Source organism: Stenotrophomonas sp. YJH_SMC_8, from assembly GCF_059371315.1.
Genome location: NZ_JCAFUL010000006.1, coordinates 115,344 through 228,769 on the forward strand (window position 1 = coordinate 115,344; position 113,426 = coordinate 228,769).

Genomic DNA, 113,426 nt, shown 5'->3' on the forward strand with positions numbered 1-113,426 from the left:
GCGCGCAGACCGGGAGCGCGCCTATCTGGCCGCGCTGGCCGCACAGCCGGAGCCGGTGCATCCCTCGGCCGAGGAGCGCACGCAGGCATTGCAGCTGCTGCACGCCGTCGCCGACATGCTGGCCGGGCTGGCCGAGCGACCGCGACGTGCCTTCCTGCTGGCGCGACTGTCCGGCCTCGGCTATGCGGAGATCGGCCAGCAGTTGGGCGTGTCCGAGCGAATGGTCAAGAAGTACATGGCGCAGGCGATGCTGCATTGCCTGCGCCTGTCCGGCGACACCACAGCGTGAGCGCTGCATTGACCAGCCCGGCGCTGGAGCAGGCCGCCGAATGGTTCGCGTTGCGCCAGCAGGGCTGGAGTGACGACGAGCAGCAACACTGGCACGCCTGGCTGCAAGCCGATGCCCGCCACGCCGATGCGTGGCAGCGGGTCGAATCGGTCTGGCAATCGTTCGCACCGCTATCGGCCCCTGCGGCCGCGAGCGCGTTGGGCGCCGCAGGCCGCCGCCGCCGGCAGGTGCTGCGCGGCCTGGGCGGCGCCCTCGCCATCGGTGGCGTCTCGCTGCCGGGCCTGCGCGGGCTGCAGCTCCAGCGAGGGCTGCAGATCCAGCGTACCGCCGGCGACCACACCGGGCACTGGACGATGGCTGATGGCAGCCAGCTCTGGCTCAACGCCGACAGCGAAGCAGCCATCGACATCGGCGGAGACCGGCGCGCCATACACCTGCTGCGCGGCGAACTGCTGCTGCACACCGGCCACCACCCCGCCTACGCAGGCCTGCCCTTGACCGTGCACGTGCCGGGCGCCCGCCTGCAGCCGATCGGTACCCGCTTCGCGGTAGGCCGCGAGGGACAGGAAAGCCGCCTGGATGTGTTTGAAGGTGTGGTGCGCTGCCTGCCGCAGTTCGGCACGGCACGGGATGTACCCGCCGGCAGTGCGGTGCGGATCGGCCCGATGGGCGGGCTCGTTCCGCTTGAAGCGGATCCGCTGCGCGGGGATTGGCAGGACGGACGGCTGCAGGTGCAGGACATGCCGTTGATCCGGGTGATCAACGAGCTGGCCCGCCATCACCACGGCTATCTCGGCTGTGATCCTCGCCTGGCCGCACTGAACGTCACCGCTGTCCTGCCGCGGCTGGACAGCGCTCAGTCCCTGCAGTTGCTGGCACGCGCCCTGCCGATCCGCGTCGAACAGCGCTGGCCGTGGTGGACCGTCGTGCGTCCGCTCTGAAAACGCGGTTCCCCTTTTTCGCGCTCACCGGGCAGTACAGGGGAACCCATTGCGGATGTTGCCGCCTCCATGAAAGTGCCTTGCCCCTCCCCCCGCCCTCTGGCCATTGCCCTGTGCCTGGCCCTGGCCACGCCCGCCCTGCTGCCGGCCGCTGCCCATGCACAGGCATCCACCGCTACGGTCCGCTGGCAGATCGCCGCCGGCCCGCTCGACCAGGCCCTGACCGCGTTCGGCCAGCAATCGGGGCTGTCCATCGCCGCCGATGCACGCCTGACCCGTAGCCGCCACAGCAATGGCGTGCAGGCCACACTCGATACCGATGCGGCATTGGCGCAGCTGCTGGCTGGTACCGGCCTGGCCTTCCAGCGCGATGACAGCGGCGTGGTGCTGCAACCCGCGCCAGCGGCTGAAGCCGGCGTGCGCCAGATCGGTACGCTGCGGGTCGCCGGCCAGGCCAGCGAAGGCGCATCGCCGTGGGGCCTAGCCGATGCCGATGCGGTTTACCGCGACAGCGGCTCGCGCGTGCACCTGGACCGCCAGCAGCTGGAGCGGTTCCGCGGCCAGTCGATCGGTGATGTGCTGGCCGGTGCGGTCGGCGTGCACACCGCCGACGTGCGCAATGGCGGTGCGCTGGACGTGAACATTCGTGGCCTTCAGGGCCAGAACCGGGTGCCGGTGATCATCGACGGCGGCCAGCAGGCCATCGACGTATACCGCGGCTATGCCGGCGTGCAGCAGCGCAGCTACCTCGACCCGGACCTGATCAGTTCGGTCAGCATCGAGAAGGGGCCGAGCCTGGCCGCCAACGCCGCCAGCGCGATCGGTGGTGTGGTCTACATGGAAACGCTGAACGTCGATGACATCCTCGACGACGGCCAGGCCTGGGGCCTGCGTGTGCGTGGTGGCGTGGCCGACAACAGCATCGACCGCACCCGCACGTTCAAGCAGATCGCGCGCGGCAGCGACAACCGCAACAGCCTGCGTGATCCGCGCGACTGGAACGGCAGCGTGGCCTTCGCCCAGCGTGGCGAGGATTGGCAGCTGGTGGCGGCCTATGCGCGGCGCCGCCAGGGCAACTACTTCGCTGGCAGCAACGGCGCCCACCGGTACGACAACCAGCACCTGTCCAGCGGCGGTACCGGCATGTCCAGCCAGGCGGTCTCGGACATGTACCACCCCGGCGATGAGGTGCTGAACACGCATACCGACAACGAATCGGCGCTGCTGAAATTCACCTGGACGCCCAACCCCGACCAGCGCCTGGAGCTGAGCCACCGCTACTTCAACTCCAGCTTCGGCGAGATCATGCCCTCGGCGATCGGCCGCGTGGGCGAGTCCAACGAATGGGTGACCTACGTGGACAAGGCCAACACCATGTTCCAGTTCGAGCCCGGGAAAATGCGGCTCAACGCCACCTCGCTGCGCCACCGCTACCGGCCCGAGGCACACCCGTGGCTGGACCTGAGCAGCACGCTGTGGTTCACCACCGCCACCAGCCGCATGTTCAACAGCAACATCGCCAACACGCCGCTGTTCAAGGACGTGCCCAACGACCAGATGCCGGACACGCTGGGGGAAACCTATGGCCCGGGCCTGCAGTCGGACGTGAAAACCCGGCGCTGGGGCGTGGACAGCAGCAACACCACCCGCTTCAACAACAGCCTGGGCGACTGGACGCTGCGCTATGGTGCTGCGTTCCAGCACGAGGACACCGCACCGAATTCACCGGTGCTGCCGGTGGACTACAACAACAACCGCTACCTGCGCTCCGGCACGCGCCGCGAAGCCAGCGTTGTCGCCTCGCTGCAGTGGCAACCGTGGGACTGGCTGTCGCTGACCGCTGGTGGCCGCTTCATCGACTACCGCACCCGCGACCGCAATCGGGTCGCCTTCGTCAGTGAATCGCGCGACCTGCGCTACACCTTCGCGCGCCTGAGCAAGGGCGGGCAGCTGCTGCCGGGCTGGTACAAGGAGTGGTACCCGGATGCGCAGGGCAACTACACCTACGACTCGCTGCGGGCCACGCCCTATGGCGACAGCACGCTGGGCCAGAGCTACGACTTTGATGGCTTCATTCCCGACCCGCGCGGCGCCAACGGTTTCTACACCAAGCAGATTCCCACCGCGTGGGGCTACAAGCCAGCGATCCGCCGTTCCGGCCACGGCTTCGCACCGTATGCCGAGGCCCGCTTCAACCTCGACGAGGACATGTTCTTCTACGTGAAGTATGCGCAGGGCTGGAAGATGCCCAGTCTGTTCGAATCGACGCTGGGAAACAGCACCTCGGCACCCGTGGCCGACCTGAAGCCGGAAAAGAACCGCTCCTGGGACATCGGCTTCAGCCTGCTCAAGCAGGACCTCTGGCGCGATGGCGACCGCCTGGCGTTCAAGGTGGCGTGGTTCAAGAACGATATCGACAACGCGATCACCCGCCGCTTCGACTCCAGCAACTGGGCGTTCTACGTCGACAACGTGGACAACTACACGGTGTCGGGCTACGAGCTGCAGTCCGGCTATGACGCCGGCATCGCCTACCTGGATCTGTCGGCCAGCTACTACCAGCGTGCGCGCACCTGCGATTCGGCCACTGCCAAGCGCCTGCGCGAAGACCCCTATGCGAAGTGGAGCAAGCTGGACACCACCCCTGACTGCGTAGATGGCGGCTTCGGCACCTCGTTCGTCAACGCGCAGAATCCGCCGAAGTACTCGATCCACAGCACGCTGGGCTTCCGCCTGTTCGACAAGCGGCTCGATACCGGCATCCGTCGCACCTACAACAGCGGCCCCACCCACGAACTGGACAAGCCCTGGAATACCACCGGCTCGACCGGGTTGCAGAACATCTACCTGCCCACCGCGATCTACGACTTCTATGCGCGGTGGCAGTTCACCCCAAAGGCCGAAGTGGAACTGGTGGTCAGCAACCTGCGCAATACCTACTACATGGACACGCTGGCGATGAGCCTGATGCCCGGCCCGGGCCGTACCACGCGATTGAACTTCACCGCACGCTTCTGACCGCTGCAGAAACAGCAACGCCCCGGGGAGATCGTCCCCGGGGCGTCTGCTTGCGGCGGCTCACGCTCCGGCAGGCACCTACCAGCGACTCAGCACTGGTAGGTGCCAACCTTGGTTGGCACAGCAACGCGTTACTTCGCGGTACTCAGCAGCAGCACCGCCACGGTGACCAGACCGATACCGACCCAACCGATCGGGCGCAGGCGGTTGCCAAACAGCAGGCGGCCGCAGGTGGCAGTACCGATCACGCCGATCGCACCCCACATCGCATACGCAGTGGCCAGGTCCATGTAGCGCACTGCCTGGCCCAGCAGGGCGAAGGCGATCCAGACCATGACGATCGCGCCGACACCCCAGCGCCAGCGGCGGAAGCCTTCCGACTTGGCCACCATCATGTTGGCGGCGACGTCGATCAAGGCCGAACAGATCACGAAAAACAGGGCGAGGGTATTCATCAGTGCGCCTCCCCGAGGGTGACACAGACGATGCCGACCACCGCCAGCACGAGGCCGGCCAGCTGCTGCAGCGACAGGCTCTCGCCAAACACGGTGAGGCCGACCACGGTCAGCAGGGTCAGGCCCAGGCCTTCCCACACCGCGTAGGCGACACCGACCGCGATGCGGCGCACCGACAGGGCCAGGAAGTAATAGGACAGCGCCAGCGCGCCGGCCATGATCAGGTAGCCGGTCCAGCCGCCGTCGCGGGCGGCATGGGCCATGAACGAGGTCCCGACCACTTCGGCGACGATCGCCACGGTCAGGCAGGCCCAGGCGACCAGCGCGCCACGGGCAGGAACAGTACGGGACATGTGAAACTCCTTGCGGGACGGGGGTCGTGCCCCGCCATCAGTAGATCCACGCCATGCGTGGATGATCCGTAACGCCCCCACTGACAGGGGCGACGGCGGCCAGTATCATCGCCTTTTACGGTCGATTCAAAATGGATTCCATCGACAGGAGCGATGGATCAATGCCCTATTCCCCTGAGTCCCTGCAGGCCTTCGTCGAAGCGGCCGCGCTCGGCTCGTTCTCGGCAGCCGCACGCCGGTTGCGCAAGACCCAATCGACGGTCAGCACCGCCATCGCCCATCTGGAGGCGGACCTGGGCGTCAGCCTGTTCGACCGCAGCGGACGCTACCCGCAGCTGACCGAGGCCGGGCGCCAGGTGCTTGGCCACGCGCAGGAAATCCTCGCCGCCGATGCACGGCTGCAGCAGTTGAGCGTGCGCCTGGCGGCGCCGGTCGAGGCGCGGCTGACGGTGGTGTTTTCCGATGTGTACCAGCTCGATCCGGCGCAGCGTGTGTTGCAACGCTTTGCCGAAGCATTCCCGGAGATCGAACTGGAATGGCTGGATGCCGAAGGCGACGACGTGCTGGAACTGGTCGGCAGTGGTCGCGCCGCGCTGGGCCTGCTGCCACGCCAGGAAAGCTATCCGGACGGCCTGGTGGCACGACCGTTGGCGCACCACAGCGAACTGTCAGTGTATGTGGCGCGCGGCCATCCGCTGGCCGACGCCGGCCGGCGCGCGGCTGCCCAGCTGGCACGGCACCGGCAGGTGCGGTTGAGCGCGGAGGTCGACCACACCCGCGCGGCCACGGGCCTGGCATGGACCGCCACCGACTACCTGATGGTGATGGAGATGGCCGAGGACGGCATCGGCTGGGCCGAGCTGCCACGCGCGCTGGTACGGCGCTACGACCGCGGGCAGCTGGTGGAACTGACCCTGCCCGGCTGGCCACGACGCATCCACAGCGACCTGCTGTGGCGCCGCGATACGCCGCCGGGGCCGGCCGCCCTCTGGTGGGCCGACGCGCTGGGGTGACACACCCACCACCGCGCCATCCACGCATGGCGTGGATGGAATGAGAGCCCGGTAGATCCACGCCACGCGTGGATGGGATGCCGGTTATCCGATCAACGATGCGCCAACGCGTAATCCAGCGCCGAACACACCGCGGCCACCTGCGCGTCATTGCACTGCTGCAGGGTGGCGCGCGGGCTGTCCGGGTAGACCTCGGTGGTGGTGGTGTAGGTCGCACCGGTGATGCCGGCACACAGGCCCAGCTTCACCAGCGGGTACTCGATCACGCCATGGGCGACCACCGGCGAACCGATGATCTCGCCCGTGTCGTCGGCCGGGGCGATGTGGGTGACCTTCTCCACCTCGGCAATCACCGCCTGCTGGAAGGCCGGTTGCGGGTTCTCGCTGTCGTCCACCAGATAGAAGCCATCCGGAATCAGGCCCGGCTCGAACGGCTTGCCGTCACGTGCGGCCAGCGCCGGGCGGAACTCGCTCTCGTCGCTGTCGGTGGTTTCGTGCAGGTCGATATGCAGCACGAACTGTCCCTTGTACGGCGCGATCAGCTCGATGACAGCGGTCGATTCGCGTGCCGGACCATCGGCGCGGAAATTGCGGTTCGGATCGATCGCATCGAAGTTCCAGCGGTTGATGCGCTCGAAACCCCACGGGTTCACGCACGGCGCCACCAGCAGGTTGGCTTTGCCGGCATAGTCGTCGGCGTGCTTCTCAAGGAACTCCAGCGCGCCCATCACGCCGCTGGTTTCATACCCATGCACGCCACCTGTGACCAGCGCGGCCGGCAACTCCGGGTTCCAGTCGCGGCTGCGCAGGGCGAACAGGGTGTAGGTCTCGCCAGCGTAATCGAGCTGCCCGTAGGCCACCTTGTCGAAGCGCGAGGCCAGCGCCTCGATGCGCGGCAGCACCTCATCGTCGTAGCGACGCAGGCGCTGCTGGCGACCGCGCCACGCCTCCCGTTCCGCCGCTCCCCACGGCTGGCCAGGGGTTCCGACGGGGTAGAAGGCGGCTTGGGACATGGCGGATCTCAGCGAGTCAGGAAGCAATCGCCCACTCTACCACCGGGGCATCAGCGTGAACCGGCGGCGCATTCCATTGGCGAATGGAATCAGCAATAATTCTCATTTACCACCTTCCACAGCCCGCACCGATGCCCATCCCTGCCCTGCAACCGGCCCGCCTGCCGCTGGCCGCCGCCCTTGCCCTGTGCCTGCTCCCGGCCGCTACCGCCTTCGCCCAGGACGGCGCCACCACGATGGACAGCATCCAGGTTTCCGGCAGCTGGCTGGGCACCGGCCTGCATGACAGCGTGAAGAGCTTCGCCGGCGCACGTACCGTGGTCGACCGCCAGCGCATCGAGGCCAGCGGCGCGGCCAGCATCGGCGATGCCATGCGCCGCATCCCCGGCGTGCAGGTCACAGACAACTCCGGCACCGCCGGCAGTTCGGTGTCGCTGAACATCGGTGTGCGTGGCCTCACCGGCCGCTACTCGCCGCGCTCGACCGTGCTGCTCGATGGCGTGCCACTGGCAGTGGCGCCGTACGGCCAGCCGCAGCTGTCGTTCGCGCCGACCAGCCTGTCCAACATCGAGTCGATCGACGTGGTGCGCGGCGGCGGCGCGGTGCGCTACGGGCCGCAGAACGTGGGCGGCATCATCAACTTCAGCACCCGCGCCATTCCCACCGAGGCCGGCCTGCACGGCGAAGCGGGCGTGCGCTACACCGCCTACGACCATGGCGGCGGTGACAGCACCCAGTACAACGCCTTCCTCGGCGGCACCGGCGACAACGGTCTGGGCGCCGCCCTGCTCTACTCCGGCCAGGATGGCCGCGGCTGGCGCCAGGGCAGCGATGACCGCTTCAACGATCTCGCGCTGAAGTTCGCCTACGCCATCGACGAACAGCAGGAGCTGCGCGCCAAGCTGTCGTACTACGACGTGCGCTCGCTGACGCCGGGCGGCCTGACCCGCGCGCAGTACGAGGCCGATCCGTTCCAGAACACCCGGCCGACCGATTTCTGGAAGGGCCATCGCACCGGCATCGACCTGGGCTACACCAACACGCTGTCGGCCAACAGCGAGTTCGAGGTGCTGGCCTATTACAACGAGAGCACCCGTGCCAGCTCGCTGATCAACGCCGCCAATACCCAGTGGACCGTGCAGCCGCGCGACTACCGCGTGCTTGGCATCGAGCCGCGCTATACCCAGCGCCTGCACTGGGGCAGCACGGTGCATGACATCACCGCCGGCTACCGCTTCCTGCGCGAGCGCGGCAACGACCGCAGCTACACCGTCACCCGCCGTACCGGCGCGGCCAGTGCCACCACCCGCTTCGACAACGCGACCGATGCGCACGCCTTCTACATCGACGACCGCATCGCCATCGGCCAGTGGCGGATCACCCCCGGCGTGCGCATGGAGTGGATCGACATGGACCGCCGCCAGGCCGGCGGTACGGCCACCTTCAGCAGCCGCAACGACAAAGCCCTGCCCTCGCTCAACGTCGCCTACCTGCTGACCCCGCAGCTGACCGTGTTCGGCAACTACACCACCTCGTTCGGACCGGTGCAGAACATCCAGCTCAATTCGCAGACCGCCAGCAACCCGCTGAACCCGGAAGTGGCCAAGACCACCGAGCTGGGCGCGCGCTGGCAGGACGGTGCACTGCGCGCGGAAGTGACCGTGTTCAAGATGCGCTTCGACAACCAGATCCTGCAGGTGCCGGGCATCACCCCGCCGACCTTCCAGAACATCGGCGCCACCGACCACAAGGGCGTGGAAAGCGCACTGGAGTACCACTTCGCCGAAGACAGCGCGCTGGCCGGGCTTGAGCTGTACGCCAACTACACCTGGACCAAGGCGATCCAGCAGTCCGGCGACAACCGCGGCCTGGACGTGCCGTTCTACTCGCGCGACACCGACAGCATCGGCGCCCGCTACGCGCTGGCTGGCTGGACCTTCAACCTCTCCAGCACCCACCAGAGCGGCCAGTTCTCCGACGCCGCCAATACCTGGGCCGAGAGCGCCGACGCGCGCGTGGGCCGCGTGCCGGGCGTGCGCCTGTGGAATGCCCAGGTGGCCTGGCAGGTGCCGGGGCTGGGTGACAGCGAGATCGCGCTGGGCGTGAACAACCTGGCCGACAAGCGCTGGTACACCCGCAACGTCGATGGCAACGCCGGCCGCATGGTGGCGGCGCCACGCACCTTCTACGTGCAGGGCCGCTACCGCTTCTGAGCCGGTAGCCGCCCGATGCGGTGACGGTGGCGCTCACGGTGGCGGCGTATCATGCCGCCACCATGTCTTCGCCCGTTTCGCCATCGCGCCTGCATCTGGCCTTCCAGGGCCTGCGCCTGCGCCTGCGCGGCAGCGATCTGTGGTTCATCGCACTGGCGCTGCTGGTCGGCCTGATCGCCGGCTACCTGACCCTGCTGCAGTCGGGCATCGCACGTTGGTTGCAGGGCACGCTGTATGGGCTGGACGAAGGCATGCGCCTGAGCTCCCTGCCCTCGCTGACCTGGACCGCGCTGCTGGTGCTGCCACTGGGCGGGCTGCTGGTCGGCCTGGTCAGCCTTGCGGCGACGCGGCTGAAACGGCCACTGCTCGATGCGGTCGAAGCCAATGCCCTGCACGGCGGCCGCATGTCGATGCGCGACAACCTGATCGTGCTGACCCAGACCCTGCTGTCCAACGGCTGCGGCGCGTCGGTCGGCCTGGAGGCTTCGTATACGCAGATGGGCGCGGGCAGCGGCTCGCAGCTGGGCCGGGTGATGCGACTGCGTCGCAACGACGTGCGCATCCTGGTCGGTGCCGGTGCCGCCGGCGCCATCGCCGCTGCGTTTGGTGCGCCGCTGGCCGGTGCGTTCTACGCCTTCGAGATCGTCATCGGCGCCTACACCCCGGCCGCACTGGCACCGGTGGCCGTCGCCGCGCTGGCTGGCGCCTTCGTGGCCGACCAGGCCGGCATCGAGGCCTATCTGCTGCCAGCGGCCTCCACCATCGACGTGCGCGCCGCCGACTACGCGATCTACGGCCTGCTCGGCTGCTGCTGCGCGATGGTCGGCATCGCCATCATGCGGCTGATCGCATCGATCGAAGGCACGGTCAAGCGCAGCCCGCTGCCGGCCTGGGGACGGCCGGTGGTCGGCGGCCTGCTGCTGATTCCGTTGGCGCTGGCCAGCCCGCAGGTGCTTTCGTCCGGACACGGCGCACTGCACCTGGACCTGACCACACACCTGCCACTGATCTGGATCGGCGGCCTGCTGACCCTGAAGTGCCTGGCCTCGGGCATCTCGCTGGGTTTCGGCTTCCGTGGCGGCCTGTTCTTCGCTTCGCTGTTCATGGGCACCCTGGTCGGCGCGCTGTTCGCCGGGCTGCTGGGCATGGCCACCGGCGTTCCGGTGGTCGACGCCACCTCGGCCGCCCTGGCCGGCATGGCCGCGCTGGCCGCCGCCGTGGTCGGCGCACCGATGACGATGGCCATGCTGGTGCTGGAAGGCACCCACGACTTCCTGCTGACCAGCGTGGTGATGAGCGCGGTGCTGGTGTCCAGCACGCTGGTAAGGCAGTGGTTCGGCTACTCGTTCTCAACCTGGCGCATGCACCTGCGCGGAGAAACCATCAAGAGCGCCCGCGACGTCGGCTGGGTGCAGAACCTCAATGCCGGGCGCCTGATGCGCAAGGGCGTGGCCACCGCCCCGGCCGATCTCGATGTGGCCTCCTTCCGCCAACGCTTTCCGCTGGGCTCGGGCACCCGGGTGATCCTGATCGACAGTGAGGGCCACTATGCCGGCATCGTGCAGATTCCACGGGTCTACGGCGATGGCGTGAAGCCGGAAGCCCTGATCGGCGAACTGGCCGAGAACCGTGACGTTTCGCTGGCACCATCGTCCGACGTGGTCAGCGTGATGCAGCGCTTCGACCAGACCCAGGCCGACGAGCTGGCCGTGGTGGCTGCCGACGGCCAGGTATTGGGCGTGGTCTCCGAGGCCTTCGTGCGCAAGCGCTACGCCGAAGAACTGGACAAGCGCCAGCGCGAACTGATGGGCGAGCGGGTCGAGGACACCGACTGATCCCGAAAAAGGGGACGGAGGGGATCAAGTCGTTTGTGGCCCATCCGGGTATCCACGCATGGCATGGTTCCACCGTCACATGACCGGGGTAGACTCCGGCCATGCGCTTCATCGAAACCTTCCAGGCAGGCCCCTTCGCCGACACCGTGGTCAGCCTGCTGGCCGCTTTCGTACTGGGCACGCTGATCGGCGCCGAGCGCCAGTACCGGCAGCGCACCGCCGGCCTGCGCACCAACGTACTGGTGGCCGTGGGCGCGGCCGCCTTCGTCGACCTGGGCATGCGCATCGCCGGCAGCGCCGAAGCCGTGCGGGTGATCTCCTACGTGGTCTCCGGCGTCGGCTTCCTCGGCGCCGGCGTGATCATGAAGGAAGGCATGAACGTACGCGGCCTGAACACCGCCGCCACCCTGTGGTGCTCGGCGGCGGTGGGCAGCTGCACCGGCGCGGACATGCTGGCCGAAGGCGTGCTGTTGACCGTACTGATCATCGCCGGCAATACCCTGCTGCGGCCGCTGGTGAACGCGATCAACCGCATTCCGATCAACGAGGCCGCCACCGAAGCCACCTATGAAGTGCGACTGAGCGTGGATGCCGAAGCCGTGCCGCGGGTGCGCGAACGGCTGGTCGACGCGCTGGAAGCGGCACAGTACCCGGTAGGCGATGTGCAGGTGGTCGAGCATGCCGACGCGCCCTCCGATGTGATCGCCGTGCTGGTCAGTACCGCTGTGAGTGCCGACGAGCTGGATGTGGTGCTGGCGCGGATGGAGCACGTACCGGGCGTGCTGCATGCCACGTGGGAAGTCAGCACCCGCGACTGATTCATCCGCGCATGGCGTGGATCTGCCGAAGTCGTGGTGCAGTAGATCCACGCCATGCGTGGATGCCCTCCTCTCACCCACCCATTCGCTGCTGCGCGCGCAACAGTTTCCGGAACGAACCGCACTTCCGGGCATCCTCTGCCTGCGGGCATGCCGCGGCCCGCTGCAGATGCCGCCGCACCCGCTGCAGCTGGGTGATCTGCCGCTGCAGCACCTCGGCCTGCGCCAGCAACGCCTCGCGATCCAGGGTGATACAGCCCTGCCGTGGCAATGACAGCCCGATCTGCTGCAACGACAGCCCAGCGGCCTGGCCCAGCCCTATCAGTGCCAGCCGTTCCAGCACCTGCTCGTCATACTGCCGTCGCAGGCCACGGCGCCCCAGCGCCTGCAGCAGCCCCAGCTGCTCGTAGTAGCGCAGGGTCGAGGCCGGCACCCCGCTGCGCTTCACCACCTCGCCGATATCCAGTTCACGCATGGGCTTGACCTCAAGTCGTCTTCAAGCAGCAACCTATGGGCCACTTCCGGACAAGGCAAGGCCATGGCCAGCACATCCCCCGTTGATCAGAACACCCTCTGGAATGGCCCCGGCGGCCAGATCTGGGTCGCCCAGCAGGCCATCCTCGATGGCCTGTTCCAGCCGATGGCCGACCTGCTGGTCGCCGAGTTGCCGGACAGCGTGACGCAGCTGCTCGACATTGGATGCGGCACGGGCGCGAGCCTGCTTGCCGCCGGCGCGGCACACCCGGCCGCCCACTGCACCGGCCTGGACATCTCCGCACCGATGCTGGCAATGGCGCGCAAGCGCGCAGAAGCGGCGGGGCTGGACGCTGACTTCATCGTCGCAGACGCGCAACAGCACCCTCTGCCCTCCGCGCACTTCGACTGGATCCAGTCGCGAGTGGGGGTGATGTTCTTCGAGAATACCGGGGCCGCGTTCGCCAACCTGCATCGTGCAGCTAGGCCAGATTCGGGCCTGCGCTTCATTGCCTGGCGCAGCGCAGAGGAAAACCCGTTCATGACGACCGCCGAACGGGCCATCGGTGATGAGCTGGTTCTGCCGCCGCGGAGACCTGGCGCACCCGGGCAGTTCGCCTTCGCCGACGGTGAACGCATCCACCACCTGCTGCAGGCCGCCGGCTGGAAGGACGTCGAAGTGACTGCGGTGGACCTGTCCTGCTCGCTCGCCCGCAATGAACTTCCGACCTATGTGGGGCAGCTCGGTGCGCTGGGTCTTGCCCTGCGAGACCTGCCCGGAGAACGCGCCGCCGCACTCCGCGACAAGGCGCTGGCAGGATTCACGCCATTCATCGAGGGCGATCGGGTCCGCGTGGATGCTGCCTGCTGGTTGATCCGCGCACGCGCATGAGCAGAGCCATCCACGCATGGCGTGGATCTACCGCCATCGCCACGATGTATCCATCCTGCACACGATCCCGGTAGATCCACGCCATGCGTGGATGAGGGTACGTGGGGCGCTACAACGCCTCGCCGGCGTCGGCCAGGCGCGATTCGATCAGCGCATACCACTGCTGCAACACGTCGATGAGCATGTCCAGCTCGGCGTCGGTGCGCTGTGCGCGGCCGCTGCGCAGGCAGGCCTGGGCTTCCTGCAGCTGCGCCAGGAACCCGGCCACGGTATCGGCCTGCAGGATCAACCCTGGCAGGCGCCGCCCGGGAATGCGCACCACGGCATGGTTGCCGAGCTGGCCATACACACTCAGTGTGGCTTCCGTCTTCATGGAAAGAGGCAGGAATTGGGCATTCATCGCGTGCACCATGGAGAAAACCTGAGCCGCCGGCAGTCGTGGTCGACGGGGGAGACGTAACCACGTCCTGCCGGCGGTCAGGGGGGACTCGGTATACCGGGACACTTCCCCGGCGTGGAACTGTCAGCGCGGCTGGGCCATCCCGGCGATCTGAACGCGCCGGTTCGGTGCCAGGCACGCGATCAGCTCGCGACGGTTGCGCTGCTCGCACTGCACGATCGGCTCGGCCGCACCCCGCCCTTCGGCACTGATGGCCGTGGCGGGCACCCCGCCCTGCACCAGGGCATTTCGCACGGCCTCGGCGCGGCGCTGCGACAACGTCTGGTTGTAACTGGCACTGCCAATGCGATCAGTGAATCCGGTCACCCGGATCGACTGCACCTGCGCGGCCTCGCGCACCTGCGCCAACACCCCCTGTACCGCACGCTGGCCTTCTGCGCTGAGCACGGCACTGTCAAACCCGAACAGTGCATCAGCAGACAGTCGCAGCGGCTGTTCCGGTAGCGGTGCCGGCGGCGGCGGGGGTGCGGGTGGCCGTGGTGGCTCGAGCACGGCCGCGCACGATTCCGGCTTCCAGTAGCCGCCCTGGGCGATGCCCTTGCTGTCGAATCGCACCTGGAACTGGCAGGTGAAGTATTCGGCACCCTGCGCCGTCCGGAAGTTGAACAGGTAGTTCCACTCGCGCACGCCCCACATGCCTTCGTTGAAATGCGGCGTGCCCAACAAAGTGTAGAGCTGGCGCTTGCTCATGCCCGGCGCGAAGCGGCGCAGGTCGGCGACATCGGGATAGATGCCCTCCTTCAGCGAGGCCTTCGAGGCGTCCGGGAAGTGGACGGCGGTGGCTTCGGCCGGACCGTCGGCGGCCGGCGCATGGCTGCGGCACGCGGCCAGCAGCCCCATCCCCAGGATCAGGCCCAGCGTAGCGGCCAGCTGGCCGGTGCGGGCGATGCGATGCTGTTTCATGTCGTTCCCCCTGTAGACGTTTCCGCGATGCCGGGCCGCACCTGCGACCCGGCGGCGGGGATCACCACTGGATGCCGGCACCGACGGCCACGCCGGCCTCGCCACGGCTGTTGGTGGAGCCGCTGAACTTGTAGATCCAGCGACCACCTTCGGAGACACCGGAGATACCGATCGCCACGCCCGACTCACCGTTGTAGCTGCCGGCTGCGACCGAGGCCATGCTGCGGCCCGCTTCGCTGGGCTGCGGCAGGGCAGCGGTGGCCATCGCCGAAGCGATACCGGCCGAAGCGCGGTTGTCGGTCTTGCGCAGGTCGCGCTCGAAGCCGCCCATGCGCTCGTCGGTGTAGGCCTTGGACCAGTCCAGGGTCTGTGCCATGCCCGACTTCAGCTGGTCCACGTTGACCGCATCGGTTCCGGCGGTGCCCGCGGCGACATTGCGCACCGTGGTCGGGCCGCTGGTGGTGCTGCCCAGGGTGACGCTGTTGTAGTTGGTCGCGCCGTTCACCGTGGTGTCGTAGCGGATCGTGCCCTGCTGCGAGGCCTGCAGCTGGCGCACGTTGACCGCATCGGTGGCCTGCGAACCATCGGCCACATTGACTACCTGGCGTTCGGCACCGCTGGCACCGACCGACACCGTATTGGCCCGGTTCGCAACCGAACCCGCACCCAGGGCCACCGAATTGTCGGCCTGTGCCTGCGACCCATTGCCCAGCGCGGTCGAATTGGCACCGGCAGCGGTGGAGCCTGCACCACCGGCGGCCGAATTGGCACCGCTGGCGGACGGGTCGGCCAGGTTGTTGGTGTTGTTGGCTCGGAAGCTGCCGGCCACATTGGTGATGTTCTTGATCTTCTGGTCGGTGTAGGACTTGGACTGGTCGATGGCGTAGTTCACGCCATTCTTCAGCTGGCCGACATTGGTCGCGTCATGGTCGTCGGAGCCATCGGCAACATGGGTGATCTTGCGCTCGCTGCCGCTGCTGCCGACCGACACTTCACCGGCCGAGTTGCTGGCACCGGTCTGGCCGTAGGCGCCGGTGTAGCCGCTCTGCGCACCGACGCTGGCCACCGAACCGGCACCCAGCGCCACGCTGTTGCCCGCGCTGGCACTGGCGCCATTGCCGACCGCCACGCTGCTGGCACCTGCAGCACTGGCCTGCGGGCCGACCGCCACCGCCTCCGCGCCGGCCGCCGTTGCAGCCGCTGCCGTCGAGTTCACCGCCAGGTAGGCACTGCCACCGCCACCATTGGTGATGCGCTGGTTGAGGACCTTCAGCGAGCCATCCACAGCGGTGAATGCGGCGGTGACGTTGTTGTAGTCACCGCTGGTGAAGGTGCCATCGGTAGCGATGCTGGAGATGCTGAACTTCGGTGCGGTCCACACGTTGGTGGTGCCGTTGTAGGCGGTGGTGCCACCGAAGTAGTTGGCGATGGTGCTGTTCGTGCTGAACAGCTGGTCGCCGGTGATGGCATCACTGCTGCCGGCCAGGATGCTGCCGGCGGCGACGTTGGTGATCTTCACCGCACCGGTGCCGGTACCCTTCAGCGAGACACTGTTGACCACGTTGCCACTGCCATCGACGTCGTACTTCACGGCCAGCTTGTCGATCTCGCCGGTCTGGTCGGCCACATTGGCCAGCGAGTTGCTGACCGCGTCGAAGGCCGTACCGACGTCGTTGTAGTTGCCCTTGGTGATCGTGCCGTTGGCGGCGACGTTGTTGATCGAGTAGGTCGGTGCGGTCAGCACGCCGCTGGCGTTGACCGCTGCACCACCACCGAGGTGGGTGGCCACGGCCTGGTTGGCGGCGAACAGCTGGGCACCGTTGATGGCTTCACTGCTGGTGGCACTGACCTGGCCCGGGCCGAGGTTGCGCAGCGTGGTGGCGGTGCCGGTCTGGCCCAGCGTGGCGCTGGCGTAGTTGACGCTGCCGTCGCCGTTGAGGTCGTAGCGCAGGGCGCCCTGCTCGGATGCCTGCAGCTGGCCCACGTTCACCGCATCGGTCGCCACCGTACCGGCGGCCAGGTTGGTGACCTGGCGCTCGGCACCGGCCGCGCCGATGGAGACACTGTTGGCACGGTCGGCCAGGCTGCCGGCGCCCACCGCGATGCTGTTGGCGGCGGTGGCGCGGGCGTTGGTACCGACCGCGATTGAATCGGTGCCGCTGGCCACGGCCTCGGTGCCGGTGGAGTTCACCCGCAGGTACTTGGTTCCGCCATTGCGGATGTCGGTGATCTGCGTGTTGAGGTTGACCAGCGAGCCATCGACGGCCGCGAACGCGTCGGTGGCGTTCTCATACAGGCCCTTGGCGATGGCGCCCCCGGTGGAGATGCTGCTGATCTCGAACAGCGGTGCGGTGAAGACACCACTGGCCGGATCGAACGCCGCGCGGCCACCGAAGAAGCTGGCGATGGCTGCATTGGTACCAGCCAGCTGGCCACCGTTGACCGCCTCCAGGCTGCCTGCGGTGATCGCGCCGCCGGCCAGGTTGCCGATGGTGGTGGTGCCGGTACCGGCGCCGAGGGTGACGCGGCGATAGTTCGGATTGCCGCCCGCATCCAGGTCGTAGGTCACCGCGGCATCGGCCACGCCGTTGATCAGGCTGATCGCACCCTTCAACTGGGCCACGTTGACCGCATCGGTGTTGACGCTGCCGGCAGCCACGTTGGTGATCTGGCGCTCGCCACCACCGGCGGTGCCCACCGAAACTTCACCGGCCGAGACCTGCGGCGCAGTGAGGCCATACGCGGTGTAGCTGGCCTGCGCACCGCGCAGTGCGGCCGAACGGTAGCCCAGGGCCACCGAGTTGGCCTGGTTGGAGGTGGCTTCAGCACCCAGCAGGGTCTGGCCGTTGGCGGTACCCACGGCACTGTCACCGACGATCACCGAATGGCCCATGCGCGCAGCGTAGTCGGCGGTCGGCACACCGGTCGGGTTGCTCGGGTCGTTGACCCCATCACCCGGGAATGCCACGTTGGCATCAACCTTCGGCAGCTCGTGGCGTGCGTTGGCACCGATCACCACTTCCTTCGAACCGTTGGCGAACGCACCGTCGCCCATCAGCACCTGGTAGTCCTGCGCGGCGTTGACCGCCCAGCACGAGATGTCAGCCAGGGCGATGTCCAGGCACTTGGCTGCCCAGGCAGGCGAATCCTTCGGCAACAGCAGGCCCAGCAGACCGCCCGGATTGCCATTGTTGATGTTGTAGATGTAGCTGTCGGAGGTGACACCACCGATCAGGGTCAGGTGCGAGCTGCCACCGGTAACGGCACCGCCCAGCCCGTTGAGGGTGCTGCCGACCGGCGACAGGTTCACCACCGGCAGGCCCAGCACGTTGACCGTCGAATAGGTCTGCATCACGTTGGCGTTGCTGAGCTTGAGGTTGCCGTTGCTCAGGTAGCCATTGCCACCGAACAGGCTGGTGGTGGTCGGGCCGATCAGCTGGCCGACATTGCCGACCAGGCCGCCGGTGCCGATGACCAGGCCCGCATTCGGATCCGCCGCGGCAGGTGCCTTCGGGCTGGTGGGTGGAATCGCGGAGGGCTTGGTCAGGCCCAGGCCGCTCAGCGTGCCACCGACCAGGCCGCCGACCGCGCTGCCCAGATTGCCAAGGGTGCCATTGAGGTTGCCGTTGAGCAGGTTGCCCACGGCGCTGCCGACGTTGCCGAGCGTGTTGCCCAGCAGTCCACCCAGGCCAGTGCCGGAGCCAGTGGCGCCATTAAGCAGGCCGCCGACGGAACCGACCGTGTTGTTGAGCGTGCCGCCGACCGCAGTGCCGACACTGCCAACCGTGCCACCGACGGCGCCAACGGTGTTGTTGAGCGTGCCGCCTACGCTGCCGACGGTGCCGTTGAGGGCTCCGCCCACCGCGCTACCGACCGTGCCCACAGTGCCATTCAGTGCGCCACCCACGGCGCCCACAGTGTTATTGAGCGTGCCGCCTACGGCACCGCCCACACTGCCGACGGTCCCGTTGAGGGCTCCCCCCACCGCGCTACCGACCGTGCCCACAGTGCCATTCAGTGCGCCACCCACGGCGCCCACAGTGTTGTTGAGCGTGCCGCCTACGGCACCGCCCACGCTGCCGACGGTGCCGTTGAGGGCTCCACCCACCGCGCCGCCGACCGTGCCCACAGTACCATTCAATGCGCCACCCACGGCGCCCACAGTGTTGTTGAGCGTGCCGCCTACGGCACCACCCACACTGCCGACGGTCCCGTTGAGGGCTCCCCCCACCGCGCTACCGACCGTGCCCACAGTGCCATTCAATGCGCCACCTACGGCGCCAACGGTGTTGTTGAGCGTGCCGCCTACGCTGCCGACGGTGCCGTTGAGGGCTCCGCCCACCGCGCTACCGACCGTGCCCACAGTGCCATTCAGTGCGCCACCCACGGCGCCCACAGTGTTGTTGAGCGTGCCGCCTACGGCACCGCCCACACTGCCGACGGTCCCGTTGAGGGCTCCCCCCACCGCGCTACCGACCGTGCCCACAGTGCCATTCAGTGCGCCACCCACGGCCCCCACAGTGTTGTTGAGCGTGCCGCCAACGGCGCTGCCCACACTGCCGACAGTGCCGTTGAGGGCTCCACCCACCGCACCACCGACGGTGCCTACGGCGCCGTTCAGTGCGCCGCCAACAGCGCCTACCGTGTTGTTGAGCGTGCCGCCCACGGCGCCGCCCACACTGCCGACGGTGCCGTTGAGGGCTCCGCCGACCGCGCCACCGACCGTGCCGACCGTGCCGTTGAGCGCGCCACCGACGGCGTTGCCCGCGGCGCCGACCACGCCGCCCACCAGCCCCCCAACACCCAATGCGCTGTTCTGCGCCGCAACCGTTGCCTGGCCCGCCAGCTTCAGATTGCGATCGGCAACCACTTCCTGGCCATCCGGCGCCTGCACGCGCACTTTGCCGGCTGCACCGGCATCGAATGCGGCAGTGATCGCCCGATCGTGGGTTTCTCCCGGCAGTTCCTCCTTGGCGGGCAGCGTGATCGCCGCCGTCGCCTTCGCCTGGCCCTGGGCGTCGATCTGATGGCCTGCCACCTTCAGCTTCGAATCCAGCGCGCCATCTACAGAAGCCTTCAGGCCCCGCAGTGCACCAGCCGGCGCGCCGCTGATGCCGCCGGCCGCTTTTGCACCGGTATCGATGGATGCCACCTGCGCACCGCCGAGGCCGATGTTGGCTTTCGCGCGGACATCCGCAGCAAGCCCCGGGACGGCGACCTGCTTCGGCGCCGTGTTCGCGGCCAGCTTCACCTGCACAGTGGCCGGCAGCACGTCACGCACCACCGGCAGCGCCGCGGTGCTCAACTGCAGGCCGACGCGCGCATCCGCGCTGATTGCCGGGCTGCTCTGGGCCTGGCTTGCGGCAGCCGCAAGGGCCACCTCGGCATCGACCTTGACCGGCATGGGCTGGGTGTACTTGGCTGCAAGTGCCTGCAGATCACGCAGCGACTGATTGGATTCGGAGGCCCCTGCGTGGCCACTGGCCAGCGCACACAGCAGGGCCAGGGCGAGCGTGGTGGGCATCAGCAGGAAGGCGCGCGGATCCCGCGCGGCACTGCCACCGCTGTCGCCGGTGGCCAGTTCGGAGGCCACGACCAGAGCATTGAGCTGGCGGTTCCATACACGCCGGTAGATGCGATTCATGAGCACTTCCCCCGTAGGCGAACAACTGGAATGTCAGTGGACTTGCCGTTTGGCAGGTGATTGACATTTCAGCGCTCGCGGCGGCGGCTGCGCACTTCATTCCGGCACGGCAATCGCGCATTCCGGCAAATCCACGGCCGGAATCGGCAGCGGGTTATGCAGAAGCGGCAACGATATCGGCAAGCGCATGGGCAATTCCGGCAGAAACCACCCCGAAACCCTTGCTGCGCTTGATTCAGGCCGGCTGGCCGATCTGCGCGGGAGCGCGCATCAGCGTATCGCGCGGCAGTTCGCCGAAGACCTTGCGGTAATTGTCGGCAAAACGAGAGAGGTCCCAGAGGCCGCAGCTGAGGGCGATCGCCTTCACCGAACGGCGGCTGGAATCGGCCATCGACAGGCTGCGGCAGGCAGCGCACAGCCGCAGCATGGACAGATAGCGGTTGGGCGAGGTTCCGAACAGATCCTCGAAGGCATAGCGCAGGCCGCGTTCGCTGACACCCGCCGCGTCGCATATCTCGTTCATGTAGATATTGCGGCGCAGGTTGAGCCGCATGAAGTTCTCCGCCCGCTGCGCGATCAGATAATGCGTGCGCCGCGCGCGGCTGCAACCAGGGCGATCGGCGGCGCCTGCACCGAGCAGGGCCTGCACGTGCTCGTGCAGCAATCGTTCGGTTTCTTCCGGCTGCAGGCCAGCACCCTGGCCGAGCTGAAGATGCAGCTGCTGATAATGATGGGCAAGTGGTGCAGAATCGTTCGCCAGATTGAACAGTGAAAGCGCCTGGCCCGCGGGCGGCGTGCTGCGCAGGCTCAGCTCGGTCAACTTGCGTTGCACCCGCGCGACCGGCACCAGCATCAGGGTCATGTGCGTACCTGGGCTCAGCGTGAACTCGCTGATGCCTTCGGGCATCACCGTCAGCGCCATCCCCGGCGTAAGCGGCACCCCGTGGCACCAGCTCAGCGTTTCATCGGTCGCGTGCAGATACCCCAGCATCGCCCAGTCGGGTGGCAGCATGAAGCGGCCACGGCAATGGAAGCCGCAGCTGATGCTGCAGAACAGGGCTTCCTCATGCACGCGCGAAGCGAAGGCCGCCCGCGGCCCGTTGCCATCGAGCAGCAGCAGTTCGACATCGCATACACGAAGCACGCCGCTCAGCGTCGCCAGATCAATCGATCGCAGGCCGCTGTCGTCGCTGTCTTCTACCCCACCATCGACCATGACAGTGTCGTCCCCCCGTTGATCCGCAACACGCTGCGGCCCCCCTGCCTGACAGGGCCACACCATTCCTCCAGGAACCTTCGCCATTGCCGGGATCGCTGTGGCTGGTGCCGCGCGACCAACCCGGTTGAAAGCAGCAACCTGAAACCGAGTATGCCCGATAATCATCAAAGGTAAACCCGAACCCTGCACTGAAGAAAATAGATACACAGATGAAGAAAATGTGGTCGACGGTGGCACGATTTTCGCATGCGCCATTTGCGACATCACATTATCTGCACGTCGATGAATCGTTTTGCCGGCGAACGGATATACGTCACAGAAACAGCCTGAAAGTTTAAGGGTCGGCGCGTTTCTGCCGAATTTGCATATAGGTTCCGGTTGCAGCCAACCGCCATTCAGGCAAAGTCGATAACACGGTGATCCGGTCGCTTCAATACGACCACACCTGGGGGAGCGCATGACCACGACCGTATCGCAGAACAGTTCGGCCACCGGCGCAGCGCCGCGTGGTTGCGACGTTGCGGCCGGCATTTCCCCCGGGGCCGATTACCCAGAATGAGCACGGCGGGTCATTCCCGTCATGCCACCCCGCCAGGACGTGCGGGGCCCACGGACGATCCCGGCGGAGCCGGGCCACCGCCCAACAGGTGTCCTGCATCTGCAGACAACAAGTAGAGGGAGACAAGGCCATGAACGCATCGATCCGCAAGTTCCTGAAGGAAGAAGATGGCGTCACCGCGCTCGAGTACGGGCTGCTGGCCGCCGTCATCGCCGGCATCCTGATCGCGGTCGGCAACAAGGAGATCAAGGGGTTCTTCGAGACGCTGTTCAAGAACCTCTCCGACCTTGCCACCAAGGCCTCCGGGTCGACACCTGCGACCGGCGGCGGCTGAGCCTGCGTGCATCGCGCATCCCTGCAGCGGTGCTGGGATGTGCCCGGAGGCAACTGCAGACTGTCCAATGACGGACGATGGAGTGTGCGATGACGTTGCTGGGACTATTGGCCATCGGCGTGTGCCTGCGGATCGCGATCAGCGATCTGTATGCCCGCCGGGTGCCCAATGCCTGGCTGCTGTCTGCATCCGTCATTGCCATCGCATTGATCATCGCGGGGCAGTTCAGCGCGCCGCGCCAGCCGTGGCTTGCCCACGCAGCGGGCGCGGCGCTCGGCCTGGTGGCCCTGCTGCCGTTCTATGCCATCCGCTGGATGGGCGCCGGCGACGTCAAGTTCTTCGCGGTACTGGGCTTGATCCTGGGCTGGAAAGCCCTGTTGCCGATCTGGGTGGTGGCCAGTCTCGCGGCCGGCCTGCACGCGGCAGTGATCATTGTTGGCCGCCGTCTGGGCGTGATGCTGCCCACGGGCCTCCAGATGCAGGTCAACCGCGCCAGCAGCCAATGGCAATCGCACCCCGCCCTGCGCGACATGCAGGCCGCCCGCCAGGGACGACACGGCATTCCCTATGCAGCCTACCTGGCCATCGCCGGCATCGGCTGGGTTCTGGCAAGCGTCTATGGAGGTGTGGCATGAACATCCGCAATCCGCGGCGTCAACGCGGCGTGGCCAGCATCGAATTTGCCCTGATGCTGATGCTGGGCCTGCTGCCATTGCTGCTGTTCACGTTCTCCGGCGTGATGATCATGGCCGCGCAACAGACATTGGCGACGGCCTCGGCCGAGGGCGCTCGCGCTTCATTGCGCTATGGCAGCGCCAATGAACGGCGTACCGCAGCCTGCGTCGCAGCCCGCAGTTCGATGCAGTGGCTGTTGAAATTCTCTGGACAGGGTGTCGACTGCAGCAATGGCGGCAGCAACGCCATCGTGGTCTCCGCGCAGGCACCCTGCGCCGGCCTCGCCACTGCCCAGTGCATGACGGTGACGGTCAGCTATGACTACGCCAGCCATCCCTTTTTGCCGGGCACCGCCACGCTTTACAAGTGGGTGATGCAGGCTCCCATCCGTAGTGTCGCGGTCGCCCAGCTCGACCTCGGCAGCGGCAACTGACGATCGGTACAGGAGACGGTTCCATGCTCAAGTTGACCCGCATCGCTGCCGTCGCCCTGATCGGGCTGGCCGTGCTGCTGGCAGTGATCGCCCTGATGATCGGGCGCAAACCGGCCGCGCCAGCGACGGCCGCCCCCGTCGCGCACAGCGAAGCCCAGGCGATCACCGTGGTCGAAGCCGTGGCCCGGCTGCCTGCCGGTGAACCGATCACCGCCAACAGCCTGCGCCTGGCGCAGCGGGCCACGGCGGTAGCCGGTGCCGCCACCAGCATCCCGGCCGTGGTCGGCAAGGTACCGGTGCAGGACATCGCCGAGGGCACCGCCATCAGCAGCAGCGCCCTGGCACAGGGATTCTCGCTGCAGCTGCGTCCGGGCGAACGCGCACTGGCCGTTCCGGTGGACGAACTGGTCGGCGCCGGAAACCGCATCCTGCCGGGTGATTTCGTCGATGTCTTCCTCAACCTGCGCAATGCCCAGCCCAACGCCAGCGGCCCGGCAGAGGCCGCGCAGACCCGCCTGCTGCTGTCACGGCTGCGCGTGCTCAGCTACGGCCAGCAGGACATCGCTCCGGTCACCGGCGATGCCGTCGCCGGCAACGAAGGCGATACCCGCAACGACCCCCGCGCCGCGGACATCACAGGCAATGGCAGCAGCCATGGTTCCGGCAGCGAGCCCACCCAGCCGGCACGCAGCGCGGTGCTGGCAGTGCCGGTGGCCGATGCCAACCGGCTGCTGCTGGGGGCGCAGCAGGGAAAGCTGTTCCTGGCCCTGCGCAACCCGGCTGATACGGGGCAACCTGACCTTGCACTGTTTCCACAGGCGCGTGGCGTGATCGATCCTTTGCGTGGCCTCGATGCCGAACAGCAGCTCGCACTGCAGCGGCCGGAGAACCACGCCTTCGCCGGCATCGATGGTGATGCCCTCGCCGGCCGCGGCAACACCGCGGCCCGAAGCAACCCGGAGGCCCCGGCGCGTGCGCCGGCGGCCCGGCGCAGCGCACCGCGTGCGTCGGGCATCGAGATCATCCGTGGCGACAGCTCCGCCCCCCGTGGTTCCCTTTGACCTGCATCGAGCGCATCCATGACCGAACGCCGCCGCCCACGCCCCTCTCCCCGCCAGCGCTGGCTGGCCCTGCTGCTGGTGCTGCTGGCTCCGGCGACAAGCGTGGCCGCCGACGATCTCGTACTGCAGGCGCGTGAGCAGCGCCCATGGACCCTCCCGGCCGATCTGGAACGGGTCGCCATCGCCGACCCGGGCGTCGCCGACATCGTGATGCTGCGTGGGCAGCGCCAGGCGCTGCTGGTCGGAAAGGCGCCGGGTACAACGACGCTCCTGCTGTGGCACCGCAAGCAGGCCGAGCCGCAACGCCTGCAGGTGCGCGTACAGAGTGCCGTGCAGGGCGCTGCAGACGCAGGCTCGAATGGGCTGGTGTTCACCCAGCAGGACAACCAGGGCCTGCTGCAGGGAAGCACCGACAGCGTCCTCTCGCACATGCAGGAACAGAAGACCGCCGCCATGGCGCTGGGGAAGGATGGGCTGCTTGCCGATGCGTCGACGGTCAGCAGCGGCGGCGTGGTCCAGGTCGAGGTCAAGGTGGTCGAATTCAACAAGACCGCGTTGAAGCAGATCGGCATCAGCTTCCAGAACCGCAATGGCAACTTCGCCTACGGCTTCGCCCGCCCGGGCGGCCAGCTGCCGGGCAATACCGGCATCCTGCCGGGCATGAAGGAAGGCAACTCCGGCAATGAGGCCGAGTCGCCCATTTCTTCGGCCTTCCGCCTGGTGTTCGGCTCGACCAAGGGCCTGTGGAACGCCGATGTCGACCTGCTGCAGAGCAACGGCATGGCACGCGTGCTGGCCGAACCTACCCTGGTCGCATTGTCCGGCCAGAGCGCCAGCTTCCTGGCCGGCGGCGAACTGCCGATCCTGGAGCCGCAGGGACTGGGTACCACCACCATCACCTACAAGCCGTTCGGCATCGGCCTGACCGTGACCCCGACGGTGCTGGCCCCCAACCGCATCGCGCTGAAGGTCGCACCCGAAGCCAGTGATCTGGACTACAGCAACGCCATTGCCCTCAATGGCGTGCAGATCCCATCGATCACCACGCGTCGTGCCGACACCACGGTCGAACTGGGCGACGGCGAGAGCTTCGTGATCGGTGGCCTGGTCAGCTCCAATGTCGTCTCCAACGTCGGCAAGATCCCCCTGCTTGGCGACCTGCCGATCATCGGTTCGTTCTTCCGCAACTTCGACTACAAGCGACAGGACAAGGAGCTGGTGATCATCGTCACGCCGCGGCTGGTGCAACCGCTGGCGCGCAATACCCAGCTGCCGTTGCCTGGCGAACGCGAAGCCAAGCCGAATCTTCCCGAGTGGGGGTCCTGGCTGCTTGGCCCGATCAGTCAGGATCCGGTACCTGGCTTCTCACGCTGATTCTCATGATGCCTGCGATATCACGCCCATGCCCTACGCCACCGCCCAGCCGCTGCATCCGCAAGGACCACCGATGAATCTGGTCCTGTACGGAATGGATCGCGAACTGCTGCCCCGGCTGGCGGCGAAACTGCCGCCGACCACCACCCTGCACTGGCAGGACAGCAGCATGCCGACCTCCGCACAGGACCTGCAGCGCGGGCCACAGAGCCTGGTGCTGCTCGACTTCCGCCCGGAACACGCCGCGGCCTCCAGCCTGCTGGCGCAGCAGCTGCAGCAGACCCAGCCCGACCTGCCCCTGGTCGCGGTCGGCGCCACCAGCGCCGCCCAGGTCGAAGGCGTGGTGATCGCGCTGCGTGCCGGCCTGCGCGATGTACTGGACCTGGACAGCGACAACATCGGCATCGAGGCGGCATTGCGCCGCGCCCTGTCGCCGCGTCCAGCCGCTACCGCCCAGCATGCACACAAGGCGCGCCTGATCGTCCTGCTCGGCGTGCGTGCCGGGGTCGGCACCAGCACCCTTGCCGCGCATCTTTCGGTACTGGCCCAGCAGACCCGCGCACTGGCCCAGGGCGAGGCCCTGCAACAGGACGGCCTGTTGATGGAACTGGCGCAGCCGTCCGGCGACCTGGCGCTGTACCTCAACCTGGACAGCCGCTTCCACTACGAAGATGCGCTGCGCAACGCCAGCCGCATCGACGCCACCCTCGCACGCACCGCGATGGCTCGGCACGACACCGGCCTGGTGCTGCTCGACCGTGCCAGCGGCAATGATGCCGTGCCGCCGTCGGACCCGGGCGCACTGCTGCAGCGCCTGCGCAGCGTGTTCGCCAGCGTGCTGTGCGATGCCGGTGGCTGTCCGCTGCGGCAGCTGCCGCCCCTGCTGCTGGACCAGGCCGACGAGATCTGGCTGGTCACGGACGCTTCGATCGCCACGCTGGTTTCGCTCGACCAGGCCTTGAAGCACCTGGCCGGCCAGCGTGAACGCGAGAAGCGCCTGCAGCTGGTGATCAACCGCCACGACGACAGCAGCGGCATGAGCCCCGACCAGATCGCGCGCCGCTTCGAAGTGCCACTGCTGGCCACGCTGCCCGAACGCCCGCGCGTGCGCCTGGCCGCCAGCCAGGGGCATCTGCTGCTGCAGGACGCACCGCGCGACCCCTACCTGCGTGCCCTCGCCCCGCTCGTGCCGCGCCTGGATCCGGCTGCCTGCCCGGTCCAGGCCCATGGCCTGCGGGAAAGACTCTCCCTTGCCCTGGGTGGATCGCAATGGAAGACAAGGTAACCCCATTCCCGCATGCCGCCACCCGCCCGGTGCTGCCCGACAGCGCCCCGGGCCACCTGCCGTTCGCGCAGACCGAGCAGTACCAGAAGGTGCTGTCGGCCGCCCACGAACACCTGCTCAACAGCATCGAGGACGAGCGCATCGACATCGATTCCTGGGCGCCTGACACCATCGCCCGCTGGGTGCAGGTGCAGACGGTCGGCTTCATCCAGGAATGGCGCATCCCGATCAACGAGGAGGAGATGCAGGTGGTCGCCGAAGGCCTGGTCAAGGAGCTGACCGGCTTCGGCCCGCTCGACGACCTGCTGCACGACCCGACGATCGAAGACATCCTGATCAACGGATTCAAGGATGTGCACGTCTCGCAGGGAGGGCAGCTCAAGCGCGCCACCCAGCGATTCACCGACGACACCCACCTGCTGCGCATCCTGCGCCGCATCCTCGCGCCGCTGGGCCGCCGCCTGGACGACTCCAACCCGATGGTCGATGCGCGCCTGCCCAACGGCGGCCGCCTCAACGCGATCATATCGCCGCTGGCGGTGGATGGGCCGATGGTCTCCATCCGCAAGTTCCGCAAGGACCCGTTCACCCCCGACGAGCTGCTGGCCAAGGGCACCTTCGATGCGCCGATGCAGGCGCTGCTGAAGGCGATGGTGCTGGGCCGCTGCAACATCCTGGTGTCCGGCGGCACCAGTTCCGGCAAGACCTCGCTGCTGAACGCACTGGCCAGCTACGTGCCGCCGAACGAACGCGTGATCACCGTTGAGGACACCGCCGAGCTGTCACTCAACCATCCGCACGTTGTCCGCCTGGAAAGCCGCATCGGCGGCGCTGAAGGCCATGGTGCGGTGAGCATCCGCGACCTGGTCCGCAACAGCCTGCGCATGCGCCCCGACCGCATCGTGGTCGGCGAGGTGCGTGGCGCCGAAGTACTGGAGATGCTGCAGGCCATGAACACCGGCCATGACGGATCGATGGCGACCATCCACGCCAACTCGCCCCGTGACTGCCTGTACCGCATCGAGATGCTGGCCGGTTTCGCCGGGTTCCAGGGCAGCGAAGACAGCCTGCGCCGGCAGATCGCCAGCGCCATCGACTTCATCGTGCAGATCTCGCGGCTGGGCAGCGGCCGGCGCGTGCTGGTCTCGATCACGGAAATCACCGGTGTCAGCGACAACCTGATCACGACCCAGGAAATGTTCCGTCACGAACTGCAGATCGACGGAAACGGCAAGGAAACCGATCGCTGGATCGGACTGGGCTTCCATCCGCATTCGCACAAGCTGGAACCGTTCCGCCAGCAGTTGCGCGAATCGTTGTACGGAGACTTCTGAACATGGGCACGGGCCTGCTGCTGGGTGTACTGAGCATCATCTCGGTGCTGCTGGCGCTTGCGGTGTGGCTGTGGGGCACCGCCAGCAGCCGCGAACAGCGCCAGGCCTCGCTGCAGCACGCAGAGCAGCAGCTGGCTCGCGGAGGTGCCAGCGGCGGCGCCCCGGCCGGGGCATCCGTGGCCGCCGCCAACGATCCGGCGCGTCCGGCAAGTGCCGGGCGCCGGGTGCTGCCGCTGGACGGCCTGCTGCAACGTGCCGGCCTGCAGACGGGCTGGAAGCTGCCCATCATGATGCTGGTGCCGGGACTGGTGCTTTCGGTCGTGGCCATGCTCAGGCTCGGCACGGCGTGGATGTTCCCCCTGACCCTGCTGCTGTACCTGCTGGCCTGCTGGCTGTGGGTCATGCGCCGCACCACGAAACTGCGTGCACAGCTGCTGCACCAGCTGCCCGACTTCCTCGACAACCTGGTGCGGCTGACCGCGCTGGGCAACAGCCTGCAGGCAGCCTTCCAGGTGGCGTCGATGCAGACCAGCGCGCCGCTGCGCGGACTGCTGGACACCACCGTGCGCTACGCACGCAGCGGCATGGACCTGGACCGTGCCCTGAGCCTGGCGGCACAACCCTACCGGATGGACGTGCTCAAGGTGCTGTCCGTGGTGATCGGTGTCAGCGTCCGCATCGGCGGACGCTCCGATCAGATCCTGCAGCGCATGGGCGATTTCATGCGCGACCTGGAGCAGGCCCAGCAGGAGCTGGCCGCGACCACGTCGGAAACGCGCATGTCGGCCTGGGTGCTGGGCCTGCTGCCACCGGCCAGCGCGGTGTTGATGGCCATATCGAGCCCTGAATTCTTCCAGCCGGTGCTGCACGATCCGCTGGGCCACAAGATCCTGTTGATCGCGCTGGGGCTGGAGCTGTTTGGCGCTTTCCTGCTCTACCGCCTGGCCAAGTCGCTATGACCCCCCGGATCCGCCATGGAGGTGCCCGATGAGTGCCAGCACCTGGTTTGCGCTGTCCCTGCTGGTGCTGGCCGCCGGTGTTGCCCTGCTGGGCATTGCCGGGTGGGTACGCAGCCATCGCGAACAGCGCACCTCGGCCACCTTGAAAACCGCACTGCAACCCCGGGACGAGGCACGCGACACGGAGGCCGCGCGCCGTGATTCGCTGGGTTGGCTGGAACGCTTCGGGCGCGCGCTCAGCGGCGGCCGCCTGGAATCTGCATTGCTGGCCAATGAAGACCGGCTGCTGCTGGACCTGGCGGGCTGGAACACACGCCGTGGCACCGCCATCTATCTTGGCCTGCGCCTGCTTCTGGGTGTGCTGGTGCTGGCGCTGGCCCTGGCGTTCAGCAGCGCCCAGGGGCTGGCCAGGATGATGGTCGTGATCGGTGCGCTCGCAGCTGGCCTGCTGCTGCCGAAGTTCATCCTCTCTTCGTGGGTGAAGCGGCGCCGGCGCGCAGTCGACAACGAGCTGCCCCTGCTGATCGACCTGCTGCGCCTGCTGCAGGGCGTGGGGTTCAGCATGGACCAGAGCCTGCAGACGCTGGGCGACAAGCTGCGCGACGCGTTGCCGGTGCTCGGCGGCGAACTGCAGGAGGCCAACGTCGCGTACACCCATGGTCGTACCCGCGCGCAGTCCCTGCGCCGCCTGAGCGAGGTCTACGCCGATGATGACCTGACCAGCCTGATGCAGTTGATCCTGCAGGTGCACGCACATGGCGGCGCGGTGCAGGAACCGCTGCGGCAGTTCAGCATCCGGTTGCGGGAACAGCGCCGCAACACCCTGAAGGAAAAGGTCGGCAAGCTCTCGGTGAAGATGACCGTGGTGATGATGCTGACCCTGCTGCCAGCGCTGATGCTGGTACTTGCCGGACCGGCGCTGGTCGCGCTGGCCACCACCATGTCAAAGATGGGATCGCCCTGATGCCTGCCCTGCGCACCTCCTGCCTGTTGCTTGCCCTCGCCGCCGTCGCCAGTGGTTGTGCGTCGACCACGCCGAAGTACCTGCGCGCCCCCAGCCTGGCCGCGCCCGAACCGGCACCGCAGGACAGCCGCAATGCCTACCTGGAATTGATCGGGCGCATGCAGCAGCAGGGTGCCTGGTATGCCTCGCTGGCCCACGTCGATGCCTTCCGCCAGCGCTATGGCGATCCGCCAGCGCTGCGCCTGCTGCAGGCCGACGCCCTGCGCGAGACCGGCCAGGCCGACGCGGCCATCACCCTGTACCGCGAGCTCTCCAATGGCCCGCAGGCCGCTGCAGCCGCGCACGGCCTGGGCCTGATCGCTGCGCGCCGTGACGACGATGGCGGCAGCGAGGAGGCACTGGCCCGGGCCACGCAGCTGCAGCCCCTGAACACCGACTACCTGGGCGATCTTGGCTATGCACGTCTGCGTGCAGGCCAGTTCGAACAGGCGCGTGAACCGTTGGCCAAGGCGCTGGAGCTCTCTCCAGGCAACCCAAAGGCCACTGCCAACCTTGCCCTGTGGGCCGTGCTGCGCGGCGACGCCGCCACCGCAGAGCGCCTCGCCGAGCAGGCCAACCTCAACGAGGACACCCGCCGCAGCATCCAGCAGCAGGCCGCGCAGATCCGTGCTCGCCTGCAGCAGCGCCAGGCCGCCGCGGCGCAGGTTGCCCCTGCGTCCCCGTCCGCCCGCGCCAACCCCGGTGCCACCACCCGCGTGCAGCAAAGCACCACGCGCCTGGCCGCCGAACCACGTCGCGACATCCGTGATGCACGCGACCCACAGCGCCTGCCGCCCTCGATGCTGGAACGTTTCAGCACCTCCGATCAGCCGAACGGGAACACTCCATGAGCGCGATGCCCCTGACCCGACGCCTGTTGCCTGCACTGGCCTGCCTGCTGATGGCCGGCGGCGCGCAGGCGCAGCAGCAACCCCTGACCGGGCAGATGCTCGGCGGCAGCGCACCGGTCGCAGCGGCCCCGCAGCCGCTGCAGTCCGAGGCATTGGCCACGGTGGACCTTGCAGCCCCTGCCCCGTCGGCATCACCGGCCACCGCCCCGGCGATCAATGCCACCGACCACGTCGCACCCGCGCCCCGCCCTGCACGCACGCAGATCGGCGATACCGCGCGCGACCTGTTCCGCCTGCAGGCATCGGGACAGCAGGCAGGGCAACGCCTGCCGATCCTCGGCGACCAGGCCACGTTGAGCTACGCCCGCTACTTGAAGAGCTTCGAACACGAGATCCCGAACTTCTTCGAAACCGATGTCGCCAAGTCCAAGGGAACATCCTCATCCGGACGCTGAGGTAGGCCATGAAACGCCCACGCCAGTTCAGTTTCAGCCGCCCACGGGGCGGAATGTCGGTCACCATGATGCTGGTCATGCTGGCGCTGCTGGCCATGCTGGGCCTGATCGAGATCGGCTACCTGTTCTGGGCCAAGCGTGACGCACAGAAAGTCGCAGACCTCGCTGCACTGGCCGGTGCACAACGGCTGGAGCTGTGCACGTCTGACAACAGCGACAACAGTGCAGCACGGCAGAGCGCGGTCACCCAGAACAAGTTCGCAGGCACCCTGCAGATCCGCTGCGGCAACTGGAGCGCCGCACGCAGCACGTCGAACCGCTTCGTCACCACCGTCGATGCCAGCAACCCACGCAATGCCGTGCAGGTGGTCGCGCAGCGCAGCGTGCTGCCGTTCTTCGGCCAGAACACCCGCCTGCCCACCGTCAGCGTGGAGGCGGTGGCCCGACGTTCCGAACCGACCGCGGTGTTCGCGGTCGGTTCGCAGCTGCTGCGCACCAATGGCGACTCGGTACTGCTGTCGACCCTGCGCCTGGTCGGCCTGGATGTCACCAATGCCACCGTGCTTTCCTATGACGGCCTGGCCCAGGCCAATATCACCCCGTCGGGCCTGCTGAAGGCGTTGAACATCCCGGTCAGCGCCAACCTCAGCGTGGCCGACTTCAACCGGCTGCTGTCGGTCAACAAGATCTCGCTGGCACAGCTGGTCGATGCCACCGCCACCGTGGTCGGCCGCGATACCACCGTGGGCGTACAGCTGCGCGCGCTGTCCGACCTGGTCGCCACCCAGCTGGACATCAACAAGCTCAACATCGTGCTGGGCAGCCAGTCCGGCGGCGGTGGCCTGTTCGCCGAAGTCGTCTCGCCGGATGGCACCGTCGGCAGCGCGCTGGAAACGAAGGTCAACGTACTCAACCTGATCAGCACCGCCATCTCCATCGCCAATGACGGCAACGGCGTGGCGGTCAAGGGATTGGACCTGCTGGGCATCAACATCCAGGCCGGCGTGGTCGAGCCGCCCTCGATCGCCATCGGTGGTGTTGGTACCCGCGCGTACAACGCGCAGGTGCGGCTGATGGTGGACGTGGACAGCAACAACCTGTTCGCGGTGGGCCCGCTGCTGAACCTGCTCGGCACGCGACTGCACCTGCCACTGCATGTCGATGTCGCCAATGCGATGGGCACGCTGACCGGCATCCAATGCGGCGCCAGCCCACAGAAGGCCACCATCCAGGTCGATTCGTCGGTGCTGCGCGCCTGTGTCGGCAATGTCGACCCGGCGCAGCGCTTCTCCAAGAGCAATGTCTGCGACGCCACCCTGAAGAACGAGCAGCTGCTGAAACTGCTGGGGCAACCCTTGATCAATGACAAGATCACCCTGCCCGCCCTGACCAGCTCGCAGAGCCTGACCCTGGCTGCGGGCGAAACCGCCTCGACCCGGATCAATCCACTGGCGGTGGGCAACGCAGTATCGGACCTGGTCAATGAACTGCTGCGCGTGCTGTCGGGCATGCTCAGCTCACCCAAGCAGGGCATGAGCGCCAACGACACCGCCAAGGCACTGGCCGACCGCTACCTGCAGGCCACCTTCCCGCCGAACACCCGCTATGAGGTGGACAAGTTGATTCCACTGCTGCGCGATGGCGACGCGAGCCGGCAACTGGCCCCGCTCAACAGCTGGACCGTACCCGGAGGCCTGCCCTACGCCTGCGGCCTGCTGAACCTGGCCACCTGCCACAAGGACGGTCCGGTCTGGGATGCGTTCAAGGTGACCGTCACCGGCCAGGGACTGGGCGTGCTCGATGGGCTGCTCGGATCGCTGGTCGGCGGCCTGCTGATCAACCGCTGCGACAGCCTGCTCGGCAACCTGATCGACTACAACGGCTGCGTACGCAACAACCTCGCCTCGTACATCCAGACCGCACCGGCCGGCTTCCTCGATGGTACCGGTGGAACCGGCGTCAGCAATCCGGATGGCAGCGTGAGCTGCAGCGGCCTGCTGTGCACGCTGCTCAAGCCGATCCTGGCCGCCCTGCGGCCGGTGCTCAACAGCGTCGGCACCCTGCTGACCAACCTGCTGGCCAGCGTGCTGGGCCTGGAACTCGGCCGCACCGACGTCAACGTGCAGTCGATCCAGTGCAGCGCGGCGCAGCTGGTCTACTGACCCGTGACGGGCGCCCTTGGCGGCGCCCGCGCCCATGCTAGACTCCCGGCGGGGAACCACCTTCATCTCAACCCACACTCATCCGTGGATGGTCTAGACATGCGAGAAACTTCAGGGGGCGCGGTCTTCGCCCGGCACGCGCGCGGCGCGGCACTGCTGGCCGTAGCCATGATGCTGGTGGCACCGGCGGCGATGGCTGCCCGTGGCGACCGTGAGGCAGCCGCAGAGCCGGCCGCACGCAGCGCGCCGGTGGTGCGCAACACCGTTGACGAACTCAAGCAGCTGATGGATTCGCGGCAGCTGACCGAGCTGCGCACGACCTACAACGGCAACTACGGCGCCAGCCTGCTGTTCAACGCCAACACCCTGACCTACTACGTCGCCCTGTTCCAGGAGAAGAATTTCTGGCGGGTGATCAAGACCGATGCCGTCGACAACGCCGAGCGGGTCTACCGTACCTTTGCCCAGCAGTCCGAACAGCTGGCCCAGGTCTACATCGATACCACCCGCCTGGAAGCCGGCAAGCGCTACACCGAGCGCCTGGTGGCGTACAACGAGGAACGCCTGCGCACCCTGCAGCAGGAAATGGAACAGCAGCAGGCGCAGTCGGCCCAGGTCAGCGCCGCCCTGCAGCAGGCGCAGCAGCAGGCGGTCAGCCTCAGCACCGACGTGCAGAGCACCAACAGCCAGCTGGACGCCCTGCAGCGCCGCATCCAGATCCTGCAGGCCGAACAGGGCAACCCGGAACTGAGCCTGCCCAAGCCGGACAGCGTGCCTTCGCCGGCACCGGCTCCCGCCAGCGACGGTCGCTGAGGCCCGGCCATCTGCATCCACGCACAACGGCGCCACAGGGCGCCGTTGTCGCTTTCGGCCTTTCGTGAGCCACGCTCAGCGGCAGGCGTCGTACACCGCGTCGTCCAGCTGACGGCGTTGCACGAAGTCCAGGCGCTTGCTCCTGGCCAGCACCTCCCCGCGGTGCTGTCGTGCGCGCTCACAGGCCCTGGGGTCCGTACTGATGGGTATCAGCGCGGCCTGCGCCCGCCGCGAGCGCACGATGCGCGGTGGCGCCAGCACCGCGCTGCCCGCCCTGGCCGGGCTTGGCGCTGGTCCGCGCGACAGCGATTGCTCCTCCGGCACCTCCCAGCGCCATTCCGCATGTCCTTGGCAGGGTGTCTGCTGATAGACCGGATGCGGACCGTCCACGCATTTGTAGACGTTGGTCTGCGCGTGAACCGCTGCGGCGAGCAGCAGGCACAACAGTGGGCTGCATCGCACTCTCGACATCGCATGCTCCTGGACAGGACGGCCATCATCGTCAGCGCCGAAGCCGCCGGCTTCCAGAGCGATACGCGTCACACCCCGGTCAATCCAGCACAGCCGTGCAAGCCACCCACCGGGCCACGCGCTGTACTGCTGGCGGTTCCGGCATATCCGCCGGCGCCGTCCCTCCCTTCCGCCAAGGAAACCGCAATGAGCAACTTCGTCACCGTCGCCGACGGCGCGCGCATCTTCTACAAGGACTGGGGCACCGGCCAGCCGATCGTGTTCGCCCACGGCTGGCCGCTGTCCTCCGATGCCTGGGACCCGCAGATGCTGTTCATGGGCCAGAACGGCTACCGCGTGATCGCCCACGATCGCCGCAGCCACGGCCGTTCCAGCCAGACCTGGGACGGCAACAACATGGACACCTACGCCGACGATCTGGCGGCGGTGATCGAGGCGCTGGACCTGAAGCACGCGATCCTGGTCGGCCACTCCACCGGTGGTGGCGAAGTGGCGCACTACATCGGCCGCCATGGCAGCAAGCGCGTGGCCAAGGTGGTACTGGTCGGCGCCGTGCCGCCGTTGATGCTGAAGACCGCCGGCAACCCGGCCGGCACTCCGCTGGAGGTGTTCGACGGCATCCGCAAGGGTACCGGTGGCGACCGCTCGCAGTTCTTCAAGGATCTGACCACGCCGTTCTTCGGCGCCAACCGCGATGGCAACAGCGTCACCCAGGGCATGCGGGATTCGTTCTGGCTGCAGGGCATGCTCGGCGGCGTCAAGGGCCAGTACGACTGCATCCACGAGTTCTCGGAAGTCGACTACACCGAAGACCTCAGGAAGATCGACGTGCCGGCACTGGTGGTGCATGGCGATGACGACCAGATCGTGCCGTTCGATGCCTCGGCCAGGTTGTCTTCGCAGATCATCAAGGACGCGGAGCTGAAGGTGTACGCCGGTGCCCCGCACGGCCTGACCGTCACCCACGCCGACCAGTTCAACGCCGACCTGCTCGCGTTCGCACGCAAGTGACGTACCGCGGCGGCGCCCCACAGCGCCGCCGCCCCTTCGGTAGTGCCGGCCGCTGGCCGGCAACACGATCAATTCATCGCGATCTGTGCAGCCGGCCAGCGGCCGGCTCTACCAGGGGCCGCTCAGATATCCCTGTGGTGGTGCGGTACCCCGGTCTTCGGCAGCGGGTCATGCCCACCCACGAAGTGGCGCACCACCGGCGCACGCTCGCCGCGATGCAGCCCACGCAGTACTTCCTGGATCGCCTTGTCGTCGGCAGTGATGCGTTCGTGCTGGCGCAGGTGCTCCAGCCACGACGGGGTCACGAAATACTCGAGGTGGATGCCCGGACTGGCCACATCCTCGACCACGCCCCAGACCACCGCGCCATCGCGGCGGCGGATCGTTCCCAGCGCGCGCATCTGTGCCTGGAACGCGGCACGATCTGCATCGTCGATGCGGTACTCGATGGTGACCAGCACCGGACCTCGGTCGTTTGACACCGGCACCGACAGTTCCGGTGCCGGCCAGTGCCCGGCCGGGCGCAGATTAAGGTCTTCGGTACCGGCGATGCGCACGCGCCACACCAGCAGCCCCCCGATCACCGCGCCTGCGGCAGCCACCAGCAGTGCCAGCTCCGGCGAGGTACGCTGCGCCAGCGCGCCCCAGCTCAGGCCACCGGCCGCCATGCCGGCCGAGAACACCATGATGTACAGCGCCAGCGCACGCGCACGCACCCATGCAGGAACTGCCGTCTGCGCGGCAATCTGCAGCGACGACAGCACGGTGATCCAGGCAAAACCGTTGATCAGCATCACCCATGGCAGCACGTACCAGCTGCGGGTCAGCGCCAGCCCGACCAGGCTGAGCGCCAGCGACAACGTGGCCAGCAGCACCAGCAGGTCGCGATCCATCTGCGCGCGCAGCTTCGGCAGCAGCAACGCGCCGCCCACTGCACCGATACCGATGCAGCCGAGCAGCATGCCGTACTGCCCCGCACCACCCTGCATCTGGCCGCGTACCACCACCGGCAGCAGCGCGTTCATCGCCGCGGCGAAGAAGAAGAAGCCCACCGACTTGATCAGTACCGCCTGCAGCCGTCCAGCGCGGCTGGCGTAGCGCAGGCCCGCCTTCAAGCCGGCACCGAAGCCTTCCGGTGGCAGGCTGGACTGCTTCGGATCACGCTTCCAGCCCCACACCACGAACAGCATCGCGGCAAAGGTGATGGCATTGAAGCCGAATGCCCACACCGCGCCCAGCTGCGCCACGATCACGCCCCCAATGGCCGGGCCGATCGAACGCGCGATGTTGATGCCGATCGAGTTCAAGGCTACCGCCGAGGCCAGCATCGGCTGTGGCACCAGCTCGGACACGATCGCCGCCTGCGCCGGCATCGCCATTGCCGCACCGCACCCCATGCAGAAGGTCAACAGTACCAGCAGCTGCGGGGTCAGCATGTCCATCGCCGTCAGCGCGGCCATCACTGCCGCCACCAGCAACATCCACCCCTGGGTCGCCAACAGGTACTTCCGGCGATCGACAATGTCGGCCAGCGTTCCGGCCGCCAGTGCCAACAGCACGATCGGCACCGTTGTGGCCGACTGCACCAGCGCCACCATCAGCGGCGAACCGGTGCGTTCGGCCATCACCCAGGCGGCGGCCACGTCATTGACCCAGGTGCCGATGTTGCTGGCCAGGATGGCCAGCCAGATCGAACGGAACATCTGGATCTTCAGCGGGGACCAGGCCCCTGCGGCCTGTGCGGGAGGTTGCGACGTGCTTGCGTTCACCATTGCCATGCTCCAACGATCGAGGCGAACAACGTGTCCTGGCCACCGGCCTGCTTCAGAGCAGGACCGGCGTCGACCCAGGCCAGCTGCAGCTGCCATTGCCAGTGTTCGCTGGCCTGCCAGCGTGTTTCGGATTTGTACTGGGTGCCGATGCGGCGCGCGCCACCGGCACTGCCCGGCAATGCCACCAGCGGTGCCGGCGTGGTGTAGACCGCGTCGGCGCGACGATGCTTCCAGGCCATCTGTACGCCCAGCTCCGTCGTTACCGCGTCGTGCAGGCGCAGCGACAGGGTCGGCTGAACGTCCATCAGGTTGGCCGGCGCCAGCAGGCTCGCTTCGCTGAAGTAGGCCGATTTCGGGAACAACGCGTTGAACGTGCCCAATCGACCATCGTGCAGGTCGCCATCGCCGCTGGCGATGTCGGCCTTCAGCCCCAGGCGCGGTTGCAGCGCCACATCGCTCCAGCGCCAGCCGGTATCGGTCGCCAGCGTCCAGGCGCGGATGTCGAGGTTGCCGGCAGCGGTACGCAGTTCACCGCCCTGCACTACCAGCTCGCTGTTCCAGTCCAGCGAACCGGCCTGGCCGAACCAGCGCGCGCCGAGTGTCTGCCGCCGCTCGTTTCCGGAACCAGCGGCGAAACGCGCGCCGTCGCGACGGTAGTCGAGCAGGTACAGGTCCCATTGCCCGGGCCAGCGGCCGCGCGCTGTGGTGGCATAGGCCCCCCACAGATGCGCCCCGGACTCACCGCGATCATCGAACGCCCCCGGGCGGTTCTCCACCGGTCGCAGGGCCATCAGGTCAAGCGTGCCGAACCGCCCCTTCCAGCCTGCCCGCGCGCCATCGAAGGCCAACCGGATGTTCGGGCCATCGCGAACCGACAACAACCGTGAGCTTCCATAGCCGGCCTCCTGCCGCCCCAGCTGCACGTGGAAACCGCCACGTTGCCAACGCCAGTACGCCTGCTGCACGTCCAGCGCACCGCGGTCGGTCCGGCCTGGGCCGCCCGCCCTGCCATTCTCGCCGTGGACACCCAGCTGCACTTTCGCCTGCCAGTCATCGCGGGCATACGTGGCCGACGCCAATGCACGCAGCAGACCATAGCCATCCTCGCTGCCGCCGATGCCGAACCGTGCCGGGTCGTAATACATCCCGCGCACGCGCAGCGACGCGTCCCACTGCAGCTGGCCGTCGCCCACGTCACTGCAGCGGCCACTGTCACAGGCCAGCGCCAGCGAGGGCGTGGCCAGCAACGCCAGGCTCAGAACGCGAAGCACGAGCATCCCATTGCGCCCCAGAACGCGGTCAGGTCACTGGTCGGCGCCGCGTGCTGCGCGGCATGCCCGTGCGCGCCGTGGGTACTGCAGGCCACGCCGTGATGGTGGCGGTGCGCAGCTGCCAACCCGGTGGCGGCGCCCCCCACATGGTAGCCACCGAACCTGTTGACCGGCGACCAGTTGGGCATCGCCGGCGGCAGCTGCGGCGCCAGGCCCGCGTAGTCGCCGTCGGCATGCACGATGCGGCCACCGACCACGGTCAGCACGCTGGTGATGTCGGCGATCTGCGCGTCGTCGACGCGGAAGAAATCGGCCGAGAGCAGGATGAAGTCGGCCAGCTGGCCGGCTTTCAGGGTGCCCTTCACCGCCTCGTCGCCGGAGAACCAGGCGCTGCCCTGGGTCCACAGGCGCAGCGCCTGCTCGCGTTCAAGCAGGTTTTCCTCGCCATACAGGGCCAGGCCACCGACGGTGCGCCCGGTCACCAGCCAGGACAGCGCCACCCATGGGTTGTAGCTGGCCACGCGGGTGGCATCGGTGCCCGCGCCCACCGGTACGCCCTCGGCCAACATCCGCTTCACCGGCGGCGTGTGCCGCGCGGCCTGCACGCCGTAGCGCTCGACGAAGGCTTCACCCTGGTAGGCCATGCGGTGCTGTACCGCGATGCCGCCACCCAGCGCACGGATGCGCTCGATGTTGCGCGGGGTAATGGTCTCGGCGTGGTCGATGAACCAGTGCAGCCCATCGAACGGCACCTCGCGGTTGACCTGTTCGTAGACATCGAGAATGCGGCTGATGCTCTCGTCGTAGGTGGCGTGGATGCGGAACGGCCAGCGCTTCTCGACCAGCAGTTTCACCACGTCGTGCAGCTCCGGCTCCAGTTCCGGTGGCAGCTCCGGTCGCGGTTCGTTGAACAGCTCGAAATCGGCGGCCGAGAACACCAGCATTTCCCCGGCACCATTGTGGCGCAGCAGGTCATCGCCCTGCCGCGGCTGCAGGATCTCGCTCCAGCCGCGGAAGTCGTCTACTTCCTTGCCCTTGTTCTGGGTGAACAGGTTGTAGGCGATGCGCACCGTCAGCTGATCGTCGCGGTGCAGCTGCTCGATGACCTGGTAGTCCTCGGGATAGTTCTGGAAGCCGCCGCCGGCATCGATCACCGAGGTGATGCCAAGCCGGTTCAGCTCACGCATGAAGTGGCGCGTGGAATTGGCCTGGTACTCGATCGGCAGGCGCGGCCCCTTGGCCAGCGTCGCGTACAGGATCAGCGCGTTCGGCTTGGCCAGCAGCAGCCCGGTCGGGTTGCCCAGCGAGTCACGCACGATCTGACCACCCGGCGGATCGGGAGTGTCCTTGTTGTAACCACAGGCGCGCAGCGCGGCGCGGTTGAGCAGCGCGCGGTCGTACAGGTGCAGCAGGAACACCGGCGTATCCGGTGCGATGTCGTTGAGCTCCTGCAGGGTCGGCAGGCGCTTCTCGTTGAATTGCGCGGCAGTGAAGCCACCGACCACGCGCACCCACTGCGGCGCTGGCGTGCGATCGACCTGCGCCTTCAGCATCGCCATCGCATCGGCCAGCGAGCGCAGGCCATCCCAGCGCAGTTCCAGGTTGTAGTTCAGGCCGCCACGGATCAGATGGGTATGGCTGTCGTTGAGGCCGGGCAGCAGGCGCCGGCCCTGCGCGTCGATCAGGGTCGCTTCGTTGCCCCAGTCGCGCATGATCTCCGCGTCGCTGCCGACGGCGACGATGCGCCCTTCCTGTACGGCCAGCGCCTGCGCGTGCGGCTGCTGACGATCAAGCGTGGTGATGCGGGCATTGCGGATGACCAGCGTGCTCATGCGACGCTCCTTGGAGGTGGAATCGAGTGCGGCACCGGCGCGGCCGGCCAGGCCCAGCGCCACGGCAGCGCCGCTGGCCAGCACCACGTTGCGGCGGCCGTGGTCGAGTGGATCGTGACTCATGCAAGATCTCCCGGAAGGCGTTGGCCGTCCAGCGCCCAGGCACCGGGACCGGCCAGCGCGAGGGCCAGCAGCACCGTGGTCCACATCAACGGGTACTCGCTGCCGCCGCGCATCCAGAACCAGCCCTTGGGCAGGGCCAACAGTACGGTGAAGCCGATGAAGGCCGCTGCCGCCAGCGCGGCGATACGGGTCTGCCAGCCGAGCAGCACGGCCAGGCCGGACGCCACCTGTGTCAACGCCAGCAGCAGCGGCAAGGGCGCTGCCGACGGCAACCCGAAGCCGCGCAGTTCGGTGGCGAACCCGGACAGCCCCGGGCCGCCGAACCAGCCGAACAGCTTGCCCAGCGCGTGGGGCAGCAGGAAACCTCCGGCGGCCACGCGCAGCATCAACAGGGCCAGGTCGAGGCCATGGCCAGCCAGCATGCTCAGTGCCCGCCTTCCTGCGCACCGAACATGCGCTTGGCGTACTGGATGCCGATGCCGTAGCCACCGGCGTGATCGCGTGCGATGCCGGTGGTCAGCTCGTACGTCTCACCGCGTGCCCAGTCGCGCTGCAGCTCCAGCAGGTACTGCACACTGGTCATCGGTACCGCACCGGCCTGCACCATGCGGGTGATCGCGCGCTCGTGTGCTTCCTCGCTGACATCACCACAGGCATCGGTGATCACATGGACCTCGAAGCCCTGCGCCAGTGCCGACAGCGCCGGTCCGACAATGCAGACGCTGGTCCACAGCCCGGCCATCACCAACCGGCGCTTGCCGATGCGGTTGATCTCGTCGATCACCGGCTGATCCTCCCAGGTATTCATCGAGGTGCGGTCGAACACTGGCTGGCCCGGGAAGATCGCCGGCAGCTCCGGGAACATCGGGCCGGAGAACGAGGCTTCCGCCACCGTGGTCAGCAGCACCGGCACGTTGAAGCCCTTGGCACCCTTGCCGATCAGGGACACGTTGTTGCGCAGCGCGGAGATGTCGATGGTGTGGGTGGCAAACGCCATCTGCGACTGGAAGTCGATCAGCACCAGCGCATGGTCGGTCGGTGACAGCAGGGACGGGGCGGGCGTGGCGGTGGCAAGGTTCATGCGTGGACTCCGTTGGAATCAAGGTCTGGGGGAAGCAGAAGGGCGGCATCACCGGCCAGATACTGGCCGGGACTGCAGCCCGTCTCTGCGCGGAAGCTGCGGACGAAATGGCTCTGGTCAAAGAAGCCGAGCTGCTGCGCCAGGCAGGACATCGGCAGATGCTGGGCCGACAACAGCTGGCGCGCACGTTCGATTCGGCGGCGGCGTACATAGCGCAGCGGGCTGGCACCAGTACCGCTGCGGAACAGGCGCACCAGATGGAAGCGACTGACGCAGGCGACGGCCGCCAGTTCGGTGACCCGCAGCGGCTGCGACAGGTGTTCATCGACATAGCGCAATGCACGCTGCAATGCTGCGACCTGCTGCGGTGCCAGCGACGCAGCGGGGGATTCCTGTGGAGTAACGGTGGCCATCGAGGACGCCGCGAGGGGGTGGCCCATGGTGCGGGGCGCCTGCGCGATGCCCTACCCCCGTCGGTCGAGGCCAGCACCTACCCGAATGGGGGAGGCCGGCGGCCGATCACGCGGCGACCGAACAGCCGTGCGTCCAGCGAATAGGCGCCCGGCCCCAGCACCAGCAGGGCCAGAGGCAGCAGCGCCAGTGGCCATGGCCCGGGCAGCGTGGACAGACCCGCGGCCGCCATCACTGCCGCCAGTGGTGTCAGCACACCAAGTGCGAGCATCGCCACGGCCAGCAGGCACAAGGCCGACAACCAGCCCCCTGGCATGTCGGGCGCGCAAAGTGCGGCCGCAACGCACAGCCGCAGCCACAGCAGGCCGACGCCCGGGCCACGGTCGGGAAACATCACGAACAGGCGCTGCATGGCCGGGCTCCACGGGGCATGCCGGCGTGATACCGGAAGGGGCCGCGTGCCGCCTACCCCGTTCGGGTCACCCTGGCCTGCCCCGCACCTGCCAGAATGCGCACCATGCGTGGCCGCCCCTTCCCGTTCCTGCGTCGCCTGCCGGCGCTGCTGACGTGCCTGCTGTTGATGACCGCCCTGCCCGCGCTCGCCGTGCAGCGTCCGGCGCTGAGCAGCGGGCTGCCCGGCTACGAGCACACCGCATGGCGGGTCGGCCAGGGTGCACCTGGCGATATATGGGACATTGCGCAGGACCGTGATGGACTGCTGTGGCTGGCGACCGGTTCTGGCCTGTACCGCTTCGACGGCCGCCGTTTTGAACGCCAGGCGCCACCACCGGGCAGCAGCTTCCCTTCCACCAACATGGTCACCCTGGCAGTCGGGCGCGATGACGCAATGTGGATCGGCTACTTCCAGGCCGGCATCAGCCAACTCGCACGCGGCCAACTGCACAACTACGGTCGGCAACAGGGCGTACCGGTCGGCGTGGTGCCGCACTTCAGCCAGGACCGCGAGGGCCGCCTCTGGGCAGCGATCAATGGTGGGCTGCGCTGGTTCGATGGCCGGCGCTGGCAACCCCCGCCGGCCTCCGCCGGGCTGCCGGAACACCGCGTGCAATGGGTGTTGCATGACAGCCGTGGCACGTTCTGGGTACTGGCCGATCTGAAGATATGGATGCGCGGACCGCACCAGGCGGCCTTCATTGATACCGGCATCGCCGTCTCGCAGATGGCAACACTGGTGGAGAACCCGCAGGGTGAAGTGTGGCTGGCCGACCGCGTCCGTGGCGCCTCGCCACTGGCAAACGCACATGGGCTGCTCGCCGGGCCCGAACGTGAGGCGCGGCGCCTGCCCGACCTGGTCGCTGCACGCATGCAGTTCACCACCGACGGCGCGCTGTGGGCGACGATGAGCCCGCATGGAGGCGTCGCCCGGGTCACCTTCGACGGCACCCGCGCCGTGCGCATGGAGCGCTTCGATTCACCGCACGGCCTGACTGCCACCTCGGCGGTGCCGATCATCGCCGACCGCGAAGGCAACCTCTGGGTAGGAACCAATCTTGGCCTCAACCGCTTCCGCGCGCGCAGCGTGCACACCCTGGCGGTCGGCCCCAGTGATCCCTACCGCTCGCTGGTGCGCACCACTGACGGACGGGTGTACGGCTACGGTGAAGACCTCAAGCCCTACGACCTGCGGCGCTCCCTGCTGGAAGGCAGCGCCGCACAGCTGCAGGCTGCGGCGCGGCAGGCACCTGCGCCGATCTGGCAGTTCGATTGGGTCAATCTGGCGCGCACTGTCGAAGGCCGTACCACGCTGATTCCGCTGCCCGCGCCGTTCACCGGGCAGCCGCTGCACGCCCTGCTGTTTCCCGACGAGACGCAGGCCTGGGTATGCACGGGCGAACGCGGTGTGCTGCATTACCGGGACGAGCAATGGCAGCGGGCGAGTCGCCTGCCCGAGCAGGCCTGCTCCTCCCTGGCGCTGGACGCCCATGGCCAGCTGCTGCTCGGCTACGCCGATGGTCGCGTGCGCCGGATGGGCACGACGACCATCGATGCTTTCGGCGCAGCGCAGGGCCTTTCGGTAGGGCCGGTGACCGCCCTGCTGCAGCATCAGGACCTGCTGCTGGTAGCCGGCGAAGCCGGACTCGCCGCACGCATCGGCGAGGGGCCCTTCGTTGCAGTGCGCACCGACATGGCCGGCGTCCTCGAAGGCATCACCGGCATGGTCGCCGATGCGGGCGGGCATCTGTGGCTCAATGGCAGCCGTGGCCTGGTGCGTCTTGAGAGCAGCCTGCTGCGGCGGGCACTGCAGGCAGGGCAGCAGGTGACGCCCCGCCTGTTCGATGCGGTGGACGGCATGCCCGGCATCGCCCTGCAGAGCGGGCCGATCGCCACCGCCACGCTGGCCGACGACGGTCTTCTGTGGCTGGCAACCAACCAGGGCCTGGCCTGGCTGGACACCACGCGTTCGCACGTCAACACGCTGGCACCCAGCGTTCGCATCGGCGACGTGCTGTACGGCAGCGAACAGCAACCACTGCGGGACGGCCTGCGCCTGCCGGCCGGCACCAGCCAGCTGCAGATCGACTACGTGGCCCTTTCACTGGCCCGCCCGGAGCGCAACCGCTATCGCTACCGCTTGTCCGGCGTCGATGACGGCTGGCAGGACGCAGGCAGCAGCACCCGCGCCTATTACACCAATCTGGCGCCGGGAAGCTATCGCTTCGACGTGGAAGCCGCCAATGAGGACGGCATCTGGAGCACGGTCCCGGCCAGCCGCAGCTTCCGCATCGCACCTACCTTCATCCAGACCGCGTGGTTCAAGCTGCTGTGCGTGGCCGCCGTGCTGGCGCTGCTCGTGCTGGCCGTGCGCATCCGCAGTGGCCAGCTCGCCGCGCTGTTCCGCGCCCGCCTGCAGGAGCGCAATGGCGAACGTGAACGCATTGCACGCGACCTGCACGACACCCTGCTGCAGGGCAGCCAGGGCCTGATCCTGCGCCTGCATGCAATCAGCCAGTCCGCGCAGACGCCAGAAGCAGTGCGCGGCCAGCTGGAGTCGGCGATGCAGCTGGCCGAGCGCAATCTGGCCGAGGGCCGCGAACGCGTCAACGCATTGCGCGACGGCCCGTTCGCCGGTCGCGACCTGGCTTCGGCATTGGCCGATGTGCATGCCGAGTACGCGGGGCATGGCACCAACCCACTGCGCCTTACCGTTGAAGGCACGACGCCACCACTGCAGGCCGATGCCGCGGAGGAAGTGTTCCTGATTGGTCGCGAGGCTATCCGCAACGCATTGCGCCACGCCAACGCCAGTGCCATTGAAGTGGAACTGTCCTATGGCACGCGCTGCTTCCTGCTGCACGTACGGGACGACGGTGTCGGCATCGCCGACGAAGACGCTGGACACGGCCATTGGGGGCTGCAGGGGATGCGTGAGCGTGCGCAGCGGCTCGGGGCCGAGCTGCAGCTGTGGACCCGCCCCGGACTGGGTACCGAAGTAGCGCTGGCGGTTCCCGCACGGCGCCTGTATCACCGCCGCGCGCCACGGTGGCGCTGGCCCTGGAGCAGACCCGAGCATGACTGAATTCCCTTCCCCGATCGGCGTACTGGTGGTCGATGACCATCCCCTGCTGCGCGACGGACTGGCGGCACTGCTGGGCGCGCAAGCCGATCTGCGCCTGCTGGGCGAGGCCGCCGATGGCGAGGAAGCCATCGCGCGTTACCAGCAGTTGCAGCCGGACGTGGTGCTGATGGACCTGCAGATGCCGCGCCTGGATGGCGTGGAGGCGATCGTGCGGATCCGTGCACTCGACCCACGCGCGCGCATCATCGTGCTGACCACCTACCGCGGCGATGTGCGCGCAGTGCGGGCCCTGCAGGCGGGTGCCAGTGCTTACCTGCTGAAGGACATGCTGCGTCACGAACTGGTCGACACCATCCGCATGGTGGCCGGAGGCCGCCGTGCGCCGATTCCACCAGCGGTGGCCGCCAGCATCGCCGCGCATGTGATCGAAGACCGCCTGTCACCGCGCGAGACCGAGGTACTGCGGCACGTGGCAGGCGGACTGTCGAACAAGCGCATCGGCGAGCGCATGCAGATTTCCGAACAGACCGTGAAGGCGCACATGAAGAGCCTGATGGACAAGCTCGGCGTCGGCGACCGCACGCATGCGGTCACCCAGGCGCTGCGGCGCGGCATCATCAGCCTGGATGATGGAGGGCTGGATTGATACATGGCCCGCTGTGGTTACCACGGGGTCGGATCCGTTCCTGGATCTGACCCCGCTGTAGGTCCACGCCATGCGTGGATGAGCCGTCACAATGCCTCGGCCAGGAACGCCAGCACCGCCGGCCCCACCTCGCGATCAGCGCGTGCGTGTCCTTCAGGTGTTCCACCCACCTGCAGATACGGGCCGACATCGTGGCGATGGGTGGTCGGCTGCAGGATGGGCGTGATCAGGTGTCCCGCATCGCCGTAGTACAGGAAGCGATCACGTTCACCCCGCCCGGACAGTGCAAGCCTGCGCTGGGCCACCGCCAGCATCACGCCGGAATCGCCAAGACGGTCATCGCCTCCCCCTACCCACAAGGTGCGCGCAGCGATCCTTTCGATCGGCAGCATGGCGTGCTCCAACGCTCGCTGCCAATGCGGCCCGGGTCGCCCCCAGTCCACATCTTCCCGGTACGGCAGCCAGGGCAACGGCATGCCCTTCCAGCTCAATGGCGAGCGGTCCACGGCGCGGAAGTCCGCAGGCGCGACATCACGGGCAATGCCGCGGAACGGTGCCGGGGTGCCAACCCATGACACTGCAGCACGCAGTTGTGGCATATGCACGGCGGTCGCCATGGTCACGATGCCGCCCCATGAACCGCCCATCAGCCCGACCCGCTGAGGGTCCACCCGCGGCTGCTGCTGCAGCCAGAGCACTGCATCACGCACGGTCTCCAACGGCACCTCGATCAGATCCTTCGGCACACCCGGCCCCCGGTACCAGGCCACCGACAGCGCAACGTAGCCATGGCTGGCCAACCATGCGGCGTAGGCATCACCTCCGTCGAATCCCCCTTCGGCCCCTCCCAGCGCCACCAGCGCAGGACCGCGCGTTCCTGGTGCGCTTTCCGGCGGCAGATACAGGTGCGCCTCGCGACCGCCCACCTCCACCCGTCGCACCTGCACGCCGGGCAGCATCAGGTGGCGTTGCAGGGTACGCCGTGCCACCACGTTGCCGGCGCGTTCCACTTCCAGTTCGAACGACTGCGGTCGGAAGCCCAGGCCATCGACACTGCGCTGCCACTGCAAGGGCAGCGCGGTGGCCTGCCCGTCCTGTGGCTGCATCGACCAGATCAGGCCACCGGCGTCGATGCCGCGATAGCTGCCCTGTTCCGATCCGCTGCGTGCGATGTCGACGATGCCCTTCGGATCGGCACGCAGCAGGGCCTGCGACTGCCAGCGCTGGCCACGGCTGTCCTGAAGGGACAACCGCAACTGCACCGGCTCGGCGGCCGCCAGGCCTTCGACCGTGATCGAAGGAACGCGGTCGGCGCGCCCCTGGTGATCCTGGACTTCAACGCGCACCTCGGCCATCGCCGGCAGCGCCAATACTCCCAGCAACCAGCCCCAACAATTCCGCATGCCCTGCCCCCGCCTGGAAAACCACAGGGTGCCCCGGCACTGTCCCACGCGGCGCACGCCATGCTGCCGATGGCATGAACCGTACCAGCGCTGGCACCGGCCGTGACTCAGGCCCGTGCCGCCAGCGCCGCCTCCAATGTGGATCGATAGCTTCGGCTGACCGGCACGCACGCGCCGCCGGCCAGTTCAAGCAACGCATCACCGTTGTGACGTTCGATCAGTGACTGCACGCGCAGCGGATTGACCATCACCGAGCGATGCACACGCAGCAGTCCGCCATCGGCCAACCGATCGGCCAGCTGTGCCAGCGGTTCGCGCAGGAGATGCAGCTGTGTTCCCACGTGCACGCATGCATAGTGACCGGCCATGTCGATGTAATCGATCTGCGCCAGTGGCAGATACTGCACACCGCCCGCTCCGGGCACCGCCAGCGTCCTTGCGCGTTCCGCTCCGGGCTCGACCAACCCGGCCAGCCGGCGCACCCGCCCGATCGCCTCCTGCAGCCGGGGCAGTGCCACCGGCTTGAGCAGGTAGTCGGCCACACCGAGTTCGAAGGCACGCAACGCATGTTGTGGCAGCGCAGTCACGAAGAGGGTGTGCGCGGCCAACGCCGGTTGCTGCTCCGGCAGCTCCCAGCCGCGTCCGTCCGGCAGCACCAGATCCAGCAGCAGCAGGTCGAAGCGCCGCCCCCGCAGGTGCTGGCGAGCCTCGGCCAGGCTGGCCGCCTCGGCGTCAACCCGCACCTCCGGAATGCCCGCCATCAGCGCACGCAGGCGATCACGTGCCAGCGCCACATCGTCTACCAGAAGCACGCTCAACGGGCGCGTCACGCGGCGCGCTCCGGCAGACGCACGCGGGCGCGATAGAACGCCCCTTCGTGCCCACTCTGCAACCGCCCTCCCACCGCCGCCAGGCGACGCTGCAGGGTCATCAGTCCAGTGCCAAGGCCGTCTCCACGTGAGGGCCGCAAGCAGGGATTGCACACGGTCACATCCAGTCCGCCGCCGTCCACTTCAGCCTGAAGATCAATCCGCAAGGGCCCATCACCGGGTTGCCAGCCGCTGTGTACCACCGCGTTCTCGATCAGCGGTTGCAGCAGCAGGCCCGGCACCTGCCACCCCAGCGCGTCAGCACTGGCCTGCAGGCGCAGATGCAGTGCTTCGTCGTGCAGCAGCGAGTGGAGCGCGACATGATCCTGCGCCACTGCCAGCTCGTCGGCCAGGGCACGCTGCGCCGGGCATTGCAGGGTATCGCGCAACAGTGACGACAACTGCACCAGCGCGCTGTCCGCTACCGCCGGCCGCTGCAACGCCAGTCCACCGATGGCATTGAGTGCGTTGAACAGGAAGTGGTGCTGCAGATGCTGCCGCAGCGCTACCTCGCGCGCCAGCTGAAGGGCCTGCGACTGTGCCTTCAGGCGCTGCAGCCACGACAGCCCGTGGCCGACGCCTGCCACGGCGATGAACGTCGGCAGCGCAAACAATGCCGTAATGCCGATTGCGCGTGCCGCCCGGTGCAGCGAGGGCGGCGGTTGCGGTTGCCACAGTTGCAGCAGCAGGTGCCCCAGGCCCCAGCCCAACGCGGTCAGCAGCGGGGTCAGCAGCAGGCCCAGCAGCAGCCAGGCGATCAGATGCCTGCGTCCGGGAAGCGGCCAGCGTGTGCAGGCCGCCCACAACAACGGCGTCGCCAGCATCCACGGCAGTTCGGCGCCCAGAATGAACAACGCCGCCGGAAGCACACCACCGGGTTGCTGGCTCAGATGCACCGCCGGCACTGCAGTTGCGATCAACAGACCCCACAGGCCCAGCATCACCCAGTGCGGGCGTGGCAGCGACAGCGATGCTTCGGGGGCGGGCAGCAGGCAGGCGGGGGCAACGGACATGCGCGGCGTCGAAAGGGAACCGGACACCATGCTAGGTGTCCGGCATCGTTCCTTCCCGTGCCGGAAGCAAGGGGATCATCCACGCATGGCGTGGATCTACCGACAGCTGGTCAGCACAGATCCACGCCATGCGTGGATTCCGTCCAACCCCGCAATCAGTCAGCTTTCGCCGCCTCTGCATTCCACGCCGCGACCTTGGCCTTGGTGTCGGCCAGCATGCTGTCCAGCGCGGCGCGGTCATACACGTTGCCGCGCAGGATCACGCTATCAATTTTTTCCGTGGCGGCAATGTCCTGCAGCGGGTTGGCGGTCAGCAGCACCAGATCGGCGGCCTTGCCCTGCGTGACACCACCGTAGCGGTCCATCTGGCCGAACCAGGCCGGGCCGGAACGGGTTGCGGCCGACAGCGCCTGCGGCGCGCTCAGCCCTTCCTTCACGAACAACTGCAGTTCCTGGTGCAGCGCGATGCCCGGGAAGTTGAACGAATTGAGGAAGCCCGCATCGGTGCCGGCAATGATCGTCACACCCGCTTCCTGCAGCAGCGGCAGCACGGCCGCCACCTGGTGGTACTGCGCGTGGCGCGCTTCGATCTGTGCCGGCGTGGCCTTCGCCGCACGGTCCACGCGCCACTGATAGGTCGCGCGCAGGCCCGGGCCGATGTACGCCAGATAGGGATCGTTGGCGTGGTCGTCCTGGTCGAGGAAGTCGAGGATGCGGCCGCCGTTGAGGGTCGGCGTCACGAACACGCCGCGCTTGGCGAAGTCGCGGTAGGCGTGCATCGCGGTATCGCGGTCGAAGCTGGCGTCGAGGCGGCGGTTGGCTTCGCCGCGGTCGATGCGGCCGGCACCGAAGTCGGCGGCGATCTGCGCCTCGTCCTTGCTGCCGGCCTTGAACGCGTAGTCCAGGTGCTCGATCGAAGCCAGGCCGGCATCGACTGCCTGTTCCACCGTCAGCGCCATTGGAATATGGCCCGAGGCCTTGAAGCCGGCCTTGCGCGCCGCGCTGGCCGAGTACAGGAACAGCTCCGGCTTCAGCGTGCTGTCGGTGATCTTCACGAAATCGACCTTGTCGTGCTGCAGTCGGGTGATGGCCTTGTCGACGTCGGCCTCACTGCCTACCTCGATCGTACCCTTCCAGACTGGCTTGATGCCTTCGATCTTCGCACCCGAACTGAGCAGGCGCGGGCCGAACAACGTGCCCTTGGCGATTTCGCCGCGCCACTGCAGCACCTGCCCGGGCAGGTCGCCGGAGCAGTCGCGCACGGTGGTGATGCCGTGCGCGATGTACAGCGGCAGCAGCGCCTTGTTCTCCTCGATCAGCGCCGGGCCGCCGCCGAAGTGCACGTGCATGTCCCACAGACCGGGGATCAGGTACTTGCCCTTGGCGTCGATCTGGCGGGCGGCACTCCACTGGCTGCGCAGCTGCGCGTCCGGGCCGACGGCGACGATGTCCTCGCCACGGATCACCACACTCTGCCCGGCCAGGGTGCTGGCGTGCTCGACATCGACCACGGTGGCGTTGCGGATCAGCAGGTCGGCGCGCTCGGCGGCAGAAGCCGACAGCGGTGCCACCGCAAGAAGGATGGCGAGGGACAACGGACGGGAACGGAACATGGACAGCATCCTGGTGGGCACGATCAGCGTGCGGGGTGGAAGGGGCTCTGTATCAGCGCGTCGCGCCGTGCTGGCGCAGCAGCGTTTCAATGCCGGTATAGCCGCGCTGACGGGCGTGGGCCAGCGGTGTAACGCCATCGCCATCGGCCAGCTCCGGGTCGGCACCGGCCTCCAGCAGGAGCTGCACGATCTGTGCATGGCGCGCACCGCCGTCGCCGAGCAGGATCGCTTCCAGCAGCGCGGTCCAGTGCAGGCGATTGACATGATCCACCGCCACGCCGGCCCGCAGCAGCGTGCGCACGGTGGCGACATGGCCGCGCTCGGCGGCGGGAATCAGCGCGGTTCCGCCATAGCGGTTGGTGCTGCGAAGATCGGCACCATGCGCCAGGGTCATCGCCAGGATCTCGTCCAGGCCACGCGCACCGGCGTACAGGTAGGCGCTGTCCTGCAGCACATCCTTGGCGTTGACGTCGGCACCGGCCTCGATCAACTCGCGCGCGGCATCCACGTTGTTGGCATGGGTGGCCAGCAGCAGCGCGGTGCGGCCTTTCCCGTCGCGTGCCTCCAGATCGGCCCCCTGCTCGATCGCCTCGCGTATAGCATCGGCGTCGCCACGGCTGGCGGCATCGCGCAGGCGCGCGCGCCCATCAGCCTTGGGGGTCGCAGTGCAGGCAGGGGTGACCATGGCCAGAAGGCATAGCAGCAGCATGCGCGCCATAGGTGTGGGCCAGCAAAGGGAACGACGGAAGCGCATGGCAGTGTCTCCTCATGTCCGTCGCCACGGAACGCCGCGTGACGGTAGCAACAGCCGGGCATTGCCGGCCCCTGCCCTGCATGGTAGAAGTCGACCCGGGTATCCAGAAGTGAAATGTTCAAATGCAAGACAGTGCCAAATCGAATAGAACCCTGTTCGAGCTGGACCTGCTTCGGGCGCTGGTAATGGTGGCCGACTGCGGCAGCTTCACCACGGCGGCTACGCGCCTGCATTCAACCCAGTCCACGGTCAGCCAGAAGGTGCGACGGCTGGAAGAGCTGGCCGGGCACCGCCTGCTCGAACGCGGCCACCGCGACGTGCACCCCACCGATGCCGGCCATACCCTGCTCGGTTACGCGCGGCGCATGCTCGATCTGAACGAGGAAATGGCCCAGGCGTTGGCCGGGGCCACGGTTGAAACCGCCGTGCGCATCGGCGTGCCGGAGGACTTCGTCAACGCACAGACCACACGCATGCTGGCTGCCTTCAGCCGCCGCCACCCACAGGTGAAGCTGGAGATCAGCAGCGGGCTGAGCCGTGACCTGGCGCACGGCTTCGACCACGGCGAGCTGGACCTGGTGCTGGTCAAGCAGCGGCGCAACAGCCGCCAGGCCGTGCACTGCCGGCGCGAGCCGATGCACTGGATCGACAGCCTGCGCAGCAGCTGCCTGCTGCAGGACCCGCTGCCACTGGTCACGTTCCCGCCGCGTGGGCTGTACCGCGACGAGATGATCCACGCCGTGGAAGCGCTGGGCCTGCGCTGGCGTATCGCCTTCACCAGTTCGTCGCTGAGCGGCATCCAGGGCGCGGTAGCCGACGGCATCGGCATCAGCCTGCTGCCGCGCCGTGCAGTCACCCGCGAGCACCGCATCATCGATGGCGAGCGCGACCTGCCGGTGATCGACAACTACGAGATCGGCCTGCTGCATCGCCCGGACGCCGATGATGCCGTGCGTGCGCTGGCCAGCGAGCTGTGGCGGCAGGTACAACGCGAACCGGATTGACCACCGCACCTGAGGTGGTGCCGGCCGCTGGCCGGCAACCTCGACAGCTGCATTGTCGGGCATGGGGTCAGATCCGTTTTCCGTAGGAAAACGGATCTGACCCCGACGTGCGTGGATCTCGCGCATTGATCATCGATATCTGATCAATCTTGCCGCACGGCAGGCATGATCGCCTCTTACAGTGCCCATTGTCTCCGTGCCGCACGGCACCTTGCCATGTCCGACGAAACCCCGACCCGCTTCGATCCCCTGCCCGCCGCGCTGCAGGTCCATCTTCAGCACCAGCGTTCGCTGATCGCCGCGCGCGTGGTGGCCGGCTTTCCCACGCTGCCCGTGCAATGGCCACTGGCGGCCACCACGCTGCAACGGGTGATCGACGCCGAGCTGATCGATCGTGACGACTGTGGCGGCTGGGAAGCCTTGGGCGTTGCGTTCGGTGACACCCTGGCCCAGCGCGTGCCGGGCCTGGCCTGGATGCAGGTGACCGATGCCTGGGGCATCGATGCAGTGCTGCGCTATGCCGACAGCAGCCTGCAGATCGGCGCCAGCACGCTGCTGCTCAAGCGCATCGAACAGGGCGAGGTCATCGACATCGCACATCTGCTGGCATGGCTGGAAGAATTCGTCGCGACCCGCGCTGACGATTACGCCTGAAAAGCCGTCGAGCATGGCCCGGCGCTACAAGGGGATTGGCGCGGCGTGATGGGTAGATCCACGCCATGCGTGGATGAAGGCGACCGCGCGAGGGCTCCATCCACGCATGGCGTGGAACTACAGCCAGCGACCATCAACCACCACGCGGCGCTCCACCGGCACCCCAGCCACCGCGGCCGGACCGTGGTCGGCGCGCACCGCCACGAACGTGGCCGGCAGGCCTTCGGCAATACCGTAGCGCGGCAGACCGATCACCTGCGCGGCATGGGTGGTGACCATGTCCAGCGCCAGCATCAGGTCGTCATCGGTGTAGAAGCCCGAGCGATAGCCGAGCAGCATCGCCCGCTGCAGCAGGTCGCCATTGCCATATGGCCACCAGCAGTCGCGGATGTTGTCGTTGCCGGCGAACACCCGCACACCAGCATCATGCAGCGCGCGCAGCGGTGGGAATGGATGATCGCCGGGTGCATTGCTCATGATTGCCACGCCGGCCGTGGCCAGCGCTTCGCCCACCTGCAGCGCGCGCGCCAGGGGCACCTCGCCCAACGAATAGGCATGGCTGACCGCAACGCGCCCCTGCAGACCGGCAGCCCGGGTGCGCGCGGCAATGCGCAGCAACTGGGCCAGGCCGGTCTCGCCCGGCTCATGCAGATGGATGTCCAATTGCACGCCATAGCGCTCGGCCAGGCCGAACAGCACTGCCAACTGGCCTTCGGCATCGCCATCGAGGGTGGTCGGGTCGATCCCCCCCAGCACTTCCACGCCCGCCGCAATCGCCTGCTCCAGCACAGCGGCGGTGCCCGCACAGGACATCACGCCTGCCTGCGGGAACGCCACCAGCTGGATGCGCATGATGTCGGCGCAGCGCAGTGCAGCCTCGCGTACCGCTTCAAGGTGGCGCAGGCCGGTGCTGCCATCGATATCGACATGGCAGCGCATCGCCACCGTGCCGAAGCCGCTGCACTGGCGGATCAAGGCCTCGGCGCGATCCACCATCGGTGCTGCGCCGGCCACCGCCGCCTTTTCCACCGCCAGCCGTTCACGCAGGCTGTTCACGGGCTGGTGTGGGTGCCACTGGTCACCGACGAAGCTCTTGTCCAGGTGGATATGGCCATCCACCAGGCCGGGCAGCACCGCGAGACCCTCCAGGTCGATGCAATCCGCCCCATCAGCAGGCCTGGCATCTCCATTGAGGCCGCTGATGCGGCCATCACGGATATGGAAATGCAGTGGCGCACCGTTGCGGTCCACACCGCCATGGACGAACTGGAGGGTCATCGGGAACTCCCGGAAAGCCAAGAATGGCGCCATCGTGCGCCTCGGCACAGCCATCGGCCAACGAAATATCTGGATGGCACACATTCACCAGAACGATGATTACCCCTGCGACAACCGGTCGCAGCCACGCCGTGCACACCCCTGAACGGGTAACATGGGCGCCTGTTTCCGCTGTGATGCCGCATGGGCCCGTCCGACCGCCACGATCGTCTCCGCCGCTGGCAGGCCGCGTCCCTGCTTGCCGCCGCCCCGATCGCCAGCCTGTCCGCCACCGATGCAGCGGCTGCCGCGCCGCTGCAGTCGCCGCCGGGCCAGCAGCGCATCGCCCCGGCAGCGCTGGTCGAGCGCCTGCACCAGCGCGTGCTGTCCGGGCAGAGCGCCACCGCCACGCTGGAACACTGGTGTGCCGAACATGGCCTGGCCGAACAGGCCCGTGTACGCGCGGTGCGCATACACGGCCACGACAAGCCGGCCCCGGCCGACGTACTGCAGGCACTGGGTGCGGCACCCGGCGCCGAGCTGCGCTATCGCCGCGTGCAGCTGGTCTGCGGCAGCCGCGTGCTGTCCGAGGCGGACAACTGGTACCTGCCCGGCCATCTCAGCCCGGCCATGAACCAGGTGCTGGACAACACCGATGAACCCTTCGGCCGCGTGGTCAGCCCGCTTGGCTTCCAGCGCCAGACCCTCGCCGACCAGACCTTCTGGCCGCCACGCGGCGAAGGCGACCACGGCGTGATCCTGGAAGTGCGCGCCCTGTTGCGTGACCGCCAGCGGCAGCCTTTCAGCTACGTGATCGAGTCGTATCTGCTGCAGGCGCTGCCGTAACGCGCAGTGATCCCGCGCATGTCCCGCCGCTACCGACCCGTGATGGCGTTGGCGGCCGGGTCCACCGAGAACACGAAACGCCCACCCTGCTGGTCCCTGCCCCACGTCATCGGTGCCGTGGTGAGGCTGTAGACCGGACTCGCCTTGTCCAGGCCGAACGCCTCGGACCAGGCGCTGAAATCCTCCTCGGTACGGCTGCGGATCTCGCCGACGCACAGGCTGTAGCCGCAGGCAAAGGACACCAGCGTGCCATCCTTGCCGATGAGCCGGGTCGCAGCGTCCTTGTAGAGACCCGTCAGGTCCTGCACCTCCGGCCGGCGGGACGCATCGCGCTCGAACTGGCCGACCACCTGCGCGAACGCCTTGTCCGAACCCAGCAACGCCTCGCTCTTCTCCGCGGACACCCCGCCATCGGCCATCAGCAGGCGCTCGCCCTCGAGGAAGTGATCCTCGACGTTCGCGGGCCCGCGGGCAGCCGTCGCACCCGCCGATGCCGATGCCGATGCCGCGCGCGGTGCCCCAGCATCGGTCGCTGCATTGGAGTGGGACGGCACGGGCGCGGCCTTGGCCGCCTCCGCCGCATCGTCCGCGCTGGCTGCCTGCCTGCCACTGCAGCCGGCCAGGGCCACCACTGCAATCACACTCCACACTCTCACATCCATGCGTTTCATCCTCCCGGTAATGGCGCAGCATGCCACGCGCGCCGCGGCAGCACCGGTGCGGCGCACAAAGAAAAGCCCGGCATTGCCGGGCCTTTCGTTCGCCTGCCGGTTCAACGGAACCGGTAATCCAGCTGCACCCAGTACTGGCGGCCGTACGGGTCGTAGTTGCCGACCGGGTAGAACGGCCAGCCGCCTCCGTTCCTGTCCGCCGGCGGGCGGCTGTCACGCAGGTTGTTGACGATCACGCCCACCGACAGGTTCTCGCCGAACTGGCGGAAGACACTGGCGTTGTAGGTCATGTACGGCGCGATGCGGCCACTGCCATCGGTCTTCGGCAGGGAGCCGAAACGATTGCCGTACAGGGTGGTGGTCCAGTCGCCCTGGTTCCAGGTGATGCTGCCGTTGGCCTTGCTGCGCCACTGGTAGTCATCCAGCGAGTTGCGGATGTCGCGCTCGGGGTCGTCGGAGAACTGCCGGTACGTGTGCTCCAGCACCACCGTATAGGCCAGGCGCGTGGTGAAGCGGCCATAGCGACCGGCATCGAAACGCCAGTTGCCCTTCAGGTCCAGGCCGCGCACCGACTCAGAGGCGGCGTTGATCGGGTTGATCAGCACACGGGTCACCTGGTCCGGCTGCACCGTGGCATTGGACGGGTTGCGGATCACCCGCGACAGCGCGTCCTGGCACAGCGGTGAACCGATATCACGCGCCTCGCCGCCCAGCGTCTTTCCCAACCGGCAATCAGCCTCGTCACGCAGGATACGGCTGGTATCGAGGCTGGTCACCTCGTTGTCGATGCGGATGTCGTAGTAGTCGGCACTGAAATCCAGGCCAGCCAGCGGCGACCAGACCACGCCGAAACCATAGGACTTGGCCGATTCCGGCTGCAGCTGCGGGTTGGCACGGTTGCTGTAGTCGATCGACAGGCCGTTGTAGTCACAGTTGTCGTACGACTGGCCAGCAGTGCGGCAGCGCCAGTAATCGGTCATGCCCGGGTTGTAGCCGCGGGTTTCGGTGGCGAATACGTAGTTCATGTCCGGCGCCCGGAAGCTGGTCGCCGCCGTACCACGGATCAGCAGGCTCTCGATCGGGCGGAACTCGACGCCGAAGCTCCAGGTTGCCTTGCCGATGTGCTCGCCGCCAGCTCGGTACTGGTCATAGCGACCGGCCAGGGTGGTGGTCAGCGACTGCAGCAACGGCAGCTGCAGCTCCACGCCGGCGGCATAGCGGTCGCGCTCGCCCCCGGCACCGATACCGGCGCTGGTGTTCCAGAACTCGCCGGTGCCCAGGCGCGGGTCCGGGCGGTTGCGGTAACCCTGGCTGCCGGCCTCGACCACCGCAGCCAGCGCGGCGTCGCCACCGGGCAGTGCGAACAACCGGCCGTTGACGCTGGCGCTGAAGGTCTGCAGCCACGCCGCGTTGCGGCTCTCCTGGTAGCCGGACAGGCCCTGGTACTCGTCCGGCGTCAGCGGCTGGAACAGGCGCGCCGGGTCCGGCGCATAGACCTCCACGCCATTGCGCACGCCCAGCTTCGGGCCCAGCAGGTATTCATTGATGCCGGCCAGCAGCACCGGGCGGCGGGTGCGGTTCTCGTAGCGTGAGCGGCTGTAGACCGCTTCATAATCCCAGCCACTGTCACCGATCTGGCCGCGCGCGCCGACGTTGAACGACCAGGAATTTTCCAGGAAACGATTGGCATTGCGCGGCAGGCCGCCGATTTCCTCGGGCGCGAAGCGGCGGTACCAGCTTTCCAGGTTGCCGGTGGTCTGGTTGTAGAAGTAGTTGCGGGCCGAGGTCCAGGTGGGCGCACGGGTGTTGTTGGTGATGCGTGCGCTGCCCACGGCCAGATCGGCGAACAGGTCGGTGGTCTCGTTGACGTGGAAGGTCAGCAGGCCGTAGCCGTTGAGGTTGCGCTTCTCGGTCTGCACCGTCCAGTAGCTGGCGGCGGCCTCGTTGCTGCCGCAGTACCAGCCCTGGCGCGGGTTGAAGGCGCGGAACACGCTGCCACCATAGATGTCCGACGCCGCGTCGCAGCCATTCACGCCCGGATCGATGTTGCGGCCGGTGGCAGCGTTGCGGCGATATGCGATCGCGGTCGCCTGCGGCGCCTTGCCGGTCGGATCGTCCTCCAGCGAATCCATGAAGTCGCGCTGGCGCGCATGGATCGCCTTGCGCACGTCGAACTCGAAGCCGAACAGGGCATCCCAGCGCTCGCCGGAACTGCCACCGACCACCTGCGCGCGCTGGTTGTCGCCACCGCCCTGCTGGGTGCCGCCGGCGCGCACGTTCACGTCCACACCTTCAAAGCGGTCCTTGAGGATGATGTTGACCACGCCGGCGATGGCATCCGAGCCGTACACCGCCGACGCGCCGGCAGCCAGCACCTCGATGCGCTCGATCAGGGCACTGGGAATGTTGGCCAGGTTGACCACGTTCACCGACCCTTCGTAGGCCAGCGGGTAGTCGGCCTGGCGGCGTCCGTTGACCAGCACCAGCGTGCGGTTCGGGCCAAGGCCGCGCAGGTTGATGGTGTTGGCCGCCGGAGTGAAGGTGTTGCCGAAGTCCTCGCCCTGCACGTTGCCGGTGTTTTCGGTCAGGGCACTCAGCGCGTCGAACGCATTGCGATAGCCCTGCACGTCGATCTGCTCGCGGCTGATCACCGTCACCGGGGACGGCCCCTCGACGCTGGCGCGCGGAATGCGCGAGCCGGTGACCTTCACTTCCTGCAACGAGGTGGGTGCGCTTTCCTGCGCGAAGGCCGGCAACGAGACCAGCATCAGGGACGACAGCGCGAGCACCAGCGGACGCGGGCGCAGCGCCTTGTGAGAGGCGGACATGGGCTTCCTGGGGGAGTTGGGCGGGTGGTACGGGACCGGAGGCCTGCGCGGCACATAACGATCCCGTAACGAAAGTGTCCTGAATGGGTGGTTTCAACGGAAATGACCAGCCCTGATGGACTTATGCCTGAACCGAATCAGGCCCCGCCCAGCGATCGTCGTGTTTTTGCAATCTTTTGAATGGTCTGGCGGACCCGGCATTGCCATCGTTCCGGGGATGATGACTCCGTACCCCACATCCCTCCTTCCCCCCTTGCGCCCTGTGTCGCGCCGCCACCTGCTGCAGCTGCAGGTGGCACCGGTCACCCTGCGCCCGTTCCAGCGGGCCGACCTGCCGGCCTGGCGCCTGTTCGACGACCGACGCCGGCGCGGTCGGCATCTTCACCCTGGCATCGACGAAGAAGCACGCTTCCTCGCCCACATGCACCGCTCGCGCCTTGAGCAGGACAACGACCAGTTGATGCTGGGCGTTTTTGATGACCAGCACGGCACCGTGCTGGACCAGTTGCACGTCCGCCTGCATTCGCTGCACTCGCGCTGCGCCGAGCTGCTGTCGCTGCAGCATTGGCATGCGCACACCGATGCGATGCTGCAGGCCCTGTGCCCGTTCCTGTTCGAGGATGTCGGCCTGCACCGGCTGTTCGTGATGCTGCCGCCGGACTGCAGCGCCCCCTTTACCCACGCGCTTCGCGCCCGTGGCTTCGAGCAGGAAGGCGTGCTGCGCGACCAGCACCTTGGGCTGGATGGCTGGCAGGATCGCCAGCTGCTGGCGCTGACCGCACCGATCTGGCGCAGCCACAACCAGGCGGGGAGTTAGCGCACCCGCTCCAGCGCGTCGCCTGCACCGGTCAGGATCGCGCAGGCGTGGTCCTGCAGCTCTTCGCCGCTGGCCTCGTTGCCGCTACCCGCGTCGACGCGGGTAGCAAGCAGGATGAAACCCGGGCCAGCCTGCACGTTGTCCCGGCCAGCCACCACCAGGCTCCATTGGCCGACATCGCCCACGCCGCTCAGGTCATAGGCGAGCAGGTTGAGCGGATTGGCAGTCAACTCCGTACCCGGCAGCAGCCGGGCCTGGTACTGATGGCCGCGCAGCAGTACCGGCAATGGTGTCCATTGCGTGCCCAGGGCACCGGCATGTGCGTCGAGGGCCTGCAGCACGTCGGCGCGCAGGCAATCCACATGGATATGCAGCTGGTGCTGCGAGCGGCCATGCGGTGAATTCAGCGCCAGGCTGGCGACGTTGCGCGGCAGCGGTTGGCCCAGGGCCTGCTCGGTATGGCTGCGGGCCTGCCAGGCTGCGGCAAAGTAATTCGGCGCACCGCGCTGGTACAGGGCGATGTTCTCGATTCCGCTGACCTTGTCCAGCGGCATCAGCAGGAACTGGTAGTCACCATGCGCATCCTTGACCAGCACATCGCGGCGGTCCGCTGCTGCTTCCACCCGCAGGCAATCACCCCGCGGGCCTTCGGCGCCACGGCAGTCACGCTCGATCAATCGCCACAGCGCATCGGAATGGGCCGGCGGCGGGGGCGCACTGGCACAGGCGGACAACAGCAGCAGGGACGGCAGCAGGAAGGGGCGCAGGGACACGGCAACGGCTCACGGAACAGGCACGGCAGACGGCGCCGCGACGCATTCTAGCCAGTGCAGTGCTGCAATCAGTAAGTGCCGAACGGCACTTCAACCACGATCGGGGCAGCGCCCTCGCCTGTCTGCAGGGTGTAGCGGTCCAGCGCACCATCGTCGTCGGCATGCGGCTGGCGCTGGAAATGCAGCGGATAGCGGCCGTCACCCAGGCGCACCGCGCTGCCATCGGCGTCCAGCGCGGCTCCCTCGGGGATCAGCAGCCCACCCAGGTCGCTGTAGGCGCCCGGCACATCGGCGAAGCTGTAGTCGGCCAGTTCGTCCACCCGCTGCATCGCGTAGACGTGCGGAACATAGGGCCGTGCCGGGCTGCGGCCATTGCTCAGGTCGGTCACCCAGGCCTGCGGCAGGTGGTACTGCTCACGCAGCGCGGCCACGCCCAGCGAGGGACTGGCCACCTGCAGGCAGCACACCGTGCGCTTGCCTTCACGGTCGAGAATGGCGAAGCGATCGCCCCGGCTCGCCGCCTGCGGCAGCATGCCGAAGGCCAGATTGCGCTGGGCCGGCACATAGCCGGCTTCGGTCTGCAGGTTGCGCCAGGCACCGAACACCGGGGGTTCGGCCGGCGCAGGTTCCGGTTCGGCAGCGGAGGCGGCAAACGCCATGCCCAGCATGGACAGCGCCAGTGCCATCATCGTCCTGCCCTTGTCGCGGAAACTGCCTGCCGTCATACCGTGTCCAGCACCTGCACCGGAATGGCCCGGCCCGCCCGCTGGCGTGCTGCCAGTCATCCCTCCCACTATGCAATGGCCACGACGTGCCGGCAATGACCATGACGCTGACGCCTTTGCCACATCGGGTGCTATCGTTCCCGCCATCTCCCCTGCGCAGGAGCGCTCGCATGTCCACCTTCCGTCTGTTCCTGTTGCTGCCCGCCTCGGCCCTGCTGCTGTCGGCCTGCGTCAGCACGCCCGGCCCGCAGGTCAAGGGCAGCGGCCACTGCGATGCCAGCCAGCTGGGCTGGGCGATCGGCCAGCCGGCCAACGAACCCAACATCCGCCGCCTGTCTGCCGAAAGCGGTGCCGGCCTGGTCAACCCGATCGGCCCCAGCACCATCACCACCAAGGACATCCGCCAGGACCGCCTGCGCGTGTTCGTGGACAAGGACAACATCATCACCGCCACCCGCTGCGAGTAAGCGCCGCAGCAGGTTTCCGTAGAGCCGAGCCCATGCTCGGCTGCGCTTCCGTGACAGCCGAGCGCAGGCTCGGCTCTGCAGAAAACGCGGGGCGAGCATGGCTCGACTCTGCAACCCAGGGTTGAGGGCTCAGGGTTCGGTATAGCCGGCGCAGTCCGGCAATGCCTGGTCCGGCTGGAACATGCCCCCGCGGAAACGGAACAGCCGCGTATAGGTGCATGCCGGATCCTGCTCGGTGCGCAGGTCCTTCTTCTTCAGCGGCCCCTTGGCCAGCGAATCCTCAAAACGTGAAACGCCGGCCGGGAACCGGGTCGCCACCGTCTGGTAGCGCAGCACCGGCATCCCCTGCTCTGCAACGTCCAGCGCCAGCTTCGCCGAAAAGCCGTACTCGTCGTGGCAGGCACCTGCGCGCTGCTTGCTGTCCTGTTCGCTGAAGCAGGCACGGATCATCGCGTTGCCTCGCCATGGCAGGGTCAGCACGTCATCGTCCACCTGGATGTCGTCCTGCAGATGGCGCACCCGTGCCAGTTGCAGCGTGGACGCATCGGCACCGCCACCGGAGTACATGGCGCTGAACGTGACGATGCCACCCACCAGCACGTTCTGGCGGGCGCGCTGCTGCGGGTCGGTCACCGGTTCATCGCTGCCGACACCCGGGGCCAGGCGCACGATCCAGGGCCAGAGCTTGAGCTCGCTTTCCTGCGGCACATCGATGCTGACGTGATAGCTGTGGGGCTTGCCTTGGCCCTGCACCTTTTCCAGCACTTCAAGCAGGGTGGGCCGATCACCCTCCTCGGCTGCTGGCTGCACGCGCACGCACCAGTTGCCGTCCCGGGTGCAGTCATAAAGCCCCGACGGTCCGGTCTCATTCGCGATCAGCACCTGCCCCAGCGGCTCCATCACGTTGCCGGCGGCATCGCGCTGCTGCGGCAGGATCGCGGACTGGGCCAGCGCCAGCAGCGGGGTCGCCAGCAATGCGACGCACATGATCGTGCGGGCAACGATGATGGGCATGGAGGAGATTCCTGCTCGTGGGATCCAGATGGTAGCGCAGGAGTAACTGGTCGATCGCGACCGGCCCAGTCAACCGGAGCCCAACCGATGCATTACCTGTCAGAACGGCGCTCCCGACTAAGCTCCGCCAGCAGTCCGGAGAATGGCCGCGGGAACGAAGCCGTCATCAGTTGGCGACTCGAGATTCTCACCATCCCAGCTTGCCTGACTGATCCACTCCACAGCCTTTTCAGCGAACTCAGCGAAAGTGGGAGCGAGAAGGTACTTGGTGTCTTCATCCGCACCAAAGGCAATCATCTGTCCTTCACCACCGTCAATGTCGGGATCGAAATCCAATCCCATGTGATTGCCGCCACCATCGTGAGTCAGCGGTATCCAACGCGCATTGGTGTACATCGGCTTCACCACCCCCGCGGGACTCGACTTCATGAACTCCGCGCAGTCCTCGTTCATGCCGTCGGCCTCGATCTCACGTCAGCCGTGCCACTGCCGCCGAATCTCCATGGACGAGAGCATTTGACTACCGAACAGAAGCCCGACCCCATCCTGCCCATCGTGAATCATCAGCAACTGCTTCAGCAGATCTGGCAGGGCGAGTCCAAGCTGGGATTCCAGCTCGGCCAACTCGCTGCCAGAGGCTCCCGGCCGCAACTGCACTTCATCCACACAACCCTTCTCGTGAAGCGACGCCTTGATGGACGCCCATATCTGATCTGCGCTCTGCATTGGTTCTGTATCCGTCTCAGCCAAGACCTCAGCCTAGTGCCAACCGGATCAGTGAGGAATGCAAGAAGTCCGAATTCTCAGAGACTGCGCTGCTAGTGCCCACTGCAGTCGCAGCTACCCCACCCTTTTTTCTTCGAGGTCTGGCCGATGCCAGGATTGAACGTATTGCTCGGATCAAGCTGCCTGTAGAAGCCCGCCAGCGCAGGCTTGGCCGGGTACAGGTGGCCGACGTTGTGCTCGGCCGGATACTCGGCACCACGCTTGTCCAGCAATGCCCACATCGCATGCTCGATCGCCATCGGGTCTTCACCCTTGCGCGCGATGTAGTCCTGATGGAACACGTGGCACAGGAAGTGCCCGTAATACAGCTTGTGCAGCAGGCGGCCGTCGATATCCGCCGGCAGCTGCTCGAACCAGTCGGCGTCGTCACGTCGCAGCGCGATGTCCAGCGCGACGATGTCCTGCACCTGGTCACGATGCACTTCACGGTAGCGCACTGCGGCACCGGCCACGGCAAAGCGATGCAGGAACGCCTTGCGGCCTTCCTCTGCCGTGCAGTGGAAATAGCCGCCTTCGTGGCCTGCGAAGAAGTCGCGCAGCCAGGCTTCGGTCTGCGCCGCGTCCTGCGCGGACACCTTCAGCAGCAGGTGATGCTCATAGCGCTGGCGGAACTCGCCCATGCGCTTGGGCAGGTGCGAGGGCAGCAGGCCGGTCAGCACCTGCATCACGCGGTCGGTCACGCCGCGGAGGCCCAGCCGTTCGAACCAGCCATCGACGCGGCTCTTCAGCGCGAACGCGGCCGGCACGCGCGCAGTGCCGAGACGATCGATCAGCAGGAAGCTGTCCTTGCCGTAGCGTTCGCCGATGTCATAGGCATCGCGGTGGATGTACTCACCGGCAATCGGCAGGCGCTCGAAGCCGGTCAGCAGCTGGCGGCGGATCGCGGTGAGGCTGTCGGTGCGGTTGCTGCCGATGTAGAAGACCTCGGCAGCCTCCCTCTCGAACGTGTCCAGGCGCACCGCGAACACAGCCAGTTTGCCGGCCGAACCGGCCGCTTCGTAGTGACGGCTGGGATCGGCATTGAAGCGCGCCGGGGTATCGGCATCGACCTTGCGTACTTCCTCCGCATAGCGTGGATCAGAGGCCGCGCGGCCGTCGCCATTGCCAACATCCGCCGCGCTGTAGTCGCCCACCTGCAGGCGCTGCAGGATCTGCTCGGGCGTATCACCCAGCGCGATGCCCAGATGATTGACCAGCTGCAACCGGCCCTCCGCGTCGACCTGCGCGTACAGTGCCAGCTCGGTATAGGCCGGGCCACGGCGCACCAGCGCGCCGCCGGAGTTGTTGCAGATGCCGCCGAGTACCGACGCACCGATGCAGGACGAGCCGATCACCGAATGCGGCTCACGGCCGAGCGGTGCCAGTGTCTGCTCCAGCCGGTCCAGCGTCGCGCCGGGCAGGCACAGCACCTGGCGCCCTTCGTTCAACAGCTGGATGCCGGTCAGGCGCAGCGTGCTGACCAACACGATCGGGCGACCGTAGTCGTTGCCATCCGGGGTCGAACCGCCGGTCAGGCCGGTGTTGGCCGCCTGCAGGATGATCGCCGCCCCACCCTGCACCGCCGTCTGCAGCACGCGCCACAGTTCCAGCAGCGTGCCCGGGCGCACCACGGCCAGCACCGGGCCATCGCCGAAGCGGTAGCCGCGACGGAAGCGGCGTGTGGCCTTGTCGCCGGTCAGCACATGGCGGTTGCCAACCGCGTCGCGCAACTGCGCCAGCACCGCGTCGTGACTGCTCACGGCAGGCTGACCAACGAGTCGCGGCCGATGTCGGCAATGCGGCGCGCGCCGGTCAGCGTCATCGCCACCCGCATTTCCTTGGCCATCAGGTCCAGCAGGTTGGCTACGCCCGCCTCGCCCTGCGCGGCGAGCGCATAGACGAACGCGCGGCCCAGCAACACGGTGTCGGCACCCAACGCCAGCATGCGCACCACGTCCAGGCCGGTGCGGATGCCGGAGTCGGCGAGGATCTTCAGGTCACCCTGCACCGCATCGGCAATGGCCGGCAGTGCGCGCGCGGTCGACAGCACGCCGTCCAGCTGGCGACCACCGTGGTTGGAGACCACGATGCCATCGGCACCGAACTTCACCGCATCACGCGCGTCGTCCGGGTCGAGGATGCCCTTGATCACCATCGGGCCCTTCCAGAACTCGCGGATCCATTCCAGGTCCTTCCATGAAATGGACGGATCGAAGTTGCTGCCCAGCCAGCCGATGTAGTCCTCCAGCCCGGTCGGGTTGCCACGATAGGTGGAGATGTTGCCCAGGTCATGCGGGCGCCCGAACAGGCCCACGTCCCACGCCCAGTGGGGATGGGTGATGGCCTGGCCGATGCGGCGCAGCGAGGCGTTCGGGCCGCTCATGCCGGAGTGCGCGTCACGATAGCGCGCGCCGGGCACCGGCATGTCCACGGTGAACACCAGGGTGGTCACGCCGACGGCCTGCGCGCGCTCCAGTGCATTGCGCATGAAGCCACGATCGCGCAGCACATACAGCTGGAACCACATCGGCCGCTGGATGGCGGGGGCCACTTCCTCGATCGGGCACACCGATACGGTGGACAGGGTGAAAGGGATACCGCGGCTGTCGGCCGCGCGCGCCGCCTGTACTTCACCGCGCCGGGCATACATGCCGGTCAGGCCGACCGGCGCCAGCGCCACCGGCATCGCCAGTTTTTCCCCGAACAGCTCGGTTTCCAGGCTCAGGTCGGACATGTTGCGCAGGATGCGCTGGCGCAGCGCGATGTCGGACAGGTCGGAAACGTTGCGCTTCAGCGTGTGCTCGGCATACGCGCCGCCATCGATGTAGTGGAACAGGAACGGCGGCAGCCGGCGTTGCGCTGCGGCACGGTAATCGGTGGAGGCGGAGATGATCATGGGGTCAACCGTGTGGGGAAGGTAGACGCGAGGCCCGCGCACGCCGGGCTTCGTTGTCATCGAGGGTGCGCAGCGTGGTGTGCACGAACTCGAGGTGGGCATGCGCGGCGGCGCGCGCGCGTTCCGGGTCGCCGGCCAGCACCGCATCCATCATCTCGCGGTGCTGGTCGGACAGCGGCGAGAAGGTCCTCGCCGAGGTGTAGAGCTTCTCGCGGCTCTGCGAGATGTTGGTCTGCAGCAGCTCGAACAGGCCTCGCATCACCTGCAGCAGCACCAGGTTGTGCGAGGCCTCGGCGATGGACAGGTGGAAGGCCGCGTCGGCCTCGGCCTCGCCGGTGGGGTCGTCCTTGCCGTGCGCATCCATCATGGTCTGGAACGCCTGCGCGATGCGCGCGCGGTCCTCGTCGGTGGCGCGCAATGCAGCATGCCAGGCGGTGGCGCCTTCCAGTGCGTGGCGGATCTCCAGCACGTCGAAGCGGTATTCCGGGTCGCCCTGGAACAGCGGCAGGTACGGCGCCAGCGGTTCGTCCAGCGCCTGCCGCGCACGTGCCGCCGGCTCGGCCACGTAGGTGCCACCGCCGATCCTTGCGCTCAGCAGGCCCTGGCTGGCCAGCTGCGCGATGGCCTCGCGCAGCGCGGTGCGCGAGACCCCCAGCTGCACCGCCAGGGTGCGCTCGGCCGGCAGCCGGTCACCCGGCTGCAGCCGCTGTTCCTGCACCAGGCCGCGCAGCTGTGCGGCCACCTTGTCCGAAATACGTTGCGTGCTCATGGCGCCATTGTGGCCCGAAGCACGCAACGAAGGGTCAGTCGGCCTGGCATGGCTCAGGGAATCATCCAGGTCAGCCAGTAGGCCTGGGCCAGGGTGATCAGGCCGACCATCGTGGTGAAGACCAGGCTGTGCTTCACCGTGAAACGGAACAGGTCCGATTCCTTGCCGGCCAGGCCGACCGCCGCACAGGCAATGGCGATCGACTGCGGCGAGATCATCTTGCCGGTGACACCACCGGTGGTGTTGGCCGCCACCAGCAGCACGTCGGACACGCCGATCTGCTGTGCGGTGGTGGCCTGCAGTGCCGAGAACAGCGCATTGGACGAGGTATCCGAACCGGTCAGGAACACGCCCAGCCAGCCCAGGAACGGCGAGAAGAACGGGAACGCATCACCGGTGTGTGCCAATGCCAGCGCCAGTGTCGCCGACAGGCCCGAGTAGTTGGCGATGAAGGCGAAGGCCAGCACCATGCCGATCGAGTAGATCGGCATGCGCAGCTCTCGCACGGTTTCGCCAAAGGTCTGCAGCGCCGAACGGGCCGGCATGCGCAGGGCGATGATGGCGATCACCGCAGCAAGAATGATCGAGGTACCAGTGGCCGAGAACCAGTCGAATTTGTAGATTGCCTCGTAGCTGAGCGGCGCATCCACGATCGGCGGCATCTTCTGCACCATCTGGTCCAGCCCCGGCACCGGAATCTTCAGCACCCAGCCTTCCAATGGACCGCCGGCCGCGAACAGCGACTTGAACGGCTTGATGCTCCACAGCGTGACCATCGCGGTGAGGATCAGGAACGGCGACCACGCCTTGGCGATCTGGCCAACGCTGTAGCGCGGCGCTTCCAGTGCCTGGGCGGCCGCCTCGGCGCTGGTTTCGGTATCAAAGCGGAAGATCCGCACCGGCTTCCAGCGGCGCAGGAACAGGGTCAGGCACACCAGCGACGCCAGCGACGCGGTGATGTCCGGCAGTTCCGGGCCGATGAAATTGGAGGTCAGGTACTGGGCGATGGCGAACGAGCCACCCGCAACCAGCACCGCCGGCCAGGTTTCCTTGATGCCGCGCCAGCCATCCATGATCGCCATGATCCAGAACAGCACGATGATGGTCAGGAACGGCAGCTGGCGACCCGCCATCTGGCCGATCTCGAACGCATCCAGCCCGGTGACCTGCCCGGCCACGATGATCGGAATGCCCATCGCACCGAAGGCCACCGGCGCGGTGTTGACGATCAGGCACAGGCCGGCCGCATACAGCGGCTTGAAGCCCAACCCGACCAGCAGCGCCGCGGTGATCGCCACCGGCGCACCGAAACCGGCCGCGCCTTCGAGGAAGGCACCGAAGGCGAAGCCGACCATCAGCATCTGCAGGCGCTGGTCTTCGGTCACCGACAGGATCGAAGCGCGGATGATGTCGAACTGACCGGTCTTGACCGAGACCTTGTAGAGAAACACCGCGCCGATGATGATCCAGGCAATCGGCCACAACCCATAGACGAAGCCGAAGCCGGCGGCACCCAGCGCCTGGGTCAGCGGCATGCGGTAGAACAGCAGCGCCACGCCGAGCGCGATGGCCAAGGTGATGGTGCCGGCCAGCCAGCCCTTCATGCGCAGCACAGCGAGGGCAACGAAGAAGAACGCGATCGGCAGCAGCGCGATCAGGCTCGACAACCACAGGTTGCCGGCGGGGTCGTACAGGTGTTGCCAGGGCTGCATGGAAGCTCTCGACTGGGGGCGGTATGTGCTCCACCGCAGGCGGTGGGTCGCCGTGCCTGTCGATCATTGGTCATACCAATATCGATCTTGATCAGGCCACGTGGAGCGGATTTAACCGCCACACTGACGAAGCGCCTATTAGACCATAGGGCTAGATCGCATATTGGTCCTACCATTACAACTGCCCGTGGTAGTGCCGGCCGCTGGCCGGCAACCTCGTCCGCCACCTCCCCTACGAGATCCTCTTCTCCAACCTCCGCATCACCGCCAGCACCAGCACACACAGCACGCTCACTCCGATGGCGATCACGTACTTGCTGATCCCCACCGCAATCCCGATGGCCGCCGCCATGATCAGCGAGCTGGCCGTGGTCAGCCCGCTGACCTGGTCCTCGCGCGAGCCGCGCAGGATGGTGCCGGCAGCAACGAAGCCTACGCAGGCCACCACGGCCTCGATGAGGCGTACCGGGTCGACCTGCAGCAGGTCGCGGTAGCGCTCCTGCTGGAAATGTTCGGCCACCGAGTCGCCGAGGCCAACGATCAGCGCAGCGGCCCCGGCAATCAGCATGTGCGTGCGCAGGCCTGCGGCGTGCTTGCCCATCTCGCGCTCAACCCCGAGCACGCCGCCGAACAGCATCGCTGCAGCCACGCGCAGCAGGATCGAGACATCCTGGGTGAGTTCCATGGAAAAGCTCCGGGATTTTCCCGGAGCGTCGCGTGGCGATCGTGGGACGGGGGTGAAGGCGATGGCACGCCTTCTTCACGCCGCGCTTTCATCCACGCATGGCGCGGATCCATTGATCGCATTCGCTCACTGCGCCAGGTAGCCACCATCGATGGCGTAATAGGTACCGGTCGCGAACGAAGCGTCGTCACTGGCCAGCCAGGCTACCAGTGCCGCCACTTCTTCGGCCGTACCCAGCCGCTTCAGCGCATGGCGCCCTTCCAGCGTCGCGCGCACCTTCGGGTCCATCTTGTCCAGCAGCGGCGTGCTGATGAAGCCCGGGCCAACCGCGTTGACGCGGATGCCGTCTGCTGCATGCTCCCAGGCTGCGGTCTGGGTCAGGCCAACCACGCCGTGCTTGGCTGCAACATACGCGGTGGAACCGGCATAGCCCACCTGGCCCAGGATCGAGGCCATGTTGATGATGCTGCCACCCGTGCCGGCCGCACGCATGGCCTGGATCTGCGCACGCTGGCACAGGAACACGCTTGTGAGGTTGACGTTGATCACGCGCTGCCATCCTTCCACCGGATAGTCACCGCTGCTGGCCGCCGGCCCACTGATGCCCGCGTTGTTGACCGCGACATGCACGCCGCCCAGCTCCTTTACCGTGCGCTGCACCGCCGCCTCGACGGCGGCATCGTCAGTCACGTCCAGCGCGATGCCGATGGCCTGTGCACCGCTGCCCTGCAGCCGTGCCACCGTGGCATCCACCGCGTCCTGCTTCAGGTCCCATACCGAAACGCGCGCACCGGAAGCGGCAAGGGTCTGCGCGACCGCCAGGCCGATACCGGATACGCCGCCGGTCACGATCGCGGTCTTGCCGGTGAGCTGGTAATCGATCATCTGCATTCTCCATCTGTGGGGGTATCGATGCGGCGTGTCGCCGCTACCCCCCACGCTACCCCTTCATCCGTGATGACCCGGCAGAGAGCGCGTCCACGGGTGATCGTTCCACCCATAAAACCTCAACTCAAGTTGATGTATGGAATTGCGTACGGATATGCATGCAAAACGCCGCCGTATGTTCCACGGAAAATTAAACTTGGCCATATTGATCAATCGTTTTGACCATCTCGAAATCAAATGCCGGTGAATCAAGGCGACAATGGGAAACGTTTCCAGTTTCTTCGACACACTCATTCCAATCTGGCGTTTCCCCAGCCATCCAGCGTGCCATCGCCACCGCATCGCAGCGGGTCCGCACAGGCCACGACCGGAACTGCATCTGCAATGCAGAGCGCATGGGCGAGGTACTGCCAGCGTCCACCTCCTGCGCACGTGCCAAGCAATGTCCCGATACTTCACTTTTGCCGATTACCGCCGCTTCGGCCACCGCCACGGCTTTGATTACCGCGCCGACCCGGAGCACCTGCGCGACGACCAGTGGGCGGGCCATGGCGAGGTCAACGAGCAGTTCCTGCGCGGCGGCATGAGTCTGATCGCCTCCGACGTCCATAATCGCTTTCCATATGTCGCCACGGCCCAGCAGAGTCCCGGTCTGGCCATCCGCGTGATGCTGCTGGGCGAGGTCGATGTGCGCGTTCCGCGACGCGCTGGTTTCACCCTTCGCGCTGGCACGGCGATGACCGCACACCACCGCGAGGAGGTCGAGATGACTGGTACGCATCCCGGCGAAACGCGCATGCGCGGCGTCAGCGTCATGGTGCCCGGCCAGATCGATCCGGACCTGTTTCATCTGCCGCAGCTGGAGACCGCGCTCAACACCCACCTGGAATGCCGCCATTGGGCCATTCCGCATACCCTGCTGCCGGTGCTGGGCCAGCTGTTCGACAGCCCATGGGAGGACGGCATCGACGCGTTGTGGCGCGAAGGCGTCGCCCTGCAGCTGCTGGCCGTTGGCCTGAAGGCCGAGGATCTGCAGACCGACCCTGTACGAACGCTGCGGGCCGGCCAGCGCGAGCGCCTGGAGCGTGTGCGCGCCTACCTGCATGATGACCCCAGCCATGCCCACAGCCTGGTCGAGCTGGCGCAGCTGGCGTGCATGAGCCCAAGTTCGCTGCGCCGTCATTTCGCCCAGCAGTACGGAAGCTCGGTATTCGACTACCTGCACGAACAGCGCATGCGCCACGCCGAACAGGGCCTGCGGGAGGACGGCTGGACGGTCGAGCAGGCCGCCGCCGCCAGTGGTTACCGCCACCCCAGCAACTTCGCCGCTGCATTCCGCAAGCGCTTCGGCCTGGTGCCCAGCCGCTGGCGCACCGGTCCTTCGAAGGTGGGCTGAAGGCATCTGCCCTGGTAGGTGTCGTCCTTGGTCGACACGCTCTCGCGCCATCGCGGATGCCGGCCAGCGGCCGGCACCACCAACGCCGCCGGGCACGGCCCGGCGCTACCGACACCGCACATGCCTGGGTAGCGCCGGGCCATGCCCGGCGTCACCCTGGGCGCTTCAGTACACCGGCAGATCGATGTAGCTGGCCTGCGCCTCACTGTGCCAGACCCGCTGCGTGGCCTTCTGGTAATCCCCCGGTTTGGCCAGGTAGATGTTCGGCACGTAGGTCTGTGGGTTGCGGTCGTACAGCGGGAACAGGCTGGACTGCACCTGCACCATCACCCGGTGCCCTTTCTGGAAGGTGTGGTTGGCGTTGGGCAGGTCGAAGCGGTACGGCAGCACCTGGTTGGCCGCCAGCGGCTTCGGATCGCTGAAGCTCTCGCGGTAGCGGCCGCGGAAGATCGCCAGTGACACCGGCAGCTCATAGCCGCCCATCTCCGGCGCCGAGGCCTCCTGGTCCGGATACACATCGATCAGCTTCACCACCCAGTCGCTGTCGGTGCCGCTGGTCGAGGCCTGCAGGTGCACTACCGGCGCGCCGCCGATGCGCAGTGGCGCGGTCAACGGTTCGGTGATGAACGTCAGCACGTCCGGGCGGCCATCGACGAAGCGCTGATCCTTGACCAGCCAGGTGGTCCACATGTCACGGTCACCGAAGCGTACCGGGCGCGGCACGAACGGCACCGGCTTGGCCGGGTCGGACACGTACTCCTCGAAGTCGCCCTCGCCCGCTGCGGGCGCCTGGAAGGCCAGCTTGCCGCCGGCCCGCAGGTACAGCGGCTTGCTGCTCGCGGCACAGCCCTTGTCGCAGCTGCGCGGCCAGCCCTTCAGGCGATCCCAGTGGTTTTCGCCGGTGTTGTAGATCAGCACCGGCGGCGTGTCGGCCTTCGGCGCACCGTCCACCAGGTACTGGTCGAAGAACGGCTTGAGCACATCGCGACGGAACTGCAGCGCGGTGTCGCCGTCGAACTTCAGCGCGCCCAGTTCGCTGCCACTGTAATTCACTTGGCTGTGCCGCCACGGGCCCATCACCAGGTAGTTGCGGTTGTTGCCGCTGTCGCGCCCTTCCATCGCCTGGTAAGCATGGTTGGCACCCCACATGTCCTCCTGGTCCCACAGGCCCTGCAGCCACATGGTCGGAACCTTCAACGGCGTCTTCGCCATCACCGCGTCCAGCGCCTGGCCCTGCCAGAAGCCGTCATAGGCCGGGTGCTCGACCAGCTTCTTCCACCAGGTCAGCTGGTCCACGCCGGTGAAACGCGCGTAGTCGCCAGCCGAACCGATGCGCAGGAAGGTGCTGTAGTCGTCGTAACCGAGGCTGGGCAGTGGCGTACCCTTGCCGCGCTTCTCGGTCTGCATCGCGAAATAGTTGAAGTTGACCTGGCGGAATGCACCGTAGTTGAGCCAGTCGTCACCCATCCAGCCATCGACCATCGGGCTCTGCGGTGCTGCCACCTTCAACGCCGGATGCGGGTCGGTCAACGCCATCACCACGGTGAAACCTTCATAGGACGAGCCGAGCATGCCGACCTTGCCGTTGCTCTCCGGCACGTTCTTCACCAGCCAGTCGATGGTGTCCCAGGCGTCGGTGGAGTGATCCACCCTGGTGTTGTTCAACGGCCCGCGCAGCGGCCGGGTCATCACGTAATCGCCTTCGGAGCCGTACTTGCCACGAATGTCCTGAAACACGCGGATGTAACCGCCGTCGACGAACACCTCGTCGCCCTGCGGCAGCAGATCGCGCATGCGCGGCGAATCACTGCGGTTGGCGCGACCGGCAGCGTCGTAAGGAGTGCGGGTCAGCAGGATCGGGGCATTGCGGGCACCCTTGGGCACCACGATCACCGTATACAGCCTGGTGCCATCACGCATCGGCACCATCACCACGCGCTTGTCGTAGTCGCGGCCGACATCCGGCGCAACGAAGGGCTTGCCGCTGATGTCCGGGGTCATCGGCGGGGTATCGGCGGCCAGCACGCTGCTGGACAGGCAAAGGGCGATGGCTACTGCAACGGTACGCACACGCATGGACAACCCCTTCCGGCAGGAAAGCCCCAAGCCTACTCCCGCCGGGTGCCAGGGAGTGTGGGTGGGCTTTGCATTCTGCGGCGGATGCGGGCAGGACTGATGGCACATGTGCTGCCCGACGGGCACGCATCGACCTGGCCGTTGTAGCGCCGAGCCCACGCTCGGCTGGGGCCACCGCAACCCTCCCGAAGAGCAGCCGAGCGTGGGCTCGACTCTACAACATCAGGCAGCCGTCACTTCATGCAGCGCCAGCCAGCGCCAACGGCCCTGCTCCTGGCGCAGCACCACCAACGACTCCCGCCACGCAGGTGTGCCGCCATCGATCGAATGGCCTTCGCAGTAACGCAGCACCGCCAACGGTGACGGCGCGTCAACGGCCTGCACCGCCTCAATGCTGATCTGCAACCCGGCGCGCGCGCCATGGCCACCCACGAACAGCGCCTTCACGGCATCGCGATCCAGCCGCTTCCCCGCGATGCCGACCATGCTGAAGTCCGCACTGAAGTGCGCCATCAGATCCTCCAGCGCATCGGCGCTGACGTCGGCACGGAACCAGGCCTGCAGCTTGTCGTGCAGGTGGTGGACTTCATGTTCTGCGGTGATATCCATCAGGCATTCTCGGGTTACGAAAGGGAAACAGAGTGCGAGCGGCGCAGCAGCGCCATCGGCAACAGCGTCAATGCGGCGGCCAGCCCCAGGGCCACGCTGCTGGCGCGTGCCGGCAGCCACTGCATGGCCAGCGCCAGCAGCAGCGCGATGGCGGCGGTACCCATGCAGAAGCTGAGCTGGCGGTTGAGGTTCCATAGCGCGCTGGCGTCGCCCAGCGCCTCGCCCTCGACACCATTGAACGCCAACGTCTGCGCGGTGCTGCTGCACAGGCTGCCACCGGCGCCCATCAGTGCGAACAACAACGCAGCCAAGGTAAAGGCCGGCTGTGGCAGCAGCGCCATCAACAGCAGGCCGCTGGCCTGAAGCAGCATGCCCACGCGCAGTACCGTGGCCGGGCCGAAACGGGCCAGCATGCGTTTGCTGGCAGTAATCGCCACGGCCGAGGCCAGCGCCCACGGCAGCATCAATGCACCAATACGTGCGGCGCTGTAACCGGCCTGGTGCAGCTGCAGCGTGCTGACCAGCTGACTGCCGATGAACACGCCGGGCACTGCCAGATACACCAGCATTGCCAGCCGCAGCCCGCGATGGGACAGCAGCGACCAGCGCAGCAACGGATGCGCCTGCTGCCGTGCATGCCGCAGGTGGAACGCCGCCAGCAGCAATGCGATCAGCAGCAGTACGGCACCGACGGCCCGATGCCCGGGTTCGCCCAGCCAGGTCAGCGCCAGAAGCAGCGCGCCCAGCGCCAGCATCGCCGTGGAGAGCGCATAGGCCTGCAGGCGCGGCGCACTGCGCTCACCATCGGCCGGCATCCAGGCCAGCACCAGACCGATCGCCACCGCCGCCAACGGCAGGCTGGCCCAGAGCACACCGCGCCAGGACAGCCACTGCACCAGCAACCCGCCCAGCGCTGGCGCCAGTGCCGGTACCAGCAGCGCCACAAGCAGGATGCGGCGGGTCAGTGCACCTCGCTGATCGGGCGTGCATTGCCGGTACGCCGCGGCCTGCGCCACCGGAATCAACAGTCCGCCGGCCAATCCCTGCAGCAGGCGCCAGCCGAGCAGCCAGCCGATGCCCGGCGCAGTACCGGCCAGCATGGCGGCGACGGCGAACACCAGCAGCGCCACCAGCAGCAGGCGGCGCTCTCCGCAGCGCGCGGCCAGCCACGGCGCCAGCGGAATCACCACGCTCAGGCCCAGCATGTAGGAAGTTCCAACCCAGGCCAGGCTGCCGATGTCGGCGTGCAGGTCCGCTGCCAGTGCCGGATAGGCCACCGTGGCGATGAACATGTTGACCAGGTCCAGGGCGAACACCAGCAGGAAGATCACCTCATGGCGCAGGCGGGGGGACGACATCGGCGGCGCTCCAGCGGGGAAGCGGGCAGCATGCCGTGCGGGCCTTGTTGGAAAAACACGACGGCAGCTGCAACACTGTCAAATCTGTTTTGACAATAGGCCGCCATGGTCAGCCTCGATCGCTTCGACATCTTCCGCGCCGTGGTCGAGGCGGGCAGCCTGACTGCTGCAGCCGATCGCCTCGGCCTCAGCCGCGCGGTGGTCAGCTTCAACCTGAAGCGGCTGGAGCAGGAGCTGGGCGTGACCCTGCTGCTGCGCAGTACCCGCCACCTGGCCCTGACCGAGGCCGGCGAGCAGTTCCTGCAGCACTGCGTGCAGGCGCTGGACGCCGCCCAGGCGGCAATCGATGCCGCGCGCCGCGACCAGCACCAGCTGCAGGGCATGCTGCGCCTGACCACCACGCCGGAGTATGCACAGCTGCGCTTGATTCCCGCGTTGGAGGCGTTCCGTGCGCGGCACCCGGCCCTGCAGTTGCACCTTTCAACCTCTCCGGCGCCAGCGGACCTGATTCCCGAACGCTTCGACCTGGCGATCCGTCTCGGCCGCCTGCCCGACTCGGGCCTGCATGCAAGCGAACTGGAGCGCCACCCACTTTGCGCGGTGGCGGCTCCGTCGCTGCTGGCACGCCTGCCCTCCGCCGATGCTGCCGATGACCCCGTACAGCTGGGCACCCTGCCCCGCCTCGGCTATCCGCGCCTGGCCGACGTACCGGTGGTGGCACCGGATGGCAGCGATGCGTTGTTCGCCACCAACCCCGGCAATGCAGTCGTGCGCGTGGATGGCGCCAGCAGCCTGCGCGCGTTCGCCGTGGCCGGCGCCGGGGTTACCGTGCTGCCCCGCTGGCTGATCGAGGACGACCTGGCCCACGACCGCCTGCGGCAAGTGCTGCGCCATCATCGCTTCCCGCAGCAGAGCGTGTACGCGGTCTATCCGCACAGCACGCAGCCCTCACCGAAGGTGCGGCAGCTGATTGATTTCCTGCGCGGGTGGTCTGGCAGCGCGCCGGTGTGACTTCCGCGCTCGCCGGGCATGGCCCGGCGCTACCCGATCACCACAGCCCTGGTAGCGCCGGGCCACGCCCGGCGAGCGCAGCGGTACCCCACAAACAAACACGGCCCCTTGCGGGGCCGTGTCTTCATGCACTCAGCGCAGCACCTGCTCCACCAGCTGCACGTCCACGCTCTGCAGCGGTTCGGCGGCATTGCGCGACAGCTGCACCTGGTAGGTGCCGCCGTCGATCTTCCACTGGCGGGCCTGCGCATCGTAGTGGGCCAGGGTCTTCGGCTCGGCTTCGATGCGGATGCGGCGCTGTTCGCCCGGCTGCAGGTTCACCTTGTCGTAGCCGATCAGGCGGATCGGCGTGGTGCTGCCGGCCGGCAGCTTCAGGTACAGCTGGGCCACGTCGGCACCGGCGCGCTTTCCGATGTTGCGGATGTCGACGCTGGCGACCAGGCGCGAACCTTCCACGCTCACCTTGAGGTTTTCATAGGCAAACGAGGTGTAGGACAGGCCATGACCGAATGCGAAGGTGGGCGTCAGGCCCTTGGCCGCCATCCACTTGTAACCGACATTGGCGCCTTCGATATCGAAATCGAACACATCACCGAACGGCTTGGCCGGCTTGAAACCGAGGCCGTCGATATGCGGGCGCGGCAGCTGCGATTCGTCCACCACCCAGGTCACCGGCAGGCGGCCGGACGGGTTGACCTGGCCGGTCAGCAGCGCGGCAATGCCTTCGCCACCGCGGATGCCCGGGTACCAGGCCTGCAGCATCGCCGGCACCTGCGCCAGCCACGGCGTACGCACCGGGCCGTTGGTTTCCAGCACCAGCACCGTCTTCGGGTTGGCCTTGGCCACCGCCGAGATCAGCGCGTCCTGGTTGTCCGGCAGCTGCATGTCCGGCAGGTCCACCGATTCGGCTGCCCACTGGGTGGCGAACACGATGGCCACGTCGGCCTGCGCGGCAGCCTTGGCCGCAGCAGCGGCATTGGTGCCGTCCACATACGTAATGGTCGCGTCCGGACGCGCTGCGCGCAGCGATTCCAGCGGCGAGGACGGGTGGAAGATCACCGGGCCCGGCCAGGTGGTCGGCAGCACGCCCGGCACCGCATTGGTGCCCTTGGCGGTCACGCCCACCATCGACGAACCACCGCCACCGATCACGCCCTTGTCGGCATGGCCGCCGATGATGACGATGCGCTTCACCGTGTCGGCCAGCGGTAGCAGGTTGCCTTCATTGCGCAGCAGCACGCTGCCCTCTTCCACCGTGCGCTGGGCCACGGCGAAACCAGCCTCGGCATCGACCTTCTGGTGCTGCGGCGGGTTGTCGAAGTTGCCGTGCAGGAACATCGTGCGCAGGATGCGCGCCACCATGTCGTTCAGCCGCGCCTGCGGCACCACGCCGCCGTGCACGGCCAGGCGCAGCGGCTCATCGAAGAACACCGCCGCATCGAACACTTCACCGGCCGACTGCTGGTCCAGGCCGGCCAGCGCCGCCTTCGAGCCGCTGTGCACGCCGCCCCAGTCGGACATCACGAAACCGGGGAACTTCCATTCCTGCTTCAGCACCTGGTTCATCAGGTAGCCGTTCTCGCAGCCGTAGGTGCCGTTGATCTTGTTGTATGAGCACATCGCTACGCCCGGGCGACCGGCGTCCAGCGCGATCTCGAACGCCAGCAGGTCCGACTCGTGCATGGCCTGTTCGCCGATGCGCACGTCGTGGAAGTTGCGGCGGGTCTCCATGTCGTTCAGCGCGAAGTGCTTCATCGAGGAGATCACGTGCTGGCTCTGCACGCCCTGGATCAGCGCACCCACCATCGAGCCGGCCAGCAGCGGATCTTCACCGGCGTACTCGAAATTGCGGCCGTTGCGCGGGTCACGCTGCAGGTTGACGCTGCCCGACAGCAGGATGTTGAAGCGCTGCTGCCACGCTTCTCGGCCCATCGTCGCGCCACCTGCGAAGGCCACTTCGCGGTTCCAGCTGGAGGCGGTGGACGGGCCCGACGGCATGGCGGTGGCGAAGTCACCCGGGCGGATGCCACCGGGATTGGTCACGCCCACGCCGGCATCGGCCGACTGCTGCGACGGGATGCCCAGGCGCGCCACGCCCGGCACGAAGCCCGCCGAACCGACCGCACCTTCCGGCAGCGGGCCACCATCCTTGCCCAGCCCGAAGTAGCTGTGCAGCATCTGGAACTTCTCATCCTCGGTCATCGCCTTCAGCAACAGCGCAGCGCGCGCATCGGCGTTGAGGGTGGTGTCCATCCACGGCGTGTCGCCATGTTTGTCGGCGGCATAGGCCAGGGTCAGCAGGGTGGCACGCAGGCTGCTGCCTTCCACTTTGAACGGTGCACTGCTGGCCGCCTGGAAGCCATCGCTGAAGTAGCTGGCATCAGCTTCCAGCGCGACACGCGCCGGATCGAAGCCGGCGGCCTTGGCCGATTCACCGGCTACCGCGCCGAGCAGCACCGCCGGTGCACCCAACCGCGAACGGGTGACCAGTGCCGGCAACCGGGCGGCGCCCGCGCCAGCGTCGGTATAGACCGCGACGGTGTGGCGGCCATCGTCCAGGCGCAGGTAGTTCAGCCCCGGCTGGTCCGGACCGGACTCGGCGGCGATCGGCAGCCGGGTCAGCACGGCCTGGCCGCGCTGGGTCTGGCCATCGTCCTTGCCGGCGGCGATGAAGCGGTACTCATAGCCCAGGCCATCGGCCAGCACCTGCAGCGGGTCGACCTGGCCGATGCCGCGCTGCACCTGGCGCACGCTCACCGCGTCCACCTTCAGGCTCTTCAGCTGCGCGGCCAATGCCGGCATCGCTTCGGCGTTGGGTGCCTGTTCCAGGGTCAAGACAGTGAAGGCCGCGGGATCGGCCCAGGCCGGGGCGGCGAGCGCAGCAGACAGGGCGAGGGAGAGGGCAAGCGGCTTTGTAAACGTTTTCATCGGCAGGCGTAATTCCGTTGCCAAGGCAATCGGTCCAGGGAAAGTGCCGCCGAAGGGTGCAGCGTTCATGCCGCGCAGGGGTTGCCAGGCAACGTCCCGCAGGCCGAAGGACGGGCCGGTCTGCGCGCGGGACCCTCCTCCCGGCGTGACAACCTGCCTGCCCGGGCCGCGCAGGGCGACCCAATCATGTGAAGATTGTGCGAGGGCGTTCACACCTGTCAACAGGACCTAAGTCACAGGCGCATCCCGCGGCCGGTTATCAGGCCATCACCGGCGGTCATCAGCGGGCCCTGCAGGGCTGCCGATAATGGAGGTCCCTGGCCACGAACCGAGCCCATGACCGTACATCGCGACTTCGACCATCTCTGGCGCGACCGCTGTGACACCTCCAGCCAGCGCGCGCCGCGCGTGCTGATCCGCGTGTTCGTGGCCCCCGGTGAACTGGAGCGCAGCGTGGCCTTCTACGAGCAGTTGCAGGGCCTGGTGGCCGATGCCGGGTTTCCGTTCCCGGAGGCCGGGCTGCGCCTGGCGATGGTCGGCGCCTTCCTGCTGATCGAGGGCAGCGAGACTGCGCTGGCGCCGTTCACCTCGACCACCGGCACGCTGCTGGTCGATGACGTTCGGCCCTATCACGACAAGCTGGTCGCGGCCGGTGCCGAGATCATCTTCCCGTTGCAGGTGGTGCCGACCGGGGCGGCGTTCAATGCGGTGCATCCCGATGGCACGGTGGTCGAGTACGTGCATCACCGGCCGGATCCGCAGGGGCGGTGAGGGCGCGGCCGGGCGGCGCCCGGCACCCGCAGAGGCGACAGCCAAAGCAACAGCAGGGCTCCTGTGGATAGGCGGGGTGGGCCCGTTGGCGGGGGACGCCGTAAACCCATCCCTGGGGGCTTGGCCGCGGCATCCCTGCCGCGGACACCCCCGCCAACGGCCCCACCCCGCCTTCGACAGTTTCTCGCGACCTGCAGTAGATCCACGCCATGCGTGGATGCTCTTCGTTTCATTGTCGAAATATTCGATTTCGATGGAGATTCATCCACGCATGGCGTGGATCTACAATCCCTCCATGTCCTCCCCTGCCCTGCCCTGGAATGGCACGTTGCTGCTGGATGCTCACGTGGCCGTGCTGCAGGGCCATGCCGGTGACAGCGATGTACATGCGCACTACGCCCACCAGCTGCTGTTGAGCGAGGATGTTCCCTGGCAGGTCGAAATCGACGGTGTGCGCCAGCAGGGCCAGCGGCTGTGGCTGCCTTCGTTCCAGCCGCACGCGATCCTGTCGGCGCCGGAGGCGGGCTGCACGGTGTTCCTTGAGCCGGCGCATGCCGACCTCGAACAGATCCAGCAGCACCTGCACGCGCTGCCCGGCACTGCGATGGAACTGCAGGACTGGCTGCCACGATTGAGCCGCGCGCAGCCATTGGACCGGCGGGTGCAGGCAGCGCTGGCCCGCATCGCCCAGCACCTTCCCGGCCCGGTGCCGGCCGCCGACATCGCCGAGGCGGCGCATCTGTCCACCAGCCAGCTGCACCGGCGTTTCCAGGCCGATCTGGCAGTGACCCTGCGCGGCTGGGTGCTGTGGCGGCGCTTGCGTGCCGCGCTCGCGCACCACCTGCTGGGGCACAGCCTGACCGACAGTGCACATGCCGCCGGCTTCGCCGACCTGGCCCATCTGTCGCGCAGCCTGCGCCGCATGTTCGGCATCGGTGCCGCACAGCTGCAGGGCCTGCAGCTTCACGCGGCCTGACATGTTCGATCATTCGCGCCTGCGCAGGCCTTCGGGCAGCTCCGGCACCTCGCCATGTGGCAGTTCGCGGAAGGGCGCCAGCAGCTGCCTGGGGTAATCGCGCGGATAGTCCGGCTGGCTGCCGATGCCGAGGTCGTGCTGACGCAGCCGATAGCCTGGCGCATCGAAGGCGGTCCCCAGCAGGTGATCCCAGACGGTCAGGAACAGGCCGAAGTTGACGTCGCCGGCGGTGCCGTAACGCATGTGATGGAAACGGTGCAGCGGCGCCCACGCCATCACCCGGCCCAGCAGGCCTGGGCGCATGTCCACGTTGGAGTGCTGCAGCAGCAGCTGGATGGCGATGGCGAATGCCAGCACCGCCGCCACCGGCATCGGCAGGCCCAACAGCAGCAGCGGCAGCACGCCGCCCACCGCTTCGGCGGCCTGGTGCAGTGGGTGTTTCATCAGCCCGTTGAAACCGTACATGCGGGTCACGCTGTGATGCACGGCATGCAGGCGCCACAACCAGCCAATGCGATGGCTTGCGTAGTGCACCAGCGTGATGCCGAGATCGGCAGCGATGATGGCAACCAGTACCTGCACCGCGAACGGCCATTGCACCGGCCAGGCCTGCCACGGAATGATCGCCGCAAGCAACGGCACCGCGGCGATCGACAGCAGGTTCAGGCCTTCGTTGACCAGCGCATGCAGGGTGTCACGCACACGGTCACCGTGGTCGTGGTTGAACGCAGGGTCATATGGCCAGGCACGTTCGGCGATGAACGAAGCCGCGATGGCGACCGCCAGCAAGGCCAGAAGCCACAGCGGGTCACCGTGACGGTGCCCCACCCAGACGATGGCGGCAGAGACGAAGCCAAGCAGGAACAACGGGGCATACAGGCGGAGCATCCAGTGCTTCATGGGCAACCCGGAAAGTGAGGGGCCTGCATGCTGGCGCCGCATGTGGGCTGCTGGCTTGAACAAACGGCGCAAGCGCGTGCCGAGGGTGGATGCCGGGCCTGGCCGGCACCGCGTTTCCTGCATCCACGCATGGCGTGGATCTACAATGGCACCCTCATCGCGCCCGGGACCGGCATGGACTCCTTCAACCTGATGCGCGCCTTCCGCCGCATCGTCGAACGCGGCGGGCTGGCCCGCGCTGCCGAAGACCTGGGCATGTCGCCTGCCGGGCTGAGCAAACAGCTGCGCACGCTGGAAACCCATCTGGGCGTGGTGCTGCTGCAACGGACCACGCGGCGCATGAGCCTGACCGAGACCGGCCATGCCTATTACCGCGAATGCTGCCGCCTGCTCGACGAACTGGACGCATTGGAACGCGGCATCGCCGAGCAGCGTGGCGAGGTGGCCGGGCGCCTGCGCGTCAATGCGCCGCAGTCGTTCGCGCTGAGTACGCTGTCGCCGCTGCTGCCACGGTTCCTGCAGCAGCATCCGCAGCTGTCGTTGGACCTGGTGATGGAAGACCGCCTGCTCGATGCGGTTGGCGAAGGTTTCGATGTATCGCTGCGGCTGCGTGCCGAGCTGGATGATTCACGGCTTGTGGCACGCCGCCTGGCCTCGCTGCAGCAGGTGCTGTGCGCGGCGCCGTCCTACCTGCAGCAGCACCCTGCACCACAGGCAGTGGACGATCTTCAGGCGCACAGCGTGCTGGCCTACAGCCTGTCCGACTCGCCCGGCAGCTGGCCGCTGCTCGGTCCCGATGGCCAGGTGACGATCACCCTGCCGGCGCGCGTGACCGTCAACAACAGCCTGCTGCTGCGCGATCTGCTGGTGGCCGGCATGGGCATCGGCGCGCTGCCCTCCTTCCTGGCCGCTCCGGCACTGGCAAGCGGCGCCCTGCAGCAGGTGCTGCCCGACCACCGCTATCCACCGCGCTTCGTGCATGCGGTCTACCCCACCTCGCGCCACCTGCAGCCCAAGGTGCGTGCCTTCATCGATTTTCTGCACGCCGAGCTGCCCGGTTGCGCCGGTCTGGATTCGTAACCGCCAGCGAAAACTGAGCTGCCCGCGGCCTGCTGTTTCAGCCCTGCCGCGCCACCTAATCTGCCGCCTCCTCTCTCACCGATGGCAGGCAGATGTCTTCCGTTCCCTCCCCCGCCACCGCCGCGCCGGTGATCGATTTCTTCCATGACGTGGTCTGCGGCTGGTGCTTCGTGCTGGCCCCGCGCCTGCAGCAGGTCTCGGCCGAACTCGGCATCCAGGTGCGCCACCGCAGCTTCGTGCTGCAGGACTCGCGCGCGCAGATGGTCGAGGTGTTCGGCTCGATGGAGCGCGCCAAGGCGATCATCCTGCGCCACTGGACCGACTGCGCTGCGCATGAAGACACCGCGCGCATCGATATCGAAGGCATGCGCGCACAGGATTTCGAATATCCCTCCGGCTGGCTCGGCGCACTGGCCTGCCAGGCCGCCGGGCTGATGGGCGGCAACGACGCCCATGGCGCGATGTTCGATGCCGTGCAGTGGGCGCACCTGCACCAGCACCGCAACATCGGTGATGCCGAAGTACTGCTGGATATCGCCGAATCGCTGGGCCACCCACGTGGCGCCTTCGCTGACCACATGCACAGCGACGCAGTGCGCCAGCGCGTGCAGGCCGATCGTGCCGAAGCCGCTGCCCTCGGCATCCGTTCCATACCCACCGTGATCGGCGGCAACGGCCTGCGCCTGCAGACCCTGCCGCTGCCACACCTGCGCCAGGCCCTGGCGCCCCTGGTCGCGGCCTGAGCCGCACCCTCCCCCATCCTGCAAGGAGATTTCCCATGACCCCACGCACCCTGGCCACCGCGCTGGCCCTGCTGCTGGCCGGCACCGCCGCTTCCACCACCGTATCCGCGCACGAACGCGTTCCCTCCGGCCAGCAGGTCGGCACCAGCCCCTGGGGGCCGAAGGACGAGATCGGCCGCCTCAACCTGATCACCGAGGCCTCGCGTGCGGCGATCCTGTCTCGGGTCAGCGGCGGCAAGGCCTATGACCTGGCCACCGACTACTACGTCGGCATGCCCAGCTGGCAGGATGCCGGCGACCCGCACTACCAGTTCTGGATGACCCACACCCCGCGCGGCACGGTGATGGACGACCCGATGGGCGTGGGCGAGACCATGAACCTCACCCGCAGCTACACCGGCACCGCGTTCTCGATGTACAGCCACACCGGCACCCACATCGATGCACTGAACCACTTCGGCATCCATGGAAAGATCTGGAACGGCTTCGAGGCCGACAAGCACCTCGGCGACCGCGGCTGGAATGTCACCGGCATCGAGAAATTCCCGCCGCTGATCGCGCGTGGCGTGCTGATCGACGTGGCCGGCGCCAAGGGCGTGGACATGCTGCCGGACAGCTACCGCGTCACCCGCCAGGACCTGAAGGATGCGCTGGCACGCCAGAAGGTGAAACTGCAGCAGGGTGACGTGGTGCTGATCCGCACCGGCCGCATGCGCCTGTTCGAGCAGCCCAAGGCGTACATGGCCAACCCGCCGGGCATGGGCCTGGACGCAGCGCGCTTCCTGGTCGAGGACAGCGGCGCGATGATCGTCGGTGCCGACAACCTCAGCTTCGAGACCTTCCCCTCGGAGGTGTCCGACGACTACGTGCCACTGCACACCTACCTGCTGGCCCAGCAGGGCGCGCCGATCATCGAGCTGGTGGCACTGGACGAACTGGCCCGCGACAAGGTCTACGAGTTCGCCTTCATCGGCGGCCCGCTGAAGATCCGCGGCGGCGATGCCGCACCGCTGCGCCCGGTGGCGTTGCCGGTACGTCGGTAACGCGCCGGGTGGGTGCCGACCTTGGTCGGCACCGCGCTTTACCGCTATCCACGCATGGCGTGGATCTACCTATCAGCCCGGTAGATCCACGCCGTGCGTGGATGCTTTACCCCTTCAGCAACCTGAAACCCGACCCGCCGATTTCATTAGTAATTCTACTTACAACGCGAGTAGCATGTCCGGTCTCAGCCCCTGATACCGGCCCGTCGATACTCGCTCCATGTCCGCCGTTTCCGCCCGTTCCTGCCGCTTCCAGCCTGCCCGGCGCCTCCCCTGGAGGACCGGCTGATGGGTGCCGTCGTCGCCCTCGACCGGCTGCTTGACGGCCGCCAGCTGTGGCGCGGCCCGGCCCGCCAGGGGCCGGCCAGCGACCATCTGGCCAGCGGGCATCCGGCACTGGACGCACGCCTGCCCGGCGGTGGCTGGCCGGCCAGCGGGCTGTGCGAGGTGCTGCAGGCCGCGCCCGGCGTGGGCGAGCTGGCGCTGGTCTGGCCGGCACTGGCGAAACTGAGCCTTCGCGACCGCCCGATCGTGCTGGTCGCCCCACCCTACCGCCCGCATGCCCCGGCCTGGGCCGCCGCCGGGCTGGACCTGGCCCAGCTGCAGATCATCCATGCCGCACCGAAACAGGCGCTGTGGGCCGCCGAACAATGCCTGCGCTCGGCCGCCTGCGCGGCGGTGCTGTGCTGGCCACACCAGGCCGACGACCGCGCCCTGCGTCGCCTGCAGGTGGCCGCCGACAGCGGCCAGTGCCTGGGCTTCGTGTTCCGCGAAGCACAGGCGGCGCGCAATCCCTCCCCGGCCAGCCTGCGCCTGCAGCTCGACCACGGCCAGGTGCGGGTGCTGAAGTGCCGTGGCGGCCTGCCGCCGGCGCAGCCGTTGCCGCTGGCCATCACACACTGAGGCCGCGCCATGCACTGGGCCTGCCTGTTGTTGCCGCAGCTGGCGCTGGACAGCGTGCTGCGCCTGCAGCCGGACCCGCAGCGGCCACTGGTGCTGCTGCAGGGGCCGGCACAGCGTCGCGTGCTGCGTGCGGTCAGCCCGGCCGCCCGCGCAGCGGGGCTGCGCCCGGGCATGCTGCTGTCGGCCGCGCAGGTGCTGGTGCAGGACATGCACCTGCACGATTACGACCCGAACGCCGAACAGCACACCCGGCAGCTGCTGGCCAGCTGGGCCTACGCCTACAGCTCGCAGGTCAGCCTCGATTTCCCGCATGCACTGGTGCTGGAGATCGGCGCCAGCCGCGCCCTGTTCGGCGACTGGCTGACAATCGAAAAGCGCCTGCGCAACGAACTGCATGAACTCGGTTTCCGCCATCGCCTGGTGGCTGCACCCACCGCGCATGCTGCACGCGTGCTGGCCAACGTCCACGACGGCCTCGGCATCGATGCGCAGCAGCTGCCGGCGGCGCTGGCACAACTGCCATTGCCGCGCTGCGGCCTGCCCAGCGAAGCGGTGACCGTACTGGGCCGCTCCGGACTGCGCACGCTGGGTGCGGTGCTCGAACTGCCGCGCGACAGCCTGGCCCGGCGCTTCGCCCCCGAGGTACTGCAGCAGCTGGATGCATTGCGTGGGCTGCCCACCGCGCCACTGCGCTACTACCAGCCACCGGACCGGTTCGATGCGCGCATCGAATTCGAATACGAGATCGAATCCAGCCAGGCCCTGTTGTTCCCGCTGCGTCGCCTGCTGCTGGACCTGGCCGCCTTCCTGTGCTCGCGCGATGGCGGCGTGCAACGCTTCGACCTGCATTTCGAGCATGACCTGCTGCCGGCCAGCGTGCTGACCATCGGCCTGCTGGCACCCGAACGCGATCCCACGCTGCTGTTCGAGATCGCGCGCAATCGCATGGAGGCCTTCGCCCTGCCCGCTGGCAGCCGCGCACTGCGCCTGCAGGCCGAGCAGCTGCCGCCGTTCGTGCCCGCCGCACGCGACCTGTTCGATACCCGGCCGGCGCAGGCGATGCCCTGGAGCCAGCTGCGTGAGCGCCTGCGCGCACGGCTGGGCGATGACGCCGTGCAGCCGCTGGCAGTACAGGCCGACCATCGCCCTGAACGCGCCAGTGGTATCCAGCCCCCGACCAAACCGCCCGCTTACTGGCCACTGCGCCCAGGCTGGCTGCTGGACACCCCGCAACCACTGCGTGATCCGCGCCTGCGCATCATCGCCGGGCCGGAGCGGATCGAATCGGGCTGGTGGGACCAGGCCGACGCGCGCCGCGACTATTACGTGGTGGAAACCGCGCACGGCCAGCGTGGCTGGGCGTTCCGCACACGCAATGACCCGTATGCGCCGTGGATGCTGCATGGCTGGTTCGGCTGAGCCGCGATGCACAGCGAACTGCCCGGCTACGCCGAACTGCACTGCCTGTCGGCCTTCAGCTTCCAGCGCGGCGCCTCGATCGCCGAAGAACTGTTCGCGCGCGCCGCCGGCCAGGGCTACCGCGCGTTGGCGATTACCGACGAATGTTCGCTGGCCGGCATCGTGCGCGCCTGGCAGGCGGCGAAGACGCATGGCGTGGCGCTGATCATCGGCGCCGAATTCCAGGTTGAGGACGGACCCAAGCTGGCCCTGCTGTGCACCGACCAGGCCGCCTATGCGGGGCTCTGCCAGCTGATCACCACCTGCCGACGGCGTGCGGCCAAGGGCGAGTACCGCTGCCTGCGCGAGGATCTGCTCGGCCTGCCCCGGAGCCTGCTGTGCCTGTGGCTGGACCGGCAACCGGCCGCTACTGACCTGGAACTGCTGCGTGCCGGCTTCGATGATCGCCTGTGGCTGGCGGTGGAGCTGCATCACGAACACGACGATGCACGCCGCCTGCAGCAGCTGCAGTCCTTCGGCGAACGCCATCGCCTGCCGCTGGTCGCCAGTGGCGATGTGCACATGCACGTGCGACGCCGTCGTGCCCTGCAGGACACGCTGACCGCGATCCGCCACCGTTGCAGCGTGGCTGAAGCCGGCTGGCGCCTGTTTCCCAATGGCGAGCGCCACCTGCGCCCGCGCACCGCACTGGCCCAGCTGTATCCCGCCGAACTGCTGGCCGAGACCCTGCGCATCGCCGAGCGCTGCCACTTCACCCTCGAGCAGCTGCAGTACACCTACCCGCGCGAACTGGTGCCGGAGGGCCACGACCCGGACAGCTGGCTGCGCGTGCTGGTCGAGCGCGGCATCCCGTGGCGCTGGAAAGACGGCATCAAACCGGCACAACGCACGCAGATAGAACACGAACTGGCGCTGATCAAGCAGAAGAACTACGCCTCCTATTTCCTCACCGTGCAGGACATCGTGCGCTTCGCCCGCAGCCAGGACATCCTCTGCCAGGGCCGCGGCTCGGCGGCCAACTCGGCGGTGTGCTTCGTGCTGGGCGTGACCGAGATCGACCCGGCGCGCAGCAACCTGCTGTTCGAGCGCTTCATCTCCGCCGAGCGCGACGAGCCGCCGGATATCGACATCGACTTCGAGCACGAGCGCCGCGAAGAAGTGCTGCAGTACGTGTTCAAGCGCTATGGCCGCGAGCGCGCGGCATTGACTGCAGTGGCAATCAGCTACCGTGGCCGCAGCGCGATCCGCGACGTGGCCCGCGCGCTTGGCCTGCCGATGGACCAGGTCAACGAACTGGGGGCGGCGATGGACCATTGGGGCGGCCATGTACCGCTGCCTGAGACCCTGCGCGAGCGCGGCTTCGATCCGGACACGCCGTTGATGCAGCGCCTGCTGGCACTGACCACCGAACTGATCGACTTCCCGCGCCACCTGTCGCAGCACCCGGGCGGTTTCGTGATCTCCGAGCACCCGCTGTCGACCCTGGTGCCGGTGGAAAACGCGGCGATGGCCGACCGCACCGTCGTCCAGTGGGACAAAGACGATCTGGATGCCACCGGCCTGATGAAGGTCGACTGCCTGGCGCTGGGCATGCTCACCGCCATCCGCAAGTGCCTGGCGATGCTGAAGCAGCATGGCCTGCACAGTGGACGCATGGATGCGATCCCTGCCAAGGATACGAAGACCTACGACATGATCTGCGCCGCCGACACCATCGGCGTGTTCCAGATCGAATCGCGTGCGCAGATGGCGATGCTGCCACGCCTGCAGCCGCGCAACTTCTACGATCTGGTGATCGAAGTGGCGATCGTGCGCCCCGGCCCGATCCAGGGCGACATGGTGCATCCCTATCTGGAACGGCGGAGGATCCTGCGCGAGCAAGGCCCGGATGCACTGAACGACCCGAACAATCCGCTCTATCCAGTACAACTGGAGCGCGTGTTCGCACGCACGTTGGGCGTACCACTGTTCCAGGAGCAGGTGATGCAGCTGGCAGTGGAAGCAGCAGGTTACACACCTGGCCAAGCCGATGCCCTGCGCCGCTCGATGGCGGCATGGAAGCGTCGTGGCGGCTTGGAACCGCATCGCGAGAAGTTGCTGGCCGGCATGTTGAAGAATGGCTTCAGCCGTGAGTACGGCGAACACCTGTTCGAGCAGATCAAGGGCTTCGGTGATTATGGTTTCCCGGAAAGCCATGCTGCCAGCTTTGCCCTGCTGACCTATAACAGCTGCTGGCTGAAGTGCCACCACCCGGCTGCGTTCACCGCCAGCCTGATCAACAGCCAGCCACTGGGGTTCTACAGCCCCGACCAGCTGCTGCAGGACGCACGCCGCCATGGCATCCGCGTGCTGCCGGTGGACGTGCGCCACAGCGACTGGGACTGCACCCTGGATTTCAGCAAGGGCGCGGCGGCGATCCGGCTCGGCCTGCGCCTGATTGATGGCTGCAACGAACCCGCCGTGCAGGCCATCATGCACGAGCGAGCGCGGCGACCGTTCGACGATGTCGGCGACCTGTGCCAGCGCACCGCTCTGGACCGCCGCCATCAGGGCCTGCTGGCCGATGCCGGTGCGCTGCGCGGGCTCAGTGGGCATCGCCATCGTGCGCGCTGGGATATCTCCGGCGTGGAGAACCGGTTGCCCTTGTTCGATCAGGCGCGTGCCACTGCCGAGGCCCGCGTGCCGTTGCCGCTGCCCAGCGCATGGGAGGACATGCAGGCCGATTACCGCAGTACCGGCACCACCCTTGGCCGCCACCCGATCTCGTTCCTGCGTGCACAGCTGCGCAGCCGTGGCTGCCTGGATGCCGCGCAGCTGGCCGGTCACGGCCATGGCCGCCGCGTACGCATCGCCGGCCTGGTACGCATGCGCCAGCGCCCACAGACCGCCAGTGGGGTGACTTTCCTCACCCTCGAGGACGAGACCGGCATGGTCAATGCGGTGGTCTGGCGCCACCTGGCCGATCGCCAGCACCGGGTGCTGGTCGACACCCAGCTGATGCAGATCGATGGCCGCCTGGAGCGCGTTGATGGCGTGCAGCATGTCATCGTGCAGCGCATGCACTGCCTGGATGAACTGCTGCAGGGACTGCGCAGCCACAGCCGCGATTTCCACTGATACCGGGAATGACGGCGTAACGGCTGCTGGGTGATGGCGACCGGATGACTGCGGCTGCGTGTTGACGCCTGCGTGTTGTCGCCTGGGTGATGGCTACTGAATGATGGCTACTGAATGATGGCTGCTGAATAATGGCTGCTGAATGATGGCGACTGGGTAGAATGATGGCGACTGGGTAGAGTCGACTGTTAGTCGACTAGCGCGCGTCAGCGCGGGAACTTCCGCGACCTGATCGAACAGCAGTCGACTAACAGCCGACTCTACCCAGCCGACTCTACCGGCCGGCTCTACCCATCCCCTTTTGCATCCGCTATCGTCGGCCTATCCAAGGAAGGACGACCCGATGCCCCGTGTGCTGCTGCTGACCACCCTGGTGGTCTCGACCCTTGCCCTGCTCGTTTCCGGCTGGACCGCCTGGAGCCTGCATCGCAGCCAATCGCCAGAGCGGATCATCGAAGCGCGCGGCCTGGTCATCCACGATGCAGGCGGCCAGCCGCGGGTGATCCTCGGCGCACCGGTTCCCGATCCGCTCAGCCAAGGCCGCCCCCAAGGACCGCGTGCCACGGCACTGTCCGGCCTGATCCTGCTTGGCCCCGATGGTTCCGAGCGCGGTGGCTATGGCACCAGCGACCGCGGCGGCGAAGCCCTGCTCACGCTGGACGATGCCACCGGCACCACCGAAGTCTTCAAGGTCGTCGCCAACCCGGACCGTGGCGCCAGCCTGATGGTCAAGCACCAGAACAACACCGGCGCCATGCTCACGTCCTGGCAGGGCAAGCCGGAGCTGATGTTCGTCGATGACAGTGGCCAGTCCTACTACGTGCGCCCGGGCGCGAACGCCGCGCCCTGATCGGCTTCTGCAGGGTCGAACCATGCTCGACTTTGCTTCTCTGTAGAGCCGAGCCATGCTCGGCTCCTGTTGGTAGAAGCAGTCGAGCATGGCCCGGCGCTACACCCCACACACCGCCGCAAGGTCATCGGCCAGCTGCCGCAGCTGCGCCGCCCCCAGCGCCGCGCAGGTGATGCGCAGGCCATGCCCCGGTGCTGCCACCGCGAACACTTCGCCCGCGCGCACATGCCATCCGCGCGAAGCCAGCGCCAGCACCTGCGGATGGCTGTCGGCCTGCAGCGGCAGCCACAGGTTCAATCCTTCCATCGGCTGTGACGTCGGCACGCCACGCGCACGCAGCAGTTCCTGCAGCGACTGCAGGCGTTGCTGGTAACGCTCCCCCGCCGAGGCGATCTTCGCCCGCTGCGATGCCGACTCCAGCACCGACGTCGCCGCATCCTGCAGCAGGTGACTGACCCAGCCGGTACCGGACGCCAACCGCAACCGCAGCCGCATCGCGGTCTCTTCATCGCAGGCCAGCCAGGCCAGCCGCAGGTCCGGGCCCAGCGGTTTGGACAACGAACGCAGCAGCGCCCAGCGCCGGCCATCCAGCGGCAGCACCGAGTGATAGTCCTGCTGCGAGAGCAGCGCGTAGTGATCGTCGATCAACACCGCAACCTGCGGATAGGCGGCCAGCAGCTGGCGCAACGCGCGTGCCCGCTTCGCATCCAGGCTGGCACCTGTCGGGTTGTGCGCCCGCGGGGTCAGCAGCACCGCGCGGGCGCCGCTCTCCAGTGCCTGCCGCAGCGATTCGACCTGCATGCCAAGTTCATCCACCGCCACCGGCAACGGTGCGTGGCCGACGGCGTTGAGCACGTTCAGGCTGCCAAGAAAGCACGGATCTTCCACCGCGATGCGATCACCCGGCAGCAGCCACGCCGCCAGCAGGCGTTCGATGCCATCAACCGCGCCATGGGTCAGTTCCAGCGCATAGCCTTCGGGGCAGTCCACATCCAGCGAGGCCCGCGCCAACGCCTGCAGTCGCGGATCGACCGTGCCCACGCCATACAGCCGTGGCGCGGCCGGCGCCAGGCGCAGACTGGGCAACAGGCGCGGGTCCGGATTGCCACCGGCCAGGTCATGCAGGGCCAGCCCGGGCACACTGCCCTCGCGGGCCAGCGTCGGCGGCAGGCCACGCACCACCGTGCCGCGCCGGCCCGCGGTGCTGGCCAGGCCCGCCGCATCCAGTCGCTTGTAGGCGGCGGCCACGGTGTTGCGATTGACCCCCAGCTGATCGGCCAGATCGCGCACCGGCGGCAGCACGCTGCCGGCTGGCAGACGGCCCTTGCCGATGCCATCGCGGATGCTGTCGAAGATCGACTCGGCGCTATGCCCGGTGATTTTCATTTTGTCCTATGCCAAAATAATTCTTGTCCTGTGCCAGTGTATCCCACCCTGGCCGCCCTGCATTGGAGGTGCCCGCATGCCCCTTGCCGCCGCCGACTGGCCCGTCGCCCAGTCCGTTGAACAGATCGCCGCCAACCTGGTCACAGTGCGCCAACGCATTGCCGATGCCTGTGCCCGCGTCGGCCGGGATCCGGCCAGCGTCCGCCTGCTGCCGGTCAGCAAGACCGTGGATGACGCCCGCATCCGCATGGCGGTGGCCGCCGGCTGCCACGAACTGGGCGAGAACAAGGTGCAGGAGGCACAGCGCAAGGCCGAGACAATGGCCGACCTGGGCGTGCACTGGTCGGTGATCGGCCATCTGCAGACCAACAAGGCACGCTACGTGGCGCGCTTTGCCAGCGAGTTCCAGGCGCTGGACAGCCTGCGCGTAGCCGAGGCGCTGCAGCAGCGCCTGCAGCTGGAAGACCGTACGCTGGATGTGTTCGTGCAGGTCAACACCTCCGCCGAACCCAGCAAGTACGGCCTGGAACCCGATGCCGTCGGGGCCTTCGTGCAGCAGCTGCCAGTCTTCGACAGGCTACGCGTGCGTGGCCTGATGACCCTGGCCATCTTCACTCCCGAAGTCGAACGTGTGCGCGCGTGCTTCGTGCGCCTGCGTGAACTGCGCGATCAGCTGCAACGCAGCGCCCCACCCGGCCTAGACCTGTCGCAGCTGTCGATGGGCATGTCCGGAGACTTCGAAGTGGCCATCGAGGAAGGCGCCACCGTAGTCCGCGTCGGCCAGGCCATCTTCGGCGCCCGCGCCACTCCGGACAGCTTCTACTGGCCGAACAACGGAGCCCCGGCATGAAGAACGCGGTTGTCCTGCAACACGTTGCCTTTGAAGACCTCGGCACCCTGCAGCCACTGCTGATGGCGCAGGGCTGGCAACTGCAGGTGCTGCAGGCTGGTGTAGATGCACTCGATCCGGCCGAAGCGGCTGACCTGCTGGTGGTGCTGGGGGGGCCGATCAGCGTCAACGATGTTGATCTTTACCCGTTCCTCAACGACAGCATCGCGCTGCTGAAGGCGCGGTTGCAGCAGCAGCGGCCCACGCTGGGCATCTGCCTCGGCGCGCAGCTGATGGCGCGTGCGCTGGGTGCCAGCGTTGCCCCCAGTGGCGGCAAGGAGATCGGTTTCGCGCCGCTGCTGCTCACCGATGAGGGCCAGCGCTCGCCGCTGCAGGCACTGCAGGGCATTCCGGTGCTGCACTGGCACGGCGAGGCGTTCGAACTTCCAGTCGATGCACGCCGCCTGGCCAGCACGCCGGCCTGCCGCCACCAGGCATTCGCCATCGGCAGCTACGCACTGGCCCTGCAATGCCATCCGGAACTGGATGCCCGCCAGTTCGAGCGTTGGCTGATCGGCCACACGCTGGAGCTGGCCCAGGCCCGCATCGACCCCAACGACCTGCGCGCGCAGGCACGCCGCTATGGCGCACCACTGGCCGCAGCCGCTACCGCGATGTTCGACCACTGGCTGCAGCATCTGCCGGAGATACCGCGATGAACTACCGGTTGCAGATCCACCGCGACGGCGCCTACTGGGGCCACTTCGACTGCAGCGGACCTGATGCCCTGCAACGCATGGACAGCATCGCCGCACAGCTGCCCGCCCACCAGGGCTTCCAGTTGAAGCGGCAGAAGGGGGTCGGCGAAGAGCGCATCCTCTCCAGCAATGCCGACGGACTGCGTGTGCTGGCCGCGCAGATCCAGTATCGCGACATTTGACCCGACGATGGTAGTGCCGGCCGCTGGCCGGCAAATCTGTTCTCCCGCCTGATGCCGGCCAGCGGCCGGCACTACCCCGGCTGTTCGCCCGCATGCGAAGCTTCACGCATGCTGACCCTGCAACGCGGCAACCACCACGGGCTGCTTGTCGCCCCGCGCTGGCCCTCCACCCATATCCAGATCGAAGCAGAGGTGCTGCAACGATTGCTCGACGCGCAGGCACGCCTGCCTGCTGAACTGCGCCTGCTGCTCACACGCGGCTTCGAATCCCGCCACAGTCGCCTCGGCGGGTTCCGCCGCGCGGTGCGGCGGCTCGGCATCGCGGTGTTCCGCACCTGCTACCCGCAGCGCCGCGATGAAGTCGATGCCATCTTCGGTGCCAACGGTCACGACATCGATGGCCGTCACGTCGATGTTTCCATGGTGCTGCACGGCCAGCGTCTACGGCTGCTGCCACTGGGCGTGTTCACGCCAACCGGCTGGCAGGCGCGCCGCGTCGCCCGCCATGCCGAGGCGATCGCGCGGGTGAAGCACAGCCTGCAGCAGTGCGGCTTCCAGCTGCACCACAACCCGACCGAAGCGCTGCAGATCCATTGTGACTACCGCGGGAACAACCAGCGGGGCGGCGGTAGAGTCGACTGTTAGTCGACTACCGCGCGAAGCGCGGGATTCTGCAGTTGTTACGGAAGGAGCGGTCGATCAGAAAGGCAGTCGACTGACAGTCGACTCTACAGTCCGCCCGTCGACGCACATCGCCCATGGATGCAAATGATTCTCTTTTGCTGTAAGGTGCAGCCGCTGCCCTTGCCGCCGCGGGCTGTTCCCTTTCCCAGTTGTCGCCCGCCCCGTGTCCACGCCTGTCGAACCGACGGATGTCGCGCATCTGTGCGCGGCCCATTACCGGCCGCTGCACGCCCATGTCCGCCGTAAACTCCCGCAACGCAGCGACGCCGATGACGTCGTCCAGGAAACCTGGCTGCGTGTCGTCAAAGTCGCCGCCAGCGGTCTGCTGAGCAATGGCCGTGCGTACCTGTACCGCGTTGCCCACAACCTGATCGCCGACCACTATCGGCAACGCCAGCGTCGTCGCGAAGAGGCGCTGGAGGACGCGCAGCTGCATGCCATCGCAGATCCCGCGCCCCTGCCGGAACAGCGCCTGCTTGATGCCGAACAGCTGCGCCATCTCGATGCCATCATCGCCGCGTTGCCGCCGCGCTCGCGCCAGGTCTTCCTGCTGGCCCGCGTGGAACAGATGGCATTGGCTGAAATCGGCCGCCAGCTCGGCATCAGCCGGCAGACCGCGCATGGCCATCTGCTGCGCGCCCTGGTCGCCCTGCAGCAGGTACCCGGCACATGAGCCAGGAGGCCATTGCGCGCGAAGCTGCCCGCTGGTGGCTGGATGGGCACGACGGCGACCGCGACGAGAACGCCTTCGAGCAGTGGTGCCGGGCCGATCCACGCCATGCCGCGCAGTACCTGCACCTGCAGCAGCTGTGGCAGGCCGGTGCGACGATGCCCAGCCTGCAGCGGCAGCTGCAACGACGGCAGCGTCGGCGCCTGGGTGAAGCCGGCCTCGCGGTGCTGCTGCTGTGCGCGCTCGGCCTTTACAGCCGCCATGCCTCGCCGCCCGCCGCGCAGGTACTGCGTACCGCGTCCGGTGAGATCCGCGACGAGGCCCTGCCGGACGGCTCGCACGTGCTGCTGTCCCCGGGCAGCGAAGTGCACGTCCGCATCGACGCACAACGCCGCCAGCTGCAGCTGGACCGCGGCCAGGCCTGGTTCCAGGTCACTGCCGATGCGCAACGACCGTTCCAGGTGCATACACCGCATGGCACGGTCACCGCGTTGGGCACGGCGTTCGACCTTGCCGTGAAGGACGACAGCAGCGTGGTGACGGTCACCGAACATCGCGTCAGCGTGGAGTCCGGCAGCGCCACCCGCCAAGCGTCCGAAGGACAACAGATGCGCTTCGACGGGCAGGCATCCACCACGCTGCTCCCAGTGGATGCTGCTGCGATGGTCTGGCGCGAGCGACGGCTGCACTGGGTATCCGCACCGCTGATCGAGGTCACCCAGGGCCTGGACCGCTGGCATGGTGGGCGCACCTGGATCATCGGGGCGCGACTGCGGCAACAGCCGGTCACCCTGCTGGGCAGTGCAGACGGCGCCGCCGGCAACCGCGACCAGTTGGCCACACAGCTGCAGGTGCGCGTGCTTCGCCTTGGCAATGGCGTACAGGTGTGGATGCCGCCGCGTGGGGATCATCGCGATGGACCCTGACAACCCGCCCATGGCTGCGTCTACCCAGGATGACGACGTTCTGCGTCAGCCCCTGGAGCCCCCGATGCTGTGCCCCCGCCCCCTTGTCCTCGCCCTGTCGCTGGCCTGCGCCAGCACCATTCCACTGCTGCCCACCAGTGCCCATGCGCAGGCCGCCACGCGCACCTATGACCTGCCCGCCCAGCCACTGCCTGCCGCGCTGGACGCCTACAGCCGGCTGACCGGTATCGACCTGGTCGTCGGCGCGGCGCTTCCCGCCGGTCATGCCGCACCCGCCCTGCGCGGCGATTTTGACGATGTGCAGGCGCTGTCACGCCTGCTGGCCGGTAGTGGCCTGCGCCCACGCTTCATCGATGCGCGCCGCGCCACCCTGGAGCCGGCGCCGGCCGAGCGCGGCGACGGCAGCCGCCGCACCGGGCCCCTGCGGGTGCAGGGCGATACCGCGCACGGCCACGCACCAGGCGCCGGCGCCAGCCAGTACGTGCCGGCCACCCGCGATGGCTTCGCACCCACGGTCGGCAGCGAGCGCGTGGCGATGGCCGAACGCCAGGACGGCAACAGCCTGCTGCGCTCGATGCCCGGTACCCACAGCTTCCATTCGCGTAGCCAACCGGGCCTGCAGGTCAACATCCGTGGCATGACCGGTGCCGGGCGGGTCAACACCATGATCGACGGTGTCACCCAGACCTTCCGCAACAATGCCGGCCATGGCTCGGGTGGTCCCTTCGCCTACGTCGATCCGTTCCTGCTGGCCGGTGTGGACGTGCAGCGCGGTGCGGTTGCCGGCGGTGATGGCGCTGGCACGCTGGCCGGCAGTGCCAACTTCCGCACGCTCGATATCGACGATCTGCTCGGCGAGGGCCGCGACTGGGGCCTGCGTGCAGGCTACCGCCACGGCAACAACGGCTATGGCAGTGGCCGTACCTTCGCCGGCGCCTGGCGCCACAGCGAGGACGGCGGCGACCGCCAGTTCGGCCTGCTGGCCGCCGCCAGCAGCAGCCGCAGCAGCGAATACGCCACCGCCCGAGGGCAGAAGAACGACGCCGATCCTGGCAGCCAGCAGCCCCGCAGCTGGCTGCTGAAAGCGCGCCTGCAGCCCAGCGACCAGCATCGGCTCGACCTGAGCCACATGCGTTACGAAAACGACTTCTACCACAACTACCCGTGGCAGATTTCCGCGCGCAACCGGCGCGCCAGCTATCACTACACGCCCTACACGCCGTGGATCGACCTGCGTGCGACGTTCGCCAGCAACAAGACCCGGCTGTTCTACCCGCCTGTGGAGGATTCGAACTACATCGGTCGCCGCACCCACAGCAGCCTGAGCAGCTGGACGCTCGACAACACCAGCCGCTTCGATATCGGCGCAGTGCAGGCGCGCTGGAACACCGGCATCAAGCACCAGTCGGACATCTACGTGGCTGACACCCCTATCCTGCGCGGTGCCAACCCGCAGGGCCGCAGCCAGCTGGACAGCGTGTTCAGCACCCTGGAACTGCAGTACGACATCTACGCGCTGACTGCTGGCCTGCGCCAGGATCGCTATGGCATCCGCGGCCATATCCCGGTGTGTTCCGATGTGCCGGGCCAATGCACGGAGATCAATGGCGGCGACATCGACGTGCGCCGCAGCGAGCGCGCACTCAGCCCCAGCCTGGCGGTTTCACTGCAGGCCACCGACTGGCTGCAACTGTTCGCTGAAGTCTCGCGCACCTCGCGGCCGCCACGCGTCCAGGAGATGTTCTTCGAGAAGATCCCGCTGGAGGACGCCAGCGTCGCCGACGGTATCGGTGCCAATCCGTTCCTGCGCCGCGAGCGCTCACGCAACCTGCAGTTCGGTGCCAACCTCAGCACCGATTCGCTGCTGGTCGACGGTGACCTGGCGCAGCTGCGCATCACCCGTTTCGACAACCGCATCCGCGACTACATCAAGCCGCAGTACCTGCTGATCGTGCATCCGCCGGAACTGGAGCCGTTCGTGGTGCCGATCGACAGCGATCCGCAGCTCAATGCCTGGACCGATGTGCTGGATGCAGACGACTTCACCACCACCACGCGCTGGATGAACCACCCGGGCGTTGTACGCATGCGCGGCATCGAGCTGGAAGCGCACTACGCCAGCGAGCACTACCACGCCACGCTCAGCTGGACCCGCTCGCGCACCAGCGCACCGGCCATCGAGTTCGTCAACCTGGAAGACATCACCGCCCTGCCCGACCGCTACTGGACGCTGGACGTGGGCGGCCGCTGGTGGCAGCAGCGCGTGCAGGCCGGCCTGCGCGCCGAATACTCCGGGCCCACCGAAGAAGGCTACGACTTCTTCCAGACCCGCAAGACCGGCGGCACCGGTGTGCTGCTCGACTTCTACGCCAGCTTCAAGCCACAGGCCAATACCACGCTGTGGCTGAACATCGAAAACCTGCAGAACAAGTCCTATGACAACAATGCCTCGATCGACAGCATCTTCAGCCCGATCCTGGACCGCGGCAACGGCCGTGGCCGCACCGTCTCGATGGGCATCAATGTGGCGTTCTAGCCGTCGCTGGTTGCCACTGTGCCTGCTGGCGCTGGCGGGCATGGCCGGCGCGCAGCCGATGCCCGGCACGGTCACCGACCTGGCCAGCGGCCAGCATCTGGACGAGGCCGCATTCGTGCAGCGTGCGGCCAATGCGCAGCGGCTGCTGCTGGGTGAGCGCCATGACCTCGCCGGAGACCATGCGGCCCAGCGCTGGCTGCTGCACGCCCTGCAACAGGTGCGCCCGCAAGGCGCACTGGTGATGGAGATGATCGCCAGCGAGCGCCAGCCGCGCCTGCAACGTGTGCAGCGCTGGCTGGCCAAGGACAACCATGCCGAGGGGGCTCGCCTGCAGGAACTGCTGGACTGGGATGCGCGCTGGCCGTGGATGGCCTATGGCGGACTGGTGCAGGACGCAACTGATGCGGGCGTTCCACTGTTCGGTGGCAACCTCTCGCGCACCGAGGTCAACGCGTTGCTGGCCTCTACCGGAACCGTTCAGTTCCCGGTGGCCGCTGCAAAGCAACGCCTGTCTGCAGTGGTGCTGGCCCAGCACGCAGACGCCGCGCCGATGCTGGACGGGATGCTGGCCGTGCAGCAGGCCCGCGACAGGCGCATGGCGCAGGTCCTTGCCGATGCACCGACGCCGGCATTGCTGCTGGCCGGCCGCTGGCACGTGCTGCGGGGCACCGGCGTGCCGGGCTACCTGTCGGCAGATGCTCCGGCGCTGGTGATCGTGCTGGCCTCGCCCGGCGAAGTCGTTGATGCGTCCGACGCCGATCTGCTGTGGGTGCTGGGCGATGAGTGAGCGCGGCCAACACTGGCGGGCGGTCGTGATCAGCGTCGGTCTGCATCTGCTGCCCCTGCTGCTGTTGGTGCACTGGGTCGCCGCGCCGCCGTCACTGCCGCCGCCAGAACAGGATGTGCGCATCAGCCTGCGCCTGCTGGCACCGGCCACGCCGCCACAGCCGGTGGAGGAACGCCAGGCCGATACCGCCAGCCAGGCGCAGCAGGCTCGTGCATCGCAACCGATGAAGTCGCCCCCGCCACCGACGCCCACCGCAGCGCGCGAGGGCGAGTTGGCCGCCAGCGAGACGGGGGGGACGGGCCGAAAGCCGTTGCCGGTCGCCCCGCCTGCGGCCGCGACCGATGCAAGTCCCGCACCGGCATCGATCACGGCCGCGCCGCCCGCTCCGGACGCGCCACCGGCGGACTTCCAGGCCGGCGCCGCCAGCGACCAGTGGGAAGCCCGCCTGATGGCGCGGCTGGAACGTTACCGCTATTACCCCGCCGCCGCGCGCTCGCGCCGGCAGCAGGGCACTGCCTGGGTCAGGGCCAGCATCGACCGCGAAGGTCGCCTGCTGGCCCTGCGGCTGGAGCAGTCCAGTGGCCAGCCGATGCTTGATGACGCAGCCCTGCAGACCTTTCGTCGCGCCCAGCCACTACCGCCCATTCCCGATGAATTGAAGGCACCGCAGGAGCTGGTGGTGCCGGTGGAGTACTACCTGCGCTAGGCGCTGTGGACCTGCGAGGCAGTCTGCGACCTCAACCCGGGTTGAGGTCAAATACACCCCGCGCAACAGAGCAGTCCGCCATGCGCAACGATCGCAGCGTGCTGTATCGCCGGGCCGATGCTGGGCTGCTGCATGCGAACGGCAGTTGCAGAGCCGAGCCCATGCTCGGCTGCTGCATGCGAACGGCAGCCGGGCTTGGACTCGGCTCTACAGGGGAACAGAACCTGGCCGGGCGAGGCCCCGGCGCCAAAGAAGCAGGGCTACGTCCACGCCGGGTCGGCGGTGAAATCGATGGTCAGCCAGAACGTGCTGCCACGGGCATCCAGGCGTACCGCGATCTCGTCGCGCATCGCATCGACCACGCCCACCGAACCCAACGGCGTCGCCGGGTCAGCCAGCACATGGATCTCGATGAACCGCATGCGCCCCATCTTCGCCACATGGCTGGTGAATCCGGCATAGCCGTGCTCGGCCACGAACGCCTGCATCACCTGCTGCACGCGCCGGTCCAGATCGTCCGGGGCCACCTGCAGCACCTCGCGCATGGCTTTCCAGGCGCTGCGCGCCGGCACCGGCAGCACCGCCAGGCTGATCAATGCCAGTACGATCGAATCAAGGTACGGCACCCAGTGGTGCCACTCGCCGCCGTGCAACGCCAGTGCCAGTACGAAGGCCAGCACCACCGCCAGGCTCATCAGCCCGCCCAGCAGCCAGCCACGCACGTCCAGCCACAGCAACGCCGAGCGCAGGCGCCGCGCACGCTGCGCGACGAACGCGGCCATCGCCAGGTTGCTGGCACTCAGCAATGCCGCCCACCACAGCGCAGGCCCGAACTTCACTTCGTGCCCGCCCGTGGTCAAACCGATCACCGCGTTGGCCAGCGCATAGACGCAGGCCAACGACAGGATCACCCCACCGAGTGCCTCGACCATCGGCTCCAGGTGCCAGTAGCCGTACTGGAAGCGCGGGCTCTGTTCCCGCGCCACCAGTCGCAGCACCGACAATGACACCAGGGTCAGCGCGACGTCGACCAGGCTGTACACGCCGTCGAACAGGATGGCCTGCGATCCCACCAGCAGGCCACCGCTGAAGCCGACCGCGCTGACCGCGATGGTGACCCCGATCGAGAACTTCAGGATGCGTTGCTCGCGCGCGGTATCCATCGTTCGCCGAAGGGCCGACCGTCGCCGGTCAGGCCTTCAGGACCTCCACCTTGTACGAGGTCACGTCGCCGTCGTGCTCGATGATCAGCCCGTGCACGTCCGACTCGAAGCCCGGGAAGCGGGCATTCTGCTCGCGGGCGATGCGCAGCGACTGGATGATCGGCTCGTCGCTGTCGCCGAATCGCTCGCCCGGCATGATGGTGGGAATGCCCGGCGGGTACGGCACCAGCATGGTCGCTGCGACACGGCCACTGAGCTGCTCGATGTCGACCCGCTCGATCTCGCCCTTGACCAGGTGGTTGTAGGCATCGGCCGGGGTCATCACCGGCGTCGGCAGGTCCACGTACATCTCGCGCATCACCTTGGCCACCGAGAATTCCTGGTTGAACGCATGCAGCGCGTCGCACAGGTCGCGCAGGCCCCAGCCGGCATAGGCATTGGGATAGTCGGCGGCCAGCGAAGGCAGCGCCTGGCTCAGCGGCGCATTGCGGTCGTACAGTTCCTTGAATGCCATCAGTTCGGTGACCAGCGTGCTCCACTTGCCCTTGGTGATGCCCATCGAGAACAGGAACAGCACCGAGTACAGGTTGGTCTTCTCCACGGTGATGCCGCGGCCCCACAGGAACTTGCTCAGTACCGCTGCCGGGATGCCCAGCTTGCCCATGCTGCCGTCCATCGCCAGGCCCGGGGTCAGCAGAGTCACCTTGATCGGGTCGATCAGCACATAGTCGTCGACCAGGTTCTCGAAGCCATGCCAGTGCGCATCCGGCTGCAGGTACCACTCCTCGCGCTTGGCCACCAGCGGTGCCGGCGTATCGCCCTTGTCCAGGCTGCGCTCGACCTTGGTGGGCTGCCACACGCTGAACCACCAGTCGTCGCGGCCAAGGTCGTCACGCACGTGCAGCATCGCGCGGCGGAACGCGATCGCCTCGTCATGCATTTCCTGCACCAGCGAACGGCCGGCGTCGCCTTCCATCATCTTCGACGCCACATCACAGGCCGCGATCACCCCGTAATGCGGGCTGGTCGAGGTATGCATCATGAACGACTCGTTGAAGCGCTCGGCATCCAGGTCGCGCTGCGCCGAATTGCGCACATGGATCATCGATGCCTGCGAGAACGCGGCCAGCAGCTTGTGGGTGGAATGCGTGGTGAAGATGATCGCATCCTGCTCGCGCGGCTTGCCCTTGGCCATGCCGTAGTGGTTCTCGTAGAACGGATGGAACGCGGCATAGGCGTACCAGGCTTCATCGAAGTGCAGGAAGTCGACGGCGCTGCCGATCTCGTCGGCGATCTTCTCGGCGTTGTAGCACAGGCCGTCATAGGTCGAGTTGGTGACCACCGCGATGCGCGGCTTGGAGCCGGCCTGGTAAGCCTTGCTGGCCAGCGGGTTGGCGGCGATGCGCTGCTGCAGCGATTCCGGCGTGAACTGGTCCAGGCTGATCGGACCGATGATGCCGTGCGCGTTGCGGCTGGGGGTGAAGTACACCGGCACTGCGCCGGTCATGATCAGCGCGTGCAGCAGCGATTTGTGGCAGTTGCGGTCGACGAACACCACGTCGCCACGGGCCACCGTGCCGTGCCAGACGATCTTGTTGGCGGTGGAGGTGCCGTTGGTGACGAAGAAGGTATGGTCGGCACCGAAGTTGCGCGCCGCTTCTTCCTCGGCATCCTTGATCGGGCCGGTATGGTCGAGCAGCGAGCCCAGCTCCGGCACCGAGATCGACAGGTCGCTGCGCAGGGTGTTCTCACCGTAGAACTGGTGGAATGCACGACCGACCGGCGACTTGGTGAACGCCACGCCGCCGGCATGGCCCGGCGTGTGCCAGGAATAGTTCGACTCGGCCGCATGATGGATCAGCGCCTTGAAGAACGGCGGCAGCAGGTTCTTCATGTAGTCTTCGGCCGCGCGCATCACCTGCCGCGAGATGAAGCTCTTGGTGTCTTCGAACAGGAAGATGAAGCCGTGGATGTACTTGAGCAGCTTGCTCGGCACCTTCTCGATGGTGCGTCGCTCGCCGTACAGGAACACCGGCAGGTTGGCGCGGCGCGCGCTCTGCTCGCGCAGGAAGGCGGTCAGGCGCTGGAACTCGCCATCCACTTCTTCGCTGCCGTCGATCGAGATCAGTACCGCCGACGCTGCCACATAGGTGCGGGCACCGGCGCGGGCATCATCCAGGTTCAGGCCACACAGCACGCGCTGGTCGTTGCTGCGCAGCTCTTCCACCAGGGCGCGGATCAGGATGCCGCCGATGCGCGGCGACTCGTAGTCGTTGTCGATGACAATGACCGGATAGTCCAGGGACTTGAAGTACACGTTGATTCTCCTTGTCTAACTCAGGAACGCTGGGCGCCGGCGCTGATCGCCGAAGCCTCGCGGGCGCGCTGCCGCTGCTGGCGGCGCTCCTCGCTGAAGAAGGGATAGAACACGGTGATGAACAGCACGAACAGGAACGCGTACTGCACGATGGTTCCCGACGAGCCGTAGATCGCCCACAGGCAGTACACGACGGTCAAGCTGGTCAGGGTCCAGAACGCACCGGTATGGATGATCGTGTGCGAGCGTTCGACCACGAAGTAGCAGGCCACGCACGAGTAGATATAGGGCAGCAGGGTCAGCACCACCGCCGCCGATGTGATCACGTCGAACTGCGCAGACGCAGTTTCCGAGGTGGAGGTGACCAGCACCGCCAAGGTCATCAGCACGGCCACGATCAGCACGCCCTTGACCGGCACGTCATCCTTGTTGGTCTTGCTGAAGATGCTCGGGAACAGGCCGTCATCGGAGGCAGCCTTGGCGCTCTGTGCGGTCAGCAGGATCCAGCCACCCAGCGAACCGGCGGCACCGATGAAGGCGCACAGGCTGACCAGCGCACCGCCCCAACCGCCCACCGCCTTGGCCGCAGCCAGCGCGAACGGCGCATCGGAGGTCTGCAGCTCGCCGTTGGGCACCATGCCCATGATCACCGACGAGCTGGCGATATAAGCGATCGCGGCCAGGAACACGCCGGCCAGCGTGGCACGGGCCACGTTCTTTTCCGGGTTCTCGACCACACCGGCGGTCACCGAGGCCGACTCGACACCGATGAAGGCCCACAGAGTCAGTGCCGCGGCGCTGGAGATCGCGCCGAAGTTGGATTCACCGGACACGTTGTACGCGCCCTTGAAGATGTCGGCATCGAAGAAGAACCAGCCGAAGATGGCGATGCCCAGGATCGGCACCAGCGCGAAGCTGGTAGTGACCGTCTGCACCCGGCTGACGAAGGCCGGGCCGATCATGTTGGCGAAGCTCAGCGCCCACACCAGCACCAGCACCGCGATGCAGCGCACCAGCGGCTCGGACAGGATCGGGAAGAAGTAGCTGAAGTAGCCGACCGCCGCGATCGGGATGGCGACGTTGCCGATCCAGTTGGCGAACCAGTAGATGGTGTTGGTCTGGAAGCCCATGTACGGGCCGAACCAGTCACGCGCGTATGCGTACGGACCGCCCGCCTTCGGTGCCAGCTTGCCCAGCTTGGCGAACACGAACGCCAGCAGCAGCGCACCCGCAGTGGTGATCAGCCAGCCCCAGATCGAAGCGGTACCGATCTTGGCCAGGCTGGAGGGCAGCAGGAACACGCCTGAGCCCATCATGTTGCCGGCGACGAGGAAGGTGGCTCCGACCACCCCGATTTTCTTTGCTTCTGCCATGACAATCTCCTGTACTGGCATGAGCCCGGTGCGGCCGGGCGTGGGGACGGTTGCGCTGGCGTAACGCCGCTGGCGCTTACTTGATGAAGTTGTATTGCAGGCTGCCCTGCACCCGGACCGTGTCGCCGCGCGCGCCGCTCTGCTGTTCCAGGCGGCCGTAGAGCAGCTCCATGCCCATCGTCCACGACGGCGCCGGGCTCCAGATCAGGTTGAAAACGCCGTAGCGGCTCTGCCGGAATGCGTCGGCGGCCAATGCGGCGTTACGCTCCAGGGTCAGCTGGCCGAAGATCAGGTTCGAACGCCACAGCTCCGACCAGTAGTGGGTGTAACCCACGAATCCACCGTGCAGGTCCAGCGCATCCAGGCGCCCATCGGCACCGACCACGGCGTCCAGCCCGGAACCGGTCAGGTCGGCGGTGTAACGGCTGAGTCCGCGTCCGCCCAGCGCACCGAACAGCAACAGATCGCGCTCGCCCACCGAGGCCGAGCCGCTCAGCTGCAGGCCGCCGGCCATGCGCCGGTCGCGCTCGCCAGCGCCGTCGTAGGCCAGGCTGCGCGCCACCGCGCCCAGCTGGAGATGGCCCCAGTCACGCTCCATGCGCGCGGTCACGGTTACGTCCGGCAGACGGTTCACCGCAGCCCGCTCATCACTGGCACCGGCAAGTTCAGTCTTCGGATCCTCGGCCGCCACGGTCAGCGTGTTGCCCTTGCCCATCGCGAAGCTGTGGTGGATGCCGGCCACCAGCAGATAGCCGGCGCCGCCGGGCCCGGCGAAGTCCAGCGTGTCGGGCAGGCTGTCCGGGTCCATGAAGCTGGAGTAGCCATAACCGGCGTAGGTATTACCGAGCTGTCCATAGGCATGCCGCAGGCGGAATTCATAGCCGTCGCTGCTGCCGAAGAAGTCGTTCTCCAGATAGAAGCGCAGGTTGCCGTGCGTGGTCGGGCGCCGCGCCTCGAAGCTGAAGCGGGTCTGCTTGGCGTGGATGTTGAAGTTGGAGACATCGCGGTGGCTGCCGCCCACCGGCATCGAAGAGGGAATGAACTGGTCCTCGTCGCCGGCCGCGCGCGAATCGGCGATGGCATCCAGCTTGGCGTAGCCACCGATGCGGATCACCGTGTCGGTGCCGGGGATGGCAAAGAACCCCTTCAGATCGGGATCGGTCGGGCCTGCCGCACTGTCCGGTCGCGATGCGGCAGTGGACGGATCAGCGACCGAATCGCGCTGCGGCAGTACCGGCTGCGCCACACCCGGCACCTGGGTGCGATGGATCACATCGGAAGGGGCAGCGGAGGCAATCGGCGCCGTTGCAGGCACGGCTGTTGCCTGCGCAGGCGCAGCATCGCGCTGCTCCAGCCGGTCCAGCCGTTGCTGCATGCCTTCCAGCGCCTGGCGCATTGCGGCGATCTCACGCCGCAATGCCTGGGCATCCTCCGCATCACCCTGTTGGGCGTACGCCGGCGTGATCGCCAGTGCCCCCAGACACGCCAGACTCAGTACCGCCAAACGCATTGCATCCTCCCCGGACGAACACTCGCATCACGGTTCCGGAGCGCACGCATGCGCCGCCCTGGCTTCGCGTTGCCGTTGCTGGAAATGCGGGTACTGCGTCGACGACATCGGCCAGCCTGCGCGTGACAGGCAACAGGACGATGACACTGCCCCGCCTGCACCCATGTCGACTCCATCAAGGCCGCGCTGCCAGAGAGGTGGCGACCGCAGCGGTCTGGGTAACAAGCAGGGAGTGAGAGTGTCGTGAATGGCTGTGCCGTGCTGCCCGCATCGGGGCAGCCTCGGCGCGGCATCCATGGCGCGTTGACGCTGTATTCCATGCGTCAAAGGCTAGTCCACCTGTCGTTTTTGGCCTTGATTGGAATCAAGGCGCGATGCTTGATCTCAGTCACGATTCAGACGTGACCTCGAACAGGTCATGCGCAAGCGGTTGTGTTCGCCTGGGCACAGAACGCGACAGGCCCGCATGTCGCCATGCGGGCCCGTGGACTACGTCATCATTCCGGTACGGATCAACGCGGACCGAGCACCGTCGTCAGGTCGTCGCCCTGCGGCAGTCCGGCGCGGCGCTGCACCTGGCCCTGCGCATCCTGGAACAGGATGCCCGGCGTGCCCTGGAACCCCATCTCCAGCATCAGGACCTGGTTGGCATCAAGCTTGCCTGCGATCTCGCGGCTGATGCTCGGCAGCGCCTTGATACCGCCACGGTCGAACTGGTGTTCGTTCTCCAGCAGTGCCGCGCTCGGATCACGTGCGGCGAGGATGGCGGCGGCCTTGGCCGGGCTGTCCTCGCGGATCACGCCCACCATGATGTGGCGCAGCTGCACCTTGCCGGCGTCGACCCACGGACGGGCCGCCTCCCAGAACTTGTGGCAATACGGGCAATTGGCATCGCTGAAGGTATAGACCACGCGCGGCGCGTCGGCCTTGCCGTCACGCACCCAGGCGCTGGCTTCGAGCTTGGTCCACATCTTGGCCGACATCGGCGCGGCCACCAGCTTCTCCACCGCCTCGGCCGCGACATCATTGCCTTCGGCATCGAACAGGCTGCCCACCAGCACGTGCTTGCCATCGGCCGTGACATAGGCTGCGGCCGGCTGCTGACCGCCCACCACACCGGCGAAGCCGCGCAGGCCGCCCGGCGCATCGAATTCGGCGACAACTTCGAAGCCGTGCTTCTCGATGCCCTTCAACACCGCGGGGCGATCGCCCTTGGTAGCAGTGGTCGGCGCGCCTGCCGTCGGTGCGGCAGCGGTCTTGCCCGGCGGCGTCTGCGCCTGGCTGCAGGCGGCCAATGCCAGCATGACCGGCAGCAGGAGCACCGCCGGGGCGGTGCGCAGGGAAGTCGACAACATGGGAACTCCGTAGTGAGATGCCCGCGCAGGCTACCGCAGCCGACGCAGTTTGTGTTCAAGACCCGCCGTGGTCAGCTCGCCCAGGTGCAGTTCACGCAGGCGCCCATCGGCATCGAAGAAGAGTGTCGAGGGGTAGGCCTGCACACCCAGTGCTGTTGAAGCGGCCGCGTCATCGTCCAGCAACACGTTGTCCAGCATCAGTCGCTCACCGGCAAGAAAACCCCGGACCTCATCCAGGGTTTCGCCCTGATTGAGGAATACGAACTGCACGTTGCCATGTGCCTGCTGTGCTGCTGCGAGCACCGGCATCTCCCGTCGGCAGGGGCCGCACCATGTGGCCCACAGGTTCAGCACCACCGGCCTGCCCCGGAACTGCTGCAGATCAACCGCTCCGCCCTGCAGGTCCGCGACCTGCAGCGTCGGCAATGGCATCTGCCGCTCCTGCCAGGCCGACAGCAGCTGACCACCAGCGGCCCAGAGCAGCACACCCACCAGTGCGCTTGTCAGTACCGGTGCACGCAACTGACGCCACGGCCGCAGACGCCATGATCCCCACGCCAGCCCGGCCACCAGCACCACCGTCAGGTGATAGCCACCATCGGTGACCTGCAGAATGCTCCAGGGCTCCGATCGATAGAGCGCGAAATTCAGCGCAACAAAACTGATACGACCACACAGCAGGCCGATCAGCAGCATGTCCAGCACCATGCTTGCTGCCGACGGCAGCGGCATTCCCACTGCCCTGCGCGGCCAAAGACGGGCAACGATCATGGCCAGCAACGTGCACATGAGGATCAACACCACCGGCATCGGTACCGGTCCAACACTCGACATCAGCCCACCTGTTCAAGTTCCACTTGCCTGCATGGTCAAAGCGTCGCGCCCAGGTTGCAAGCGCTCGCCCGCCACCTGTCATCAGGCCGCACTCCGCCCCAACTGCATGCCGGGGGGCGTCTGCAGGCCACGCAGGCTTCCGGCCACCGACGGCATCAACGGTCGCTCCCGCCGCTTGCAGTTGACGTGGCGACGATAGTTGGCCGGTGTCATGCCCACGATGCGGAGGAACAGACGCCGGAAAGCGCTCTGATCAGCGTAGCCCACACCCCAGGCCACCTCTTCGATGCCTGCGCCCTGCTGCAGCAGGGTCTGCGCCTTGGCAATGCGCAGCCGCTGGCAGTATTCGATCGGCCGCAGACCGGTCGCCCGGAGGAAGCGCCGCTGCAAGGTTCGCGGTTCCAATCCGGAAACTTCGCAGATTGCGGCCAGCGTGGCCCCTCGTGCCGCAGTGGTATGCAGCCAGCGCTGGGCCTTCAGTACGTCGCGGTCACCGTGGGCGAAGTTGGCACTGAAACGCTCAAGATCCTGCTGGATCCCCGCGGGCACGACGATCCCGAGCTGTTGCGCGACCGCGCTCGCCACGCCCTGCCCGTGCAGCCGGTACAGCAGACGCAGGCCGAGGAACCGCCAGGCCTGCGATCCACCAACGGTCAGCAGATCACCATCGTCGACCAGCGCCCGCTCACTGGGGACCCAGCTCACCGCCTGCGCCTGCAACCCTGGATGTCGCCCCAGATCGGGGCCGCTGACCGTTCTTCCGGCCAGCAGTCCCGCACGGGCCAGCACACCAACCCCATCGCTCGCGGCAGCCAGCAGGCTGCCACCGTCATAGTGGGCCCGCAACCAGTCCAGCAGGACCTCCTCGGCGCGCAGGCAGGCTCCAGGGCTGATCTGGCCGGGAACCGCGATTACCGCAGGAATGGCGGCGTCAAGCATTTCAGCACCCGCGATGCGATGTACACCGGTCTGGCTGGCGGGCACGATCCAGCGGGTGACAAGCACACGCTTGAACGGTCGGCGCTGCTGCTGGGCCAGGCGGTTGGCGACATGGGCCATTTCGGCCAGCACCGAGGCGGCGGAGGGGTCCCCTCCCGGGTACTCGACCACCGCAACCTCGACGAATGCTTCGTTCCTGACTCCCTCCACAGACCACCTCCTCGGTTCGTTGCAGGCCATCGAACGGCCGGTTCAGGCGAAGGGTAGGAACAGGCCCATCTGCGGGGCTATGAAGAAAGTTGCAAAGTGGGCTGAATGCGCGCGGCGGGCTGAAGCCTTGACTCTAGACCAGACTCCAGGCTTCACAATGATCGGCAGGATCCGCTGGAAAACTGCCATGAACATTGGACAACTGGCCCGCCAGGCAGGCGTGCCGATCGATACGGTCCGCTATTACGAGCGGCAGCAGCTGCTGCCGACAGCGGCGCGCTCGGCTGGCGGCTACCGCATCTTCGGCGAGCCGGACCTGCGCCGGTTGCGCTTCATCCGCCGCGCCAAAGCGCTGGGCTTCAGCCTCGAGGAAATCGGCGAGCTGCTGGCGCTCAGCGATCACCACCGGCAGGACATGGGAAGCGTGCGCGACACCGCCCAGGCCCGCCTGCAGGACATTGCACAACGGATGGCCGAACTGCAGCGCATGCATACCGCGCTTTCGCAGCTGGTCGATGCATGCCCCGGTCACGGCACGCTCGACCAATGCCCGATCCTGGCGGCGCTGACCGACGACAACGCATAGACATCCCTGGCGCAGATCGGCATTGCAACGCACGTGAAGAAAAGTGCAACAAATGCTTGCCAACCCCCTGGGGCAAGGCTATTATTTCGCTCCTCAGCGACGTGGGGCCATAGCTCAGCTGGGAGAGCGCCTGCATGGCATGCAGGAGGTCAGCGGTTCGATCCCGCTTGGCTCCACCAATCTTTCGGCATTAGGCCGTCGAAAGGTCGCTAAAGAACATTGATGAGAATTGCGTCCCCATCGTCTAGAGGCCTAGGACATCACCCTTTCACGGTGGCGACCGGGGTTCGAATCCCCGTGGGGACGCCACTCATCACGAACAACGAGGACCCGGCCGATAACCGGGTCTTTTTTGTTCACCGCCTACCGGCATTCAGGTTGTGGCGTTGCGGTTCCCCTGCCCTTGTGGCGACGGTTGAACCGGAACGAAAAAAGTTTAAAAAAAGCTTCCACAAACGTGAACACGCAGGTATGATAGGCGGCTCGGTAACACGGGGCCATAGCTCAGCTGGGAGAGCGCCTGCATGGCATGCAGGAGGTCAGCGGTTCGATCCCGCTTGGCTCCACCACTTTCGACATTAGGCCGTCGAAGGTTCTACAACTTGAAGTTTTTCGTGCGTCCCCATCGTCTAGAGGCCTAGGACATCACCCTTTCACGGTGGCGACCGGGGTTCGAATCCCCGTGGGGACGCCAGTTTCAAAACGGACTCTGCTCCCGGCAGATCATCCGGAGTTTCATGGGGCCATAGCTCAGCTGGGAGAGCGCCTGCATGGCATGCAGGAGGTCAGCGGTTCGATCCCGCTTGGCTCCACCACTTCGACATTAGGCCGTCGAAGCGTCTACAACTTGAAGTTTTCGTGCGTCCCCATCGTCTAGAGGCCTAGGACATCACCCTTTCACGGTGGCGACCGGGGTTCGAATCCCCGTGGGGACGCCAATTCTTGAAAACCCTGGCTTCGGCCGGGGTTTTTCTTTGCCTGCGAATCCCCGGAACGCCCTATCCACGCATGGCGTGGACCTACCGGACTCTGCAGTAGATCCATGCCATGCGTGGATGGCATCACCTCCGCTGCACCT

Annotated in this window: 97 protein-coding genes, 6 tRNA genes and 1 pseudogene (2 of these 104 cut by a window edge); 56 read left to right on the forward strand and 48 right to left on the reverse strand. The window is 67.3% G+C overall.

The window, feature by feature from the left end:
* The 3 genes from AC5P88_RS09455 to AC5P88_RS09465 form a co-directional block, all read left to right on the forward strand.
* Nucleotides 1–289, forward strand: the 3' portion of a protein-coding gene (locus tag AC5P88_RS09455; protein WP_495224870.1) for a sigma-70 family RNA polymerase sigma factor. Its footprint begins 230 nt before the window's first position; 289 of the gene's 519 nt are visible here — the last part of the coding sequence; its start codon lies beyond the left edge, outside the window; its stop codon occupies nucleotides 287–289.
* A complete protein-coding gene (locus AC5P88_RS09460) occupies nucleotides 286–1,230 on the forward strand; it encodes a FecR family protein (protein WP_495224871.1) in 945 nt (314 codons plus the stop codon). Before AC5P88_RS09455 ends, AC5P88_RS09460 begins: the two co-directional genes overlap by 4 nt.
* Nucleotides 1,231–1,299: 69 nt before the next feature.
* Nucleotides 1,300–4,248, forward strand: coding sequence for a TonB-dependent receptor (locus AC5P88_RS09465; protein WP_495224872.1), 2,949 nt, complete (start codon nucleotides 1,300–1,302; stop codon nucleotides 4,246–4,248).
* 131 nt (nucleotides 4,249–4,379) lie between these two features.
* Here the strand turns inward: AC5P88_RS09465 and AC5P88_RS09470 are convergent, their stop codons facing one another.
* Together AC5P88_RS09470 and AC5P88_RS09475 are read right to left on the reverse strand one after the other, a co-directional pair.
* Nucleotides 4,380–4,703 carry a DMT family transporter gene (locus tag AC5P88_RS09470; RefSeq protein ID WP_110712584.1) on the reverse strand — a complete coding sequence of 108 codons (324 nt, stop codon included), beginning with the start codon at nucleotides 4,701–4,703 and terminating at the stop codon, nucleotides 4,380–4,382.
* The gene (locus AC5P88_RS09475; protein WP_019659945.1) at nucleotides 4,703–5,056 is read right to left on the reverse strand and encodes an SMR family transporter; all 354 of its coding nucleotides are present in this window, start codon (nucleotides 5,054–5,056) and stop codon (nucleotides 4,703–4,705) included. The genes AC5P88_RS09470 and AC5P88_RS09475 overlap by 1 nt, the downstream gene beginning before the upstream one ends.
* A 161-nt stretch (nucleotides 5,057–5,217) precedes the next feature.
* On the opposite strand from AC5P88_RS09475, the gene AC5P88_RS09480 reads away from it, so the two are divergent.
* The gene (locus AC5P88_RS09480; RefSeq protein ID WP_495224873.1) at nucleotides 5,218–6,069 is read left to right on the forward strand and encodes a LysR family transcriptional regulator; all 852 of its coding nucleotides are present in this window, start codon (nucleotides 5,218–5,220) and stop codon (nucleotides 6,067–6,069) included.
* Nucleotides 6,070–6,161: 92 nt separating this feature from the next.
* Here the strand turns inward: AC5P88_RS09480 and AC5P88_RS09485 are convergent, their stop codons facing one another.
* On the reverse strand, nucleotides 6,162–7,082 hold the full coding sequence (locus tag AC5P88_RS09485; RefSeq protein WP_495224874.1) for a M14 family metallopeptidase: 921 nt from the start codon (nucleotides 7,080–7,082) through the stop codon (nucleotides 6,162–6,164).
* Between the two features lie 131 nt (nucleotides 7,083–7,213).
* On the opposite strand from AC5P88_RS09485, the gene AC5P88_RS09490 reads away from it, so the two are divergent.
* The 3 genes from AC5P88_RS09490 (at nucleotide 7,214) to AC5P88_RS09500 (ending at nucleotide 11,948) form a co-directional block, all read left to right on the forward strand.
* Entirely contained in the window at nucleotides 7,214–9,295 is a 2,082-nt protein-coding gene (locus AC5P88_RS09490) for a TonB-dependent receptor family protein (RefSeq protein ID WP_495224875.1), read from the forward strand.
* A gap of 62 nt (nucleotides 9,296–9,357) precedes the next feature.
* Nucleotides 9,358–11,130 (forward strand): chloride channel protein, encoded by a 1,773-nt coding sequence (locus AC5P88_RS09495; protein WP_495224876.1) that lies wholly within the window; start codon nucleotides 9,358–9,360, stop codon nucleotides 11,128–11,130.
* Nucleotides 11,131–11,231: 101 nt separating this feature from the next.
* Nucleotides 11,232–11,948 carry an MgtC/SapB family protein gene (locus AC5P88_RS09500; protein ID WP_049427162.1) on the forward strand — a complete coding sequence of 239 codons (717 nt, stop codon included), beginning with the start codon at nucleotides 11,232–11,234 and terminating at the stop codon, nucleotides 11,946–11,948.
* Between the two features lie 73 nt (nucleotides 11,949–12,021).
* Here AC5P88_RS09500 and AC5P88_RS09505 read toward each other — a convergent pair whose 3' ends face one another.
* The gene (locus AC5P88_RS09505; RefSeq protein WP_049427164.1) at nucleotides 12,022–12,423 is read right to left on the reverse strand and encodes a MerR family transcriptional regulator; all 402 of its coding nucleotides are present in this window, start codon (nucleotides 12,421–12,423) and stop codon (nucleotides 12,022–12,024) included.
* 63 nt (nucleotides 12,424–12,486) lie between these two features.
* On the opposite strand from AC5P88_RS09505, the gene AC5P88_RS09510 reads away from it, so the two are divergent.
* Nucleotides 12,487–13,314, forward strand: coding sequence for a class I SAM-dependent methyltransferase (locus tag AC5P88_RS09510; protein WP_495224877.1), 828 nt, complete (start codon nucleotides 12,487–12,489; stop codon nucleotides 13,312–13,314).
* 109 nt (nucleotides 13,315–13,423) lie between these two features.
* Here the strand turns inward: AC5P88_RS09510 and AC5P88_RS09515 are convergent, their stop codons facing one another.
* The 4 genes from AC5P88_RS09515 to AC5P88_RS09530 all read right to left on the reverse strand — a co-directional run bounded on the left by AC5P88_RS09515 (nucleotide 13,424) and on the right by AC5P88_RS09530 (nucleotide 21,537).
* Nucleotides 13,424–13,714, reverse strand: coding sequence for a DUF6959 family protein (locus AC5P88_RS09515; RefSeq protein WP_014037513.1), 291 nt, complete (start codon nucleotides 13,712–13,714; stop codon nucleotides 13,424–13,426).
* A 123-nt stretch (nucleotides 13,715–13,837) separates the two neighbouring features.
* Nucleotides 13,838–14,677: an OmpA family protein gene (locus tag AC5P88_RS09520; protein ID WP_111203859.1), complete on the reverse strand. Its 840-nt coding sequence runs from the start codon at nucleotides 14,675–14,677 to the stop codon at nucleotides 13,838–13,840.
* Nucleotides 14,678–14,738: 61 nt separating this feature from the next.
* Nucleotides 14,739–20,321: an ESPR-type extended signal peptide-containing protein gene (locus tag AC5P88_RS09525; protein WP_495224878.1), complete on the reverse strand. Its 5,583-nt coding sequence runs from the start codon at nucleotides 20,319–20,321 to the stop codon at nucleotides 14,739–14,741.
* 235 nt (nucleotides 20,322–20,556) lie between these two features.
* The gene (locus AC5P88_RS09530) at nucleotides 20,557–21,537 is read right to left on the reverse strand and encodes an AraC family transcriptional regulator (protein WP_099553288.1); all 981 of its coding nucleotides are present in this window, start codon (nucleotides 21,535–21,537) and stop codon (nucleotides 20,557–20,559) included.
* A 692-nt stretch (nucleotides 21,538–22,229) separates the two neighbouring features.
* Between AC5P88_RS09530 and AC5P88_RS09535 the strand changes: the two genes are divergently transcribed.
* The 13 genes from AC5P88_RS09535 (at nucleotide 22,230) to AC5P88_RS09595 (ending at nucleotide 34,838) form a co-directional block, all read left to right on the forward strand.
* Nucleotides 22,230–22,433 (forward strand): Flp family type IVb pilin, encoded by a 204-nt coding sequence (locus AC5P88_RS09535; RefSeq protein ID WP_099553287.1) that lies wholly within the window; start codon nucleotides 22,230–22,232, stop codon nucleotides 22,431–22,433.
* 89 nt (nucleotides 22,434–22,522) lie between these two features.
* Nucleotides 22,523–23,068: an A24 family peptidase gene (locus AC5P88_RS09540; protein ID WP_495224879.1), complete on the forward strand. Its 546-nt coding sequence runs from the start codon at nucleotides 22,523–22,525 to the stop codon at nucleotides 23,066–23,068.
* Nucleotides 23,065–23,541, forward strand: a complete 477-nt coding sequence (locus tag AC5P88_RS09545; protein WP_005413739.1) for a TadE/TadG family type IV pilus assembly protein — start codon at nucleotides 23,065–23,067, stop codon at nucleotides 23,539–23,541. The genes AC5P88_RS09540 and AC5P88_RS09545 overlap by 4 nt, the downstream gene beginning before the upstream one ends.
* A gap of 23 nt (nucleotides 23,542–23,564) precedes the next feature.
* Nucleotides 23,565–24,602 carry a Flp pilus assembly protein CpaB gene (gene cpaB / locus AC5P88_RS09550; RefSeq protein ID WP_495224880.1) on the forward strand — a complete coding sequence of 346 codons (1,038 nt, stop codon included), beginning with the start codon at nucleotides 23,565–23,567 and terminating at the stop codon, nucleotides 24,600–24,602.
* Between the two features lie 18 nt (nucleotides 24,603–24,620).
* Nucleotides 24,621–25,976, forward strand: coding sequence for a type II and III secretion system protein family protein (locus AC5P88_RS09555; RefSeq protein WP_495224881.1), 1,356 nt, complete (start codon nucleotides 24,621–24,623; stop codon nucleotides 25,974–25,976).
* A gap of 28 nt (nucleotides 25,977–26,004) precedes the next feature.
* Complete coding sequence (locus tag AC5P88_RS09560; RefSeq protein WP_099484279.1) at nucleotides 26,005–27,261, forward strand: CpaE/TadZ family protein; 1,257 nt, start codon at nucleotides 26,005–26,007, stop codon at nucleotides 27,259–27,261.
* Nucleotides 27,246–28,595 (forward strand): TadA family conjugal transfer-associated ATPase, encoded by a 1,350-nt coding sequence (locus AC5P88_RS09565; RefSeq protein ID WP_049426686.1) that lies wholly within the window; start codon nucleotides 27,246–27,248, stop codon nucleotides 28,593–28,595. The genes AC5P88_RS09560 and AC5P88_RS09565 overlap by 16 nt, the downstream gene beginning before the upstream one ends.
* Before the next feature lie 2 nt (nucleotides 28,596–28,597).
* On the forward strand, nucleotides 28,598–29,554 hold the full coding sequence (locus tag AC5P88_RS09570; RefSeq protein WP_106549494.1) for a type II secretion system F family protein: 957 nt from the start codon (nucleotides 28,598–28,600) through the stop codon (nucleotides 29,552–29,554).
* 28 nt (nucleotides 29,555–29,582) lie between these two features.
* The gene (locus AC5P88_RS09575) at nucleotides 29,583–30,518 is read left to right on the forward strand and encodes a type II secretion system F family protein (RefSeq protein WP_106549493.1); all 936 of its coding nucleotides are present in this window, start codon (nucleotides 29,583–29,585) and stop codon (nucleotides 30,516–30,518) included.
* The gene (locus AC5P88_RS09580) at nucleotides 30,518–31,408 is read left to right on the forward strand and encodes a tetratricopeptide repeat protein (RefSeq protein WP_111111937.1); all 891 of its coding nucleotides are present in this window, start codon (nucleotides 30,518–30,520) and stop codon (nucleotides 31,406–31,408) included. The genes AC5P88_RS09575 and AC5P88_RS09580 overlap by 1 nt, the downstream gene beginning before the upstream one ends.
* Nucleotides 31,405–31,863: a DUF3613 domain-containing protein gene (locus AC5P88_RS09585; protein WP_495224882.1), complete on the forward strand. Its 459-nt coding sequence runs from the start codon at nucleotides 31,405–31,407 to the stop codon at nucleotides 31,861–31,863. Before AC5P88_RS09580 ends, AC5P88_RS09585 begins: the two co-directional genes overlap by 4 nt.
* A gap of 8 nt (nucleotides 31,864–31,871) precedes the next feature.
* Nucleotides 31,872–34,025, forward strand: a complete 2,154-nt coding sequence (locus tag AC5P88_RS09590; RefSeq protein WP_495224883.1) for a TadG family pilus assembly protein — start codon at nucleotides 31,872–31,874, stop codon at nucleotides 34,023–34,025.
* A 99-nt stretch (nucleotides 34,026–34,124) separates the two neighbouring features.
* Nucleotides 34,125–34,838 (forward strand): DUF2968 domain-containing protein, encoded by a 714-nt coding sequence (locus tag AC5P88_RS09595; protein ID WP_286073741.1) that lies wholly within the window; start codon nucleotides 34,125–34,127, stop codon nucleotides 34,836–34,838.
* Nucleotides 34,839–34,913: 75 nt separating this feature from the next.
* Here the strand turns inward: AC5P88_RS09595 and AC5P88_RS09600 are convergent, their stop codons facing one another.
* Nucleotides 34,914–35,309, reverse strand: coding sequence for a hypothetical protein (locus tag AC5P88_RS09600; protein WP_495224884.1), 396 nt, complete (start codon nucleotides 35,307–35,309; stop codon nucleotides 34,914–34,916).
* Nucleotides 35,310–35,495: 186 nt separating this feature from the next.
* Here AC5P88_RS09600 and AC5P88_RS09605 point away from each other — a divergent pair, with 186 nt between their 5' ends.
* Nucleotides 35,496–36,320, forward strand: coding sequence for an alpha/beta fold hydrolase (locus AC5P88_RS09605; protein WP_495224961.1), 825 nt, complete (start codon nucleotides 35,496–35,498; stop codon nucleotides 36,318–36,320).
* A 122-nt stretch (nucleotides 36,321–36,442) separates the two neighbouring features.
* Here AC5P88_RS09605 and AC5P88_RS09610 read toward each other — a convergent pair whose 3' ends face one another.
* From AC5P88_RS09610 to AC5P88_RS09640, 7 genes are all read right to left on the reverse strand, one after another.
* Nucleotides 36,443–38,092 (reverse strand): MFS transporter, encoded by a 1,650-nt coding sequence (locus tag AC5P88_RS09610; protein WP_495224885.1) that lies wholly within the window; start codon nucleotides 38,090–38,092, stop codon nucleotides 36,443–36,445.
* Nucleotides 38,086–39,369, reverse strand: coding sequence for an alginate export family protein (locus AC5P88_RS09615; RefSeq protein ID WP_495224886.1), 1,284 nt, complete (start codon nucleotides 39,367–39,369; stop codon nucleotides 38,086–38,088). Before AC5P88_RS09615 ends, AC5P88_RS09610 begins: the two co-directional genes overlap by 7 nt.
* Complete coding sequence (locus AC5P88_RS09620) at nucleotides 39,348–41,195, reverse strand: amidohydrolase (RefSeq protein ID WP_495224962.1); 1,848 nt, start codon at nucleotides 41,193–41,195, stop codon at nucleotides 39,348–39,350. The genes AC5P88_RS09615 and AC5P88_RS09620 overlap by 22 nt, the downstream gene beginning before the upstream one ends.
* A 119-nt stretch (nucleotides 41,196–41,314) precedes the next feature.
* Nucleotides 41,315–41,740: a DoxX family protein gene (locus AC5P88_RS09625; protein WP_495224887.1), complete on the reverse strand. Its 426-nt coding sequence runs from the start codon at nucleotides 41,738–41,740 to the stop codon at nucleotides 41,315–41,317.
* A 2-nt stretch (nucleotides 41,741–41,742) separates the two neighbouring features.
* Entirely contained in the window at nucleotides 41,743–42,399 is a 657-nt protein-coding gene (locus AC5P88_RS09630) for a hydrolase (protein ID WP_495224888.1), read from the reverse strand.
* Nucleotides 42,396–42,839: a helix-turn-helix transcriptional regulator gene (locus AC5P88_RS09635; RefSeq protein ID WP_495224889.1), complete on the reverse strand. Its 444-nt coding sequence runs from the start codon at nucleotides 42,837–42,839 to the stop codon at nucleotides 42,396–42,398. The genes AC5P88_RS09630 and AC5P88_RS09635 overlap by 4 nt, the downstream gene beginning before the upstream one ends.
* A 50-nt stretch (nucleotides 42,840–42,889) precedes the next feature.
* Nucleotides 42,890–43,222 (reverse strand): hypothetical protein, encoded by a 333-nt coding sequence (locus AC5P88_RS09640; protein ID WP_495224890.1) that lies wholly within the window; start codon nucleotides 43,220–43,222, stop codon nucleotides 42,890–42,892.
* 96 nt (nucleotides 43,223–43,318) lie between these two features.
* Here AC5P88_RS09640 and AC5P88_RS09645 point away from each other — a divergent pair, with 96 nt between their 5' ends.
* Both AC5P88_RS09645 and AC5P88_RS09650 read left to right on the forward strand, forming a co-directional pair.
* Nucleotides 43,319–46,348, forward strand: coding sequence for a sensor histidine kinase (locus AC5P88_RS09645; protein WP_495224891.1), 3,030 nt, complete (start codon nucleotides 43,319–43,321; stop codon nucleotides 46,346–46,348).
* Nucleotides 46,341–46,994 carry a response regulator gene (locus AC5P88_RS09650; protein ID WP_106549478.1) on the forward strand — a complete coding sequence of 218 codons (654 nt, stop codon included), beginning with the start codon at nucleotides 46,341–46,343 and terminating at the stop codon, nucleotides 46,992–46,994. The genes AC5P88_RS09645 and AC5P88_RS09650 overlap by 8 nt, the downstream gene beginning before the upstream one ends.
* 86 nt (nucleotides 46,995–47,080) lie before the next feature.
* Here the strand turns inward: AC5P88_RS09650 and AC5P88_RS09655 are convergent, their stop codons facing one another.
* The 5 genes from AC5P88_RS09655 to AC5P88_RS09675 all read right to left on the reverse strand — a co-directional run bounded on the left by AC5P88_RS09655 (nucleotide 47,081) and on the right by AC5P88_RS09675 (nucleotide 52,646).
* Nucleotides 47,081–48,376 carry an acyl-CoA thioesterase/bile acid-CoA:amino acid N-acyltransferase family protein gene (locus AC5P88_RS09655; RefSeq protein ID WP_495224892.1) on the reverse strand — a complete coding sequence of 432 codons (1,296 nt, stop codon included), beginning with the start codon at nucleotides 48,374–48,376 and terminating at the stop codon, nucleotides 47,081–47,083.
* 128 nt (nucleotides 48,377–48,504) lie between these two features.
* On the reverse strand, nucleotides 48,505–49,227 hold the full coding sequence (locus AC5P88_RS09660) for a LytR/AlgR family response regulator transcription factor (protein ID WP_495224893.1): 723 nt from the start codon (nucleotides 49,225–49,227) through the stop codon (nucleotides 48,505–48,507).
* Nucleotides 49,224–50,279, reverse strand: coding sequence for a sensor histidine kinase (locus tag AC5P88_RS09665; RefSeq protein ID WP_495224894.1), 1,056 nt, complete (start codon nucleotides 50,277–50,279; stop codon nucleotides 49,224–49,226). Before AC5P88_RS09665 ends, AC5P88_RS09660 begins: the two co-directional genes overlap by 4 nt.
* 155 nt (nucleotides 50,280–50,434) lie before the next feature.
* A complete protein-coding gene (locus AC5P88_RS09670; protein ID WP_495224895.1) occupies nucleotides 50,435–51,892 on the reverse strand; it encodes an amidohydrolase family protein in 1,458 nt (485 codons plus the stop codon).
* A 52-nt stretch (nucleotides 51,893–51,944) separates the two neighbouring features.
* The gene (locus AC5P88_RS09675) at nucleotides 51,945–52,646 is read right to left on the reverse strand and encodes an ankyrin repeat domain-containing protein (RefSeq protein ID WP_495224896.1); all 702 of its coding nucleotides are present in this window, start codon (nucleotides 52,644–52,646) and stop codon (nucleotides 51,945–51,947) included.
* Nucleotides 52,647–52,768: 122 nt separating this feature from the next.
* On the opposite strand from AC5P88_RS09675, the gene AC5P88_RS09680 reads away from it, so the two are divergent.
* Entirely contained in the window at nucleotides 52,769–53,650 is an 882-nt protein-coding gene (locus tag AC5P88_RS09680; RefSeq protein ID WP_106549472.1) for a LysR substrate-binding domain-containing protein, read from the forward strand.
* A 216-nt stretch (nucleotides 53,651–53,866) separates the two neighbouring features.
* Complete coding sequence (locus AC5P88_RS09685; RefSeq protein WP_495224897.1) at nucleotides 53,867–54,304, forward strand: DUF3806 domain-containing protein; 438 nt, start codon at nucleotides 53,867–53,869, stop codon at nucleotides 54,302–54,304.
* A 117-nt stretch (nucleotides 54,305–54,421) separates the two neighbouring features.
* Here the strand turns inward: AC5P88_RS09685 and AC5P88_RS09690 are convergent, their stop codons facing one another.
* The gene (locus tag AC5P88_RS09690) at nucleotides 54,422–55,582 is read right to left on the reverse strand and encodes an amidohydrolase family protein (protein WP_495224898.1); all 1,161 of its coding nucleotides are present in this window, start codon (nucleotides 55,580–55,582) and stop codon (nucleotides 54,422–54,424) included.
* Between the two features lie 183 nt (nucleotides 55,583–55,765).
* Here AC5P88_RS09690 and AC5P88_RS09695 point away from each other — a divergent pair, with 183 nt between their 5' ends.
* Nucleotides 55,766–56,407 carry a hypothetical protein gene (locus tag AC5P88_RS09695; protein ID WP_106549469.1) on the forward strand — a complete coding sequence of 214 codons (642 nt, stop codon included), beginning with the start codon at nucleotides 55,766–55,768 and terminating at the stop codon, nucleotides 56,405–56,407.
* Nucleotides 56,408–56,436: 29 nt separating this feature from the next.
* Here the strand turns inward: AC5P88_RS09695 and AC5P88_RS09700 are convergent, their stop codons facing one another.
* On the reverse strand, nucleotides 56,437–57,183 hold the full coding sequence (locus AC5P88_RS09700; RefSeq protein ID WP_495224899.1) for a hypothetical protein: 747 nt from the start codon (nucleotides 57,181–57,183) through the stop codon (nucleotides 56,437–56,439).
* The gene (locus tag AC5P88_RS09705) at nucleotides 57,180–59,906 is read right to left on the reverse strand and encodes a TonB-dependent receptor plug domain-containing protein (RefSeq protein WP_495224900.1); all 2,727 of its coding nucleotides are present in this window, start codon (nucleotides 59,904–59,906) and stop codon (nucleotides 57,180–57,182) included. Before AC5P88_RS09705 ends, AC5P88_RS09700 begins: the two co-directional genes overlap by 4 nt.
* A 217-nt stretch (nucleotides 59,907–60,123) precedes the next feature.
* Between AC5P88_RS09705 and AC5P88_RS09710 the strand changes: the two genes are divergently transcribed.
* Nucleotides 60,124–60,723, forward strand: a complete 600-nt coding sequence (locus AC5P88_RS09710) for a GNAT family N-acetyltransferase (protein WP_495224901.1) — start codon at nucleotides 60,124–60,126, stop codon at nucleotides 60,721–60,723.
* Here the strand turns inward: AC5P88_RS09710 and AC5P88_RS09715 are convergent.
* Together AC5P88_RS09715 and AC5P88_RS09720 are read right to left on the reverse strand one after the other, a co-directional pair.
* Nucleotides 60,720–61,496, reverse strand: a complete 777-nt coding sequence (locus AC5P88_RS09715; protein WP_495224902.1) for a CDP-diacylglycerol diphosphatase — start codon at nucleotides 61,494–61,496, stop codon at nucleotides 60,720–60,722. The two genes, AC5P88_RS09710 and AC5P88_RS09715, sit on opposite strands and share 4 nt — an antisense overlap.
* A 68-nt stretch (nucleotides 61,497–61,564) precedes the next feature.
* The gene (locus AC5P88_RS09720) at nucleotides 61,565–62,221 is read right to left on the reverse strand and encodes a decarboxylase (protein ID WP_495224903.1); all 657 of its coding nucleotides are present in this window, start codon (nucleotides 62,219–62,221) and stop codon (nucleotides 61,565–61,567) included.
* A 170-nt stretch (nucleotides 62,222–62,391) separates the two neighbouring features.
* Here AC5P88_RS09720 and AC5P88_RS09725 point away from each other — a divergent pair, with 170 nt between their 5' ends.
* Nucleotides 62,392–62,688 (forward strand): hypothetical protein, encoded by a 297-nt coding sequence (locus AC5P88_RS09725; protein WP_106549463.1) that lies wholly within the window; start codon nucleotides 62,392–62,394, stop codon nucleotides 62,686–62,688.
* Between the two features lie 129 nt (nucleotides 62,689–62,817).
* Here the strand turns inward: AC5P88_RS09725 and AC5P88_RS09730 are convergent, their stop codons facing one another.
* From AC5P88_RS09730 to AC5P88_RS09765, 8 genes and pseudogenes are all read right to left on the reverse strand, one after another.
* Nucleotides 62,818–63,702, reverse strand: a complete 885-nt coding sequence (locus AC5P88_RS09730) for a hypothetical protein (protein WP_495224904.1) — start codon at nucleotides 63,700–63,702, stop codon at nucleotides 62,818–62,820.
* 117 nt (nucleotides 63,703–63,819) lie between these two features.
* Nucleotides 63,820–64,428 (reverse strand): annotated as a pseudogene (locus tag AC5P88_RS09735) (SMI1/KNR4 family protein).
* Between the two features lie 92 nt (nucleotides 64,429–64,520).
* Entirely contained in the window at nucleotides 64,521–66,227 is a 1,707-nt protein-coding gene (gene dld, locus AC5P88_RS09740; RefSeq protein WP_495224905.1) for a D-lactate dehydrogenase, read from the reverse strand.
* Nucleotides 66,224–67,363 (reverse strand): FMN-dependent L-lactate dehydrogenase LldD, encoded by a 1,140-nt coding sequence (gene lldD / locus AC5P88_RS09745; protein WP_495224906.1) that lies wholly within the window; start codon nucleotides 67,361–67,363, stop codon nucleotides 66,224–66,226. Before lldD ends, dld begins: the two co-directional genes overlap by 4 nt.
* A 4-nt stretch (nucleotides 67,364–67,367) precedes the next feature.
* The gene (gene lldR, locus AC5P88_RS09750; RefSeq protein WP_495224907.1) at nucleotides 67,368–68,132 is read right to left on the reverse strand and encodes a transcriptional regulator LldR; all 765 of its coding nucleotides are present in this window, start codon (nucleotides 68,130–68,132) and stop codon (nucleotides 67,368–67,370) included.
* A gap of 53 nt (nucleotides 68,133–68,185) precedes the next feature.
* Nucleotides 68,186–69,844 (reverse strand): L-lactate permease, encoded by a 1,659-nt coding sequence (lldP, locus tag AC5P88_RS09755; protein ID WP_495224908.1) that lies wholly within the window; start codon nucleotides 69,842–69,844, stop codon nucleotides 68,186–68,188.
* A 232-nt stretch (nucleotides 69,845–70,076) separates the two neighbouring features.
* A complete protein-coding gene (locus tag AC5P88_RS09760) occupies nucleotides 70,077–70,529 on the reverse strand; it encodes an MgtC/SapB family protein (RefSeq protein ID WP_005413774.1) in 453 nt (150 codons plus the stop codon).
* Nucleotides 70,530–70,655: 126 nt separating this feature from the next.
* Entirely contained in the window at nucleotides 70,656–71,414 is a 759-nt protein-coding gene (locus tag AC5P88_RS09765) for an SDR family NAD(P)-dependent oxidoreductase (RefSeq protein WP_495224909.1), read from the reverse strand.
* Nucleotides 71,415–71,859: 445 nt separating this feature from the next.
* Between AC5P88_RS09765 and AC5P88_RS09770 the strand changes: the two genes are divergently transcribed.
* Nucleotides 71,860–72,813, forward strand: a complete 954-nt coding sequence (locus tag AC5P88_RS09770) for a helix-turn-helix transcriptional regulator (protein ID WP_495224910.1) — start codon at nucleotides 71,860–71,862, stop codon at nucleotides 72,811–72,813.
* Between the two features lie 165 nt (nucleotides 72,814–72,978).
* Here AC5P88_RS09770 and AC5P88_RS09775 read toward each other — a convergent pair whose 3' ends face one another.
* The 3 genes from AC5P88_RS09775 to AC5P88_RS09785 form a co-directional block, all read right to left on the reverse strand.
* On the reverse strand, nucleotides 72,979–74,889 hold the full coding sequence (locus tag AC5P88_RS09775) for a CocE/NonD family hydrolase (RefSeq protein WP_495224911.1): 1,911 nt from the start codon (nucleotides 74,887–74,889) through the stop codon (nucleotides 72,979–72,981).
* Between the two features lie 222 nt (nucleotides 74,890–75,111).
* Nucleotides 75,112–75,498 (reverse strand): DUF4440 domain-containing protein, encoded by a 387-nt coding sequence (locus AC5P88_RS09780; RefSeq protein ID WP_495224912.1) that lies wholly within the window; start codon nucleotides 75,496–75,498, stop codon nucleotides 75,112–75,114.
* A gap of 14 nt (nucleotides 75,499–75,512) precedes the next feature.
* On the reverse strand, nucleotides 75,513–76,856 hold the full coding sequence (locus AC5P88_RS09785) for an MFS transporter (protein ID WP_495224913.1): 1,344 nt from the start codon (nucleotides 76,854–76,856) through the stop codon (nucleotides 75,513–75,515).
* 105 nt (nucleotides 76,857–76,961) lie between these two features.
* Here AC5P88_RS09785 and AC5P88_RS09790 point away from each other — a divergent pair, with 105 nt between their 5' ends.
* The gene (locus AC5P88_RS09790; RefSeq protein ID WP_111203894.1) at nucleotides 76,962–77,867 is read left to right on the forward strand and encodes a LysR family transcriptional regulator; all 906 of its coding nucleotides are present in this window, start codon (nucleotides 76,962–76,964) and stop codon (nucleotides 77,865–77,867) included.
* Between the two features lie 132 nt (nucleotides 77,868–77,999).
* Here AC5P88_RS09790 and AC5P88_RS09795 read toward each other — a convergent pair whose 3' ends face one another.
* Nucleotides 78,000–80,795, reverse strand: a complete 2,796-nt coding sequence (locus tag AC5P88_RS09795; RefSeq protein WP_495224914.1) for a beta-glucosidase family protein — start codon at nucleotides 80,793–80,795, stop codon at nucleotides 78,000–78,002.
* A 336-nt stretch (nucleotides 80,796–81,131) separates the two neighbouring features.
* Here AC5P88_RS09795 and AC5P88_RS09800 point away from each other — a divergent pair, with 336 nt between their 5' ends.
* A complete protein-coding gene (locus AC5P88_RS09800) occupies nucleotides 81,132–81,566 on the forward strand; it encodes a VOC family protein (RefSeq protein ID WP_106549452.1) in 435 nt (144 codons plus the stop codon).
* Nucleotides 81,567–81,837: 271 nt separating this feature from the next.
* A complete protein-coding gene (locus tag AC5P88_RS09805; RefSeq protein WP_495224915.1) occupies nucleotides 81,838–82,542 on the forward strand; it encodes a helix-turn-helix domain-containing protein in 705 nt (234 codons plus the stop codon).
* Nucleotides 82,543–82,551: 9 nt separating this feature from the next.
* Here AC5P88_RS09805 and AC5P88_RS09810 read toward each other — a convergent pair whose 3' ends face one another.
* Entirely contained in the window at nucleotides 82,552–83,430 is an 879-nt protein-coding gene (locus AC5P88_RS09810) for a sterol desaturase family protein (RefSeq protein ID WP_495224916.1), read from the reverse strand.
* A 141-nt stretch (nucleotides 83,431–83,571) separates the two neighbouring features.
* Here AC5P88_RS09810 and AC5P88_RS09815 point away from each other — a divergent pair, with 141 nt between their 5' ends.
* The 7 genes from AC5P88_RS09815 to AC5P88_RS09845 all read left to right on the forward strand — a co-directional run bounded on the left by AC5P88_RS09815 (nucleotide 83,572) and on the right by AC5P88_RS09845 (nucleotide 92,597).
* Nucleotides 83,572–84,522 (forward strand): LysR family transcriptional regulator, encoded by a 951-nt coding sequence (locus AC5P88_RS09815; RefSeq protein WP_495224917.1) that lies wholly within the window; start codon nucleotides 83,572–83,574, stop codon nucleotides 84,520–84,522.
* Nucleotides 84,523–84,614: 92 nt separating this feature from the next.
* Nucleotides 84,615–85,265: a DsbA family oxidoreductase gene (locus tag AC5P88_RS09820; protein WP_495224918.1), complete on the forward strand. Its 651-nt coding sequence runs from the start codon at nucleotides 84,615–84,617 to the stop codon at nucleotides 85,263–85,265.
* A gap of 35 nt (nucleotides 85,266–85,300) precedes the next feature.
* The gene (locus tag AC5P88_RS09825; protein ID WP_106550432.1) at nucleotides 85,301–86,308 is read left to right on the forward strand and encodes a cyclase family protein; all 1,008 of its coding nucleotides are present in this window, start codon (nucleotides 85,301–85,303) and stop codon (nucleotides 86,306–86,308) included.
* Between the two features lie 288 nt (nucleotides 86,309–86,596).
* Nucleotides 86,597–87,211: a translesion DNA synthesis-associated protein ImuA gene (imuA, locus tag AC5P88_RS09830; RefSeq protein WP_495224919.1), complete on the forward strand. Its 615-nt coding sequence runs from the start codon at nucleotides 86,597–86,599 to the stop codon at nucleotides 87,209–87,211.
* 9 nt (nucleotides 87,212–87,220) lie between these two features.
* A complete protein-coding gene (locus AC5P88_RS09835; protein ID WP_111203898.1) occupies nucleotides 87,221–88,630 on the forward strand; it encodes a Y-family DNA polymerase in 1,410 nt (469 codons plus the stop codon).
* A 6-nt stretch (nucleotides 88,631–88,636) separates the two neighbouring features.
* The gene (locus AC5P88_RS09840; RefSeq protein WP_495224920.1) at nucleotides 88,637–91,747 is read left to right on the forward strand and encodes an error-prone DNA polymerase; all 3,111 of its coding nucleotides are present in this window, start codon (nucleotides 88,637–88,639) and stop codon (nucleotides 91,745–91,747) included.
* Between the two features lie 343 nt (nucleotides 91,748–92,090).
* A complete protein-coding gene (locus tag AC5P88_RS09845) occupies nucleotides 92,091–92,597 on the forward strand; it encodes a hypothetical protein (RefSeq protein ID WP_106550436.1) in 507 nt (168 codons plus the stop codon).
* A 99-nt stretch (nucleotides 92,598–92,696) separates the two neighbouring features.
* Here the strand turns inward: AC5P88_RS09845 and ptsJ are convergent, their stop codons facing one another.
* On the reverse strand, nucleotides 92,697–93,983 hold the full coding sequence (ptsJ, locus tag AC5P88_RS09850) for a MocR-like B6 salvage transcription factor PtsJ (RefSeq protein WP_495224921.1): 1,287 nt from the start codon (nucleotides 93,981–93,983) through the stop codon (nucleotides 92,697–92,699).
* 76 nt (nucleotides 93,984–94,059) lie between these two features.
* Between ptsJ and AC5P88_RS09855 the strand changes: the two genes are divergently transcribed.
* From AC5P88_RS09855 to AC5P88_RS09895, 9 genes are all read left to right on the forward strand, one after another.
* The gene (locus tag AC5P88_RS09855; RefSeq protein ID WP_106550438.1) at nucleotides 94,060–94,833 is read left to right on the forward strand and encodes a YggS family pyridoxal phosphate-dependent enzyme; all 774 of its coding nucleotides are present in this window, start codon (nucleotides 94,060–94,062) and stop codon (nucleotides 94,831–94,833) included.
* Complete coding sequence (locus AC5P88_RS09860) at nucleotides 94,830–95,531, forward strand: glutamine amidotransferase (protein ID WP_495224922.1); 702 nt, start codon at nucleotides 94,830–94,832, stop codon at nucleotides 95,529–95,531. Before AC5P88_RS09855 ends, AC5P88_RS09860 begins: the two co-directional genes overlap by 4 nt.
* Nucleotides 95,528–95,752: a hypothetical protein gene (locus AC5P88_RS09865; RefSeq protein ID WP_106550440.1), complete on the forward strand. Its 225-nt coding sequence runs from the start codon at nucleotides 95,528–95,530 to the stop codon at nucleotides 95,750–95,752. The genes AC5P88_RS09860 and AC5P88_RS09865 overlap by 4 nt, the downstream gene beginning before the upstream one ends.
* 108 nt (nucleotides 95,753–95,860) lie before the next feature.
* A complete protein-coding gene (locus AC5P88_RS09870; RefSeq protein ID WP_495224923.1) occupies nucleotides 95,861–96,397 on the forward strand; it encodes a hypothetical protein in 537 nt (178 codons plus the stop codon).
* A 202-nt stretch (nucleotides 96,398–96,599) separates the two neighbouring features.
* Nucleotides 96,600–97,109, forward strand: a complete 510-nt coding sequence (locus AC5P88_RS09875; RefSeq protein ID WP_106550442.1) for an RNA polymerase sigma factor — start codon at nucleotides 96,600–96,602, stop codon at nucleotides 97,107–97,109.
* Nucleotides 97,106–98,032, forward strand: a complete 927-nt coding sequence (locus AC5P88_RS09880; RefSeq protein WP_495224924.1) for a FecR family protein — start codon at nucleotides 97,106–97,108, stop codon at nucleotides 98,030–98,032. Before AC5P88_RS09875 ends, AC5P88_RS09880 begins: the two co-directional genes overlap by 4 nt.
* A 64-nt stretch (nucleotides 98,033–98,096) precedes the next feature.
* Nucleotides 98,097–100,568: a TonB-dependent receptor gene (locus AC5P88_RS09885; protein WP_495224925.1), complete on the forward strand. Its 2,472-nt coding sequence runs from the start codon at nucleotides 98,097–98,099 to the stop codon at nucleotides 100,566–100,568.
* Complete coding sequence (locus AC5P88_RS09890; protein ID WP_495224926.1) at nucleotides 100,555–101,355, forward strand: ChaN family lipoprotein; 801 nt, start codon at nucleotides 100,555–100,557, stop codon at nucleotides 101,353–101,355. The genes AC5P88_RS09885 and AC5P88_RS09890 overlap by 14 nt, the downstream gene beginning before the upstream one ends.
* Entirely contained in the window at nucleotides 101,348–102,061 is a 714-nt protein-coding gene (locus AC5P88_RS09895; RefSeq protein WP_106550446.1) for an energy transducer TonB family protein, read from the forward strand. The genes AC5P88_RS09890 and AC5P88_RS09895 overlap by 8 nt, the downstream gene beginning before the upstream one ends.
* Before the next feature lie 260 nt (nucleotides 102,062–102,321).
* Here AC5P88_RS09895 and AC5P88_RS09900 read toward each other — a convergent pair whose 3' ends face one another.
* The 7 genes from AC5P88_RS09900 to AC5P88_RS09930 form a co-directional block, all read right to left on the reverse strand.
* On the reverse strand, nucleotides 102,322–103,224 hold the full coding sequence (locus AC5P88_RS09900; RefSeq protein WP_111113394.1) for a cation diffusion facilitator family transporter: 903 nt from the start codon (nucleotides 103,222–103,224) through the stop codon (nucleotides 102,322–102,324).
* Nucleotides 103,225–103,252: 28 nt separating this feature from the next.
* Entirely contained in the window at nucleotides 103,253–105,541 is a 2,289-nt protein-coding gene (locus AC5P88_RS09905; RefSeq protein WP_180851182.1) for an Orn/Lys/Arg family decarboxylase, read from the reverse strand.
* 20 nt (nucleotides 105,542–105,561) lie between these two features.
* A complete protein-coding gene (gene adiC, locus AC5P88_RS09910) occupies nucleotides 105,562–106,914 on the reverse strand; it encodes an arginine/agmatine antiporter (RefSeq protein WP_106550449.1) in 1,353 nt (450 codons plus the stop codon).
* Between the two features lie 76 nt (nucleotides 106,915–106,990).
* A complete protein-coding gene (locus tag AC5P88_RS09915; RefSeq protein ID WP_495224927.1) occupies nucleotides 106,991–108,424 on the reverse strand; it encodes a DcaP family trimeric outer membrane transporter in 1,434 nt (477 codons plus the stop codon).
* A gap of 512 nt (nucleotides 108,425–108,936) precedes the next feature.
* A complete protein-coding gene (gene dsbG / locus AC5P88_RS09920; RefSeq protein WP_495224928.1) occupies nucleotides 108,937–109,779 on the reverse strand; it encodes a thiol:disulfide interchange protein DsbG in 843 nt (280 codons plus the stop codon).
* 30 nt (nucleotides 109,780–109,809) lie between these two features.
* Nucleotides 109,810–110,613 (reverse strand): TlpA family protein disulfide reductase, encoded by an 804-nt coding sequence (locus tag AC5P88_RS09925; protein ID WP_495224929.1) that lies wholly within the window; start codon nucleotides 110,611–110,613, stop codon nucleotides 109,810–109,812.
* Nucleotides 110,614–110,694: 81 nt separating this feature from the next.
* Complete coding sequence (locus tag AC5P88_RS09930; protein ID WP_100443815.1) at nucleotides 110,695–111,762, reverse strand: GlxA family transcriptional regulator; 1,068 nt, start codon at nucleotides 111,760–111,762, stop codon at nucleotides 110,695–110,697.
* A 187-nt stretch (nucleotides 111,763–111,949) separates the two neighbouring features.
* On the opposite strand from AC5P88_RS09930, the gene AC5P88_RS09935 reads away from it, so the two are divergent.
* The 7 genes from AC5P88_RS09935 to AC5P88_RS09965 all read left to right on the forward strand — a co-directional run bounded on the left by AC5P88_RS09935 (nucleotide 111,950) and on the right by AC5P88_RS09965 (nucleotide 113,286).
* Entirely contained in the window at nucleotides 111,950–112,348 is a 399-nt protein-coding gene (locus tag AC5P88_RS09935; RefSeq protein ID WP_099553175.1) for a heavy metal-responsive transcriptional regulator, read from the forward strand.
* 103 nt (nucleotides 112,349–112,451) lie between these two features.
* Nucleotides 112,452–112,527, forward strand: a tRNA-Ala gene (locus AC5P88_RS09940).
* Between the two features lie 54 nt (nucleotides 112,528–112,581).
* Nucleotides 112,582–112,657: transfer RNA gene (locus tag AC5P88_RS09945), tRNA-Glu, on the forward strand.
* A 184-nt stretch (nucleotides 112,658–112,841) separates the two neighbouring features.
* A tRNA-Ala gene (locus tag AC5P88_RS09950) sits at nucleotides 112,842–112,917 on the forward strand.
* Between the two features lie 49 nt (nucleotides 112,918–112,966).
* Nucleotides 112,967–113,042: transfer RNA gene (locus AC5P88_RS09955), tRNA-Glu, on the forward strand.
* Nucleotides 113,043–113,087: 45 nt separating this feature from the next.
* Nucleotides 113,088–113,163, forward strand: a tRNA-Ala gene (locus AC5P88_RS09960).
* Nucleotides 113,164–113,210: 47 nt separating this feature from the next.
* Nucleotides 113,211–113,286: transfer RNA gene (locus AC5P88_RS09965), tRNA-Glu, on the forward strand.
* A gap of 139 nt (nucleotides 113,287–113,425) precedes the next feature.
* On the opposite strand, the gene AC5P88_RS09970 is transcribed toward AC5P88_RS09965, so the two are convergent.
* A protein-coding gene (locus AC5P88_RS09970; RefSeq protein WP_099553174.1) for a GNAT family N-acetyltransferase crosses the window boundary here: on the reverse strand, nucleotide 113,426 shows a 1-nt sliver of it. Its footprint extends 416 nt past the window's final position; just 1 of its 417 coding nucleotides falls inside the window; the start codon falls outside the window, past its right edge; only part of the stop codon is in view: it crosses the right edge, with 1 base visible at nucleotide 113,426.

Excerpts from the sequence above, each read along its gene's own strand:
- lldD (WP_495224906.1), bottom strand. The coding sequence starts at position 67,363 with ATGATCATCTCCGCCTCCACCGATTACCGTGCCGCAGCGCAACGCCGG.
- AC5P88_RS09520 (WP_111203859.1), bottom strand. The coding sequence starts at position 14,677 with ATGAAACAGCATCGCATCGCCCGCACCGGCCAGCTGGCCGCTACGCTG.
- AC5P88_RS09640 (WP_495224890.1), bottom strand. The coding sequence starts at position 43,222 with ATGCAGCGCCTGTTCGTGATGTTTCCCGACCGTGGCCCGGGCGTCGGC.
- AC5P88_RS09480 (WP_495224873.1), top strand. The coding sequence starts at position 5,218 with ATGCCCTATTCCCCTGAGTCCCTGCAGGCCTTCGTCGAAGCGGCCGCG.
- AC5P88_RS09555 (WP_495224881.1), top strand. The coding sequence starts at position 24,621 with ATGACCGAACGCCGCCGCCCACGCCCCTCTCCCCGCCAGCGCTGGCTG.
- AC5P88_RS09880 (WP_495224924.1), top strand. The coding sequence starts at position 97,106 with ATGAGCCAGGAGGCCATTGCGCGCGAAGCTGCCCGCTGGTGGCTGGAT.
- AC5P88_RS09675 (WP_495224896.1), bottom strand. The coding sequence starts at position 52,646 with ATGCGCTTCCGTCGTTCCCTTTGCTGGCCCACACCTATGGCGCGCATG.
- AC5P88_RS09820 (WP_495224918.1), top strand. The coding sequence starts at position 84,615 with ATGTCTTCCGTTCCCTCCCCCGCCACCGCCGCGCCGGTGATCGATTTC.
- AC5P88_RS09855 (WP_106550438.1), top strand. The coding sequence starts at position 94,060 with ATGCCCCTTGCCGCCGCCGACTGGCCCGTCGCCCAGTCCGTTGAACAG.
- AC5P88_RS09625 (WP_495224887.1), bottom strand. The coding sequence starts at position 41,740 with ATGCTGGCTGGCCATGGCCTCGACCTGGCCCTGTTGATGCTGCGCGTG.
- AC5P88_RS09600 (WP_495224884.1), bottom strand. The coding sequence starts at position 35,309 with ATGTCGAGAGTGCGATGCAGCCCACTGTTGTGCCTGCTGCTCGCCGCA.
- AC5P88_RS09585 (WP_495224882.1), top strand. The coding sequence starts at position 31,405 with ATGAGCGCGATGCCCCTGACCCGACGCCTGTTGCCTGCACTGGCCTGC.
- AC5P88_RS09805 (WP_495224915.1), top strand. The coding sequence starts at position 81,838 with ATGGCGTGGATCTACAATCCCTCCATGTCCTCCCCTGCCCTGCCCTGG.
- AC5P88_RS09510 (WP_495224877.1), top strand. The coding sequence starts at position 12,487 with ATGGCCAGCACATCCCCCGTTGATCAGAACACCCTCTGGAATGGCCCC.
- AC5P88_RS09530 (WP_099553288.1), bottom strand. The coding sequence starts at position 21,537 with ATGGTCGATGGTGGGGTAGAAGACAGCGACGACAGCGGCCTGCGATCG.
- AC5P88_RS09925 (WP_495224929.1), bottom strand. The coding sequence starts at position 110,613 with ATGTCGAGTGTTGGACCGGTACCGATGCCGGTGGTGTTGATCCTCATG.
- AC5P88_RS09935 (WP_099553175.1), top strand. The coding sequence starts at position 111,950 with ATGAACATTGGACAACTGGCCCGCCAGGCAGGCGTGCCGATCGATACG.
- AC5P88_RS09505 (WP_049427164.1), bottom strand. The coding sequence starts at position 12,423 with ATGCGTGAACTGGATATCGGCGAGGTGGTGAAGCGCAGCGGGGTGCCG.
- AC5P88_RS09885 (WP_495224925.1), top strand. The coding sequence starts at position 98,097 with ATGCTGTGCCCCCGCCCCCTTGTCCTCGCCCTGTCGCTGGCCTGCGCC.
- AC5P88_RS09915 (WP_495224927.1), bottom strand. The coding sequence starts at position 108,424 with ATGCGTTTGGCGGTACTGAGTCTGGCGTGTCTGGGGGCACTGGCGATC.
- AC5P88_RS09635 (WP_495224889.1), bottom strand. The coding sequence starts at position 42,839 with ATGGGCCACCCCCTCGCGGCGTCCTCGATGGCCACCGTTACTCCACAG.
- AC5P88_RS09865 (WP_106550440.1), top strand. The coding sequence starts at position 95,528 with ATGAACTACCGGTTGCAGATCCACCGCGACGGCGCCTACTGGGGCCAC.
- AC5P88_RS09565 (WP_049426686.1), top strand. The coding sequence starts at position 27,246 with ATGGAAGACAAGGTAACCCCATTCCCGCATGCCGCCACCCGCCCGGTG.
- AC5P88_RS09540 (WP_495224879.1), top strand. The coding sequence starts at position 22,523 with ATGACGTTGCTGGGACTATTGGCCATCGGCGTGTGCCTGCGGATCGCG.
- AC5P88_RS09525 (WP_495224878.1), bottom strand. The coding sequence starts at position 20,321 with ATGAATCGCATCTACCGGCGTGTATGGAACCGCCAGCTCAATGCTCTG.
- AC5P88_RS09680 (WP_106549472.1), top strand. The coding sequence starts at position 52,769 with ATGCAAGACAGTGCCAAATCGAATAGAACCCTGTTCGAGCTGGACCTG.
- AC5P88_RS09695 (WP_106549469.1), top strand. The coding sequence starts at position 55,766 with ATGGGCCCGTCCGACCGCCACGATCGTCTCCGCCGCTGGCAGGCCGCG.
- AC5P88_RS09535 (WP_099553287.1), top strand. The coding sequence starts at position 22,230 with ATGAACGCATCGATCCGCAAGTTCCTGAAGGAAGAAGATGGCGTCACC.
- AC5P88_RS09870 (WP_495224923.1), top strand. The coding sequence starts at position 95,861 with ATGCTGACCCTGCAACGCGGCAACCACCACGGGCTGCTTGTCGCCCCG.
- cpaB (WP_495224880.1), top strand. The coding sequence starts at position 23,565 with ATGCTCAAGTTGACCCGCATCGCTGCCGTCGCCCTGATCGGGCTGGCC.
- AC5P88_RS09800 (WP_106549452.1), top strand. The coding sequence starts at position 81,132 with ATGACCGTACATCGCGACTTCGACCATCTCTGGCGCGACCGCTGTGAC.
- AC5P88_RS09490 (WP_495224875.1), top strand. The coding sequence starts at position 7,214 with ATGCCCATCCCTGCCCTGCAACCGGCCCGCCTGCCGCTGGCCGCCGCC.
- AC5P88_RS09590 (WP_495224883.1), top strand. The coding sequence starts at position 31,872 with ATGAAACGCCCACGCCAGTTCAGTTTCAGCCGCCCACGGGGCGGAATG.
- AC5P88_RS09570 (WP_106549494.1), top strand. The coding sequence starts at position 28,598 with ATGGGCACGGGCCTGCTGCTGGGTGTACTGAGCATCATCTCGGTGCTG.
- AC5P88_RS09810 (WP_495224916.1), bottom strand. The coding sequence starts at position 83,430 with ATGCTCCGCCTGTATGCCCCGTTGTTCCTGCTTGGCTTCGTCTCTGCC.
- AC5P88_RS09770 (WP_495224910.1), top strand. The coding sequence starts at position 71,860 with ATGTCCCGATACTTCACTTTTGCCGATTACCGCCGCTTCGGCCACCGC.
- AC5P88_RS09840 (WP_495224920.1), top strand. The coding sequence starts at position 88,637 with ATGCACAGCGAACTGCCCGGCTACGCCGAACTGCACTGCCTGTCGGCC.
- lldR (WP_495224907.1), bottom strand. The coding sequence starts at position 68,132 with ATGAGCACGCAACGTATTTCGGACAAGGTGGCCGCACAGCTGCGCGGC.
- AC5P88_RS09615 (WP_495224886.1), bottom strand. The coding sequence starts at position 39,369 with ATGCTCGTGCTTCGCGTTCTGAGCCTGGCGTTGCTGGCCACGCCCTCG.
- AC5P88_RS09685 (WP_495224897.1), top strand. The coding sequence starts at position 53,867 with ATGTCCGACGAAACCCCGACCCGCTTCGATCCCCTGCCCGCCGCGCTG.
- AC5P88_RS09665 (WP_495224894.1), bottom strand. The coding sequence starts at position 50,279 with ATGTCCGTTGCCCCCGCCTGCCTGCTGCCCGCCCCCGAAGCATCGCTG.
- AC5P88_RS09790 (WP_111203894.1), top strand. The coding sequence starts at position 76,962 with ATGGTCAGCCTCGATCGCTTCGACATCTTCCGCGCCGTGGTCGAGGCG.
- adiC (WP_106550449.1), bottom strand. The coding sequence starts at position 106,914 with ATGGCAGAAGCAAAGAAAATCGGGGTGGTCGGAGCCACCTTCCTCGTC.
- AC5P88_RS09500 (WP_049427162.1), top strand. The coding sequence starts at position 11,232 with ATGCGCTTCATCGAAACCTTCCAGGCAGGCCCCTTCGCCGACACCGTG.
- AC5P88_RS09705 (WP_495224900.1), bottom strand. The coding sequence starts at position 59,906 with ATGTCCGCCTCTCACAAGGCGCTGCGCCCGCGTCCGCTGGTGCTCGCG.
- AC5P88_RS09575 (WP_106549493.1), top strand. The coding sequence starts at position 29,583 with ATGAGTGCCAGCACCTGGTTTGCGCTGTCCCTGCTGGTGCTGGCCGCC.
- AC5P88_RS09725 (WP_106549463.1), top strand. The coding sequence starts at position 62,392 with ATGTCCACCTTCCGTCTGTTCCTGTTGCTGCCCGCCTCGGCCCTGCTG.
- ptsJ (WP_495224921.1), bottom strand. The coding sequence starts at position 93,983 with ATGAAAATCACCGGGCATAGCGCCGAGTCGATCTTCGACAGCATCCGC.
- AC5P88_RS09760 (WP_005413774.1), bottom strand. The coding sequence starts at position 70,529 with ATGGAACTCACCCAGGATGTCTCGATCCTGCTGCGCGTGGCTGCAGCG.
- AC5P88_RS09630 (WP_495224888.1), bottom strand. The coding sequence starts at position 42,399 with ATGAACCTTGCCACCGCCACGCCCGCCCCGTCCCTGCTGTCACCGACC.
- AC5P88_RS09720 (WP_495224903.1), bottom strand. The coding sequence starts at position 62,221 with ATGACGGCAGGCAGTTTCCGCGACAAGGGCAGGACGATGATGGCACTG.
- AC5P88_RS09825 (WP_106550432.1), top strand. The coding sequence starts at position 85,301 with ATGACCCCACGCACCCTGGCCACCGCGCTGGCCCTGCTGCTGGCCGGC.
- AC5P88_RS09620 (WP_495224962.1), bottom strand. The coding sequence starts at position 41,195 with ATGAGCACGCTGGTCATCCGCAATGCCCGCATCACCACGCTTGATCGT.
- AC5P88_RS09835 (WP_111203898.1), top strand. The coding sequence starts at position 87,221 with ATGCACTGGGCCTGCCTGTTGTTGCCGCAGCTGGCGCTGGACAGCGTG.
- AC5P88_RS09845 (WP_106550436.1), top strand. The coding sequence starts at position 92,091 with ATGCCCCGTGTGCTGCTGCTGACCACCCTGGTGGTCTCGACCCTTGCC.
- imuA (WP_495224919.1), top strand. The coding sequence starts at position 86,597 with ATGGGTGCCGTCGTCGCCCTCGACCGGCTGCTTGACGGCCGCCAGCTG.
- AC5P88_RS09485 (WP_495224874.1), bottom strand. The coding sequence starts at position 7,082 with ATGTCCCAAGCCGCCTTCTACCCCGTCGGAACCCCTGGCCAGCCGTGG.
- AC5P88_RS09560 (WP_099484279.1), top strand. The coding sequence starts at position 26,005 with ATGCCCTACGCCACCGCCCAGCCGCTGCATCCGCAAGGACCACCGATG.
- AC5P88_RS09645 (WP_495224891.1), top strand. The coding sequence starts at position 43,319 with ATGCGCACCATGCGTGGCCGCCCCTTCCCGTTCCTGCGTCGCCTGCCG.
- AC5P88_RS09595 (WP_286073741.1), top strand. The coding sequence starts at position 34,125 with ATGCGAGAAACTTCAGGGGGCGCGGTCTTCGCCCGGCACGCGCGCGGC.
- AC5P88_RS09670 (WP_495224895.1), bottom strand. The coding sequence starts at position 51,892 with ATGTTCCGTTCCCGTCCGTTGTCCCTCGCCATCCTTCTTGCGGTGGCA.
- AC5P88_RS09475 (WP_019659945.1), bottom strand. The coding sequence starts at position 5,056 with ATGTCCCGTACTGTTCCTGCCCGTGGCGCGCTGGTCGCCTGGGCCTGC.
- AC5P88_RS09605 (WP_495224961.1), top strand. The coding sequence starts at position 35,496 with ATGAGCAACTTCGTCACCGTCGCCGACGGCGCGCGCATCTTCTACAAG.
- AC5P88_RS09765 (WP_495224909.1), bottom strand. The coding sequence starts at position 71,414 with ATGATCGATTACCAGCTCACCGGCAAGACCGCGATCGTGACCGGCGGC.
- AC5P88_RS09780 (WP_495224912.1), bottom strand. The coding sequence starts at position 75,498 with ATGGATATCACCGCAGAACATGAAGTCCACCACCTGCACGACAAGCTG.
- AC5P88_RS09690 (WP_495224898.1), bottom strand. The coding sequence starts at position 55,582 with ATGACCCTCCAGTTCGTCCATGGCGGTGTGGACCGCAACGGTGCGCCA.
- lldP (WP_495224908.1), bottom strand. The coding sequence starts at position 69,844 with ATGCAGCCCTGGCAACACCTGTACGACCCCGCCGGCAACCTGTGGTTG.
- AC5P88_RS09465 (WP_495224872.1), top strand. The coding sequence starts at position 1,300 with ATGAAAGTGCCTTGCCCCTCCCCCCGCCCTCTGGCCATTGCCCTGTGC.
- AC5P88_RS09730 (WP_495224904.1), bottom strand. The coding sequence starts at position 63,702 with ATGCCCATCATCGTTGCCCGCACGATCATGTGCGTCGCATTGCTGGCG.
- AC5P88_RS09815 (WP_495224917.1), top strand. The coding sequence starts at position 83,572 with ATGGCGTGGATCTACAATGGCACCCTCATCGCGCCCGGGACCGGCATG.
- AC5P88_RS09470 (WP_110712584.1), bottom strand. The coding sequence starts at position 4,703 with ATGAATACCCTCGCCCTGTTTTTCGTGATCTGTTCGGCCTTGATCGAC.
- AC5P88_RS09900 (WP_111113394.1), bottom strand. The coding sequence starts at position 103,224 with ATGGATACCGCGCGCGAGCAACGCATCCTGAAGTTCTCGATCGGGGTC.
- AC5P88_RS09515 (WP_014037513.1), bottom strand. The coding sequence starts at position 13,714 with ATGAATGCCCAATTCCTGCCTCTTTCCATGAAGACGGAAGCCACACTG.
- AC5P88_RS09795 (WP_495224914.1), bottom strand. The coding sequence starts at position 80,795 with ATGAAAACGTTTACAAAGCCGCTTGCCCTCTCCCTCGCCCTGTCTGCT.
- AC5P88_RS09775 (WP_495224911.1), bottom strand. The coding sequence starts at position 74,889 with ATGCGTGTGCGTACCGTTGCAGTAGCCATCGCCCTTTGCCTGTCCAGC.
- AC5P88_RS09545 (WP_005413739.1), top strand. The coding sequence starts at position 23,065 with ATGAACATCCGCAATCCGCGGCGTCAACGCGGCGTGGCCAGCATCGAA.
- AC5P88_RS09610 (WP_495224885.1), bottom strand. The coding sequence starts at position 38,092 with ATGGTGAACGCAAGCACGTCGCAACCTCCCGCACAGGCCGCAGGGGCC.
- AC5P88_RS09580 (WP_111111937.1), top strand. The coding sequence starts at position 30,518 with ATGCCTGCCCTGCGCACCTCCTGCCTGTTGCTTGCCCTCGCCGCCGTC.
- dsbG (WP_495224928.1), bottom strand. The coding sequence starts at position 109,779 with ATGTTGTCGACTTCCCTGCGCACCGCCCCGGCGGTGCTCCTGCTGCCG.
- AC5P88_RS09785 (WP_495224913.1), bottom strand. The coding sequence starts at position 76,856 with ATGTCGTCCCCCCGCCTGCGCCATGAGGTGATCTTCCTGCTGGTGTTC.
- AC5P88_RS09860 (WP_495224922.1), top strand. The coding sequence starts at position 94,830 with ATGAAGAACGCGGTTGTCCTGCAACACGTTGCCTTTGAAGACCTCGGC.
- AC5P88_RS09895 (WP_106550446.1), top strand. The coding sequence starts at position 101,348 with ATGAGTGAGCGCGGCCAACACTGGCGGGCGGTCGTGATCAGCGTCGGT.
- AC5P88_RS09890 (WP_495224926.1), top strand. The coding sequence starts at position 100,555 with ATGTGGCGTTCTAGCCGTCGCTGGTTGCCACTGTGCCTGCTGGCGCTG.
- AC5P88_RS09650 (WP_106549478.1), top strand. The coding sequence starts at position 46,341 with ATGACTGAATTCCCTTCCCCGATCGGCGTACTGGTGGTCGATGACCAT.
- AC5P88_RS09710 (WP_495224901.1), top strand. The coding sequence starts at position 60,124 with ATGATGACTCCGTACCCCACATCCCTCCTTCCCCCCTTGCGCCCTGTG.
- AC5P88_RS09495 (WP_495224876.1), top strand. The coding sequence starts at position 9,358 with ATGTCTTCGCCCGTTTCGCCATCGCGCCTGCATCTGGCCTTCCAGGGC.